The sequence below is a fragment of the Bradyrhizobium elkanii WSM2783 genome, from assembly GCF_000472865.1.
GTDB classification, from domain to species: Bacteria; Pseudomonadota; Alphaproteobacteria; order Rhizobiales; family Xanthobacteraceae; genus Bradyrhizobium; species Bradyrhizobium elkanii_A.
Map to the genome: position 1 here is coordinate 1 of NZ_AXAP01000017.1, position 115,343 is coordinate 115,343.

Annotated in this window: 98 protein-coding genes and 1 pseudogene (1 of these 99 running past the window's edge); 42 read left to right on the plus strand and 57 right to left on the minus strand. The window is 63.9% G+C overall.

Translation table 11 applies throughout. The features are described 5' to 3' along the window. Positions 1 to 790: 790 nt before the first annotated feature. From YY7_RS0117040 to YY7_RS0117080, 9 genes are all read left to right on the plus strand, one after another. The gene (locus tag YY7_RS0117040; protein WP_028164304.1) at positions 791 to 2,479 is read left to right on the plus strand and encodes a PQQ-dependent dehydrogenase, methanol/ethanol family; all 1,689 of its coding nucleotides are present in this window, start codon (positions 791 to 793) and stop codon (positions 2,477 to 2,479) included. A gap of 43 nt (positions 2,480 to 2,522) precedes the next feature. Next, complete coding sequence (locus YY7_RS51870; protein ID WP_196237279.1) at positions 2,523 to 2,927, plus strand: c-type cytochrome; 405 nt, start codon at positions 2,523 to 2,525, stop codon at positions 2,925 to 2,927. A gap of 153 nt (positions 2,928 to 3,080) precedes the next feature. Then, positions 3,081 to 4,034: a dihydrodipicolinate synthase family protein gene (locus YY7_RS0117050; RefSeq protein ID WP_028164305.1), complete on the plus strand. Its 954-nt coding sequence runs from the start codon at positions 3,081 to 3,083 to the stop codon at positions 4,032 to 4,034. A gap of 582 nt (positions 4,035 to 4,616) precedes the next feature. Continuing rightward, positions 4,617 to 5,915 carry an ABC transporter substrate-binding protein gene (locus YY7_RS0117055; RefSeq protein ID WP_028164306.1) on the plus strand — a complete coding sequence of 433 codons (1,299 nt, stop codon included), beginning with the start codon at positions 4,617 to 4,619 and terminating at the stop codon, positions 5,913 to 5,915. A gap of 84 nt (positions 5,916 to 5,999) precedes the next feature. Then, positions 6,000 to 6,710, plus strand: coding sequence for an ABC transporter ATP-binding protein (locus tag YY7_RS0117060; protein ID WP_245287298.1), 711 nt, complete (start codon positions 6,000 to 6,002; stop codon positions 6,708 to 6,710). After that, positions 6,707 to 7,444, plus strand: a complete 738-nt coding sequence (locus YY7_RS0117065) for an ABC transporter ATP-binding protein (RefSeq protein ID WP_035690354.1) — start codon at positions 6,707 to 6,709, stop codon at positions 7,442 to 7,444. The genes YY7_RS0117060 and YY7_RS0117065 overlap by 4 nt, the downstream gene beginning before the upstream one ends. 2 nt (positions 7,445 to 7,446) lie before the next feature. Then, positions 7,447 to 8,343 carry a branched-chain amino acid ABC transporter permease gene (locus tag YY7_RS0117070; RefSeq protein ID WP_051396757.1) on the plus strand — a complete coding sequence of 299 codons (897 nt, stop codon included), beginning with the start codon at positions 7,447 to 7,449 and terminating at the stop codon, positions 8,341 to 8,343. Continuing rightward, complete coding sequence (locus YY7_RS0117075) at positions 8,340 to 9,338, plus strand: branched-chain amino acid ABC transporter permease (RefSeq protein WP_051396758.1); 999 nt, start codon at positions 8,340 to 8,342, stop codon at positions 9,336 to 9,338. The genes YY7_RS0117070 and YY7_RS0117075 overlap by 4 nt, the downstream gene beginning before the upstream one ends. A gap of 863 nt (positions 9,339 to 10,201) precedes the next feature. After that, entirely contained in the window at positions 10,202 to 10,861 is a 660-nt protein-coding gene (locus tag YY7_RS0117080) for a recombinase family protein (protein ID WP_028164311.1), read from the plus strand. A 78-nt stretch (positions 10,862 to 10,939) separates the two neighbouring features. On the opposite strand, the gene YY7_RS0117085 is transcribed toward YY7_RS0117080, so the two are convergent. Then, complete coding sequence (locus YY7_RS0117085; RefSeq protein ID WP_349642661.1) at positions 10,940 to 11,170, minus strand: hypothetical protein; 231 nt, start codon at positions 11,168 to 11,170, stop codon at positions 10,940 to 10,942. A gap of 1,157 nt (positions 11,171 to 12,327) precedes the next feature. Here YY7_RS0117085 and YY7_RS58120 point away from each other — a divergent pair. Further along, a complete protein-coding gene (locus tag YY7_RS58120) occupies positions 12,328 to 12,513 on the plus strand; it encodes a hypothetical protein (protein ID WP_080663734.1) in 186 nt (61 codons plus the stop codon). A 622-nt stretch (positions 12,514 to 13,135) separates the two neighbouring features. Here the strand turns inward: YY7_RS58120 and YY7_RS56585 are convergent. The 6 genes from YY7_RS56585 to YY7_RS63175 all read right to left on the minus strand — a co-directional run bounded on the left by YY7_RS56585 (position 13,136) and on the right by YY7_RS63175 (position 18,701). Then, a complete protein-coding gene (locus YY7_RS56585) occupies positions 13,136 to 15,289 on the minus strand; it encodes an AAA family ATPase (RefSeq protein WP_051396759.1) in 2,154 nt (717 codons plus the stop codon). 83 nt (positions 15,290 to 15,372) lie between these two features. Next, complete coding sequence (locus YY7_RS0117110) at positions 15,373 to 15,747, minus strand: hypothetical protein (RefSeq protein ID WP_028164315.1); 375 nt, start codon at positions 15,745 to 15,747, stop codon at positions 15,373 to 15,375. A 350-nt stretch (positions 15,748 to 16,097) separates the two neighbouring features. Further along, positions 16,098 to 16,466 carry a hypothetical protein gene (locus YY7_RS61910; RefSeq protein ID WP_063623377.1) on the minus strand — a complete coding sequence of 123 codons (369 nt, stop codon included), beginning with the start codon at positions 16,464 to 16,466 and terminating at the stop codon, positions 16,098 to 16,100. A 206-nt stretch (positions 16,467 to 16,672) separates the two neighbouring features. Continuing rightward, positions 16,673 to 17,272: a hypothetical protein gene (locus YY7_RS0117120; RefSeq protein ID WP_028164316.1), complete on the minus strand. Its 600-nt coding sequence runs from the start codon at positions 17,270 to 17,272 to the stop codon at positions 16,673 to 16,675. Between the two features lie 180 nt (positions 17,273 to 17,452). Next, positions 17,453 to 18,085 carry a site-specific integrase gene (locus YY7_RS63170; RefSeq protein ID WP_245287299.1) on the minus strand — a complete coding sequence of 211 codons (633 nt, stop codon included), beginning with the start codon at positions 18,083 to 18,085 and terminating at the stop codon, positions 17,453 to 17,455. Positions 18,086 to 18,164: 79 nt separating this feature from the next. Further along, positions 18,165 to 18,701, minus strand: a complete 537-nt coding sequence (locus YY7_RS63175; RefSeq protein ID WP_245287300.1) for a hypothetical protein — start codon at positions 18,699 to 18,701, stop codon at positions 18,165 to 18,167. 716 nt (positions 18,702 to 19,417) lie between these two features. Here YY7_RS63175 and YY7_RS0117130 point away from each other — a divergent pair. Further along, a complete protein-coding gene (locus YY7_RS0117130) occupies positions 19,418 to 20,614 on the plus strand; it encodes an amidohydrolase family protein (RefSeq protein WP_028164317.1) in 1,197 nt (398 codons plus the stop codon). 128 nt (positions 20,615 to 20,742) lie between these two features. Here the strand turns inward: YY7_RS0117130 and YY7_RS56590 are convergent, their stop codons facing one another. The 9 genes from YY7_RS56590 to YY7_RS0117175 form a co-directional block, all read right to left on the minus strand. Beyond that, positions 20,743 to 21,942, minus strand: coding sequence for a DUF1236 domain-containing protein (locus tag YY7_RS56590; RefSeq protein WP_080663735.1), 1,200 nt, complete (start codon positions 21,940 to 21,942; stop codon positions 20,743 to 20,745). Positions 21,943 to 22,041: 99 nt separating this feature from the next. Further along, entirely contained in the window at positions 22,042 to 22,497 is a 456-nt protein-coding gene (locus tag YY7_RS0117140) for a MarR family winged helix-turn-helix transcriptional regulator (RefSeq protein ID WP_028164318.1), read from the minus strand. Positions 22,498 to 22,521: 24 nt separating this feature from the next. After that, positions 22,522 to 23,226 carry an ABC transporter ATP-binding protein gene (locus YY7_RS0117145; RefSeq protein ID WP_028164319.1) on the minus strand — a complete coding sequence of 235 codons (705 nt, stop codon included), beginning with the start codon at positions 23,224 to 23,226 and terminating at the stop codon, positions 22,522 to 22,524. Next, positions 23,223 to 24,014: an ABC transporter ATP-binding protein gene (locus YY7_RS0117150; protein ID WP_028164320.1), complete on the minus strand. Its 792-nt coding sequence runs from the start codon at positions 24,012 to 24,014 to the stop codon at positions 23,223 to 23,225. The genes YY7_RS0117145 and YY7_RS0117150 overlap by 4 nt, the downstream gene beginning before the upstream one ends. Next, positions 24,011 to 25,900: an ABC transporter permease gene (locus YY7_RS0117155; RefSeq protein ID WP_028164321.1), complete on the minus strand. Its 1,890-nt coding sequence runs from the start codon at positions 25,898 to 25,900 to the stop codon at positions 24,011 to 24,013. The genes YY7_RS0117150 and YY7_RS0117155 overlap by 4 nt, the downstream gene beginning before the upstream one ends. 197 nt (positions 25,901 to 26,097) lie before the next feature. After that, complete coding sequence (locus YY7_RS0117160; RefSeq protein WP_028164322.1) at positions 26,098 to 27,297, minus strand: ABC transporter substrate-binding protein; 1,200 nt, start codon at positions 27,295 to 27,297, stop codon at positions 26,098 to 26,100. 27 nt (positions 27,298 to 27,324) lie between these two features. Continuing rightward, entirely contained in the window at positions 27,325 to 27,909 is a 585-nt protein-coding gene (locus YY7_RS0117165; protein ID WP_028164323.1) for an amino acid synthesis family protein, read from the minus strand. Between the two features lie 34 nt (positions 27,910 to 27,943). Further along, complete coding sequence (locus YY7_RS0117170) at positions 27,944 to 28,849, minus strand: UPF0280 family protein (protein WP_028164324.1); 906 nt, start codon at positions 28,847 to 28,849, stop codon at positions 27,944 to 27,946. Beyond that, positions 28,846 to 30,285: a 6-hydroxynicotinate reductase gene (locus YY7_RS0117175; protein ID WP_028164325.1), complete on the minus strand. Its 1,440-nt coding sequence runs from the start codon at positions 30,283 to 30,285 to the stop codon at positions 28,846 to 28,848. The genes YY7_RS0117170 and YY7_RS0117175 overlap by 4 nt, the downstream gene beginning before the upstream one ends. Positions 30,286 to 30,615: 330 nt before the next feature. On the opposite strand from YY7_RS0117175, the gene YY7_RS0117180 reads away from it, so the two are divergent. The 5 genes from YY7_RS0117180 (at position 30,616) to YY7_RS0117200 (ending at position 38,191) form a co-directional block, all read left to right on the plus strand. Then, the gene (locus YY7_RS0117180) at positions 30,616 to 31,083 is read left to right on the plus strand and encodes a (2Fe-2S)-binding protein (RefSeq protein ID WP_028164326.1); all 468 of its coding nucleotides are present in this window, start codon (positions 30,616 to 30,618) and stop codon (positions 31,081 to 31,083) included. Beyond that, positions 31,083 to 34,619 (plus strand): molybdopterin cofactor-binding domain-containing protein, encoded by a 3,537-nt coding sequence (locus YY7_RS0117185; RefSeq protein WP_028164327.1) that lies wholly within the window; start codon positions 31,083 to 31,085, stop codon positions 34,617 to 34,619. Before YY7_RS0117180 ends, YY7_RS0117185 begins: the two co-directional genes overlap by 1 nt. A gap of 67 nt (positions 34,620 to 34,686) precedes the next feature. Further along, positions 34,687 to 35,991, plus strand: a complete 1,305-nt coding sequence (gene pncB / locus YY7_RS0117190) for a nicotinate phosphoribosyltransferase (protein ID WP_028164328.1) — start codon at positions 34,687 to 34,689, stop codon at positions 35,989 to 35,991. A gap of 118 nt (positions 35,992 to 36,109) precedes the next feature. Beyond that, the gene (locus YY7_RS0117195) at positions 36,110 to 37,405 is read left to right on the plus strand and encodes an O-acetylhomoserine aminocarboxypropyltransferase (protein ID WP_028164329.1); all 1,296 of its coding nucleotides are present in this window, start codon (positions 36,110 to 36,112) and stop codon (positions 37,403 to 37,405) included. A gap of 3 nt (positions 37,406 to 37,408) precedes the next feature. Continuing rightward, the gene (locus YY7_RS0117200) at positions 37,409 to 38,191 is read left to right on the plus strand and encodes an alpha/beta fold hydrolase (protein WP_028164330.1); all 783 of its coding nucleotides are present in this window, start codon (positions 37,409 to 37,411) and stop codon (positions 38,189 to 38,191) included. Positions 38,192 to 38,435: 244 nt separating this feature from the next. On the opposite strand, the gene YY7_RS0117205 is transcribed toward YY7_RS0117200, so the two are convergent. The 15 genes from YY7_RS0117205 to YY7_RS0117275 form a co-directional block, all read right to left on the minus strand. Then, positions 38,436 to 39,455, minus strand: a complete 1,020-nt coding sequence (locus tag YY7_RS0117205; protein ID WP_028164331.1) for a S1C family serine protease — start codon at positions 39,453 to 39,455, stop codon at positions 38,436 to 38,438. A gap of 222 nt (positions 39,456 to 39,677) precedes the next feature. Beyond that, the gene (locus tag YY7_RS0117210; protein ID WP_028164332.1) at positions 39,678 to 40,124 is read right to left on the minus strand and encodes a hypothetical protein; all 447 of its coding nucleotides are present in this window, start codon (positions 40,122 to 40,124) and stop codon (positions 39,678 to 39,680) included. Positions 40,125 to 40,131: 7 nt separating this feature from the next. Beyond that, positions 40,132 to 41,733 (minus strand): GMC family oxidoreductase, encoded by a 1,602-nt coding sequence (locus tag YY7_RS0117215; protein WP_028164333.1) that lies wholly within the window; start codon positions 41,731 to 41,733, stop codon positions 40,132 to 40,134. Positions 41,734 to 41,829: 96 nt separating this feature from the next. Continuing rightward, positions 41,830 to 42,225: a hypothetical protein gene (locus YY7_RS51900; RefSeq protein ID WP_035690359.1), complete on the minus strand. Its 396-nt coding sequence runs from the start codon at positions 42,223 to 42,225 to the stop codon at positions 41,830 to 41,832. Positions 42,226 to 42,399: 174 nt separating this feature from the next. After that, positions 42,400 to 45,711, minus strand: coding sequence for a carboxyl transferase domain-containing protein (locus YY7_RS0117225; protein WP_028164334.1), 3,312 nt, complete (start codon positions 45,709 to 45,711; stop codon positions 42,400 to 42,402). 212 nt (positions 45,712 to 45,923) lie between these two features. Then, complete coding sequence (locus YY7_RS0117230) at positions 45,924 to 46,808, minus strand: ABC transporter permease (protein ID WP_028164335.1); 885 nt, start codon at positions 46,806 to 46,808, stop codon at positions 45,924 to 45,926. Further along, positions 46,805 to 47,761, minus strand: a complete 957-nt coding sequence (locus tag YY7_RS0117235) for an ABC transporter permease (protein WP_028164336.1) — start codon at positions 47,759 to 47,761, stop codon at positions 46,805 to 46,807. The genes YY7_RS0117230 and YY7_RS0117235 overlap by 4 nt, the downstream gene beginning before the upstream one ends. A gap of 5 nt (positions 47,762 to 47,766) precedes the next feature. After that, positions 47,767 to 49,314: an ABC transporter substrate-binding protein gene (locus YY7_RS0117240; protein ID WP_028164337.1), complete on the minus strand. Its 1,548-nt coding sequence runs from the start codon at positions 49,312 to 49,314 to the stop codon at positions 47,767 to 47,769. A 24-nt stretch (positions 49,315 to 49,338) separates the two neighbouring features. Continuing rightward, complete coding sequence (locus YY7_RS0117245) at positions 49,339 to 50,343, minus strand: ABC transporter ATP-binding protein (RefSeq protein WP_028164338.1); 1,005 nt, start codon at positions 50,341 to 50,343, stop codon at positions 49,339 to 49,341. Next, on the minus strand, positions 50,340 to 51,419 hold the full coding sequence (locus YY7_RS0117250; RefSeq protein WP_028164339.1) for an ABC transporter ATP-binding protein: 1,080 nt from the start codon (positions 51,417 to 51,419) through the stop codon (positions 50,340 to 50,342). The genes YY7_RS0117245 and YY7_RS0117250 overlap by 4 nt, the downstream gene beginning before the upstream one ends. Further along, positions 51,419 to 53,845 (minus strand): CaiB/BaiF CoA transferase family protein, encoded by a 2,427-nt coding sequence (locus YY7_RS0117255; protein WP_028164340.1) that lies wholly within the window; start codon positions 53,843 to 53,845, stop codon positions 51,419 to 51,421. Before YY7_RS0117255 ends, YY7_RS0117250 begins: the two co-directional genes overlap by 1 nt. Before the next feature lie 140 nt (positions 53,846 to 53,985). Then, complete coding sequence (locus YY7_RS0117260) at positions 53,986 to 55,425, minus strand: amidohydrolase family protein (protein ID WP_028164341.1); 1,440 nt, start codon at positions 55,423 to 55,425, stop codon at positions 53,986 to 53,988. A gap of 14 nt (positions 55,426 to 55,439) precedes the next feature. After that, positions 55,440 to 56,465 (minus strand): ABC transporter substrate-binding protein, encoded by a 1,026-nt coding sequence (locus YY7_RS0117265; RefSeq protein ID WP_028164342.1) that lies wholly within the window; start codon positions 56,463 to 56,465, stop codon positions 55,440 to 55,442. Positions 56,466 to 56,501: 36 nt separating this feature from the next. Further along, entirely contained in the window at positions 56,502 to 57,278 is a 777-nt protein-coding gene (locus YY7_RS0117270) for an ABC transporter permease (protein WP_028164343.1), read from the minus strand. Position 57,279: 1 nt separating this feature from the next. Continuing rightward, positions 57,280 to 58,137, minus strand: a complete 858-nt coding sequence (locus YY7_RS0117275) for an ABC transporter ATP-binding protein (protein ID WP_051396766.1) — start codon at positions 58,135 to 58,137, stop codon at positions 57,280 to 57,282. A 197-nt stretch (positions 58,138 to 58,334) separates the two neighbouring features. Here YY7_RS0117275 and YY7_RS0117280 point away from each other — a divergent pair, with 197 nt between their 5' ends. The 3 genes from YY7_RS0117280 to YY7_RS0117290 all read left to right on the plus strand — a co-directional run bounded on the left by YY7_RS0117280 (position 58,335) and on the right by YY7_RS0117290 (position 61,655). Next, complete coding sequence (locus YY7_RS0117280; protein WP_028164345.1) at positions 58,335 to 59,093, plus strand: GntR family transcriptional regulator; 759 nt, start codon at positions 58,335 to 58,337, stop codon at positions 59,091 to 59,093. Between the two features lie 5 nt (positions 59,094 to 59,098). Further along, a complete protein-coding gene (locus tag YY7_RS0117285; protein ID WP_035690364.1) occupies positions 59,099 to 60,334 on the plus strand; it encodes an amidohydrolase family protein in 1,236 nt (411 codons plus the stop codon). Between the two features lie 100 nt (positions 60,335 to 60,434). Next, on the plus strand, positions 60,435 to 61,655 hold the full coding sequence (locus YY7_RS0117290; RefSeq protein WP_028164347.1) for a mandelate racemase/muconate lactonizing enzyme family protein: 1,221 nt from the start codon (positions 60,435 to 60,437) through the stop codon (positions 61,653 to 61,655). A gap of 208 nt (positions 61,656 to 61,863) precedes the next feature. Here YY7_RS0117290 and YY7_RS0117295 read toward each other — a convergent pair whose 3' ends face one another. The 9 genes from YY7_RS0117295 to YY7_RS0117335 all read right to left on the minus strand — a co-directional run bounded on the left by YY7_RS0117295 (position 61,864) and on the right by YY7_RS0117335 (position 71,783). Beyond that, complete coding sequence (locus YY7_RS0117295) at positions 61,864 to 63,099, minus strand: ABC transporter substrate-binding protein (RefSeq protein WP_028164348.1); 1,236 nt, start codon at positions 63,097 to 63,099, stop codon at positions 61,864 to 61,866. Between the two features lie 170 nt (positions 63,100 to 63,269). After that, complete coding sequence (locus YY7_RS0117300; RefSeq protein WP_028164349.1) at positions 63,270 to 64,526, minus strand: MFS transporter; 1,257 nt, start codon at positions 64,524 to 64,526, stop codon at positions 63,270 to 63,272. Positions 64,527 to 64,611: 85 nt separating this feature from the next. Continuing rightward, the gene (locus YY7_RS0117305; RefSeq protein ID WP_028164350.1) at positions 64,612 to 65,457 is read right to left on the minus strand and encodes a CmcJ/NvfI family oxidoreductase; all 846 of its coding nucleotides are present in this window, start codon (positions 65,455 to 65,457) and stop codon (positions 64,612 to 64,614) included. Positions 65,458 to 65,648: 191 nt separating this feature from the next. Beyond that, complete coding sequence (locus YY7_RS0117310) at positions 65,649 to 66,590, minus strand: ABC transporter substrate-binding protein (RefSeq protein ID WP_028164351.1); 942 nt, start codon at positions 66,588 to 66,590, stop codon at positions 65,649 to 65,651. Then, a complete protein-coding gene (locus YY7_RS0117315) occupies positions 66,587 to 67,687 on the minus strand; it encodes an LLM class flavin-dependent oxidoreductase (protein WP_028164352.1) in 1,101 nt (366 codons plus the stop codon). The genes YY7_RS0117310 and YY7_RS0117315 overlap by 4 nt, the downstream gene beginning before the upstream one ends. Before the next feature lie 29 nt (positions 67,688 to 67,716). Then, entirely contained in the window at positions 67,717 to 68,889 is a 1,173-nt protein-coding gene (locus tag YY7_RS0117320; protein ID WP_028164353.1) for an acyl-CoA dehydrogenase family protein, read from the minus strand. Beyond that, the gene (locus YY7_RS0117325) at positions 68,883 to 69,680 is read right to left on the minus strand and encodes an ABC transporter ATP-binding protein (RefSeq protein WP_028164354.1); all 798 of its coding nucleotides are present in this window, start codon (positions 69,678 to 69,680) and stop codon (positions 68,883 to 68,885) included. Before YY7_RS0117325 ends, YY7_RS0117320 begins: the two co-directional genes overlap by 7 nt. Continuing rightward, entirely contained in the window at positions 69,674 to 70,705 is a 1,032-nt protein-coding gene (locus YY7_RS0117330; RefSeq protein WP_028164355.1) for an ABC transporter permease, read from the minus strand. Before YY7_RS0117330 ends, YY7_RS0117325 begins: the two co-directional genes overlap by 7 nt. Next, entirely contained in the window at positions 70,683 to 71,783 is a 1,101-nt protein-coding gene (locus tag YY7_RS0117335) for an ABC transporter substrate-binding protein (RefSeq protein WP_028164356.1), read from the minus strand. Before YY7_RS0117335 ends, YY7_RS0117330 begins: the two co-directional genes overlap by 23 nt. A gap of 473 nt (positions 71,784 to 72,256) precedes the next feature. On the opposite strand from YY7_RS0117335, the gene YY7_RS0117340 reads away from it, so the two are divergent. Beyond that, the gene (locus YY7_RS0117340) at positions 72,257 to 73,234 is read left to right on the plus strand and encodes an ABC transporter substrate-binding protein (RefSeq protein ID WP_028164357.1); all 978 of its coding nucleotides are present in this window, start codon (positions 72,257 to 72,259) and stop codon (positions 73,232 to 73,234) included. A 392-nt stretch (positions 73,235 to 73,626) separates the two neighbouring features. Here YY7_RS0117340 and YY7_RS0117345 read toward each other — a convergent pair whose 3' ends face one another. Beyond that, on the minus strand, positions 73,627 to 73,926 hold the full coding sequence (locus YY7_RS0117345) for an HU family DNA-binding protein (protein WP_028164358.1): 300 nt from the start codon (positions 73,924 to 73,926) through the stop codon (positions 73,627 to 73,629). Between the two features lie 437 nt (positions 73,927 to 74,363). Between YY7_RS0117345 and YY7_RS0117350 the strand changes: the two genes are divergently transcribed. The 4 genes from YY7_RS0117350 to YY7_RS0117365 are packed head-to-tail and all read left to right on the plus strand — an operon-like array spanning position 74,364 to position 79,436. Next, positions 74,364 to 75,980: an ABC transporter substrate-binding protein gene (locus YY7_RS0117350; RefSeq protein WP_028164359.1), complete on the plus strand. Its 1,617-nt coding sequence runs from the start codon at positions 74,364 to 74,366 to the stop codon at positions 75,978 to 75,980. Between the two features lie 24 nt (positions 75,981 to 76,004). After that, a complete protein-coding gene (locus YY7_RS0117355; protein WP_028164360.1) occupies positions 76,005 to 76,982 on the plus strand; it encodes an ABC transporter permease in 978 nt (325 codons plus the stop codon). A 1-nt stretch (position 76,983) separates the two neighbouring features. Further along, a complete protein-coding gene (locus tag YY7_RS0117360) occupies positions 76,984 to 77,814 on the plus strand; it encodes an ABC transporter permease (RefSeq protein ID WP_028164361.1) in 831 nt (276 codons plus the stop codon). Continuing rightward, on the plus strand, positions 77,811 to 79,436 hold the full coding sequence (locus YY7_RS0117365) for an ABC transporter ATP-binding protein (protein WP_028164362.1): 1,626 nt from the start codon (positions 77,811 to 77,813) through the stop codon (positions 79,434 to 79,436). The genes YY7_RS0117360 and YY7_RS0117365 overlap by 4 nt, the downstream gene beginning before the upstream one ends. A gap of 82 nt (positions 79,437 to 79,518) precedes the next feature. On the opposite strand, the gene YY7_RS0117370 is transcribed toward YY7_RS0117365, so the two are convergent. After that, a complete protein-coding gene (locus YY7_RS0117370; RefSeq protein ID WP_028164363.1) occupies positions 79,519 to 80,106 on the minus strand; it encodes a phasin family protein in 588 nt (195 codons plus the stop codon). A gap of 296 nt (positions 80,107 to 80,402) precedes the next feature. Then, a complete protein-coding gene (locus YY7_RS0117375; RefSeq protein WP_028164364.1) occupies positions 80,403 to 81,704 on the minus strand; it encodes an NAD(P)/FAD-dependent oxidoreductase in 1,302 nt (433 codons plus the stop codon). Positions 81,705 to 81,817: 113 nt separating this feature from the next. Here YY7_RS0117375 and YY7_RS0117380 point away from each other — a divergent pair, with 113 nt between their 5' ends. From YY7_RS0117380 to YY7_RS0117395, 4 genes are all read left to right on the plus strand, one after another. Next, the gene (locus tag YY7_RS0117380; RefSeq protein WP_028164365.1) at positions 81,818 to 82,672 is read left to right on the plus strand and encodes a VOC family protein; all 855 of its coding nucleotides are present in this window, start codon (positions 81,818 to 81,820) and stop codon (positions 82,670 to 82,672) included. A gap of 114 nt (positions 82,673 to 82,786) precedes the next feature. Beyond that, positions 82,787 to 84,109: an ABC transporter substrate-binding protein gene (locus YY7_RS0117385; RefSeq protein ID WP_028164366.1), complete on the plus strand. Its 1,323-nt coding sequence runs from the start codon at positions 82,787 to 82,789 to the stop codon at positions 84,107 to 84,109. Further along, the gene (locus YY7_RS0117390; protein WP_028164367.1) at positions 84,106 to 85,044 is read left to right on the plus strand and encodes a carbohydrate ABC transporter permease; all 939 of its coding nucleotides are present in this window, start codon (positions 84,106 to 84,108) and stop codon (positions 85,042 to 85,044) included. Before YY7_RS0117385 ends, YY7_RS0117390 begins: the two co-directional genes overlap by 4 nt. Next, positions 85,041 to 85,865 carry a carbohydrate ABC transporter permease gene (locus YY7_RS0117395; protein ID WP_028164368.1) on the plus strand — a complete coding sequence of 275 codons (825 nt, stop codon included), beginning with the start codon at positions 85,041 to 85,043 and terminating at the stop codon, positions 85,863 to 85,865. Before YY7_RS0117390 ends, YY7_RS0117395 begins: the two co-directional genes overlap by 4 nt. A 140-nt stretch (positions 85,866 to 86,005) precedes the next feature. On the opposite strand, the gene YY7_RS0117400 is transcribed toward YY7_RS0117395, so the two are convergent. The 6 genes from YY7_RS0117400 to YY7_RS51905 form a co-directional block, all read right to left on the minus strand. Continuing rightward, positions 86,006 to 87,664, minus strand: coding sequence for a hypothetical protein (locus YY7_RS0117400; RefSeq protein ID WP_028164369.1), 1,659 nt, complete (start codon positions 87,662 to 87,664; stop codon positions 86,006 to 86,008). Between the two features lie 10 nt (positions 87,665 to 87,674). Beyond that, a complete protein-coding gene (locus YY7_RS0117405) occupies positions 87,675 to 88,376 on the minus strand; it encodes a cysteine hydrolase family protein (protein ID WP_028164370.1) in 702 nt (233 codons plus the stop codon). 237 nt (positions 88,377 to 88,613) lie between these two features. Next, positions 88,614 to 89,651, minus strand: a complete 1,038-nt coding sequence (locus YY7_RS0117410) for a putative sulfate exporter family transporter (RefSeq protein ID WP_028164371.1) — start codon at positions 89,649 to 89,651, stop codon at positions 88,614 to 88,616. 225 nt (positions 89,652 to 89,876) lie between these two features. Beyond that, entirely contained in the window at positions 89,877 to 90,095 is a 219-nt protein-coding gene (locus YY7_RS0117415; protein ID WP_028164372.1) for a hypothetical protein, read from the minus strand. 204 nt (positions 90,096 to 90,299) lie between these two features. Beyond that, entirely contained in the window at positions 90,300 to 91,400 is a 1,101-nt protein-coding gene (locus YY7_RS0117420; protein WP_028164373.1) for a BMP family ABC transporter substrate-binding protein, read from the minus strand. Positions 91,401 to 91,470: 70 nt separating this feature from the next. Further along, a complete protein-coding gene (locus tag YY7_RS51905; protein ID WP_051396762.1) occupies positions 91,471 to 92,223 on the minus strand; it encodes a GntR family transcriptional regulator in 753 nt (250 codons plus the stop codon). A gap of 240 nt (positions 92,224 to 92,463) precedes the next feature. On the opposite strand from YY7_RS51905, the gene YY7_RS60405 reads away from it, so the two are divergent. From YY7_RS60405 to YY7_RS51920, 4 genes and pseudogenes are all read left to right on the plus strand, one after another. Next, the gene (locus YY7_RS60405; protein WP_155255219.1) at positions 92,464 to 92,628 is read left to right on the plus strand and encodes a hypothetical protein; all 165 of its coding nucleotides are present in this window, start codon (positions 92,464 to 92,466) and stop codon (positions 92,626 to 92,628) included. Further along, positions 92,625 to 93,557 (plus strand): DUF1989 domain-containing protein, encoded by a 933-nt coding sequence (locus YY7_RS56595; protein WP_051396763.1) that lies wholly within the window; start codon positions 92,625 to 92,627, stop codon positions 93,555 to 93,557. Before YY7_RS60405 ends, YY7_RS56595 begins: the two co-directional genes overlap by 4 nt. Positions 93,558 to 93,560: 3 nt before the next feature. Then, positions 93,561 to 94,226, plus strand: coding sequence for a flavin reductase family protein (locus YY7_RS51915; RefSeq protein ID WP_051396764.1), 666 nt, complete (start codon positions 93,561 to 93,563; stop codon positions 94,224 to 94,226). Positions 94,227 to 94,301: 75 nt separating this feature from the next. Next, a pseudogene (locus YY7_RS51920) lies at positions 94,302 to 95,314 on the plus strand (formamidase). Positions 95,315 to 95,453: 139 nt separating this feature from the next. Here the strand turns inward: YY7_RS51920 and YY7_RS0117450 are convergent. After that, positions 95,454 to 96,722, minus strand: coding sequence for an allantoate amidohydrolase (locus YY7_RS0117450; RefSeq protein ID WP_035690370.1), 1,269 nt, complete (start codon positions 96,720 to 96,722; stop codon positions 95,454 to 95,456). Positions 96,723 to 97,052: 330 nt separating this feature from the next. On the opposite strand from YY7_RS0117450, the gene YY7_RS0117455 reads away from it, so the two are divergent. The 6 genes from YY7_RS0117455 to YY7_RS0117480 are packed head-to-tail and all read left to right on the plus strand — an operon-like array spanning position 97,053 to position 102,935. Next, entirely contained in the window at positions 97,053 to 98,162 is a 1,110-nt protein-coding gene (locus YY7_RS0117455; protein ID WP_028164375.1) for a BMP family ABC transporter substrate-binding protein, read from the plus strand. Beyond that, positions 98,159 to 99,277, plus strand: coding sequence for an ABC transporter permease (locus YY7_RS0117460; RefSeq protein ID WP_028164376.1), 1,119 nt, complete (start codon positions 98,159 to 98,161; stop codon positions 99,275 to 99,277). The genes YY7_RS0117455 and YY7_RS0117460 overlap by 4 nt, the downstream gene beginning before the upstream one ends. 1 nt (position 99,278) lies before the next feature. After that, a complete protein-coding gene (locus YY7_RS0117465; RefSeq protein ID WP_028164377.1) occupies positions 99,279 to 100,205 on the plus strand; it encodes an ABC transporter permease in 927 nt (308 codons plus the stop codon). A 17-nt stretch (positions 100,206 to 100,222) separates the two neighbouring features. Then, positions 100,223 to 100,906: a biuret amidohydrolase gene (biuH, locus tag YY7_RS0117470; RefSeq protein ID WP_028164378.1), complete on the plus strand. Its 684-nt coding sequence runs from the start codon at positions 100,223 to 100,225 to the stop codon at positions 100,904 to 100,906. Further along, positions 100,903 to 102,435 carry an ABC transporter ATP-binding protein gene (locus YY7_RS0117475; protein WP_028164379.1) on the plus strand — a complete coding sequence of 511 codons (1,533 nt, stop codon included), beginning with the start codon at positions 100,903 to 100,905 and terminating at the stop codon, positions 102,433 to 102,435. Before biuH ends, YY7_RS0117475 begins: the two co-directional genes overlap by 4 nt. Then, entirely contained in the window at positions 102,435 to 102,935 is a 501-nt protein-coding gene (locus YY7_RS0117480; RefSeq protein WP_035690373.1) for a nucleoside deaminase, read from the plus strand. The genes YY7_RS0117475 and YY7_RS0117480 overlap by 1 nt, the downstream gene beginning before the upstream one ends. Before the next feature lie 116 nt (positions 102,936 to 103,051). On the opposite strand, the gene YY7_RS0117485 is transcribed toward YY7_RS0117480, so the two are convergent. Together YY7_RS0117485 and YY7_RS0117490 are read right to left on the minus strand one after the other, a co-directional pair. Further along, positions 103,052 to 104,179 (minus strand): hypothetical protein, encoded by a 1,128-nt coding sequence (locus YY7_RS0117485; protein ID WP_028164381.1) that lies wholly within the window; start codon positions 104,177 to 104,179, stop codon positions 103,052 to 103,054. A 1,413-nt stretch (positions 104,180 to 105,592) separates the two neighbouring features. Next, positions 105,593 to 106,942, minus strand: a complete 1,350-nt coding sequence (locus YY7_RS0117490; protein ID WP_028164382.1) for an 8-oxoguanine deaminase — start codon at positions 106,940 to 106,942, stop codon at positions 105,593 to 105,595. 152 nt (positions 106,943 to 107,094) lie between these two features. On the opposite strand from YY7_RS0117490, the gene YY7_RS0117495 reads away from it, so the two are divergent. Beyond that, positions 107,095 to 107,916, plus strand: a complete 822-nt coding sequence (locus YY7_RS0117495) for an FAD binding domain-containing protein (RefSeq protein WP_028164383.1) — start codon at positions 107,095 to 107,097, stop codon at positions 107,914 to 107,916. Next, positions 107,913 to 110,639, plus strand: coding sequence for a molybdopterin-dependent oxidoreductase (locus YY7_RS0117500; protein WP_028164384.1), 2,727 nt, complete (start codon positions 107,913 to 107,915; stop codon positions 110,637 to 110,639). Before YY7_RS0117495 ends, YY7_RS0117500 begins: the two co-directional genes overlap by 4 nt. A gap of 78 nt (positions 110,640 to 110,717) precedes the next feature. On the opposite strand, the gene pucL is transcribed toward YY7_RS0117500, so the two are convergent. From pucL to YY7_RS0117525, 5 genes are all read right to left on the minus strand, one after another. Beyond that, the gene (gene pucL / locus YY7_RS0117505; protein WP_028164385.1) at positions 110,718 to 111,560 is read right to left on the minus strand and encodes a factor-independent urate hydroxylase; all 843 of its coding nucleotides are present in this window, start codon (positions 111,558 to 111,560) and stop codon (positions 110,718 to 110,720) included. 303 nt (positions 111,561 to 111,863) lie between these two features. Beyond that, positions 111,864 to 112,748, minus strand: a complete 885-nt coding sequence (uraD, locus tag YY7_RS0117510) for a 2-oxo-4-hydroxy-4-carboxy-5-ureidoimidazoline decarboxylase (protein WP_028164386.1) — start codon at positions 112,746 to 112,748, stop codon at positions 111,864 to 111,866. 4 nt (positions 112,749 to 112,752) lie between these two features. Further along, positions 112,753 to 113,688, minus strand: coding sequence for an allantoinase PuuE (gene puuE, locus YY7_RS0117515; protein ID WP_028164387.1), 936 nt, complete (start codon positions 113,686 to 113,688; stop codon positions 112,753 to 112,755). Next, entirely contained in the window at positions 113,688 to 114,101 is a 414-nt protein-coding gene (locus tag YY7_RS0117520) for a DUF3830 family protein (protein ID WP_027579045.1), read from the minus strand. Before YY7_RS0117520 ends, puuE begins: the two co-directional genes overlap by 1 nt. A gap of 107 nt (positions 114,102 to 114,208) precedes the next feature. Then, complete coding sequence (locus YY7_RS0117525; RefSeq protein ID WP_028164388.1) at positions 114,209 to 114,499, minus strand: hypothetical protein; 291 nt, start codon at positions 114,497 to 114,499, stop codon at positions 114,209 to 114,211. Positions 114,500 to 114,741: 242 nt separating this feature from the next. Here YY7_RS0117525 and YY7_RS60410 point away from each other — a divergent pair, with 242 nt between their 5' ends. Continuing rightward, entirely contained in the window at positions 114,742 to 114,972 is a 231-nt protein-coding gene (locus tag YY7_RS60410; protein ID WP_155255220.1) for a hypothetical protein, read from the plus strand. A 251-nt stretch (positions 114,973 to 115,223) separates the two neighbouring features. Next, positions 115,224 to 115,343, plus strand: partial view of an SDR family NAD(P)-dependent oxidoreductase gene (locus YY7_RS51925; protein WP_245287304.1) — the 5' portion only. It continues 459 nt past the right edge of the window; the window shows 120 of its 579 coding nt (coding positions 1-120); it begins with the start codon at positions 115,224 to 115,226; its stop codon lies off the right edge, out of view.

The window sequence follows — 115,343 nt, forward strand, 5'->3', positions numbered from 1 at the left end:
CAGCGCGAAGTGAGGAGCCCATCGATGACGTAACCAACATCCCTTACCCGCCGAGGTCTGCGAGAGGATGAGACGACCATGGAGGATCGGTCTTCCCGGCGCATGCGAACACTGGTGACCCGAATGGCCCGCTCGAGGCCTGTCCGCTAATCAGTTCGAATGCGCGCTGATATCCATGATGGCCCGGAGCCCAGCACGCTCCAATCAGAGGCCGGATACATTGATGCAAGACCGCATCTGCCAGGTTGACGAAACCGCTTGCAACGCGCGGCCGGACCATACATTCGGGTCAAGAGCGTCGTCCTCTGCAATAGACGGCTGCCCGTCAACTTCCGCTATGCTTTGTTAGCGACCGAGATCGCGCGGCGGTGCAATATGTCGCGAATGGCCAACTCCAGACATTTCGAGCATGCCGCCAAGGCTCGTACGAGGCATTCGGAAATGTACATGTAGTTTGCAACAATGCCGGTGCCGCCGGCGGCAGTGGCATCGACAACACTTCACTCGACAATTGGTGAGTGGTTGCTCGACGTCAATCTTATGGGAGTCCTTTACGGCATCCGTACCTTGCTGCCGCACATCCGCGCCCAGCGCGAAGGCGGCCACATCGTCAACGCTGCGATGCAGCACACCGCGCCAATCGCGGCAATTAGCCGTGAGCATCGTGGATCCGGGGCTGATCTTTGCCCAGCGGCCTCCCAAAGGATTATGATCCGTCCGCTCACCGGGCATGCGCAAAAAACGCCGAAGCGTCGTGCCTGGAAAAAGAACAAACAGGGAGGATATCGCAATGTCGCGACTGAGCGGAATGCTTGCAGGTTCGCTGCTGGCGCTGTTGGCGCTTCCCGTAGGGGCTGCCGCGGAAAGCGGAAAATCGTGGACGATCTATGGCGGCGACGCTGCGAATACGCGCTTTAGCGCGCTCACCCAAATCAACAGGGACAATGTCGCCAAGCTGAGGGTGGCATGGGTGGCTCAGCTTGGTTCGTTGGAGGCCCAGGAATCGACCCCTCTGCTCGTGGGCGATACGCTATTCGTCACGACTTCCGCGGGGCCCCGCTATGTCTATGCGCTCAATGCGAAGGATGGTACGCCGAAATGGAAGTATGCGCCCGAGATTCCCGCAGACGTGCAGCCGACGACTTGCTGCGGGCTCGACAACCGGGGCGTCGCCTATGCGCGCGGCAAGCTGTTTCTTGGCCGGCTCGACGCCTACCTCGTCGCGCTCGATGCGAACACGGGCAAGGAGCTTTGGAAGACCCAGGTCGTCGACTACCACGAGGGCGCCGCGATCACCTCGCCGCCGATCCTTGTCAAGAACCTCGTGACCACCGGTTATGCCGGCGGCGAATACGGCGTTCGCGGTGCGATCACGGCCTACGACCAGGATACCGGCAAACAGGTGTGGCGCACTTATACGGTGCCTGTCGCCGGTGAGCCTGCCGCGGAAACCTGGAAGAACGACTCGTGGAAATATGGCGGCGGTGCCGCATGGCTCGTCGGCTCCTACGACCCGGAGCTCAACCTCGTCTATTACGGGGCCAGCAACCCTTCGCCGTGGGGAGCCTCGGCGCGCGGCCCGGATACGAGCGACTACGGCAAGTTCACCAACCTCTACACCGCCAGCACGCTGGCGCTCGACGCGGATACCGGCAAGATCGTCTGGCACTATCAGACGACACCGTACGACACCTGGGACTATGACGGCGTGAACGAACTCGTGCTCGCCGACCTCGACCTCAACGGGCAGAAGACGCCCGTCGGGCTCAAGGCCGACCGCAACGGCTTCTTCTACGTGCTCAATCGCAAGACCGGGGCGCTGATATCGGCCCAGCCCTTCGTCCTGGTCAACTGGGCAAAAGAGATCGACCTCAAGACCGGGCGGCCGGTCGAAGTCCCGGAAAAGCGGCCGCGGCTCGACGTTTGGGCAAAGGACATCTGCCCCAACCTGTTCGGGGGCAAAAACTGGGAGCCGATGGCCTATAACCCGCAGACCGGTCTGGTCTACATCCCGACCTTCAACCTCTGCATGGATCTCGTCGGCAAGAAGGAGGAAAGGAAGAAGGGCGCGTTTTTTCTTGCCGAGGAGTTCGATCTCGACAAGCCCGGTCCAGGCGGCTTCATGAGCGAAATGGTGGCATGGGATCCGATCAGTCAGAAGCGGGTCTGGGGCAGCAAAGAGGAGCTGCCTTTCTTGGGCGGCGCCCTGACGACAGCCGGCGGGCTCGTCTTCCACGGCAACATCCAGGGCTGGTTCAAGGCGCTCGATGCCAAAACCGGCGAGGAACTGTGGAAGTTCAACGCCGGGTCTGGGATCAGCCAGGGTGCGATCACCTACGAGCTTGATGGCAAGCAATACGTCGCCGTCGTCTCCGGCCGGCTCAAGACCCCACCAAGCTTCCTCGGGCATACCGGTGAACGGGTATTCGCCTCGAGCCCCGAGGGCGGCGCGCTGTTCGTCTTCGCGTTGACAGACTGAACCGGTCGACTGTGCCGTCGTGAGCATGGGGAAACTTAGCGGCGTGCAAGGACTCCCTGCGAGGATCGCTGTCGCGATCTTCGCGGGAGCGACCATTCTCGCCGTCTTCTTTGGTCTGCCCAGTGCGACGCGATATGCGCGCGCCGACGATCCTGCGGTCGCGGCCAAAAACCCTTACGGCGGCGACGCCAGCCGGGCCGCCGCGGGGCGCGGTCTATTCAACCAATATTGCGCGCATTGTCACGGGCCGAATGCGGTCAGCCCTGATCCGCCCCGAGACCTCCGCCGGCTCAAGCGTCGCTACGGCGAGAACATGGCCAACGTGTTCCACTCCACGGTCACGCATGGCCGACCTGACAAAGGTATGCCCAACTGGACGGGGCGGCTCGATGACGAGACGATATGGACCATCTGCACCTTTCTCCAGACCGTGCAGGCAGAGCCATGAAGTGAGGTGGCGGTGTAATTTTTGCCACGTCATTCCGGGACGGCACGTAGCGCCGGATCCGGAATCCAAACACAAATTCGGCGCCTGATTCGGGATCCCGAGTTCGCTCACTTTGCTCGCGCCCCGGAATGACATGGGATAGGAGGCGAGCCAATGCCCCGGCACGTGAACTATGTCCCGCACGGCGTGATCCCGGCGGTGCTGCTGCCATTTGATAACGATCTCGCCATCGACGAGGCGAGCTTCCGCAAGCACGTGCGAGACGTGGCCTCCGTCGAAGGCCTCTCGGCCATCACCGTCAACGCGCACTCAACTGAGGTCGGCTCGTGCAGTTTCGACGAGCAGCGCCGCGTGCTCGACATCGCACAGGACGAGATCGGGGCCAAGCTGCCGCTGATCAACGGCATCTGGGCCGACGGCAGCCTCGAGGCGGCGCGCCTTGCGCGCATGGCGACGGAAGTCGGCGCCTCCGCGCTCTTGGTGTTCCCGCCGGCGCCGTTCACCCTCGGCCAGTCGCCGCAAATGGCGCTCGCGCATTTCAAGCGCATCGCCGACGCGGCTGACCTGCCGCTGATCGTGTTCCAGTATCCGCTCGCGACCGGCCAAGGCTATCCGAAGGATACGCTGCTGAAGCTGTGCGAGGAGGTGCCAACCGTCCGCGCCATCAAGGACTGGATCGGCAACGTGCCGCATCACGAGTGGCATCTGCGCACACTGCAGAATCTGCCGCGGCCGGTGAATGTGCTCAGTACGCATAGCGCCTGGTTGCTTTCTTCGCTGGTGCTTGGCTGCAATGGGTTGCTGTCAGGTTCCGGCAGCGTGATCGCCGATTTGCAGGCGCGCCTGTTCCGCGCGGTGCAGGGCAACGACCTCGCGGAGGCCAAGCGGCTCAACGACCGCATCGAGCCGCTGATGCGCGTGTTCTACGCCGATCCCTTCGTCGATATGCACAACCGTATGAAAGAGGCGCTGGTGCTGCTCGGCAAATTGCCGCGTGCAGTCGTGCGCCCGCCGTTGGTGAAGATCGAGCGCTCTGAGATCATGCGCATTCGTCAGGCGCTGATCGAGGCCGTCTTACTCGACAAGAACGCGCGCGATGCGGCCTAACCTCTTTCCGTTATTCTGAGCAGCGAGCGAAGCGGGTCTTGAAGGAGCCCGTACCGTCGCCCTTTTAGGGCCGCGCGCACGCGCGGCCAGCGTACGTCCTCGGATACCGCCGCCAAAAGTCGCTCGTCGGCGGCAGGAAGGATGGCGAGATCATCTGCACCAAGCAGGGTGTGAGCCCCGCGGCCGGCCGGCGATAGCCGCCCGCCGGTATCGCGAGCCGCGCTGCAGGCCCGCTGCCGGGGTACCGTCGCAACGCAGCGCCGGGCAAATCGCGCATAGCAAGTGTCGCATCCGCCGCCGGTCGCGCGAGCAATGCCTGCTCATTTCGCGAGCAACACATGCGACAAATTGAGTACGTCCATGGGTTGAAGCTTGCCCTGGATCGCGATTGCTAAAGAGAGCAGATTACTCAGCAAGAGCCTGCCAAGGGCCGGAAAGGGAGGATAGTCGATGCGGGCTCACGCCGCCTGGGTGCATGGAGTCCAAATGTCCGCAGCCGTGCCTTGCATTGCGCGGCACGTGCGGACGACGACATCGACCGACCGAACTCCACCTGATCAGAACGCACAGGAGGAACGGACCATGACTGAGAAGTGGAAAGACGAGGAGGGGGCGCAGAACTTCTGGTATCGCGGCAAGGTCACGCGTCGTCGCGTCATCGGTTGGGGCGGTGGGGCGATCGGCGCCGTGATGCTGGTGCCGGCGCCCTGGCGCGCCGCCTTCGGCGCCGCCAAGCCGTACAAAATCGGCTCAGAGCAGCCCTTATCCGGCGCCGGTGCCGCCGGTGGCAAAACCGCGCTGGTCGGTTTGCAGATGGCGGTCGACCGTATCAACCAGATGGCCGGCATCATGGACCGGCCGATCGAGTTGGTGATTGCGGACGACGAGTCCAAGCCCGATGTTGCCCGCCGCAAGACGCAGAAGATGGTGGAGGAGGACAAGATCGACGTCCATGTCGGCGGCTTCCTTTCCAATATTTGTCTCGCCTGCATGCCGGTCTGGGAGGAAGCCAAGATCGTCAACATGATCAGTGTGTGCCTCGACACGACGCTCACCACCTCCAAGTGCAACCGCTACAGCTTCCGTGTCCACGACTACGCGCCGGCGCAGGCGGTCGCCTTCGGCCCGATGCTCGCCAAGATGGGCAAGAAGTGGCACATCGCCTATGCTGACTATTCGTGGGGCCAGTCGACGCGTGACGCTTACGCGGCGGAGATCAGGAAGAACGGCGGCGAGGTCGTCGGCACGACCGGCATCCCGCTCGGTACCGCCGACATGACGCCCTTCCTGTCGAAGATTTCCGGCGACTTCGACGGATTATTCGGCATCTTCTTCGGAAAGGACGGCGTGACCATCGGCAACCAGGCCTATGATCTCGGCCTCGCCAAGAAGTACAAATGGGCCGGTGACGGCGCCATCTGCGAATCCGCCAATCTGCCGGCGCTCGGGAACAAGATCGACGGCTTTGTCGCCATCAACCGCTACGTCCCGATCTTCCAGGGCGCGCTCGATACGCCCCATCACCACCGCTTCTTCGACGAGGCCAAGAAGCGGCTGGCCAAGATCGATCGATCCGGTCCGCTGCCCGACCGTTACGTGCAGTCGAACTACGAGGCCATGAACGCGCTCAAGCACGGCATGGAGATGTCGAAATTCGAGACGCGCGAGGACACGATGAAGCTGATCGAGGCGTTGGAAGGGCTCGAGATGAAGCTCAGCGACGACTTCCCGCAGGGGGATAAGACGCTGCGCAAGGCCGATCACCAGGCGTTCCTCAACCAGTTCCTCTACACCGTCAAAGGCGGTCAGTTCGAGCTGTTCGAAATGGTGCCGAAGGACAAGACCATCGTTCCTCCGGCCTGCAAATTCCCCGCTGCGTAAGTGAGCGGAGAAGCTGTCAACGACGTGCGCTCCCCGGCGAATGGCCGGACAGCGGCGTCGGTTCCTGTACTCAAGACCGAACTGTTGACTGTCCGGTTCGGCGGCCTGGCGGCACTGTCCAAGGTCAATTTCGAGGTCAAGCGCGACGAGGTGTGCGCCATCATCGGCCCGAATGGAGCCGGCAAGAGCACTTTCTTCAATTGCTTGACCGGCGTGCTCAAACCCACCTCCGGCCGCATCCTATTCGACGGCGAGGACATCACCGGGCTGCCGTCCAACACCATCTCGCAGAAGGGCATCGCGCGCTCCTATCAGATCACCAACATCATGCCCAACGCCTCGGCGCTGGAAAACGTCCGCATTGCCGCGCAGTCGCGCCGGCATGCCTGGAACATGATCTCGCATCACTCCGCCTTCCCCAACATCAACGAGAGGGCCGAGGCGGCGCTTCGATCGGTGGGCCTGCTTGACAAGGCGGACCAGCTTGCCGCCAATCTGTCGCACGGCGAACAGCGTAATCTGGAGATCGGCATTGCGCTTGCGACTGAGCCAACCTTGTTGTGTCTTGACGAGCCGACCGCCGGCATGAGCACGGCGGAGACGCATGACACCCTGCAACTCGTGCGCCGCATCGCCAAGAATTTGACGATCCTGATCGTCGAGCACGACATGCAGGTGGTGATGGAGCTGTGCCATCGCATCACCGTGCTGCATTACGGCGAAATCCTCGCCGACGGCACGCCGGAGGAGATACAGCGCAATTCCAAGGTGCAGGAGGTCTATCTCAAGACATGAACCAGACCGCGCCCCGCACCGAGCCGATCGTCCTGGTCGAGGACGTGCATACCTATTACGGCAAGAGCCACATCCTACATGGCGTCACGCTGCACGTGCAGCCGGGCGAAGTGGTGGGCCTGCTCGGCCGCAACGGCGTCGGCAAGTCGACCACGCTCAAGACCATCATGGGACTGGTGCGGCCCAGCCACGGCTCTGTTCTGCTCGACGGCAACGCCATCTCCGGCCTGCCCCCGCACAAGCTTGCCCGCCTCGGCATCGGCTATGTGCCGGAGGATCGGCGCATTTTCCGCCTGCTCACGGTGATGGAGAACCTGCGCACCGGGCTCGACCGCAACGGCGTCACCGAAGAGCGCAAAGCGGGGCTGCTCGACAAGGCGTTCACCTACTTCCCCGTGCTCGCCGAGCGGCGCAACCAGGCCGGCGGCACGCTTTCGGGCGGCGAGCAGCAAATGCTAGCGATCGCGCGCGCCATGATGCTGGAGCCCAAGATCATCCTGCTCGATGAGCCGACCGAAGGGTTGATGCCGCGGATGGTGTCGCAAATCCGCCAGATCATCGACGTGCTGCATCGCGAGGGTGTCGCCATCCTGCTGGTCGAGCAGAACGTGCCGCTGACGCTCGAGGCGAGCGAGCGCGTCTACATCATGGAGAAGGGCCTCGTGCGCCACCATTGCGCGGCGTCCGAGATCAAGGTCGACGATCCGGTCATCAGACAGCATCTGGGGGTCTAGGGATGGACGCAGTCGCGCACTTCTTTCAGAGCATTCCGGTGGACTTGCTGATCATTCAGACCGTGAATGGCGTGGTCACCGGCATGATCCTGGCGCTGGTCGCCTCGGGTCTGACGCTCATCTTCGGCATCATGGATGTGGTCAACTTCGCGCATGGCGAATTGTTCATGCTCGGCGCCTATGTCGGCGTGCTGGTCCTGACCGCGACGGGGAGCTTCTGGATAGCGCTCGTGCTGTCCGCCTTGATCGTCGCCCTCCTCGGCGCGGCCATACAGGTCGCCACCCTGCGTCCGCTGCTCGGCCGCGATTCGCTCAACACGATTCTTGCCACATTCGGCATATCGTTGATCCTGCAGAACTACGCGCTGTGGCAATTCGGCCCGGTGGCGCGCAAGATCGGCGAACCGATCACCAGCCACTTCAACCTGTTCTATCTCACTTATCCCTGGTACCGCATTCTGATCGCCTTGTTGTCGGCGGCGATCATCGGCGGCTTCTGGCTGTTCCTCAAATACGGCAAATACGGCGTCTGGATCCGCGCCACCACCCAGGACCGCGTGATGGCGCAGGCCATGGGCATCCCGGTTCCGATGGTGTACACCGCGGTGTTTGCGATCGGCGCAGCGATGGCGGCGGCGAGCGGGGTGCTGTTTGCCCCGCTGGTCAGCGTCAACCACACCATGGGGCTCGACTGGGTGCTCAAGGCCTTCATCGTCGTGGTGATCGGCGGCATGGGCAATCTCGGTGGCTCGATCGGGGCGGCGATCTTCATCAGCCTGCTCGAAGCCTATGCGGCGATCTGGGTCGATCCCTCGCAAGCGGTGATCGTCTCCTTCGTGGTGCTGATCCTCACGCTCCTGTTCCGGCCGACCGGCCTCTTCGTTCCGACGCCCAAATGACAACCGGCCCGCTCAGCAAATCGATGCCGCTCACAACGAAATTGAGCCACACCGCCGTCTTCTGGATCGGCTTCTGCGTGGTCATGGCGGTGCTGATTGTCGCGCCGCTGGTGCTGCCCGAATACTGGCGGCGCTTCCTCACCGAAATCCTGATCTGGGGCCTGCTTGCGATGTCGTCCGACATCCTCATCGGCTATACCGGCATGGTCTCCTTCGGGCATTCGGCGTTCTTCGGACTCGGCATGTATGGCGCGGCGGCGGCGCTCTTGATCGTCAGCCCGCCCAATCTGTGGCTTGCCATTCTGTTCGGGCTCGGCGGGGCCGCGGGCGCGGCGCTGTTCGTTGCCTATTTCTCCACGCGACTGCGCGACATCTACTTCGCCATCACCACGTTGATCTTCTCGCAGATCTTCTATGTGATAATCTTCACCTGGACCGAGGTGACCGGCGGCGAGAACGGACTGATCTTCTCGCGCCCGCATTTCACAATCCCGTTCCTCTATGACACACGTTTCTCGACCGCAACGCTGCACTGGTTCGTGCTGGCGGTGGTCGCCGGCTCTTATGTGCTTCTGCGCCGCATCATGCAGTCGCCCTTCGGCATGGTGCTGCAGTCAATCCGCGAGAACGAGGCGCGCACGCGGGCGATCGGCTATCCGGTCGAGCGCTACAAGATCGTGGCGGTGATGCTGTCCGGTCTGTTCGCTGGGCTTGCCGGCGTGCTCTACGCCGTGCAGAACCAGTTCGCGGCGGCGGAATTCGTGTTCTTCACCACCTCGGGCGACACCGTCATCTTCAACGTCATGGGCGGCATCGGCACGCTGGTCGGCCCCATCGTCGGCGCCGGCTTCTTCCAACTCATTCGCGAGCTGCTGTCGCGCATTTTCGGCGATCAGTTCCCGTATCTCATCCCGCTCGGCGTGATCTTCATCGTCATGATCATCTTCCTGCCGCAGGGCCTACTCGGCTTTGCCCGGCGCTGGCTCAATCGCTAGCGTCACCCTGCCCGAGCCCGCTAGAGTGGTCGAGCAATGCTCGTTACGAATCGACCGACGCCCGAGGGCAATCACCTCGTCGGTAAAATGACCGTGTCCGCTGCCAGCCGGGTGGGCTCGAGAGATTAGCACTTTGTTGCCGACCCGCGAGTGGCAATGGAGCAGCCTCTTGCCTTGCGCACTGCGGGATGTTTTCAACGCGCTGATGACGGCTTCGGGTCACGACCGTCGCCCTCTGCAATAGACGGCTGCCCGTCAACTTCCGCTATGCTTTGTTAGCGACCGGGATCGCGCGGCGGTGCAACATGTCGCGAAGGGCCAAAAAGAGACCTTAACCACCTGCACCTCGCGCGAGCCTACTGGTCGGGCACCTCTACGCGAGGATCATCAGCCCGCACGGAAGTTTGCAATTGGACGGGATCAACCTGCTTACGCTGTGCCCATTCGACGAGGTTGGCCGGCGATAGATTGGATCGGCACGCCACCGCTTGAACACGCTGGCGTCGATCGTCTCGTTGCCGTCATCGCCGGGTCGCCAACCACCTGTAGATGATGCCAACAGTGTGCGATCCGAAAGTAGGCTGGGTGCGAATGATTTGAACGGCGGTAACGCTCAGGGAAATTAGTGCCAGTAACCGGTACCGGTACCTGACGCGATTCAATCCCGCATCACCGCGGGCGGGGATGCCCCACCCCGCCGATGGCCCTCGCACCTGGCGCGCCTGCGTTTCGCTCGGCGCCTGGTGCCGCCTGGGCAGCAGGCGCAGTACTCACCTTGTTCCCCCGCCCAGATCCCGCAGCTATTGCATTTCAACTTGGGTTTGTACCATATGGAGGCTGGTTCACACGGTACAAGAAGCGCCATGTCATCGCAGATTGTTGCTTACTACCGCGTCTCGACGCATAAGCAGGGCCGGTCAGGCCTAGGGCTGGATGCACAGCGCAAGGCTGTCACACAGTTCGCCACCAGTGAAGGCCTGGAGATCGCCCAGGAGTTCATCGAGGTCGAGACCGGCAAAGGTGCGGACGCCCTGAACAAGCGCCCACAGCTCGCCGCTGCGCTCCGTACGGCCAAGCGGCTGAAGGCCGAGATCGTCGTCGCCAGGCTCGACCGCCTGTCGCGCGATGTTGCCTTCATCGCAGACCTGATGAGCAAGCGGGTTCCGTTCATAGTCACCCAGCTCGGCAGGAATGTGGATCCGTTCATGCTGCACATCTATGCCGCCATGGCCGAGAAGGAGCGCGAAACCATCGCCCAGCGCACCAGGGACGCTCTCCAGGCCGCAAAAGCACGTGGTGTGCAGCTCGGTGACCCCGGGCTGGGCGCAAGGAACGCGGCCACTGCAGCAGCTCGTGACGCCGGCCTGGTCGACATCCTGCACAAGATCGGCTGGGAATTACCCTACCGCGAGATCGCGGACGATCTGAACGAGCGCAAGGTGCCTGCACCCCGCGGCGGCACCTGGTCGGCAATGTCGGTGATGCGAATGTTGAAGCGGCTTGGCCTGCGCGACCACGAATGAATCTGTCGATATTGGAGAGCTTTTAGGCGCTCAAATACGGTCCGGTCGCTGCTGACTTGGCTTGCCGGGTGCCAGATGTCAATCCTTGTCGTGGTGCTCGACGATCTGCCTGATGGTGACGCAAATGCCTTCGTCCTCGCCCGAGACCTGCGTCGGCAACACCTTGCCCAGCAGCGTCATGAATGGTGCGGGGTTCTGCTTCGCCTGTACGATGAGATAGTTCACGAGGCCGTCGGGCTCGCCGCCGCCGGCGGTTTCGGCCGCCTTCAGGACCGCGTCCTTGAGCAAGGCGGTGGTCTTATTCGGCACGCCTTTGGGCCGCCCTGGTCCGGGCGTGCCATCACCTGGGCGCGGGTTTTTTACGGTTTCTTTAACCTGCATATCGGTTCCCCTCAGACACCAGTTCCCGCGTCACGGTCGAGTCTCAGGAGCGCTCGATTTTGAACGCTAACTTGACCTTCGCGCGACCTTTACCTTCGGGTCCAGCTGCATATCGCGTCATCGCAACCTCGGCTTTTGGTTTCTGGCTCAATGACATCCGACCGGCTCATTGGGGTGTGAACCCAGTATACTGCTATGCGTCCTGACCGGCGATGCCTCGTGCTGCTCAACAAGGTTATTCATATTCGTCCTCCTTGTGTTTGCGGTGCCTATGCCTATGGATAGGAGGAGTGGAGCGGTGACGCCGTCAAGGCGTCACACTCCTCCTAGCTTGGATGATGGTCTCCGAAACTGGGCGTTTCCATGCGCCCCTCATCGGTCCGTGGATAGTCCCCTGGTCCCGGTCCTCGGCTTGGGAGCCGTTCCGCGAAACAGCACTCGGCATCCAACATGGCCATTTTTGGGGTTGTTGTTACAGCTATAGTCGCGCAGTTCGCCATCCTGAACCATCGTGCATCCAAAGGCTCCGTCTTGCTTCTTAAGTTTTCTCCGCAGGCCTCTCTGACGGACTGTTCGGTGGCGTAGCCAAACGGCGCCTCGCGGCTCTGTGCGGCGGCAATGGCTAGCGCAGTGAATATCAAAACGGCGAGGCCTCTGACGCGCGGCCGCGGCCTGAGATTGGCCAGGCGCTCGCGCTTTAGCTCGTCGGAGGCCGCGGTTTGCATACCAGCGTCGCTTCCAATGTCATCAGATACTTATCGATTCAGCCGGGGCATCACCATGGTGCTTGTTGTAGACCCGAGGTGCGGGCATCTCAGCACTTCGTGATTGCAGTTGCTTCCGTGCAATTCAGAAAAGGTGTCCACCACCTCGGACCTAGATCCCTCTAAGAGAATGAACCAGATTGGATTAGGATCAGCATAATGGTCTACGCTATCGAACTCTGCACGAGACGGAACGGCTTAGTCGTGAGGTACGGAAAGGACGCTGGTGGCGAGCTGAACGGACCGTCCAGTTGCGTCTGGATGGTGCCGGGGACTTGGAGTGAATGATCGTCTCTGTCGATCGCGTCGCGAGTTAACCGCATGTCGGATTTATACACACCGCGTGAAAAACCCACGCCGGAGCAGCGCTCGGCCAGAGAGGCTGAGCGTCGGCGCGACGCAGAACAGGCCATGCGGGAACATCAGCTCGCGCAAGAGGCCTTTCACAGGAATCGCGAACGGCTGAAAACCGAGCGACTGGCACGCGAAGCGGCGGCCAGAAAATAGCGCTGCGTCACCATTGTCCATGACGCGCGCGAGACGACAACAGTCCGCCCTATTCCGCCGCCTCCGCCACCGGCTCGCACACCCCGGAATCAATGTGCAACTCGATCCGGCTCACTGCGAACGAACGATCGGACTGGACGATCGCGACGTAATTGCGCGAGAACAATTGAGGAGTTCGCGGCGCCGATGAATGGCGCCGAGCAGCCGTCATGGCTGCAAGGGCGCGCTGCCCTCCAACCTGAACGCCCCGCGATCGGCCGGCAACGCTCGCCGAGTTGCTCGAACGCGGGACGCTCGCTGGTCTCGTTGAGGTGCGATGGCAAGTCGCCGAAGTTCCTGATCATTTCGTCCTCGATCTTGCCCGAGGCACATCCCCGAGCCGGCCGGGACCAGGACAAGACACCACAGAACGGGGGAGAGAGAGGCGATCGGACAAGGCGGACAAAGCGGACATTTGTCCGCCTCTGTCCCTGTCCAAAAACGGACAGACAGGACAGGACACTAAGAGAGTGTCCTGTCTGTCCGTCCATTGGCGTCCCCTTTAGCTGTGGGTGGAACTTGTCGAGCCGCCCTGTCCGCCCGAGGCGGGCTCGACCAGCCAGACGTAATCGATCCCGGCGACCTACCGGGAACAGACCAGTTCCCTTTCGCGTGCCTGTTGCAGCGCCCGCTTGAACGCCTTGGCCTTGGCCGCCGCCTTGGCCTTGGCATCGCCCTCCGCCGGATATGCCCTCGCGAACTCGAAGCGGACGGTGTCGAGAGGGACGACCCTGACTGTCGGCCCCTCGTTGCCATAGGGCTGCATCGGCTCGCCGTGCTCGATGACGGTCGTTTCCAGTGCGGTCTTGAAGATGCGCAGGGACTTCGGCCAGCGCTCCCTCGGCGCGCAGGAGGTCTGCGCCGACGTTCGATCCGCCTTCCATTCCACGACGCACGTTGTCTCAAAACCCATGTTGACCACCCTCAGCTCGAACGGCGTTTCGGTGCCGACCTTGCCGCCGCGGAGCTTTCGCAGTGCCAGGCGCATGTTGCTGATGGTGCCGTTGATTTCCCGGTCGGCCAGCAGCGCCAAGATGACATCGGCGGCGGCTTCCTTGGCCGACGTGCCTCGCGTGCCGGTTTCCACGGCCTTGCCAAAATGGTCGACGGCAAGCACGAAGGCGCCGGTTTGCCGGCCCAGCTCGCCGAGCCGGTTCATGATGCGCTGGCCTTCGGCGGCGTCGTTGGCGTCCTTGAAATTGCCGGCCGCGCTCAGCGTGTCGATGATGATAAGGACCAGCGGCAGGTCGAATTGATCGCTGATGTTCTGGGCCGCCTGCTTTACGGTTGCCACGAGCCGAGCGAAATCGCCGCTGTCTTGCAGGTTCGGGCAGTCCTCGATCCAGGCAAAAGGCAGCGAATCCAAATTGGCCGAGGCCCGCTGTCCCAATACCCCACTCGCAAGCGCCGCCGGCCGCAGCTTCTCTTCGACCACGCCCTCCAGCCGGATCGGAATTTCGTAGGCGCCTTCGGCGGCGACAAAGACCACGCCGCCGCGCCGGATGACTTCCCGTCCGGCAAAGGGCGTAGCGGTCATGACCGATGCGGCAAGGTCGAGCACGGCGAAGGTCTTTGCCGTGCCCCATTGTCCCGATGCGAGACCTGTGCCGTTTTCAAAAATCAGATCCTTGACCAGCCACGAGCGCAGCTCGCGATCGTATGTCTTGCCGTGCCAGAACAACTCGAAGAGCGGTGGGCTTTGCTGCGCGCCGGCAGTCCCGGCGCTGCCCGAGGCTCCGCCGGTCCCGGTCTCGGCTTTGATTTTTCGCTTGTGCAAGCAGCGGGCGATCTCCTGCGCGAGCCGGTTGCCGTAGCGCCCGGGGACGATAGGTTTGCCGGCAATGCGCCTTTCGATGCGCTCCGCCGACCAGCCGCAGTCGGCCAGGCAGCAGACCGCGCGATGAAACGCGGCGCTGAGATCTTTCTGTGGGGGGACGCCGTTCTCGATCAGCTCGATCAGCTCGTCCGGCAGGCCTGCGTCCCCAAACCCATCGCCGGTATTCTGGTTTCCGGCGTTTGGCTTGTACGCGAACTCGTCATCCAGTTCGGCTTGCTTGTCTTGCTCTGCTTGCTGCTCCGGATCGAGTTCGTCGGCCCGCGACGCACGCGCGTTCTGGCAGCCGTCAAGCTCCGCGACGACGGCATCGATTTCGTCTCCGATGTCGACCAGGTGCGGCCACTTGTCGACAATGCCCGGCAGCGGATTGCCGGTGACGACGATGTAGCGCTCGGCGCCGCGATAGCTCTCGACCTCGACGGAGCTTCCGGGGATCTTCTGCTTGCGGTGCATCTTGGCGCCACCGCAGCCAAAGCCGATGACGTGCAAGCCCGTGCCTGAGACCGAGATCTCGGTGTAGGAGGTCGCGCGATCGACATAGGCCATGGCCTCCGCCACGATGTCTCCCGTTGCCGGGTGACGGGTATTGTCGAGATCGAAGGCGGCAATGTCGGTGCCGGACAGATTGAATCCGATACCGTCGCATTTGTCGGCCTCGAACGCAGCGAGCGCCTGCTCATAGGTGCCCCAGGTCGTCGGATCGTTATTCCTGGCGTAGCTGGTCGGGTTCTTGGGCTGAAGTGGTGGCTTGGTCCACTTGCCAATGCCCCTCTTGTCGACCCTCCATTCCCAGCGCCAGCACACCCAATTGGGTAGCGCCTTTAGCGGATCGAGCGCTGGCGGGAGGTTGCGAAGGTCGCCCTGCAGCGTGACCGGACGGTCGGGCTTGCCGTGCATCATGTTCGATCCTCCGAACTCCTTGCGGGCTCAGCGCAAAATGGCATTGATGTTCGTGGCCCAGTCGTGCGTGGGCGGGTTTTCGTTCATAACCGCTCCTCCCCGCACGCCGCCGCTCGCAGTTGCAGCTCGACTTGCCGGATGCGGGGATCTCGCTCGGCCATCGCCTCGAACAGCTCGCGGCAATGCGCCTCGGGAACGAGGTCGGTGTCAGCAGCATTCTCTACGAAAGGCACAAAGGCGCGCAGCCTCACGCCGGCGCAGAGGCATTTCACGATTGTGAACCAGGCGAGGCCCGACGGCAGGCGGCTGTCGAACTTGCCGCGGCTGAGCAGATGATTTTGCAAGATCTCAGCACGGTGACTGCGCCGGATGCGGTGCTTCCGGTCGCGCTTGCGCTCGAAGAAGAGGCGGTCGGAGTCGCAGGCTTTGTCGACCAGCTTTTGCAGCTCCTCGAGCATCCGGCGATGTTGTTTGTTCATTGGACGCACGCCCTCGTTCGCGCCCCAGGCGGGGCGCGTGATTCTGATTTTCTCTCCGTTGTGTGATTGCCCCCGGCGCGGCTCCAACAGCGCAGGCGAGGCAAACCCGTGGACGGGCGAAAAGCGAAGGGCTATAACCGCATTCTGTGACGCCCTTCGGAAGTCTCGCGCCCCGGGGTTTCTGGTTTTGCAAGGCGCCCGCCGTCCAGAGCGAGCGCTTCGCGTTTTACGGATCCTCCCTTAGGCTTCCGCGCTACCAGAAGCGCGGCATTTCCAACTCCGTTTTCCCACTGTATGAGCGGGGCGTTCGAAATCGTTCCTGGTCCGCGTTAGGCGTTAATTTCCTCGCGCTGACCGCGGGCGGATTTCGCAGGCTTCGCTTTGGCGCGGCCTTCGGGGCGAGCGGGGTTCTCGGCCATCGCCCAGTCGGCCTTGCTGGCGGCTTCGCGCTCGGCTGCGGCCTTCGCGGCCTCGGCTGCGCTGGCGAGTTCGCGCTCGCGACGCCACTCGGCCGCGCTTTCAATCGTGATGAGAGTCCGCTTGCCGAGCCGCATCTCGCGCGGCCCCTGACCCCGCTTCTTCAGCTTGTAGTAGAATCCCTCGGAGATCCCGTGCGCGTCGCAGAACTCCAGAATGGAGAGAGCCAGGCGCGGCGGCGGCGGCCCGACAGCAGCGAACTGGGTGCGGGATTTCGGCATGCTCGACTCCTCTGGGGGGTGAGGGGCCGACGCCGCTTGGCAACGTGGCGATAGATGCGGTGACTTCGGCATAATAGAAACCCCGTAGGAGGACGCGAATTGCGTCTCCTACATGAGGCCGAAGGTGTGTTGTCGATAGCGACAACTCGCGACAATCTGCGACAACTGACGACAAGTCGCGACAGCCGCCATTGTCGCAATTGGTCCTATTCGCCCTTTAGCGCCCGCTGGATGGTCCTGACGGCGGGAGGCTTCTTATTCAGCTGCTCGAATTTCTCCTGGATGGCTTTATCGCGCTCTTTCGCTCGTCCCTTGAAGCCGTCCGGCCACAGCTGCTTATGGATTTCCCGCACCAATTGTCGGAGCAAAGCTTGCTCGCTCGGGGCGATAGAAGCTGCGCTCGACGGCCCACCGCTCGATTGCTTCTGGCTGTTTGGATCTTGCTGGCGATGGTCGCCCAGCGGGCGGTGGAGATCGCCTTCGACAACGAAGATCGGCGCGTTCTCCGGTCGGTAAAACAAGTCGAACCGCTCGGTCGTAATCCTGACCTCGCCGTTCTCGTCCGGCAACAGGCATGTACCGCTTTCGAACCAGCGCAAGGCAGTTTCGGTCGCCCAGCAGCGGGAGAGGATCTCGGACAACTCACCAGTGTCCGGCCGTAAGACGGCAGCCCGGATCAAGCCGCTGTGCAGTTTAGCCCGTATCTCGACTTGAGCTGATTTGATGGAGGTCTGCCGCGCCTCTGCGAGCTGTTCGATAGCGGACTTCAAGGGCACGTATCCCTCGGGTACGAAATCGTCATCCATTCGCGCGCACCTCGCGAGCACCGTGAGGCACGCGGAAACCGGCGGTGCGAGCCGGCTTCTCGGGAGCTACCCTATCCGCGCTGATGGCTAGCTTACGTGCTGCTCGTGCTCCCTACAAAGAATTTTTTTGGCTGCCCGTCTTGTAGTATCTGGCGCTATCGGCTTGCGGCCTATCACCTCTCACAGCACCAGTGCGACGACGTTGTCTCCGGCAGGCGCGGGCTCCGACAGCAGCCCGGCGCGCGCGATGTCGTCGGCGTGCTCGGTGATGTGCCGCGAATAAGTCCGCTCGATCTCGTTGACGCTGGTGTTGTGCAGCGACGCCACCAGCCTGATCGGAATGTTTCTCTTCAACATGCGGACAATCGACGAGTGTCTCAGCGCGTACATCGTCGCGGCCACATCGGCTCCAATGGCGGTGACGATCTTCTTGACCTCGCGGTGATAGCTCGCGCCGGGATTGTCGCCCCATGGGTTGCCGTCGCTTTGCAACAACAGCGGCGTATCGTCGGCCCGACCTCTCGCGACCTCTCTCAATCGGGCCGCCAGTTGCACGGTGATCGGCACCGAGTAGCGCTCCCGTTTTTTCTCGGCGCGGTTCTTGCCGCCGCCCTTGCCGCTCTTCGGCATCGAGAGTTTCGGCCGCAGCGGGTGATCGTGCAGATCCCCGACGCGCAGCCGCCTGGCCTGACTCGGCCGCGCCCCAGTGTTCGCCAGCACATCGGTGAGCAACCCAAACTTGTCATCGAGGCTGTAGGCGATAGCGACGAATTCGACCACCTTGTCGTCGCTGAGGATGATGTTGCGCGGCACTTCCGCATTTGGCAGAGCGGCGAGGCCGATCGCCCAGGCGTCGCGATTTTGAATCCTCTTGTCGTGCTGCGTGGCCTGTTCAAGCGCAGCGCTCAAACAAGCGCAGAGCCGATTGATGGTCGACGCCGCCATGGTGCCGAGCAGGCCGTCGCGCCAGGTCCGCAGCTCGGTGGATGTCAGCAATGCCACCGGCTTCGATAGCAGCGCATTGGTGAGGTGCACGCGCGGCCATTGGGCGTTTGTAAGCGTTGGCATTGCGCGAGGTCAGATCGCGCTCGTAGTCAGCCAGCGCACCGTCGATCGTGATCAGCACGCCGTCGGCGCCGTCACCGCCGCGCGCCAGCTCCTTCGCCCGCTCCTGCGCCTGATGGAACGTCAGCACGGTTCTGCCGTCGGCGTCCTCGAAGTCGTCGGCCAGCGCGAAGGCCTTGGTCCAGTAGGCGCCGTGGCCGTCGGCGACCTTCATCACCCAGGTGCCGTTGGTCTTGTTGCGGCGATACATCAAGAGGACGCCGCGTGCGAGCGATGGCCCGCTGTACGGCCGCCGGCGGATGGTGAATTTGTTCAGTCGTGCGCTGCGGGTCTCGAATGGACCGTGCTTGACTTTGCGCGCCATGATCGTCGTGTCTCCGTTCTCGGGAAGTGTCGCGATTGTGTGTGTGAAGCCCCAAAGAGGCCTGTGGCAGCTTATGAGGAGATCGTGTGACTCATCAATGAGTTGGAAACTTCACACGGCTCCACCCAGCTTCACGCGACTATTTATTTTCCCTGCGCGATGGTTTTACGGTTTCCTTCGTGCTCTCCTCGGTGACCGGGCTTTCTTGCCACCGTCATCTCAAGCGGAAACTGTTCGCGCGAAAAACTTAGCGCCAGCGTCGGGGCGCCAGGACCACACGACTTCGCCGTCCGTGAGTATCTCGCTCGTCAGTCGTGACGCTCACGTCCACCGCATCTCACCGCAACGTTCGTGACGATCGCGAGCCGCCCCTCATCCGCCGTGAGACGCGCGGAGTTAAATCACTGATTTGCCCGACGGCGAAAGCGGAATGTTTTTTCCGCAAGGGGTGGACTGGGCAAATCAGATTGAAATCGCTGCTGAATTTTTCTCCGGCGTCATTCCGGGGCGATGCGAAGCATCGAGCCCGGAATGACGGAGAGTGTGGCCGATCCTCGAGACGCCGCTTCGCGGCTCCTCGGGATGAAGTCGGAGGTTGTTGCGGGAGGGCCTTTTCAAGGACGATCATTTGTATACTAATAAACAATCCGGCTTGATCGGAACCTCACGCCGCGGGCACAATCGACCGCGGAAGCACTGAGCGAAAAGGACAGAGCATGGCCCACGATGCACCCCAGGCGACCGGACCGAGCAAGCTGGTGGTCCGCAATATCGGGCTGTTGCTGTCGGGGGCGCTGGAGCGGCCGATCCTCGATGCCGACACCATCGTGGCCGAGAACGGCAAGATCACAGCGATCGGCCGCGCCAAGGATGTCGACACCGAAGGCGCCACCACCATCGTCGATGCCAATGGCACAACGGTGGCGCCCGGGCTGATCGACAGCCACGTCCACCCTGTTGCGGGCGACTGGACGCCGCGGCAGAACCAGGTCAACTGGATCGACAGCTACCTGCATGGCGGCGTCACCACCATGATCTCCGCGGGCGAGGTCCACATGCCGGGCCGGCCACGTGATGTCGTGGGCCTCAAGGCGATGGCTATCTTCGCGCAGCGCGCATTCTGGACACTGAGGCCCGGCGGCGTGAAGGTGCACGCCGGCGCGCCGGTGATCGAATGCGAGATGGTGGAAGAGGATTTCAAGGAAATGGCCGCCGCCGGCGTCAAGCTGCTCGGCGAGGTCGGCCTTGGCGGCGTGAAGGACGGCCCGACCGCGCGGAAGATGGTGGGATGGGCGCGCAAATACGGCATCCAGAGCACGATCCATACCGGCGGCCCCTCGATCCCCGGCTCAGGCCTGATCGACAAGGATGTGGTGCTGGAGGCCGATACCGACGTGGTCGGCCACATCAACGGAGGCCACACCGCCCTGCCGGACGACCAGATCCGCTGCATCTGCGAGGGCTGCAAGCGCGGCCTCGAACTGGTTCACAACGGCAATGAGCGATCGGCGCTCTACACGCTGCGCATCGCGCGCGATATGGGTGATCTTCACCGCGTCATCCTCGGCACCGATGCGCCCGCCGGCTCCGGCGTGCAGCCGCTCGGGATTTTGCGCATGGTCTCGATGCTGTCCTCGCTGGGCGAACTGCCGGCAGAGATCGCGTTCTGCCTCGCCACCGGCAACACCGCGCGGATGCGCGGATTGGATTGCGGATTGGTCGAAGCCGGCCGCGCGGCGGATTTCGTGCTGATGGACAAGGCGCAGCATTCGCCAGGCAAGAATATCCTGGAGAGCGTGCAGCTCGGCGATCTGCCGGGCATCGGCATGACCATCATCGACGGCATCGTCCGCACCCAGCGCAGCAGGAATACGCCGCCGGCGGGCAAAGTGCCGGAGATTGTGGGACGGTAACCGCTCCGGAGTCATTCCGGGGCATCGCAAAGCATCGAGCCCGGAATCCATCTCGCCGCAGAGTGCGCGGCAAAATGGATTCCGGGCTCGCGCTACGCGCGCCCCGGAATGACGGGGTGTGGGCGCGCCTACTCGATCACCTGCACTATCTTCTGCTGCTGCGGATCGACCAGCACGATCTGGTCGCCGACAGCGAGATAGCGATAGTTCCTGAGCTCGGCATTGCTGCGCACCATCTCCTCTGGCACGGGCTGCAGCGACAGGCAGTTCGATGCCGACGTTCCGCCCGACGAGGTCGTCGAGCCGACCGTAGTGGAAGGCCCGCGCGCCAACTCCCTGAACCTCGTGCGCATGTCGTCGCTGATGACGATGCGCTCGCGGCCATAGGCTGCGGCCCCGCCATAGCCCGGCCCTTCGTCGAGGATGTCGACGACTTCGTGCCGCCGCGGGTCGACGATCACGACCCTGTCGTCGACGAGCGTGTAATCGTAGTCGCGATATTGCGGAGCAATCCGCACGATGTCTGCCGGCAGCCGGTGAGGCTGGATGCTCGGCGGCAACGGCTGGCCGATATTGACATTCACATTGGAGGTCCGGGTTGCCGTTCGATCACTCCGTAGCTGATCCACGATCTGCTTGCGCTGGTCGTCATTGACATTGGCGGCGCGCTGACCGGCTTGTCCGGAGGCCTGGCCCGTCTTGGTGCCTTGGTCCTGCGTAGTGTCGCTCGGCCGTGAGCTCTGCTGCTGGGTCGATGTGCCGGAGGGCTGGGCCGCCTGATCGCGCTGATCCCTCCGGTCGCGGTCCATCTGCTGCTGGCTCTGCTGCCTGGTGTCGGCGGGCTGCCTGGTGTCCTGCGCGCGGTCACGTCCGGTGCGGTCCTCGCGGCTACGCTGCTGCTCGGTGGTCTCCTTGGCGTTGCGACCTTGCTGATCTTCCTTGCCCTGCTGCGACGCGCTGGCCGGCGGCCGTTCGCGACGATCCTGATCCTGGCTTTGCCGGGTCGGCTCCCTGCTCTCACGCCCTTGCGGCTCCTGAGCCTGCTTGCTTCGCTCACCCGGCGACTGGCTCTCGCCGCGCTGCATGTCCCTGGTGCCGCCCCTCTGTTCAGATTGAGTGCGCTCCTTCGCGTGGTCGGCCGCCGCACCCGAGCGCTCGGTTTCCCTGGATTGGGCGCCCGAACGATCCATGTCTTTCGACTGAGCCGTGGGCGCCTGTGCGCGAGGGCTCTCCTCGCGCTTCTGCGATTGATCCGGCGCCTGCGCAATGGCCGCGCCGGCGCCGATGGTCATGGCGATTGCCGTTGTGTAAAGCCAATTCATCCTCATTGGGGGAACTCCTGTTGGTTCCTCTGCCCGCCTCTTGAACCTTAGCAATGTCAGCCGCCGGGTTTTGTTCCGCCGACAATCCGGCGGACTCTGGACGCTTCAGCGCAGCTTGCTCAGGAGCGCGATCAACGTCTCGCGCTCCTTGCCATCGAGCGGCGCCAGCGTTTCCTTGGTGATCGCCAGCGCGTTCGGCGCAGCTTTTTCGACCGTCTGCTGGCCCGCGCGGGTCAGGCTGACGAGCAAACGACGGCCGTCCTCAGGATCGGAACTGGTCTCGGTCAGGCCCCGCGCCGTGAGGCGGTCGATGACGCCCTTGATGGTGGCGACATCCATCGCTGTCAGCCGGCCAAGCTGGTTCTGCGAGCACGAGCCGGTCTCGGCGAGCTTCGACAGCGCCGCCCATTGCGGCGAGGTTAGCTCGACGCCGATCTCACGCGCGAAGATGGTGGCGTGGCGCTGCCACACCTGGCGCAGCAAGAAGCCGATCTGCTCGTCCAGAACGTAGCTGATCTTCTGCGGCTTCGGGTTGCGTTTCGCGCCCCCATTCCTGGCCATTATTGAATCTCCCACCGTCGCCCATTACAGCGACAGATGCGCGTCCCGAATATCGGGCCGCGCATCGAGCTCGGCCATCGTGCCGCCGAAGCAGATGCGGCCGCGCTCGATGATATAGGCGCGATCCGAGATCAGGCGCGCGAAATGCAGGTTCTGCTCGGAGACGACGATGCTCACGCCCTCCTTTTTCATGGCAAGGATCGCATCGACCATCTGCTCGACGATCTTCGGCGACAGGCCTTCGGAAGGCTCATCGAGCAGCACCAGCGACGGGTTGCCCATCAGCGTGCGCGCAATCGTCAGCATCTGCTGCTCGCCGCCGCTCATGCGCCCGCCTGCGCGTCCCCGCATCTCGCCGAGATTCGGAAACAGCGTGAACAGTTTTTCGCGCGTCCAGTATGGCGCGTTGGCGCGCTTCGGCTGACGGCCGACTTCGAGATTCTCCTCGACCGTCAGGTCGGTGAAGATGCGCCGCTCCTCCGGCACATAGCCGAGCCCGCCGCGCACGATCGCATGCGTCGGTTCGCGCGAAACATCCCTGCCCTCGAAGAGGATGCGCCCCGAGCGGTTCTCGACCAGGCCAACGATGGAGCGGAAGGTCGTCGACTTGCCGGCGCCGTTGCGACCGAGCAGCGCGACCACTTCGCCCTCGCCGACATCGAGCGCGATATCGAACAGGATGTGCGCCGGGCCATAGAAGCTGTTGAGATCGTTCACCTGGAGTTTCATGCGTGCGCTCCGTCGCGGTGGCGCGCGTCGTAGACCAGGCCCTCCCCGAGGTAGATGGCGCGCACCTGCGCATTGCCGCGGACTTCCTCGGGCGATCCCTCGGCAATCAGGCTGCCGCGGTTGAGCACCAGGATGCGGTCGGCATGCTCGAACACGACATCCATGTCGTGCTCGGTGAAGAGCACGCCGATCGACTGCTCGCGCGCGATACTGGCCGTGAGCCGCATCAACTCGATGCGCTCGCGCGGCGCCATGCCGGCGGTCGGCTCATCCATCAGCAGCAGCTTCGGCTGGTTGGCGAGCGCGACCGCAAGCTCGAGTCGCTTGAGGTCGCCATAGGCGAGCTCGCCGCAGGGACGCTCGGCATAGGCGCCCATACCGACGAGATCGAGCAGCCGGCCTGCCTCCTCGCGCGCGAAATTCGGCGTCGAGCTCCAGACATTGAAAAGCTGGTGCCGGTGCGAGACCAGCGCGACCTGCACGTTCTCGCGCACGGTCATGGTGGGAAAGGTCGCGGTGATCTGGAAGGTGCGACCCACGCCGAGCCGCCAGATCGCGCGCGGCTTCTTGCCGGCGGTGTCCTCGCCCAGGATCGTGATGCGGCCGGAGTCCGGGATGTTCTGGCCGTTGAGCATATCGAAGCAGGTGCTCTTGCCAGCACCGTTGGGACCGATCAGCGCCAGGATCTCGCCGGCGCGCAGCTCGAACGAGACGCCGCGCACGGCGTGCACGCCGCCATAGGACTTGGTCAGGCCTTCGACCGACAGCAATGTGGGGACCATGCTCATTCGGCGGTCTCGATGCGCGAGGTGAGAAGCGACGAGTTCGACGACGACGATTTGCGGCGGCGGCTGAGGATCGACTGCAGCGTGCCGACGATGCCCTTCGGGAAGGCGACGACGATCAGCACGATGAAGGCACCGAGCACCAGTTTCGACCAATCGGTCTGGCTGACCAGCCAGATGTTCAAGGCCTTGTAGACGATGGCGCCGACCACGGCGCCGGACACCGTCTCGACGCCGCCGAGCAGCACCATGACCAGCGCATCGACCGAGAGCGAGATGCCCATGTTGTCAGGAAAGACGCTGCCTTTCAGATACGCGAACAGCGCGCCGGCGAGACCAGCCACGGTGCCTGCGATCACGAATGCGGTCCACTGGATGCGCTTGCCGTTGATGCCAACGGCCTCGCTGCGCAGCGGCGAATCCCGCGTCGCGCGCAATGCGAAACCGAAGGGCGAGAACACGATGATCCGCAGGATCAGGACCGCGAGCGCGGCGATGCCGAGCGAGAGCCAGTAGAAGTGCGACGGGCTCGCCGCCCATTTCTCCGGCCAGACGCCAAGGATGCCATTGTCGCCGCCGGTGACCGCCACCCACTGGAACGCGATCGACCACACGATCTGGGCAAAGGCGAGCGTCAGCATCGCAAAATAGACGCCGGAGAGCTGCACGGCGAAGAAGCCGAACACGGCGGCGCCGACGAGTCCTAATAGCGGGCCGAGCGCAAGGCACACGATCATCGGCAACCCCGCGAGTTTGGCGAGGAAGGCGACGCCGTAGGCACCCAGGCCGAAATAGGCGGCGTGGCCGAAGGAAGCTAGCCCGCCGACCGACATCAGGAAATGCAGGCTGACGGCAAAGATCACGAAGATCGCGATCTCCGAGCCGACGGTGAGCGCATAGTTGCCGCCGAACAACGGCAGCGCGGCTGCCACGATCAGCGCGGCGATTGCAGCGAGGCGCTCGTTCGAGGTCCAGGGCCGCCAGGGATTGACGGTGAGACCCGGCGTGCGGCGCGCCGGCGCCTCCGGCTTGCCGAACAGGCCCCACGGGCGGACGATCAACACCACCGCCATCACCAGGAAGACCAGGATGATGGAGATCTTCGGGAAGATCAAAATGCCGAAGGCGTTGAGTTCGGAGACCAACACGGCGGCGACGAAGGCGCCGGTGATGCTGCCGAGGCCGCCGATCACGACGACGACGAACACATCGACGATGATGCGCAAATCCATCGCATGATGCACGGCATCGCGCGGGATCTGCAGCGCGCCGCCGAGGGCTGCAAGGAAGACGCCGACCGCAAACACGCTGGTGAACAGCCATTTCTGGTTGACGCCAAGCGCTGCGACCATGTCGCGGTCCTGCGTCGCCGCGCGCACCAGGACGCCCCAGCGCGTGCGCTGGAACAGCAGCCAGAGGATGCCCAGCACGACAGGTCCAAGCACGATCAGGAACAGGTCATAGCTCGGGATGTTCTGGCCGAAGAAATCGACCGCGCCCTTGAAGCCCGGTGCGCGGCGGCCGACCAGGTCGCTCGGGCCCCAGATCAGCACGACTATATCCTGAACCATCAGCGTGAGGCCGAAGGTCGCGAGCAACTGGAACAATTCAGGCGAATGATAGATCCGCCGCAGCAGCATCATCTCGACCAGCACGCCCACCACGGCGACGACGAGCGCGGCGGCGACGATGCCGCCCCAGAAGCCGAGCGCGCCTTCGAGGCGCTCGGTGAGCGTGAAGGCGATGTAGGCGCCGAGCATGTAGAAGGCGCCATGCGCGAAGTTCACGATCCGCGTCACGCCGAAGATGATCGACAGCCCCGAGGCGACCAGGAACAGCGAGGCGGCGCTGGCGAGTCCGGTCAGGAACTGAACGACGTAAAAGGCCATCGGCGGTCCAGGTTGGAGTTAGCTGCGTGACTTCGTTCTGAGTGCGTGGCCCATCCTTCGAGACGGCCGCTCTGCGGCCTCCTCAGGATGAGGTCTGAATTCGCAGAGGCCTCAGAGCCCCGGGACAGGCTCCGAGCGCCTCATGGTGAGGAGGCGCGAAGCGCCGTCTCGAACCATGAGGCCCCGCTTTATCCGCATCAATCCTTCGGCCGGAGCTTCTCGATCTCGGCATCGGCAGGCAGATAGTCGGAGCCCTTCTTGTAGGAGGACTCCACCATTACGCCCTTGCCGTCCTTCAGCGCGGTCTTGCCGACGTAAGCACCGAGCGTCGACTGGTGGTCGATCTTGCGGAAGGTGATCTCGCCGAACGGCGACGGCACCGACAGGCCTTCGGTCGCCGCGATCAGCTTCTCCGGATCGGTCGAGTTCGCCTTGGTCAGGATCGCCGCCGCCGCCTTGATGGTCTGGTAGCCGACGATCGAGCCGAGCCGCGGATAATCCTTGAACTTGGCCTGGTAGGCCTTCAGGAACGCCTCATGCTCCGGCGTCTTGATATCGTACCAGGGGTAGCCAGTGACGATCCACCCTTCCGGGGTCTCGTCCTTCAGCGGATCGAGATATTCCGGCTCGCCGGTGAGGAAGCTCACCACCGCGCGGTCCTTGAACAGGCCACGCGTGTTGCCTTCGCGCACGAGCTTGACCAAGTCGGCGCCGAAGGTGACGTTGAGGATCGCTTCCGGATTGGCGGCGGCAACCGCCTGCACCACTGGGCCGGCGTCGATCTTGCCCTGCGGCGGCCACTGCTCGTCGACCCAGACAATGTCGGGACGCTTCTCCGACATCAGCTTCTTGAACACGGCAACCGCCGACTGGCCGTATTCATAATTCGGCGCGATGGTGGCCCAGCGCTTCGCCGGCAGTTTCGCGGCGGCCTCGACCAGCATCGCCGCCTGCATGTAATTGGAGGGGCGCAGGCGGAAGGTGTAGCGGTTGCCCTTGGACCAGGTGATGGCATCGGTCAGCGGCTCGGCGGCGAGGAAGAATACCTTCTTCTGGTTGGCGAAGTCAGAGACGGCGAGCCCGATATTGGAGAGGAAGGTGCCGGCAAGCATCGCGACATTCTCGCTGGAGACCAGCTCGTTGGCCGCGGTCTGTGCATCCGCCGGCTTGCCATTGTCATCCTTGGAGATGACGACCAGCTTCTTGCCGTTGATGCCGCCGCTCGCGTTGATCTCCTCGACCGCGAGCTGCCAGCCCTTGCGATAGGGCTCGGTGAAGGCGGGCAACAATGAATAGCTGTTGATTTCGCCGATCTTGATCTCGCTCTGGGCGATGGCGGTGTTCGCCATGCCCGCAACCAGCACCGCGAGCCCTGCCCCGATCAAATAATTCCGCATCCCTTACCCTCCGCTCCTTAAGAAAAACTATCTTAAACCGTCTTCGCCCTTGATCTCCGCGACCGTCAGCCCGCCGACGCGCGGCAGCGGCCGGCCGGAATCGGTGACGGCGACCGCGACCATGATCTCGTTGGCCCGCGGCGCGTCGTTGATCTGCACCTCCATGCCATCGAAATGGCTCCGCACGAAAGCCGCATCCTTGTGCCCGAGCGGGATATCCAGCGTCGTCCCCGGACCAGAACGCTTTTTCGACGACGGAATCAATGCGGCGCCTTTACCCAGGACCTTGCGCACAGGCGCGCCCATCTTGGGATGCAAGATCGCGGCCGCATGCTCGAGCTCGCCGTTTTCGCCGACGGCGGCGGCCTTTCCATAGGAATGCGCCTTGGAGCCCTCGATGCCGAGCGCCGCCACCGCTCGTTTCGATAGCAATTCGCCGAGTTCCTCGCCAATCGCGATCAGGGGCGAAATGTCCTCGACATAGCGGCCGGCAAAGGGGTTCTCGATCACCGCGATCGCCGCCGCGCGCCGGGTCGGCGGTGCGATGGTCTTGCCCATCTCGATGTGGGTCTCCTCGACCACCGTGACGATCTTGCGAATGATGGCACTCATCGGTTTCCGCCCTGTTGCTTTCGGCCCTGTTTGATCAGGCACGCGTAGTCTCTATCGCGCATTCATGAACGAGTTGCGATTCCGGTACCTTAAGCGCACGCGCCCGCACGATCGCCGTTTCGCCGAACAGGCGCAGCGCCGCGCCCTCGATCAATCCTGCCGCCAGGCATTGTCGCGCGCAAACCGCACCCGCTTCAAGGGCATCGGTGATCTCGCGAGCCGACAATGTGCCGACCTCCCGCGTCACCAGGCGCGGGCCGAGGTCGCTGTCGGGCTGCAATTCGTTTGCCGGGCGGCGGACAATCGCCGGGTGCCCGGGCAGATCGACGGCATTGGCGATGACGGTCGCTGCGGCATCGGCTTCCGAGGCGGTCCGTGCCAACACGGTGACGGCATCGGCGATGCCGAAGGAGAAGCTGCGGCCATGGCGGCCGCTGGTGGCGATGCCGCGGACGGGATCGTCGGCGTGGATCACCATGGTCTGCATCAGGCCGCGACGATCGGGACGATCGATCAGGCCGACGGTAAACTGCTCGTCGCCGGCAAGATGCAGGGCGATGTCGCCGCCATTATTGACATAGGCGCGATCGAGCGATGCTGCCTCCAGCATCGCGCCGAGGATTTCTTCCGCCACGCTGCCCGCGACCGCTGCCATCGGCGTGATGAAGCGGTCGGCGGCGAACGGGGCCACCGCCGCATGCATGCGGCGCGCGATGACGCCGTTGAGCGCGCAGTGCATCGGATGGGCCGCCTTGCGCAATTCGCCGAGCTCCATGCAGAGCCCGTCCAGCAGGCCGGTGAAGCGGCACACCGCGGCGTCAAAGGCTGCGCGCACGGCAGTCTCGCTTCCCGTCGCCTCCACGATCAGATCGATCGGTCCGTCCCGCAAATGCAGCCGCTTGCCATCAGGAAGAAGCGCGGTTTGCGGACGTCTCGTCATGGTCGCCTCCCCGAAGTGAAGAGCATGGGCCGGATCTCGGCGCTGTCGCGGAGCGATGACAGCGGGCGCACGTAATCCATGTGGCCGCCGAGTGCCGCATAATCGGAAAGTTTGAGCGTGAACTCGATCGGCGCCACCAGCGCCGGCGTCGGCACGTAGCCAAATGCCCCTATCGGCATCTGCGTGACATCGACCATGAAGGTGATGCCGCCGCCGGGCCAGACATAGACAGGTGCGCCGCCGCTGGTGACGCGGGTCAGGGCATCCTTCACCGAGCGCGTCAGCCGCACCGGGTTATCGGTGACGCCGGCGCGCAGCGAGCCGCCGGCGCCCGCCATGAACAGCACGGTGCACAGCGCCGGCTCGCAATTCTCCTGGATGCGCTCGACCGAGAATTTCAGCTCGGCTGGCATCTCCTGCTCGACCGGCCGCAGCGCCTCGTCGAGCACGTAATAGGCCGCGTGTTCGCCGGTGGTCGAGACCATCAGCATGGTCAGCCCCGGCCGCGCCTCCTTCGGATCGAACGGGCCGAGCACGGACAGCGGATCGGAGATTTTGGTGCCGCCCCAGCCGGTGCCGGGTTCGGCGACCTGGAAATAACGCCCGGGCGTCGAGCGACGCCCTTTCATCTTGATGCCAGTGTCGGGAATATCCAATAGCTTGCCGGCCTGGTGCTCCGAGAGCACGCCGGTGATGTGGTCATCGACCACAACGACTTCGTCGACCTTGCCGTGCCATTGCTTGGCGAACATGCCGATGGTGGCCGAGCCGCAGCCGACGCGCATGCGCTCTTCCTGCACGCCGTTGACAACAGGCGCCTGGCCCGCCTGCACCACGACGGTGGCGCCGCCGTCGATCGTAAGTTCTACCGGCTTGCAGTTGGAAAGATCCATCAGCGTGTCGCAGGTGACGCGGCCCTCCTTCTTGGAGCCGCCGGTCAGATGATGCACGCCGCCGAGCGACAGCATCTGCGAACCGTATTCGCTGGTGGTGACATGCCCGACCACCTCGCCCTCTGCGCGCACCGCCGCGGTCTCAGGGCCGAGATAGCGGTCGGTGTCGATCTTCACCTTGACGCCGCAATAGGAGAAGATGCCTTCGGTCACGACGGTGACCATGTCGACGCCGTCGATTTCTGACGACACGATGAAGGGCGCCGGCTTGTAGTCGGGATAGGTGGTGCCGGCGCCGATCGCGGTGACGAAGACATCGCCCTGGTGGACGATCTTGCCGTCCCAGTCGCCGCTCGCCTGGAACGGCACCACGCGCCCGCCATGCTCGAGCGCGCGCGACAGCACGATGTGCGGATCGACGCGCACCAGCCTGCCATCGTGATTGGCATAGCGGTCGCAGGCGCCCGCCGCGCCCGGCTTGATGTAGCACATCACCGGGCAGGCATCGCAGCGGATCTTGTCAGAAGCGGCAACGTCGGCCATCGCGAACAAGCCTGGTGTTGGGAGGCGGCGTTATCATCTCCCCGGGGACATCAATCATCGGGGATATCGTTCGTATACGAATGATCCTGCGCGCAGGTTGTAACCCTGTCAAGCGGGTGCAATCGCGAAAAACCACACCTGCCGAATAAAACCTCATTTGCCTCCCCGCTTTGTCCAGAAAGCGGGCAGCGCAGTGCAGCAAATTGCAGACGGCTTGCACGTTTGTACACAAACGTTATCCTCCGATGCATCGGTCGTAGATTTTGCGATCGCTGATTTTGCAATGCAATCATCGAAACGCTCATAGAGGCCTTAGGGGACCACGAGCCGATGCGCCTGACCGTCAACGGCAGGATTGTTGATGTCGACGCCGCTCCGGACACCGCACTGCTTTACGTGCTGCGCACCGATCTCGAACTGAACGGACCGAAATATGGTTGCGGGCTCGGCGAATGCGGCGCCTGTGCGGTGCTGATCGACGGCGTCGCGGCGCGATCCTGCGTGATCCCGATCGATGGCTGCGTCGGGCGCGACATCGTGACGCTCGAAGGGCTCGGCACGCGCGAGCGTCCCGATCCTGTGCAGCAAGCCTTCATCGCCGAGCAGGCCGCGCAATGCGGCTACTGCCTCAACGGCATGATCATCACGACGAAGGCGCTGCTCACGCGCAATCCGCGTCCGACCGAAAACGAGATACTGGAAGCGTTGCGCTACAATCTCTGCCGCTGCGGCGCGCATATCGAGATCGTCCGCGCGGCGATGCGCGCGGCCGGCCACGAGCTCGAGGCACGCGATTGATGGTCTCGCAGGACAAGCCCGCGCGGCCGCAGGGGTCGCTCTCCGTCGTTCAGCGATCGGATGCGAACGGCGCGTTCGAGACCTTCATCAAGATCACGGCGGATGGCTTTGTCACCGCCTATAACGGCCATGTCGATCTCGGCACCGGCATCCGCACCGCGCTCGGGCAGGTCGTCGCCGAAGAGCTCGACGTATCCTTTGCGCGCGTCGTCGTGGTGCTCGGCGACACCTCGCAGACGCCCAACCAGGGTCCGACGATCGCCAGCGAGACCATGCAGATATCGGCGGTGCCGCTCCGCAAGGCGGCGGCGCAGGCGCGGCTCTTTTTGGCCGCGCGTGCGGCCGAAAGGCTCGACCTATCGAGCGACGAACTCGTAGTCGAGGACGGCCTGATCCGCGGCAAGGACAATCGCAGCGTCACCTATGGCGAGTTGATCGCTGACGAGACGATCCGGCTCGAATTGGCAGACGATGTGCCGGTGAAGACTGTCGATGCCTATTCCGTCGTCGGGCGTTCGGTGCCGCGCGTCGATCTTCCGGCCAAGGCAACCGGCGAACTGGTCTACGTCCACGATGTACGCGTGCCCGGCATGCTGCACGGCCGCGTGGTGCGCCCGCCCTATGCCGGCGTCGACGCCGGACCGTTCGTCGGCACCAGCCTGATTGCAGTTGATGAAAGCTCGGTGCGCAACATTCCGGGCCTCGTCGCGGTGGTGCGGATCGGCGATTTCGTCGGCGTCGTCGCCGAGCGCGAAGAAAACGCGATCAAGGCGGCGGCGCAACTGAAGGTCGCCTGGAAGCCGGCGCCGACGCTGACGAGTCTCGATAACGTCGAGCAGGCGCTGCGCGCCAATCCTTCGACGCCGCGCACGCTGCTCGACAAAGGCGATGTCGACAGCGCAATCAAGAGCGCCGCGAAGCCGATGCAGCGGACCTATCTGTGGCCGTACCAGATGCATGGCTCGATCGGCCCGTCCTGCGCGGTGGCGGACTATCGCGACAGTGTGATCCGGGTCTGGTCGGGCACGCAGAACCCGCACATGCTTCGTGGCGACCTTGCCCTGCTGATCGAGCGGCCGGAGACAGAGATCGAGGTGATCAGGATGGAGGCGGCCGGCTGCTATGGCCGCAACTGTGCCGACGACGTCACGGCGGACGCGCTCTTGCTCTCGCGCGCGGTCGGCCGTCCCGTGCGCGTGCAATTGACGCGCGAGCAGGAGCACGCCTGGGAGCCGAAGGGCACCGCGCAGCTGATGGACGTCAATGGCGGCCTGAACGCGGACGGCAGCGTAGCGGCCTACGACTTTGCCACGCGCTATCCCTCGAACGGCGCGCCGACGCTCGCGCTGCTGCTCACGGGGAGGATTGCGCCGACGCCTGCTGTCTTCGAGATGGGCGACCGCACCGCGATCCCGCCATACGACTACGACCACATGCGCGTGGTCGCCCACGACATGCCGCCGATCGTGCGCGCCTCCTGGTTCCGCGGCGTCTCGGCGCTGCCGAACACCTTCGCGCATGAATCCTATATCGACGAGCTCGCGGCTGAGGCTCACGTCGATCCGATCGAATACCGGCTGCGCTACCTCAAGGACAAGCGCGCCATCGATCTCGTCAACGCGGTCGCCGAGCGCGCCGGCTGGAAGCCACGCCCGGTGCGCGAGGAGAAGGTCGCGGAAGACGACATCGTGCGCGGGCGCGGCTTTGCCTATGCGCTCTACGTCCACAGCAAGTTTCCGGGCTATGGCGCCGCATGGTCGGCATGGATCGCCGATGTCGCGGTCAACAAGGCGACCGGCGACGTCAGCGTGACGCGCGTGGTGGCGGGGCAGGATTCCGGCCTGATGATCAACCCGGACGGCGTGCGCCATCAGATCGAGGGCAATGTCATCCAGTCGACCAGCCGCGCGCTGATGGAGGAAGTTACCTTCGAGCGCGGCGCGGTGACGTCGCGGGAATGGGGCGCCTACCCCATCATCAAGTTCCCCGAGCTTCCGAAGATCGATGTGCTGATGCTGCCGCGGCAGGATCAGCCGCCCCTCGGCGTCGGCGAATCCGCGTCCGTGCCGAGCGCGGCCGCCATCGCGAACGCGATCTATGACGCGACCGGCGTGCGCTTCCGCGAATTGCCGTTCACGCCGGAACGTATCCTGAAGGGATTGCACGGCGAGGAACCGACTGCCCCACCTGCGCTGGCGCCACCACTGCCTGCTCCATCAGAGAAATGGCAAAAACCGTTCGTGAGACGCACCGGCGTGCTTGCCGGCATCGCCGCCGTATGTGCGGCCCTCGTCGGCATCGGCGCGGCCGTGCTGCCGTGGCGCGCGATTGCACCGATCGCGCGTCCTGACGCATCGGTCTATTCGGCCGCGACCATTGCACGCGGCAAGGAGCTTGCCGCGCTCGGCGCCTGCGCGGTGTGCCATACCGCAGCGGACGGAACGCTCAACGCCGGCGGCCAGCCGCTGGAGACGCCGTTCGGCATCATCTACGCGACCAACATCACGCCTGACGTCGAGACCGGCATCGGCGCATGGTCCTATCCCGCCTTCGAGCGCGCGATGCGCGAAGGCATCCATCGCGACGGCCGGCATCTCTATCCGGCTTTCCCCTACCCCCATTTTGCCAAAGCCACCGACGCCGACCTGCAGGCGCTCTATGCCTACCTGATGGCGCAGGCCCCGGTGCGCGCGACGACGCCGGAACACGAACTGAAGTTTCCGTTCAACCTGCGCCCGCTGCTCGCCGGATGGAATGCGCTGTTCCACGAGGCGAAATCGTTCCAGCCCGATCCGACTAGGTCGGAGATGTGGAATCGCGGCGCCTATCTGGTCGAAGGCCTCGGCCATTGCAGCGCCTGCCATTCGCCGCGCAACGCGCTCGGCGCCGAGCTCAAGAATGCCTATCTCGCCGGCGGCTTTGCCGAGGGCTGGGAGGCGCCTGCGCTGACGTCGCTGTCAAAGGCACCGATCCCCTGGAGTGAGGACGAGCTCTACGCCTATTTGCGGACCGGTGAATCCCGCTTCCATGGCGTGGCGGCTGGGCCGATGGCGCCGGTCGTGAAGGAATTGGCCGCACTGCCAGACCGGGACATCCGCGCCATGGCCGTCTATCTCGGCTCTTTCAACGAGACCGCCATTGACGGGCCGGCGCAGGAAGCGATCGCTGTGAAGCTCGAACATGCGACGGCCACAAGCGCGGTTGTGCCCGCCTCCTTCGGCGCCCGCCTCTACCAGGGCGCCTGCGCGGTCTGTCACGAAGTGGGCGGACCGCCTCTGTTCGGCAGCCGGCCCTCGCTGTCCCTGAACAGCAATCTGCACAGCGCGGTGCCGGACAATTTGATCCAGGTGATCCTGCACGGCATCCGCGAACCCGCGACCGGCGACCTCGGTTATATGCCCGGATTCAAGGAAAGCATGACCGACGGCCAGGTCGCCGAACTCGTTTCCTATCTCCGGCGGCAGTTTGCTCCGAACAAGCCGGCCTGGACCGGCATCGAGGCGACCGCTGGCAGGATCAGACAGGGAACACGCTGAGCTGCCCTGCCAGAACCACTGCCACAATCCACTGGTTGGGCAGCTTTTGGCACGCTAAGGTTCCGCCATGACGTTTACGGATATTGCAACCCGAACCTACAACCATGGCTGGCGGCTCGACCCGATCGTGCGCAGCCTGCTCGACACCGATTTCTACAAGCTGTTGATGCTGCAGATGATCCGGGAGTTCTACCCGGACACGCGCACGACCTTTTCGGTGATCAACCGCACCAGTCGGGTCCGGCTTGCCGAGGTGATCGACGAGGGTGAGCTGCGCGCCCAGCTCGACCACGCCCGCACCATCCGCTTCAGCAAGAAGGAGCTGATCTGGCTCGCCGGTAACACGTTCTACGGCAAGACCCAGATGTTCTCGCCGGATTTCATCAACTGGCTTTCGACTTTCCGCCTGCCCGAATATGAACTGCACAAGGTCGATGGGCAGTATGAACTGCATTTCCACGGGCCCTGGACCCACACCACGATGTGGGAGATCCCGGCGCTCGCGATCCTGAACGAATTGCGCTCGCGCGCGGCGATGAAGGGTCAGGGCCGTTTCGCGCTCGACGTGCTCTATGCGCGCGCCAAGGCCAAGCTGTGGGCCAAGGTCGAGCGCCTGCGTAAGCTTGACGGCTTAAAGCTTTCGGACTTCGGCACCCGCCGCCGCCACGGCTTCCTCTGGCAGCGCTGGTGCGTCGAGGCCGTGAAAGAAGGGCTTGGGCCGTCCTTCACCGGCACCTCCAACGTGCTGCTGGCAATGGACAACGACCTCGAGGCGATCGGCACCAATGCCCATGAGCTGCCGATGGTGGCCGCGGCGCTCGCCAATTCGGATGAAGAGCTGCGCTGGGCGCCCTACGCCATCCTCGACCAGTGGCGCCATACCTATGGCGGCAACCTGCTGGTCGCCCTCCCCGATGCCTTCGGCACCAGGGTGTTCCTGCGCGACGCGCCGGATTGGGTCGCCGACTGGACCGGCTTTCGCCCGGACAGCGCGCCGCCGATCGCGGCCGGCGAGGAGATCATCCGATGGTGGAAGCAGAAGGGCCGCGATCCCAGGGAGAAGCTCCTGGTCTTCTCGGACGCCATGGACGTCGATTCGATCGAGGAAAGCTACAGGCATTTCGCCGGCCGCGTTCGCATCAGCTTCGGCTGGGGCACCAACCTCACCAATGACTTCGTCGGCTGCGCGCCTGACGGTTCCGCCGACCTCGACCCGATCTCGATCGTCTGCAAGGTAACCTCGGTCGACGGCAGGCCGGCGGTGAAACTCTCAGACAATCCCGAGAAGGCGACCGGTATCCCCTCCGAGGTCGAGCGTTACCTGCGCGTATTCGGCAACGCCGGCCGCGTGCGCGCCGCCGTGCACGTCTAGTTTTGGGCATGATCTCCGCGCAAACACTACGCGTTTGTCGCGCGGGAAAACTGGCTTCCATCTTTCCGGATCAGGCCATAAACCGCACCAATCCCGCCCTCAGCTCGCGAGTTTCAGCATGCCCGCACCCAACCCGCCTGCGTTCGAAACCCTAAGCCTGCATGCCGGACAGCGCCCCGATCCCGTGACGGGATCGCGCGCAGTGCCGATCTACCAGACGACGTCCTACGTGTTCCAGGACGCCGATCATGCGGCGGCGCTGTTCAACCTGGAGCGCGCCGGCCACATCTACACACGAATTTCCAATCCAACGACTGCGGTGCTGGAAGAGCGGATCGCAGCGCTCGAAGGCGGCGTCGGCGCGATCTGCACCGCGAGCGGCATGGCCGCGATGCATCTGGCGATCGCGACGCTGCTCAATGCCGGCGACCACATCGTCGCTTCGGCCTCGCTCTATGGCGGCACCATCAACCTGCTGGCGCACACGCTGCCGCGCTTCGGCATCACGACGACCTTCGTGAAGCCGCGGGCGCTGGACGAATTCCGCGCCGCGATCAAGCCGAATACGCGCCTGGTGATCGCCGAGACCATCGGCAATCCCGGCCTTGAAGTGCTCGATATCCCCGCGGTGGCTGACATCGCGCATGACGCGAAAATTCCGCTGCTCATCGACAACACCTTTGCGACGCCCTATCTCAGCCGCCCGATTGAATTCGGCGCCGACATCGTCATGAACTCGGCGACGAAATGGCTCGGCGGCCATGGCATTGCGATCGGCGGCGTCATTGTCGACGGCGGCGGCTTCGACTGGCATGCGTCGGGCAAATTCCCGCAGCTCACCGAACCCTATGCCGGCTATCACGGCATCGTCTTCGACGAGCAGTTCGGCAAGGCGGCCTTCATCATGCGGGCCCGCACCGAGGGCTTGCGCGATTTCGGCGCCTGCCTGTCGCCGACCAACGCGTTCCAGCTCCTGCAGGGCATCGAGACGCTCGGCGTGCGGATGGATCGGCACATGAGCAATACGCTCGCGGTGCTGGAATTCCTGACCGCGAACAAGGCAGTCGATTGGGTGCTGCATCCGGCGCTGGAAAATCACCCCGACTACGAGCTTGCGAAGAAGCTGCTGCCGCGCGGCGCCGGCTCGATCGTCAGCTTCGGCATCAAGGGCGGACGCGCTGCGGGCAAGAAGTTCATCGAACAGCTCAAGCTGATCAGCCACCTCGCCAATGTCGGTGATGCCAAGACACTCGTGATCCATCCCGCCTCCACCACCCATCAGCAGATGGACGCCGAGCAGCTCAAGGCAGCTGGCATCGGCGAAGAGCTGGTGCGGCTGTCGGTCGGCATCGAGACCGCGCAGGACATCATCGACGATCTCGGCCAGGCGCTTCGCGCGTCGCAGAGGGTTTGAGCCATGCAGCTTTCGGTGAACGGGATTGAGACTTTCGTGGTAACAGGCGGAAAGCTGTTCGATCCTTCGTTGCCCACGGTCGTGATGATCCACGGCGCGGGCTTTGACAGCTCCACCTGGGCGCTGCACAGCCGCTGGTTCGCGCATCACGGCTATTCGGTATTGGCACCGGATCTGCCGGGCCACGGCCGCTCGTCCGGCAAGCCCTTGCCGACGATTGCGGCGATGGCGGATTGGATCGCGGCGCTGCTGCAGGCAGCCGGGGCCTCGAAGGCGAAGCTGATCGGACACTCCATGGGTTCACTGATCGCGCTGGAGACCACGGCGCGGCATCCGGACAAAGTGTCGGCACTGAGCCTGATCGGAACGGCGGCGACGATGACGGTTGGGCCTGATCTGTTGAAGGCGGCGGAGGCCAACGATCCCGCCGCGATCGACATGGTCTCGATCTGGGGCCTCGGCTTCAAGGCCGAACTCGGCGGCTCGCTCGCGCCGGGATTGTGGATGCACCACGGCGCACAGCGCGTGCTGCAGCGTGCGCGACCGGGCGTGCTCTACAACGATCTGAACGCCTGCAATTCATACCAGAATGCGCTGGCCGCGGCGGCGCAGATCAGGGTGCCGGTGACGTTCATCCTCGGCGAGCGCGATCTGATGACTCCAGCAAAAGCCGGCAAGACGCTGGCGGCCGCAACGCCGAACGCGCGCACCGTGGTGCTGCCCGGCGCCGGCCACATGATGATGGTCGAGCAGCCCGACGAACTGCTGGCGGCGCTGCGCGACTGAGATCAGCGCGCTTCTTCCTTCTCCCCTTGTGGGAGAAGGTGGCGCGAAGCGCCGGATGAGGGGTTCTCTCCACGGGCTGCTGTGCTCGCGGAGAGAACCCCTCACCCAAGTGAGTTCGCGGCTGATGGCTGAGCTGCCCTCTCCCACAAGGGGCTCGGGCTTGACCCGGCAATCCATCGCTTCGCAAGAACTCTTTTCTTGATGGATGCGCGGGTCAAGCCCGCGCATGACGAACTGGGGACGACTACCTCGCCGGTTTGCGTTCGATCGGGTGGATGTCGATCGCGCGCAACCGACCCAGGCGCAGCACGTCCATGGCCAGCGTACGGTCGATGCGGTCGCGGTCGAGGGCGCGGATCAGGTCGTCGACGCCGTTGATGTCGAGGCCGTCGAGCTTGATCACGACGTCGCCGGGCAGAAGGCCCGCTTTCGAAGCCGGGCTATCCGGCTCGATCTGCGCGAGCAGCGCGCCCATCTTGTTCTCGACGCCGGCGAGCACGGCATGGCGCCGCGGGATCGGCGCGGTCTGGCCGGCGACGCCGATGAAGGCGCGGCGGACATAGCCGTGGCGGATGATCTCCGACAGCACGAACTGCGCGGTGTTGCTCGCGACCGCAAAGCAGATGCCCTGCGCGCCGTTGATGATCGCGGTGTTGATGCCGATCACCTGCGAATTCGACGACACCAGCGGGCCGCCGGAATTGCCGGGGTTGAGCGCGGCATCGGTCTGGATCACGTCCTCGATCGTGCGCCCGCTGACCGAGCGGATCGAGCGCCCGAGCGCCGACACCACGCCAGCGGTGACCGTCGATTCAAAGCCGAGCGGATTGCCGATCGCGACCACGAGCTGGCCGCGCCGGAGTTGCTTGGAATCGCCGAGCGAGGCGTAAGGCAGATCGCGCGCGCCATCGGCCCGCAACAATGCGAGATCGGTGTCGGGATCGACGCCGAGCACGTGCGCGTCGGTGACGAAGCCCTCGGTGTCGCGCAGGCGGATCTCTTTCGACGAGCCGACCACGTGACTGTTGGTCAGCACGAAGCCATCGGGCGAGATGACGATGCCGGAACCGAGCCCGCCGCGCTCACGCGGTGTTCGCACTTTCGGCCCGGTCTCGACGCGCACCACCGCGGGGCCGACGCGTTCGGTCACGTCGATCACGGCGTTGGAATAGGCATCGAGCAACGCCCGGTCGTCGGCCGGGGTAGCTTCGGTCGTTCGCGGTGACCGCGCGTCACCGGCGTTATTTGAGGTGATATCCAACATGGTGAGGGTTCCTTCGGCTCATTCAAATGGGAGCCGAGTTCCTCCTGCGCAAGGTGCCCGTGCCGGGCTCAGACCTGCCCAAACGGCTAGGGCGCCGGAGCTCTTTCCGCTCGGTCGGGACGCAGCCCGGGTGAAGCGCCAGCGTAACCCGGGACCTGTCGTGGCCGCGGATATGGATATCCCGGGTTACGCGTTCCGCTCCACCCGGGCTACGACTTCCTGCTAGGGCGCCCGCCGCAAGCTGCCCCCGCGCGCCCTGACGTGATCAAGCAATGACCAATCGCCCTGCTGCAGCGTGTGGCCCTTCGGGAAGGGGGCGCGGAGCTCGTAGCCGAGCGAGCGCAGCACGCGGTCGTCGCGGTAGTAGCATTGCAGGACCACGCGAACGAGCGTTGCCGCGGGGACTCCGCCGGTCGCGCGGAATTCCTTTGCGACCTGGTCGCGCTGCGCTGTGTCGAGCTCGGCGAGCGGCTTGCCGGCCAAGCGCGCGAGATGGTCGAGCGCGGCGCGCACCGGCTCGGTGTCGCGGCCAAGCGTTGCGAGGATGTCAGCCTGGATGGCCCGATCGTCGGCGCCGGGCACCTTGTACTCGGCACTCTCGGGAATGATCATCGCGGCGATCGTCCTGAGATCGTCGCGCTGGGTTTGGGTGAGCGTTTCGGCTGACATCGCTTCCTCAATCGAACAAATTGGCAAGGCGCTGCTTCATCTGGTCGGCGACGTAGAGCGCGATCGCCTGGATAGTCGAGGTCGGGTTGACGCCGCCTGAGGTGACGAAGACGCTGCCGTCGACGATGAACAGGTTCTTCACGTCATGCGACCGCCCCCACTCGTTGACCACGGAGCGCGCAGGGTCCGTGCCCATCCGCGCGGTGCCGAGCAGATGCCAGCCGCCCCACGGGATCGGGCTATTGGTACAGATATCGGTCGCCCCGGCGGCCTCGAGAATCTCGCGGCCGCGCGCCAGCCCATGCTCCATCATCTTCCGGCTGTTCTCGCTGATCGTGTAGTCGATCTTCGGGGCGGGAATGCCGTGGCTGTCCTTCAACACGGGATCGAGCGTGACACGGTTGTGCTCCTCGGGAAGATCTTCGCAGATCGCGGAGACCGCGAGGCGGTGGCCGTTGAGCCTGCGGAAGACGTGGTGATGGTCCGCCCCCCACGGCAGAATGCCCTTCTGCTCGCTGGCGACGGCCTCGAACACCGGCCCTGCGCCGCGGCCGAACTGGATGCCGTAACCGCGGACGAAGCCGCGCGAGAGGTCGGTGTCGTAGAACTCCTTGCTCCACAGGCAAGTCGGCGGCGCGCGGTTGCTGTCGGTCGGCTCCTGCACGAAGCCGTAGATCTGCGCATAGGGATGGAACATCAGGTTCTTGCCGACCAGGCCTGATGAATTGGCGAGGCCGTTCGGGAAGCGGCCGGAGACGGAGTTCAAGAGCAGCCGCGGCGTGCCGACGCCGTTGCAGGCGATGATGACGACCTCGGCCGGCTGAAACTGCTCGACACCGTCCTTGTCGTAATAGACGACGCCGGACGCCATGCCGTGCTCGTTGGTCAGGATCTCGCGCACGCGGCAATGCGTCTTGATTTCGACGCCGGCGCGGATCGCATGCGGCCAATACGTGATGTCGGTCGAGGCTTTCGCGCCTTGCGCGCAGGCCGGGGTGCAATGGCCGAGATTGATGCAGCGCGCCCTGCCCTCGTAGTCCATTGTCGCGACCGTGGTATCCGACGGCCACCAGTGCCAGCCAAGCTTGTTCATGGCCTTGCCGATCAACGGACCGGAAAGTCCGAGCGGCTGCGGCGGCATTGGCGGGTGCGTCAATGGCGAAAGCGGATCGCCTGACAGGCCCGATACGCCCATCATCCGGTCATTCTCTTCGAAGAACGGCGTGAGTGCATCGTAGTCGATCGGCCAGTCATCGGCGACGCCGTCGAGCGTTTTCACCTTGAAATCGGACGGATGCAGCCGCGGCCAATGCGCTGTGTACATCACGGTCGAACCGCCGACGGCGTTGAAGTTGACGACCTTGATCGGCGAGTTGTCGTCGTTGATGGGATAATCTTCGGGCCGCCCGCGGACATTCGGGCTGGTCGACCAGTCGCCATAGAACTTGGCCTCCCAGTCCCGCCCGGTGCTTGGATAGTCCGCGGGATTCATCCAGCCGCCCTGCTCCAGGCAGAGGATGTGCATTTTCGTCTCAGCCAGCGACCACGCCACCGCAGCGCCGGACGCGCCGGCGCCGATGATCAGGACGTCAACGGGATCCCGATGCACGAGTGCCTCCCCAATTTCATCGCCGCGCGACGCGCGATCGTTGTTTTCTTGTCATGAGACGATAGGGGAAAACCGGATGCGGAGTAAAGCGGCAGGTCATTGCACGCGCGGCACGATCATCACGTCGAGCCCGCGGATTTCGTCCGGCGTTGCGGATCGCGTCATCGCGCCCGGCGCTTCCACCAGCACTTGCACCCGCAGGCGCTTGTTGACCACGTTCCTCGACTGAACGGGGAAGGTTTCGGAACGGGTGTCATTCGGACCCGGCACGCCGTAGGTCATAATCGAGCCGATCACGTCGCCTTGCTCGGTCTTCACGACAAGGCGAGCACCGAACGGCAACGGACCGGTTACGACCTTGAGCCGGACTGCCTCATTCGGGCCGGGATCGCGCGGCGCCAGCAGCTCGGTCATCTTCCGGTCCTGCGCCGAGGCAAGGCCCGCGCCGGCGAGGCTTGCGAGAAGGAGGGCGATAGAAAATTTGTGTCGCATGTAAAGGCCTCGGCAGGATGACGGTGGTTCGGATTGTCATCCGCTTTTGGGCACGATCATGGTCGGGCGCGAACATTCGTAGGATGGGTAGAGCGAAGCGAAACCCATCCCTTGCGCATTGGCGATCGAAGCCGATGGGTTTCGCTTCGCTCTACCCATCCTACAAACTCAAACCTACCACGCATCGATACAGGGGCGCTTGCGGTGGGTGCGCGGCGCGGGTTTCGGCACCGAGCGCAGGCCTGACATGATCCAGTGGCGGGTTTGCGCGGGATCGATCACCTCGTCGATCTCGAGCACGGAAGCGATCGAGACCGCCTTGCCGTTGGCATAGAGCTCGGCCACCTTGGCCTGGTAATATTTTTCGCGTTCGACCGGATCCTCGATCGCTTCCATCTCCTTGCGGAAGCCGAGCCGCACATAGCCTTCCAGGCCCATGCCGCCGAACTCGCCGGTCGGCCAGGCCACCGTGAAGAACGACGCGTGAAAGCCGCCGCCGATCATCGACTGCGCGCCGAGGCCATAGCCCTTGCGCAGCACGATGCCGAACAGCGGAACGGTGAGACTCGCGCCGGTGACGAACATGCGCGAGACGTGACGCACGATCGCGGTCTTCTCGGCTTCCGGCCCGACCATGAAGCCGGGTGTGTCGCAGAGCGAGATGATCGGGATGTCGAAGGCGTCGCAGAGCTGCATGAAGCGCGCGGCCTTGTCGCCGGCGGGCGCATCGATCGCGCCGCCGAGATGTTTCGGATTGTTGGCGATCAGGCCGAACGGCTTGCCTTCGATGCGGATGAAAGCGGTGATCATGCCGACGCCAAAGTCGCGGCGGATTTCGAGCACCGAGCCCTCGTCGGCGAGGAGATCGATCACCTTGCGGATGTCGTAGACGCGCAACCGGTTCTCCGGGATCGCGCGGCGCAGCAGCCGCTGGTCCGGCGCCTTCCAGTCGCCGGTCGCGCCCTGGAAGTAGGACAGGTATTTTTGCGCGGCGACGGTCGCCTCCGCCTCATCCTCCACGAGGATGTCGATGACGCCGTTCGGCGCCTGAAACGACACCGGGCCGACCTCGGCCGGATGATAGACGCCAAGCCCGCCGCCCTCGATCATCGCCGGCCCGCCCATGCCGATCGACGCGTTCTTCGTCGCGATGATGACATCGCAGCAGCCGAGCATGGCGGCGTTGCCGGCAAAGCAATAGCCGGAGACCACGCCGATAACAGGCACGAGGCCCGAGAGCCGCGCGAACTGCACGAAGGATGGACCATCGAGCCCGGTCATGCCGAGCCGGTCGGTATCACCCGGGCGCCCGCCGCCGCCCTCGGCATAGAACACCAAAGGCAATCGCCACTGCTCCGTCAGCGAGAGCATGCGGTCGATCTTCTTGTGGTTCATATGGCCCTGCGTGCCCGCGAGCACGGTGTAGTCGTAGGCGATCACCATGCAGCGCGCGGCTTCCCCGCCGAACTTGTCGGCGTTCACGGTGGCGACGCCGGTGATCAGGCCGTCGGCCGGCGTGTTGCGAATGAGATCGTCGACCTTGCGCCGACGGCGCTGCGCGGCGATGGCGAGCGAGCCGTATTCGACAAACGAGCCCTCATCGACGAGATCGGCGACGTTCTCGCGCGCGGTGCGCTGGTTGGTCTTACGCCGGCGCTCGACGGAAGCTGGCCGGTTCTCATCCAGCGTGATCGCGTGGCGGGCGATCACCTCGGCGAGATCGGGACGGATGTAGTCGAGATCGATCTCCGCTTCCTCGGCGATATGGTGGCTGTCGACCTCGGCAGGCTCGATGAACAGAATCGCCTCGCCATGCATCAGCGTGACGCCGACGCCACCGGCGATCTTCGTCACCCTGCCGCCATGCGGCGCGGTGACGAGATGCTCCATCTTCATGGATTCGAGCACTGCGATCTGCTGGCCCGGACGGACGAGATCGCCCGCGGCGACATCGATTGCAACGATGGTTCCCTGCAGTGGTGCCGGGACGGCGACGGAGCCTTCCGGGCCGGCCTCGCCCGTCGACTGTCCGACCAACGCAGCAGCGCCGCCGTTGACCTCAACCAGCACCGGTTCATCGGCCTCCTTCGCCGCGGCGACCAGCGAGCCGGCATGTGCATCGATGAAATTGGTGCTGACCCGGTTGGCGGCAAAATCCGGATGCGCGAGGATCGCGCCGAGGAACGGGATGTTGGTGGCGACGCCGCCGATGCGGAATTCGCGCAGGGTGCGGAGCGCTTTCTGAACGACGTCGGCCCAATTCGCGCTCGGCGAATGCACGATCACCTTCGCGAGCAGGGAATCGAAAGCGGCGCTAGTCTTGTACCCCGTATAACCAAAGGTATCGACCCGCACGCCCGGGCCGGATGGCAGGTCGAACACCGACAGCGTCCCACCGGTCGGCTTGGTCTCGCCCTTCTCGTTCATCACTTCCATGTTGACGCGGAGCTGCATCGCAAAGCCGCGCGGCGACGGGATCGCTGCCTGCGCCAGACCGAGCGAGGCCAGCGTCGCGCCGGAGGCGACGGCAAGTTGCGCCTTGACGAGATCGATGCCGAGCACCTCCTCAGTGACGGTGTGCTCGACCTGCAATCGCGGATTGGCCTCGATGAAGGCGAAGGCGCCCTCGCCTTCACGTGCCTCGTCGTCGACGAGGAATTCGAAGGTGCCGAGATTGTCGTAGCGCGCGGCGGCTGCCAGCTTCTTCGCGGCTTCGATGATGCGCGAGCGCTGGGCCTCGCTCAGCGACGGGCTTGGCGCCACCTCGATCAGTTTCTGGTTGCGCCGCTGGATCGTGCATTCGCGCTCCCACAAATGGCTGATCTGACCGGAGCGGTCGCCGATGATCTGCACCTCGATATGACGCGCTTTTCGGATCAGCCGCTCGACATAAACGCCGTCGTTGCCGAAGGCGGCCTTGGCCTCGGACTGGCAGCGCGCATAGGCCTGTTCCAGCTTGGCGGCGTCATCGACGATGCGCATGCCGCGCCCACCGCCGCCGGCAATCGCCTTGACCATGACGGCGCCGCTGGGGCCGAGCGAGGCGAAGAAGGCTTGGGCCTCCTCCAGACTGGTCGGACCGCTGGTGCCTGATATGATCGGCACGCTGCAGCTTTTCGCCAGCGCCTTGGCTTTCGCCTTGTCGCCGAACAGCTCCAGCGCGTCCGGCGACGGTCCGACAAAGGTGATCCCCACCTCCGCGCAGCGCCGCGCCAGCGCCGCGTTCTCGCTGAGAAAACCATAGCCGGGATGCAGCGCATCGCATTTCGCAGCCTTGGCGGCGCCGATCACCGCTTCGATATCGAGATAGGCGCGCGCGCCGCGGCCCGGAATCTCGTGCGCCTCGTCCGCCGCGCGGAGATGCCGCGACGTCGCATCATCGGCCGGATAGATCGCGACGGTGGCAAGACCGCTTTCGCCGGCGGCGCGGGCGATACGGATGGCGACCTCGCCCCGATTGGCGATCAGCACTTTCTTGAATGACATGAACGTTTCCGTGAAAACTCTAGATCAGGCCGCGAGCTTCCACCTCTCCCCGACGGGGAGAGGTCGGCGCGCAGCGCCGGGTGAGGGGCAGCAGGTCCCACGAGAAAGCGTACCCCCTCACCCGGATCGCATCTTGCGATGCGATCCGACCTCTCCCCGCTGGGGAGAGGTGGGGTACCTTCGACGAGGCACCAACGCAGTCCAATCATGCTCTATCGATCCTTCATGGTCGGATCGAGCACGATGCGCAAGGATTCTCCGAGCGCGTTGAAGGCCAGCGAGACCACCAGAATGGCGAGCCCGGGTGCGTACATCTGCTCCGGCGCGATCTCCATATATTGGTAGGCGCGCGCCAGCATCGCGCCCCAGCTCGGGTTCGGCGGCTGGATGCCGAGACCGAGGAAGCTGAGGCTTGCTTCCGCCAGCAGCGCCGCGGCCAGCAGCAAGGTCACCTGCACGATGACGGGCTGCAGCGTGTTCGGCAGCACATGCCGCCACAGGATATGCCAGGCCGGCGCGCCGAAGCACCTGGAGGCATCGACATACAGCTCCTGCCGCACCACCAGCGTCCGCGCACGGACAATGCGGGCGAGCGCCGGAAACATCACGATGCCGACCGCGATCATGCCGTTGGTGAGCCCGATGCCGAGCGCGCCGGTCACCGCGATCGCCAGCACGATTGCCGGGAACGACAGGAAGGTGTCGATGATCCGGCTGATGATATCGTCGGTCCAGCCGCCGAAGAAGCCGGCGACCAGCCCGACCGGCAGGCCGATGGCGACCGCCACGGAGACCGCGAGCACGCTGGCGTAGACGGTCGCCGGCGCGCCGTAGATCAGGCGGCTGAAGATATCGCGACCGAGATCGTCGGTGCCGAGCAGATGCGCCGGGCCCGGCGGCGCCAGCATGTTGTTGACGTCCTGCGCGGTCGGAGAATAGGGCGCGATCCACGGCGCGCCGATCGCGACGATGACGAGCGCCAGCAGCACGAGGATCGCAAGCGCGGCCCGCAGATCTCCGGCCAGCCAGCGCAGGAAACGCCGCATCCGGGTCGGCTTGGCAGGCAGTCGCGCAGAGGCCAGCGCGAGGTCGGTCATTGCTCGATCCTCGGATCAATGGCGGCGCAGAGCAGATCGGTGATCAGGTTGACCAGGATCACCACGATCACCATCGTGAACACGACGCCCTGCACGATCGGGAAATCGCGCTGGATCGCGCCGCGCACGATCAGGCTGCCGAGACCGGGAATGGCGAACACCGCCTCGATGACGACGGTCGCGGCCAGCATCCGGTTCACCAGCAGGCTGATGATGGTGAAGAGGTTGACGCTGACGTTCTTCAGCCCGTGCTGCCAGAGGATGCGGCTCATCGACAATCCCTTGGCGTGCAGCGTCCGCACATATTGCGACGACAGCACTTCCAGCAGCGAGCCGCGGAGCTGGCGCGCTACTTCGGCCATGCCATAGGCCGCGATCGCAATCCCCGGCAACAGCGCGTGCCTGATCGCCTCGATCGGAGACGCCGTGAAGGATTTTGCGCCGGTCGCCGGCAGCCAGTTGAGCCTGAGCGAGATTTCGGCGACCAGGATCATCGCGAGCCAGAAGCCGGGAATGGCGACGCCGAGCGAGGCGATCATGCTGACGGCCTTGTCGACCCAGCCATTCGGCTTGATCGCCGCGATCACGCCCATCGGAATGCCGGTCAAGAGCGCGAGGATCAGAGCGATCACCACGATCAGAAGCGTGTTCGGAAAGGCGCGGCCGATCGAGGTTGCGACCTGCTCGCCCGTCAATAGCGATTGCGAGAGGTCGCCCTGGACGACATTCCCGAGCCAGACGGCATATTGCACCAGGAACGGCCGATCGAGCCCGTAGATGCTGCGGATCTCGGCAATCCGCGCATCCGAGGCGTTGTCGCCCGCGAGCGTCACCGCGATGTCGCCGGGCACGAGCTTCAGCAGCGCGAACACCATGAAGGTCGCGAGCACGATCACGGGCAGCGCCTGCAGCAGGCGGCTGCCTACAACCCTGACCGGACTGCGTCGCGCCATGTTCCTCAGCTCTCCAGCCAGACGTCGTCGTATTTCGGCTTGCCGAGAAGGTTCGGCCGATAACCCTGCACCTTCTTGTTCGTCGCGACCAGCTCGAATTGGAAGGCGAGCGGCGCGACGAAGGCGTTCTCCATCACGAGCCGCTGCACGGTGGCGAAGGCCTTGCGGCGCTGCTCGATGTCTTCTGATGCCCGCGATTCCTTGATCGCGGCCTCGAGTTCCGGCGGCACCGGCGCGCGGCCGGCATTGTAATAGGCGTCCTTGGTAAACATCAGCGAATAGGTCAGGCTCGGGTCCGGCCGCCCGGTCCATGCCGACAGCAGGCCGGAGCCGCGCTTTTCGCTGGCGAAAAAGGCGGCGGACGCTTCCGCGATCGGCGCGTTCGAGAACCGCGCGGTCATGCCCGCCTTGCGGAGCTGCTCGATCAGGATTTCCTGGCGCTGCACCGAGTCCTGATCGGGATAGCCGAGGAGATCGAGCGTGAGACCATCCTTGAAACCGGCTTCCGCGAGCAGCTTGCGCGCTTTGTCGGGATCGTAGGGGTAGAGCGCGGCGACCGATTTATCGTAGGCCCAATGTGCCTTCGGCAGGTTCATGTAGGCAGGCTCCGCCAGCCCGGCGAGCGCCGCCTTCACGAAGGACTCGCGGTCGATCGCAAAGTTGAGGGCCTGGCGGACCTTTGGATTGTCGAAGGGCGGCTTGGCCCAGTTCAGGAAGATCTGCAGGACATAAAGCGTCGGCCCGCTCACGACCTTGATGCTGCTGGCGCGATCGAGGATGGCCTTCTGGCGCGGCGGCAGTTGATAGATCAGGTCGTTCTGTCCGGCGGTGACGGAACGCGCACCGGTGGTGAGTTCCGGGATGATCGAAAACTCGATGCCGTCGGGAAGAGGACGGTTCGGCTTCCAGTATTTCTCGTTGCGCTTGACGACGATGCGCTCGCCATCCGCCCAGCTAATGAACGCGTAGGCGCCGGCGCCGACCGGCTTGCGCGCGACGGTGCCGCCTTCGGCCGCCTTCAGCGCTGATGGCGAGACCATCATGCCGGCGCGGTCGGAGAGGATGAGGGGCAGCGCGGTGTCGGGCGTGCTCAGCTGCAGCGTAACCTGCGTCGGACTGGTGACCTCGACCGAAGCCACGGAAGCAAGATCGGCCTTGATGTTGGACTTCTGGTCGCTCTTGTTGCGCTCGAGGTTGAATTTCACGGCTTCCGCATCGAGCGGCGTGCCATCGTGAAACGTGACGCCGGTACGGATGTTGAGCACCAAGGTGTTCGGATCTATGAACTTCCAGCTCTCGGCAAGGCCGGGCTTGGGCGCCAGCGTCTCGAAATCCCACTCAATCAGGGTGTCGTACATCGTGAACAGAAAGGCGTGATCGGAGCCGGCTCCGCCGGTGGCCGGATCGAGGCTCGAAGGATTGGCGGGCGCCGAGATGCGCAAGGTGCCACCCCGCTTCGGGGCGACATCCGCCCACGCACGGCCACCGAGCGTCACGCCGGCTATCGCCGCCGATGTCAGCGCGATGGCCTCGCGTCGCGTCATCTCTGTCATGTCATCTCCTCCCGGCAATTCTTGTTAGTTTGGTGCGAAATTTGGATGGTCGGCGAAGTGGCAGGCGACCCAATGGTCAGGCTGAAGCTCGCGCCAGTCCGGCGTCTTCTGAGCGCAGAGCGCCTGCGCGTAGGGGCAGCGGGTGCGGAAACGGCAGCCCGAGGGCGGATCGATCGGGCTCGGAATTTCTCCCTGCAGCATGATGCGGCTGCCCTGCCGCAATGATGACGGCAATGGCCGCGGCTCGGCCGACAAAAGCGCCTGCGTGTAGGGATGCAGCGGATGCTCGGAGACGCGCTCGGTCGGCCCAAGCTCGACGAAGCGGCCGAGATACATCACGGCGATGCGCTCGCTGATGTGGGAGACCACCGCGAGATCGTGGGTGATGAAGACATAGGTGAGACCGAGTTCGCGCTGCAGGTCGGCGAAGAGATTGAGCACGTCGCCACGAATGGACATATCCAGCGCAGCCACCACCTCGTCGCAGACGATCAGCTTCGGCTTCAGCGTTAGCGCCCGGGCGATCACCACGCGCTGCTTCTGCCCGCCGGAAAGCTGGTGCGGATAGCGCTCGCCGACGTCCTGTGGCAGGCCGACGCGGTCTAGCGCCTCTCTCGCCTGCCACTCGCGCTCAGCACCGGTGCCGACGCGTGCAAGCACGAGCGGTTCCAGCACCGACGAGCGGATGGTCATGCGCGGATTGAGCGCCGCATTCGGATCCTGGAAGATGATCTGGTAGTCGCGGCGGTGGCTTTGAAATCTCTTCCGCGGCAGCGCCAGCGGATCGATTCCCGCATGCCGGATCGCGCCCGCGCTCGGCTTGAGCAGGAACACGAGCGCGCGGCCGATCGTGGTCTTGCCTGAGCCGGATTCACCGATGATCCCAAAGGTCTCGCCGCGGCGGACGTCGAAATTGACGCCATCAACCGCCTTCACGGTGGCACGGCGATCGCTGGTCTGAAACCGCACTTCGAGGTCTCGCACCGAGACGATCGTGTTCTGCGTGATATCGGGAGCAAGCGGCATCATGGCCTGCCCGCCATCGCGGTGATCGGCGCCGATGCCGCGTGCTGCAGCGCGCCCGGCAGATCGAGCTCGCGGAAGCGCCAGCAGCGTACCTTGCGGCCGCCTCCGGCGTCGAGCAATTCCTGCTCTGCCTCGCAGCCCTGTGCCGCATGGGCGCAGCGCGCGCGAAAGCGGCAGCCGTTTGGCATATCGACGATCGAAGGCACACGGCCCGGGATCGACGGCAGCCGGCCGTGGCGCGGACTCAGGTGCGGCAGCGAACGCAACAGGCCCGAGGTGTAGGGATGCAGCGGCCGGACCAGCGCGTCGTCGACCGGGGCGTCCTCAATCACCTCGCCGGCATACATCGTGATCATCCGCGTGCAGGTCTCGGCGACCACGCCGAGATCATGGGTGATCAGCATCAGCGCAGTGTTCGAGGTCTCGCTGAGCTCGCGGAGCAGCTCCAAAATCTGTGCCTGTACGGTGACGTCGAGCGCCGTCGTCGGCTCGTCCGCGATCAGAAGCTGCGGGCCGCAGATCAGGGCGGCTGCGATCATCACGCGCTGGCGCATGCCGCCGGAAAGCTGATGCGGATAGTCGTCGATCCGCCGCTCGGGCGAGGCGATGCCGACCCGGCGCAGCATCTCGAGTGTCTTCGCCCTCGCCTCTTCCTTGCCGGCGCCGGTATGAACGCGCAGCGTCTCGGCAATCTGGTGGCCGACGGTGAAGACGGGATCGAGCGCGCTCATCGGCTCCTGGAAGATCATGGCGATCCGACGTCCGCGGATCGCGCGCATCGCCCGCGCGCTGCAGGAGACGAGGTCTGTGCCGTCGAACAGGATCGAGCCGTCGAGGCCGGCGAGATTGCCCGGCAACAGCCGCAGGATCGAAAGGCCGGTGATGGTCTTGCCGCAGCCGCTCTCGCCGACGATGCCGACGCGCTCGCCGGGCGCGATATCGAAATCGATCTTGCGCGTCGCCTGCCAGACGCCGACCGAGGTCTTGAAGCGGATGCCGAGGCCGCGCACCGACATCAGCGGCGGCGCAGCGCCGGCCGCGGCTTCCGATCGGCCCTTTCTTGGTGCAGCCGTCGGCATCAACCCGCCGCCTGCTTCTTTTTCACGAGTTCTTCTTCCATCAGCATCTTGGTTCCGATGATGCCGTCGCGCTCAAGCTGCTCGATTTCGGCCTCCGACAGGCCAAGCATGCCGGAAAGAACCTCGTGGTTGTGCTCGCCCAGCGTCGGCGGTATCCGCCGGATCGGGAACGGGTGCGTGCTTTCACGAAACGGCATCGACGGCTGCGGATGCTTTCCGATGAAAGCGCGATTGACCTCCTGGATGAAGCCGCGCGCCTGAAGCTGTGGGTCACGCAGGAGATCGATCGGCAGCCGCGCCACGCCGGCGGCAACGCCTGCGGTCTGCAGCAGGTTCATCGCCTCTTCCGCATCGCGTCCGGCGGTCCAGGCCGCGATGGCCGCTTCGATCTCGCTTTCGATCCGTCGCCGGCCGGCGGCAGTCTTCAGCGTTTCGTCACTGGCCCAGTCGGCGCGTCCGAGCAGTGTTGCGAGCCTCAGCCACATCGCGTCGCTGGACGCGGCAATCACGATCCAGTTGTCTTCGCCCGCACAGCGGAAGCAGCCATGCGGCACGAAGTCCGGGTGACGACTGCCGTATTTGGTCGGCGGCTTGCCATCGATCGACTGCGCGATGATCCAGGGCGCGGCGAACGGCATCATGCACTCGATCTGCGCAAGGTCGATGAACTGGCCCTTGCCGGTCAGCTTCGCATGGATCAGTGCGGTGAGCACTGCGGCGCAACCGTTGAGGCCGCCGACGGCGTCGCCAAAGGCGGTGTGGCTCATGACCGGCGGCCCGCCGGCATCGCCGACCACGCTCGGCAGCCCCGAGCCTTGCTCCAGGGTGGAGCCATAGGCGCGGCAATCGCGATGGACGCTGCCCGCGCCGAAGGCCGACATCGACATCATCACGAGCTTCGGGTTCAGCTTGCTGAGCACGTCATAGCCGAGCCCGAGTTTCGGCAGCACCTCGACCGAGTAATTGTCGACGACGAGGTCCGCATCCGCGAGCAACCGTTTGGCAAGACCGAGCCCTTGCGGCCGTGTCAGGTCGAGCGTGATGGCGCGCTTGTTGCGGTTCATGATGCAATAGCGCACCGACTTCTCGTACATCTTCTCCAGTACATAGGCCGGCCGCCGGTCGACGCCGCGCCACCAGTCCGGATATTGGATCGCCTCGATCTTGATGACGTCGGCGCCGAGATCGGCGAGCGTGCGGGTGCAGATCGGGCCGGCCCAGCCCATCGAGAAGTCGATCGCGCGGACGCCCTCGAGCGGCAGGCGGTTCGGCCTGCTCCGCTCCGGCAGCGGCACACGCGGCGGCGTCTCGATCTGTTGCTGTTCGCCGATGGCGGGAACCTTGCCGGCGCGGCGCGGCGGCGTGCCGGTTAACCGCTGCATGCAGCCGGCGGAAAATCCGCGCTCCTCGCCGATGGTGACGGGCACGATCGCGCCACGCGCCCGCTTCTCCTCATCGGCAATCAGCTCGGCGATTTCGGGCACCGGCACGATCGGGATCTTTCGTTTCAAGCCTTCGGCAAACCATTCCTGCGCGGTACGCTGCTTCAGGCGCGGCAGGAATTTGGCTTCGATCGCCTCGACATGCTGCAATCGATCGACGCCGAGGAACAGCTTTGGATCGTCGCGCAGCTCGAGCAGTCCCAGCATCTCGCAGAACGAGCGCCATTGCGCAGGGGTCACCGTGGTGACGCCGAGCCAGCCCTGCTTGGTTTCGTAGATTCCGACCGGAAAGGTCGGCCAGAAGCGGTTGACGCCGATCCGCCGCATGATATCGCCGCGGGAAAACGACTCGAACATGATGTATTCGGTCACGGCGATGGTGGATTCGAAGATGCTCAGGCGGCTCGCGCGCCCGCGCCCGTCCTGCATCCGGCCCAGCACCGAGGATGACGCAGCGATAAAGCCCCACAGCCCGGCCAGAATGCCGGTCTGGAAATCCGGCGCGTGCATCGGCGGCCCTTCGGTCGGCCCCACCAATTTGATCAGCCCGGTCAGCGCGCGAATGGTCGAGTCGGTTGCGGCAAAGCTGGCGTAAGGACCGACATCGCCGAACCAGTCAGCTTCGAGATGGATCAGGCCGGGATGCTTCTCCTTGATGGCGGGGAGATCGAGGGACGGACAATCCGCCGCATCGATATCGCGGCCGTCGAGCAGGATGTCGCAGGACTCGATGAGTTCCGTCAGGCGGGACGACGCGCTGGCATCCCAGCGATCGAACACGACGCTCGACTTGTTGAAGTTGAGGAACGCGAACCAGGCGCTCTCTCCTTTCGGAGTGAACGGCGCCGCGCGGCGAAGCGGATCGCCCGCTGGAGGCTCGACCTTCTGCACGCTGGCGCCGAAATCGGCGAACAAACGCGCGCAATAGCTGATCGCAGCCGCGCTCCCGATCTCGACAATCCGCAGATGCGACAACGCGCCCATCACGTTTCCTTAAGACCCCGCATGGCCAGCGCGAACGACGCACCGGCTCATTTTTTGTTGCGAACATCAAACCTTGCGGGCGCGATGATGCAAGCGGAAAATTCTCCCGCGTTGCGGAATTCGCTTTGACGTGCTTGCGCTTAGCGACAGTCGAATTGCGCTTCGAACCAATTTCCGAGCGAAGTCGAAAGCGGTTGCCACATGCGCTGGAAGTGCGAGAGTTTCGCAGCGCTACCGCGATAGATCACGCGCAACTCCTGTTCAATCGCAGGAAGATCGACGCCGGTGACACGACCTTCGCTGACGATCGTGCGTCCATCGACAACAACGTCCTTGAGCAGCGACGCATTGCCGCGCGCGAACAAAAGCTCGAGTGGATCGACCGGCACGATCTGGTCGCGATCGAGCCGATCGAGATCAAGTGTGACGAAATCGGCCGGCGCACCTGGCGAAAGCTCGCCGCTTTCCGGCGCGCCGGTCGCGCGGCGGCCGTTGCGGATCGCGAGCGCGAAGAATTCGGCCGGCGTCCAGGTCCGCTTGAATCCTGTGCCGCCGTGCATCATCTGCACCAGCCGCATCTCGCGCAGCACGTCGTCGTCCTCATCGAGCGCGAGCCCATCGACACCAACGGTCACGGCACAGCCGCATCTGTGCGCGGCGGCGATCGGCGCAAGGCCGGAACGCAGATGCATGTTGGAGCTGAAATTGGTGACAATGCGCGCACCGGAAGCGGCGATCATGTCCAGCTCGTCGGGGCGCGCATGGATGCAATGCGCGAGCGTCAGGCGTTCGGAGAGAAAACCGATGTCGCGGAGATAGCGGACGATACCGTCAGGAAAATGCTGGTCCGCCCACGCGCGCTGGTAGATCGTCTCCAACAGATGCATGTGAATGCGGCGGCCGGTCAGCGCGGAATTTTCGGCGACGGCCTCCAGCAACGGTTTGGAACACCATTGCACACCGGCCGGGCCGAGCTGCACGTCTATCTTTGGGCCGGCAATCGCCGCGGCAATTGCGTCGGTCAGTTCGATATAGGCCTTCGGCGACATCGGCGCGCGGACGAACAGGTCCTCGATCGTCTTGCGGTCGTCACCGGATAGATTTGCGAGCACCGGCTCGGCGTCGCCATAGACGACCGGATTCTGGTCGCGCACGGCGATCGCAAAGGCGATGCGGATGCCGACGTCGGAAGCGGCGCGCGCGATCTCTTTGGCTTCCTCCACCAGCGGCATGGTTCCGCTCGGGCGGGTGTAGTGCACCATCATCGCGGCGCAGCCGGCGCGCGCCGATCGCGCCAGCGCGGAAGCCGCGGTGAGGTAGGGATCGACCGGCGTGCCCAGTGCGGAACGCAGGAGCCAGCTCTCCAGGGGCATGCCGAGCGCGCCGAAGGACGATGCGGTCGGCCGTGCATGATCATGGGCGTTGACGAAGGCGGGCAGCACGAAGGAGCGCGGCCCCGCCGGCGGCGCTCCCCGGTCGATGGAGGTGATGATGCCGTTGTCGTGCCGGAGCACGACGTCGTTGAGCACGCCGCGGTCACGACCGGCGAATAGGCTATGTGCCGGGACTCTGTTCGCCATGACCGCAGATTATCTCAGTTGGTGATGTAGACCAACTCCCGCTCCGCCCGCGGCGGCAGGAACTCGCGGCTGAAGATTTCGGACGGCGCCGGCGTGCGCGCGAGCTGATAGCCTTCGACGATGATGCCGATGGCGCGGGCCATGCGGTCATCCTTGACGTCGCCGACGCCGATCTCCTTCATCTCCGGCGAGACGATCAGCTTGTCGAAGGAATATTGCAGGCGGCGCTTCTCGACGTCGACGTTGATCAGGTTGTCGAAATTCACCGCTGCCTTCATGCCGGCATTCTGGTCCTTGGCGACCGCTATCATACCCTTGTTGACAGCGCGGACGAGGCCGGCGACGGCCTTCGGATTGGAGGCGAGCAATTTGCGCGAGACCATCACGCCGTTGGAATAGAGATCCATTCCGTAATCGCCGAACGAGAACCACTTGAAGTCCTTCTCGGGATCCTGGCGGTTCAGCACCAGGTTGAAGTAGCTGGTGATGTTGAAGACAAGCGCGGCGTCGATGTCGCCCTTGATCAGCATCGGCTCCTGCAGGTTTGGCGCCATGTTGGAGATCTTGATCTTCTCGCCATCGAGCCCGTTCTTGTGCACGAACACCGGCAGCAGCCGTGTGGTCGGCGTGCCCTGCGCTCCGCCGAGGGTGTGACCTTCGAAATCCTTGATGGTGTTGATGCCGCTCGACTTCTTCGCGACGATCGCGAACGGCGGCTGGTTCCAGATCATGTAGACCATGACAGGCGCATCCTGCGGCTTGGTCGCGGCATTCTGGATGATGGCGTTGACGTCGCCGAACCCGGCATCGTAGGCGCCCGACATGATGCGCGTCACGGTCGCGCCCGAGCCTTCGCCCTGGTCGATGACGACGTTGAGGCCTTCCTCTTTGAAGAAGCTATGGTCCTTGGCGTAGAAGAAGGCGGCGTCCGAGCCTTGCGTCTTCCAGCCGAGCGTGAACCTGATCGTGGTTTCCTCGGCCGCCGCGGTCCCTGCAAACAGGATTAGTCCCAACAGCGCGGCGCTCACTTTGCTTGGCATGACGACCTCATGAATGATGGTTGATAAAACTCTTTCTCAGGTGGCAATCACGTCGTTCTTCCGCGTGGCCCAGCCGGTGACCTGGCCTTCGATCAGCGAGAACACGACGTAGAGCGCAACGCCGAGGCCGGCGAGCACGAACAGTCCGGCGAACACCAGCGGCACGTTGAAATTCGAAGACGCGGTCATCATCACATTGCCGATGCCGCGGTTGGAGGCGACTGTCTCCGAGAGCACCGCGCCGACAAAGGCGTAAGAGATCGCGACCTTCAGTGATGCGAAGAAGAACGGCATCGTGCGCGGCAGGCCGACATTCCAGAGGATGTCGAACTTGCTGGCGCCCAGCGCCTTCAAGACGTCCTCGAGTTCGGGCTCGGTGGTGGCAAGCCCGGTGGCGATGTTGACGACGATCGGGAAGAAGCAGATCGACAGCGCGGTGAGAACCGCCGGCACCGTGCCGGAGCCGAACCAGAGCACGAAGATCGGCACCACCGCGACCTTCGGGATCGAGGAGAAGCCGATCAATAGCGGATAGGCGGTGTCATAGGCAGTCTTCGAGACGCCGATGAAGGCGCCGAGCACGACACCGAGCGCCACACCCAATACGAAGCCGAACATCGTGGTCGCGAGCGTCTGGATGATGTGCGGCCACAGCACCGGAAAGCGCTCGAACAGTGTCACGAAGACCTGCGACGGACGCGGCAGCACGAGATCGGACATGCCGGTCATCAGGCAGAACAGTTCCCAGGCGACGAAGAACAGCACGATCAGCGCCGCCGACCATGCCTTCTGCCTGATATCGAGTGCTGTCATCTCAGACCGCTCCTTCCTGCACTGCACTGCGCGCGTCAACGATCATCGCGCGCAGCTTCTGGTTCAGCGCGACGAAATCAGGCTCGAAGGTCATCGCCACCGTGCGCGGCCGGGCAAAGCCGACATGGCTGTCGTCGAGGATGCGGCCGGGCCGCGCGCTCATCACGCAGATGCGGCTGGCGAGAAAGCCGGCCTCGCGCAGATCGTGGGTGACCAGCAGCACCGTCGGCTTGTGCGTCATCCAGAGCCCCTGCAGGATCGACCACAATTCCTCGCGCGTGAACTGGTCGAGCGCGCCGAACGGCTCGTCGAGCAGCAAGAGGCGCGGCTCATGGATCAGCGCGCGGCAGAGGTTGGCGCGCTGGAGCATGCCGCCGGATAGCTGCCAGGGAAAGCGGCCACCAAAACCTTTCAGGCCAACCTGCTCCAACAGCGCGTTGGCCTTGTCGCGGAATTGGCTCTTGCGGAGTCTTCGGAACTGGGAGCGGAACGGCTCAACGATCTTGAGCGGCAGCATGATGTTCCGCTCGATCGTCATCCATGGCAGCATGGTCGGATTCTGGAAGGCCATGCCGACCCGCATCGCGCGCGCCGCCACCTCGCGGCCGCCGACGATGACGACGCCCGTGCTCGGCTGCACCAGGCCGCTGACCAACCGCAGGATCGTCGACTTGCCGCAGCCGGACGGACCGACCAGCGCGACGAACTCGCCGTCCGCGATCCGCAGTGTCGTCGTCGATAACGCCGGCACTGCACGCGCGCCGCGGCCGAACGTCACCGAGGCGTCGGATAGTTCAACGGCAATCGGCGCGCTTCCGGAAGGAACCGGCTCGCCGGAGAATTCGGAATTTGCTTGCATGCGCATCACGGCAGAAAGTGTATGCAAGCCAGATGCCAGCGCGGCTTTCCTACGGAATCAGCGGGATCAGGGGAATCGGCACTGCTCCGGCGGATTCTTTTTAGGCAATCGGCTCATCAAAGTGCATGCAATTCGTGCGCACAATTATTGGACGCCTGTGCTAAGAATCGGCACGCAAGCACTTACGGGACCAACCGATGGCGCCGCGCGCGGCCAGCAAGACTGCTGAATCGTCCGACAAGGTCAGCGTGATCTGCCGCGCGCTCCGCCGCGCCATCATCGAGCAGGCGCTGGAGCCGGGCGCGAAGCTGCCGGAGGATTCGCTCGGCGAGCGTTTCGGCGTCAGCCGCACCATCGCGCGCCATGCGCTCGGGCAATTGGCGGCCGAGGGGCTGATCGAACTGCGCCGCAACCGCATCGCCGTGGTGGCGACGCCGAGCTGGCAGGATGCGCGCGACGCCTTCGATGTCCGGATTCAGCTCGAGCGGCTCGTGGTGCGCCATCTCGCCGGCAAGCTCACCAAGGCGCAGATCGCGGAATTAAATGCGCATGTCGATGCCGAGGACCGTGCGCGCGGCGGCTCGGACCCGGTCTCGATCCGGCTTGCGACCGAATTCCACATCCTGCTCGCGCACATGACGAACAGCCCGATCCTGATCCGGTATGTCAGCGAGATCGCCTATCGCTGCTGCCTGACGCTGTCGCTGTTCAGCCGGCCGCATTCCTCGGAATGCGCCATCAACGAGCATCGCGCGATCATTGCGGCGCTGGTCAGGGGCGACGAGGAGAAGGTGATGAGCCTGATGCACAGCCATCTGGACTCGGTGGCAGGCCGCGCGCTGGTTACTCCGGTCCCGCAGCGCGGCCGCGACCTGCTCGATATCCTCGCGCCCTATGCCGAAGAGGCGGAGGGTGGCCGCGTCGTGAAACTGCCGAAGGCGGCGCGCGGACGCTGACGACGATGCCAACCGCCTTCGATCTCGTCTTCCGCAATGCGCGCACGCGAGGTGCGAGCACGCCGGTCGATATCGGCATCGCCGGCGGCCGGATCGCGGCGATCGAACCGCATCTCATTTGCGAGACGGCGGAAATCGACGTCGGCGGCAAGCTCGTGCTGCCAGGCTTCGTCGACACCCATATCCATCTCGACAAGGCCTGCCTGCTCGGCCGCTGCGCTCATGACCATGGCAGTGTCAGCGAAGCCATCCGGGCGGTGGCGGCGATGAAGCGCGACTTCACCGTCGAGGACATCTATGCCCGCGGCGCGCGCGTGATCGAGCGCGCGATCACCTTCGGCACGACGCGGATGCGCACGCATGTGGAGATCGATCCGCGCATCGGCCTGCGCGGCTTCGAGGCGATCAAGGCGCTGAAGCGCGATTATGCCTGGGCGATCGATATTTCTCCGTGCGTGTTCCCGCAGGAAGGGCTGACCAACGATCCCGGCGCCGAGGAATTGCTGATCGCAGCGCTGCGCGACGGCGGCGAGGCGATCGGCGGCTGTCCCTATGTGGACACCGATCCGAACGCGCATATCGAGAAGATCTTCGATCTGGCGCAGGAGTTCGACGTCGACGTCGATCTGCATCTGGACTTCGACCTCGATCCGTCCTGGTGGCATATGGAAGAAGTGTGTCGCCAGACCGAGCGCCGGAACTATCAGGGACGCGTCGCCATCGGCCATGCAACCAAGCTCTCGGCGCTGCCACCGGATCGGCTGAAGACGGCGACCGAACGGTTGGCAAACGCTGGCGTTGCGGTCACCGTCCTACCCGCGACCGACCTCTATCTGCTGGGGCGCGACGCGACACATAACGCGCCGCGCGGCCTGACCATGGCGCACAAACTCGTCGCCCACGGCGTGCTCTGCTCTGTCGCGACCAACAATGTGCAAAATCCGTTCACGCCGTTCGGCGATGCCTCGCTGCTGCGGATGGCCAATTTCTACGCCAACATCGCCCATGCCAAGGTCAACGAATTCGATGCCTGCCTCGATCTGGTGACGGACCTCCCTGCCCGCCTGATGAACCTGCGGGACTACGGCATCAGCGTCGGCAATCCCGCTGACATCATCTTGCTCGATACCGATAGCGGCCGCGGTGCGATCGCGGAATTGCCCGAGGTGCTCATGGGCTTCAAGCGCGGCCGCCAGACCTTCGAGCGGCGCCTGCCGATGCTGTTTCCGCCGAAGAGCTAATCGCAATCTGCCGATCTGGATTGCCGCTGATGTGATTGACGCGCCGGCCGTTCCATTGTTGTTATCGACCCAACGAAACAACAACGCCGGGCAGGAAACCATGGGCAAGTCGTCCAACATCAGAAGCATCGAAACGCTCGCCTGCGATGCCGGCTGGCGGAATTACCACTTCGTCAAGATCACAACCGAAGACGGTGTCGTCGGCTGGAGCGAGTTCGACGAAGGTTTTGGCGCGCCCGGTGTCACCGCCGCGATCGAGCGGCTGTCGACGCGGATCATCGGCAAGAACGCGCTGCAGCACGAGCGTATCTATGCCGAACTGTTCTCCGCGACCCGGCCGGCCGCCGGCGGCGTGGTGGCGCTGGCGCTCGGCGCGATCGAGAACGCACTGCTCGACGTCAAGGCGAAAGCGCTCGGCGTGCCCTGCTACGAGTTGCTCGGCGGCAAGATTCGCGACCGCATCCGGGTCTACTGGTCGCATTGCGCGACCTGGCGCATCAACCATCCCGACTGGTACAAGCCGGCCATCACCGACCTCGACGGCGTCAAAGCGATCGGCCGCGAGGTGCGCGAGAAGCGCTTCACGGCGCTGAAGACCAACATCTTCGTTTATACCGACGGCAAGCCGCAGGGCTGGCGGCCCGGCTTCGGCGCGCCGTTCGAGCCCGAGATCAATGTCGACCGCACGGTGCTGCGCAATCTCTGCATGCACCTGGAGGCGATCCGCGACGGCGCCGGGCCCGATGTCGATCTCCTGCTCGATCTCAATTTCAACGCCAAGACCGAAGGCTATCTGAAGATCCTGCGGGCGATCGAGAAGATGGACATGTTCTGGGTCGAGATCGACACCTTCAACCCGCAGGCGCTCGGCTATATCCGCCGCCAGAGCCCCCATCCGATCTCATCCTGCGAGACGCTGCTCGGCCTGCGCGAATTCCTGCCCTATTTCACCGAGCAGGCGATGGACGTCGCGATCATCGACACGCCCTGGAACGGCGTCTGGCAGTCGATGAAGATCGCGAGCACCGCCGAACATTTCGAGGTCAACGTCGCCCCGCATAATTTCTACGGTCACCTCTGCACCATGATGAACGCGCATTTCTCCGCGGCAGTGCCGAATTTGCGGATCATGGAAACCGACATCGACCGGCTCGCCTGGGACCATGAGCTGTTCACGCACGTCCCTGACATCGTCGACGGCCATCTCGTGATTCCGGACCGGCCTGGCTGGGGCACCGAGCCGAACGAGGAAGGCCTGCGCGCGCATCCGCCAAAGAGCAAGGGCGGGCTGCTGAATTACGGACAGGCGGGGAAGAAGTAGGCTCTACCCATCCTACGGGACCGCTGTTTGAAATTGAATCAGAACCAACCCCGTCATTGCGAGCGGAGCGAAGCAATCCATGCCTTCGCAAGCGGCGAGATGGATTGCTTCGCTCCGCTCGCAATGTCGGCGTCGTCCCGGGCTTACGCGCCGCGACGAAGCCGGGACCCGGGACGACGGCGAGTATGTGGCGCCGCTCATTCCGAAATCACTTATCGCCAGGCGCGTTCAAAAATGCGCTTTCGACCACATCGCCGATCGGTTGCCAGACATTGCCGTCGAACTGCACCAGACGCATCTGCTTGATCGGGCGGAAATCGGTCGGGCCGGTGTTGATCGCGATGCCCGGCAGCGCGACCGGGTTGAGATAGTTCTTCAACGACGTAGCCTGGCGCATGATGTTCTCGCGCGACACATCATCGCCGCACTGCTTCAGCACCTGGACAAGGGTCTCCGCCACCGCGTAGCCGAAGATGGCGTAGCTGTCCTCCTTGTCGCCGTCGGGATAGTACTTGTCCATGAAGGCCGACCACGCCTTGATCGGCGGGTCCTCCTTCCATGCCGCATCGTCGGCGTCCTTCAGGAAGGATGTCGAGATCACGCCGAGCGCATTCTGCAATCCCGCCGGCCGCAGCGCGCTGGCGATCGAGGCCGAGCCATTGTCGAGGATGAAGACCGGATGCCAATCCAGGTCGGCCGCAATGCGAATGGCGCGGGCGGCGATCGCCGGCGCTCCGTTGAACACCAGTATGTCGGCGCCGGAATCCTTCAATATCTTGATCTGCACCTGGATCGAGGTATCGGACGCATCAAAGGCGAGATCGGCGACGATCATGCCGGCGGTATCGCCGAGACCTTCCTGCAATCCCCTGAACAGATCGCGGCCGAACTGATCGTTTTGCCAGAGCACGGCGATCTTGCGGTCGGGATAGGACGCCTGGATGTAATTCGCATAGATCTGGCCCTCCGCGCGGAAGGTCGGCTGCCAGCCCATGCTCCACGGATATGTCTGCGGATTTGCCCATTCCTCGTCGCCCGAAGCGACGAACAATTGCGGGATCTTCTTGTCGTTGAGATAGGTCCGGGTCGCGAGATTGCTCGGCGTGCCGAATGAGCCGAACATCAAGAGCACGTTCTCCCTCTCGACCAGTTCGCGCGTCTGCTGAAGCGCGGTGCGCGGATTGGAGCTGTCGTCGACGGAGATGAACTTGATCTTGCGTCCGTTGATGCCGCCGCGCTCGTTGACCATGTCGAAATAGGCGGCTTCTGCCCTGCCGATGGTCGCAAAGGCCGCCAGCGGTCCGGTGTAGGGCATGACGTTGCCGATGCGGATCTCATTGTCCGCGGCGCCTCCTTCGGACGCCTGCTGTGCGCTGGACGGCGCCCACGTGAGAAGCAGTGCGGCGACGAGGGACAGCGACAATCTTGCTTTTCTTTGTTGCATCGGCATCGCCTCAAACCTGCTCGAACGGCAGCCTGCTTCGTTCCCCCCCACAACAATAGCGCGTAAATATGGGCAGAGAAATGAAATGGTGCGTTGCAGCGACCTAGCGATCATCGACGGTCAGCGCCGAAAGGAACTCCCATCAGCGCCAACAAAGCGGAGAACATCGTCTATTTTATCGCCACCGCCCGGGACGTATAGATCAAAAACACCACCGTGCCGGCCAGCAGGGCTGCAGCCATGAAGATCATCACCGCCGGCAATCCATAGAGCGCCGCCACCGCGCCAGTTATGGACTGCATCAGTGCCGCGCCGAGGAAGAAGGAGAGATTGATCGCCGAAAGCGCCTTGCCTGCGCTCTGGGCGTCGACGAGCTGTCTGGTCATGCCGTAGAGCAGCGGCTGCGCCGAGACGGCAAGACCGATCAGGACGAACAGGACGAGATCATATTGCGGCGGCATGACGGCGACGCCAAACAGACTAGATATCGGGTAGCCCGGAGCTCCCAGGGCCATCAGGAGAAGCAGCAGCGCCGATACGAGATGGGATGCCGCAACGACGGTGCGCCGGTGGCCGAGCCTGCGATCGATCATGCCGATGCAGACCGGCCCAGCGATCAGCGCCAGCGTGAACATGCCGAGCTGGTTGCCGGCTTCGATGCGGGTGAGCCCCTTGACCTCCATCAGCCACGGGCCGCCCCACAATCCCCTGAGCACGAGCGACGCGGCCAGCGAGACCAGCGACAAGGCGACCAGGCCCCGGAGCTGATGGGACAGGCCGAGGCGCAAGACTTCCATCATCTGCGAAAGCGGCGACGAATCGTCCTTGTGTTCAGCCGGCTGTCTCGGCACCAGCGCGAACACCGCAAGCAGCACCGCGACACCACCGACCGCCGATATCCAGAACCCCGCGCGCCAGCCAAAACGCTCGACCACGAAGGCCAGTGGGCTCGACGACAGCAGCATGCCGATGTTGCCGATCGACAGGATCGCGCCCGACCACAGGCCAAACTTGAGCGGGGAAAGCTGTTTCGCAGCCAGCGTCATCGGGCACATCAGCATGCCTGATGTCGCGATCCCCAGCATGAGCTGGCCAACGAGGAAGCTCTCCGGTCCGGTCGCAAACGCCGATGCCACTGCCCCGAAGATGGTTCCGATGAGCAGGCCCAGGGAGACCGGGCGAACGCCGAAGCGGTCCATCGCGGCGCCGACGGGAACCTGCGATGCGGCAAAGGCGAAATGGTAGATCGAGGTCAGGCTCGCGAGCGTCTGCGGCGGCGTCGCGAAATCGGCGGCCATCAAGTCGAGGCTGATGGCCGGGATCGTCCGCAGCAGAGTCGATAGCATATGGCCGCAAGCCAGGGCCAACAGAGCATAAATCAGCGTGCGGGTACTGGACCCCGCATCTTCTTTGGTAACGCCGCCCACGAATCGTCTCGTCTTCCGAGGAATTTCGGGACGGCGTATCACCAATAGACAGAGAACGCCAATCTGTGCCTAGGTATTGGGCAGTTTAGTGCTTATGGAACACCAGCGTCCGCACCTCGATGCTCTCGCGAGGCTCTGCATCAGCCGGCGTCGTCGGATCGATGAAGGCCGTATGCGGCGCGAAGCGCGTGCGGCCGTCGGTTGCCGAATCGTAGCACTTGAGCAACAGCGCTTCGTCGGGGGTCATTTCCGGGAAATAGAACCAGCGGTGGTTCGCATTGTATTTCACGGAATAGGTCTCGCCCTGACGGTTCGGATAGATCAAGTCGGAGGCGATGAGATCGCCCTGCTCCACCGACTGGCCGTCGCACATCGCCAGCGGCGCATCGCGCAGCGGCCCGCGGATCGGCCTCCACAGGTTGATCACCTGGGCGCGACCTTTGAGAAGTTCGTTGGCCTCCTCAGGCAGATGTTCGAAGACGCGGTTGCGGCCAGACAGATCGGTCTGGTCGACATGGACCCGAGTCGCCGGCTGGCGCGGCGTCCCGTCACGCACATCAGGTGCACCCTCGACGCGCTTGCGCACGGTATGGTCGAAGATGACGACGCGATCCGCCTTCAATGTCGCCTTCAGGAAGGCTTCGACGGCGGGATAGTAGACGCGCCTGATTTCGTTATCGTCGTAATAGTTCCTCACCACGGTCGGATGCTTGACCAGGGCGAAGCCTTCGCGGTCGAGCGAAAACTGGCCCGCGATCAGACGTCCGTCGAAGATCGGAACATTGTGGGGTTCGGGGAGCGCCGTCGATTTGGGCTCGCCAGACGGCGGATCAAAGGCGTAGGTACGTGGTTTGCCCGCTGTCGGGGCGAGATAATTGAGCTCGGCAGTGACGAAGGGAAGCGACTCGATCTTGATTTCATGCAGGCCCATGGTGGTCTCCCGGACTCCCTATTGTTCGTTCTGCTTCATTTTGGCCGGGTGAACCGCCCCGGCAAGGGAGGCCAAGAAATAGCAACGTTGACATTCTTGCGAGGATGAAACGTGGAAAATCCTTTCGGCGCTCTCGACTCGCCAAGCGGATTATTTCCGCCGATCACGCATTCGGGAGCGTGACGCCGGCCTTACAGACCCGTGCCCTTGCCGATCGCCGTCGCGAACGAGCGGTCGACGATCTCGGCGGCATTGAGCTGCTGCTTGATCAGACCCCAGCGGTGATAGAGATCGATGGTCTTCTGCTCATCGCTCACGACGGTGTCATCGATCGGCGTGATCTGGATCTTGGCCCGCGCCAGCCAGTTCAGCGGCACCGAAGTCGGGATGTTCATCAGCTTGCCCCAGGTCTCGGCATAGCCGGCGACATTGTTCTGCGACCATGCCCGCGCCGCGGCGAGGCGACGGACGAAATCCTGCAACTGCTCGTGCTTGTCCTTGATCGCGCTCGGCGTTGCGACCTGAAAGCCGAGGCCGGGCGTGATGCCTTCGGCGGCGATTACGCGGCGCGACTTGAACAGCACCTCTTCCTGGCTGACATAGGGCTCCCAGGTCGACCAGGCCTCGACCGACCCTTGCGTATAGGCGACCTTGGCGTCCGACGGCGCGAGGAAGACGATCTGGACGTCGCTTGCCTGCCAGCCCTTGGATTCGAGCGCGGCCAGGATCAATTGGTGACCGATCGAGCCGCGGCCGGTCGCAATCTTCTTGCCGCGCAGGTCATCGAAACTCTTGATTGTGGATTTCTCGGGCACCAGGATCGCCAGCCCTTCGCGCGACTGGCGGACGGCGGCAATCGCCTTCAGCGGCACGCCCGCCGCAGCAGCAAAGGTGAAGGGCGCATCGCCGACGAGGCCGGTGTCGATCGCGCCGGCGCTGAGCGCTTCCAACAGCGGTGCGGCCGCCGCGAACTCCTTCCACTCGATCTTGTAGGGCACGTCCTTGAGCACGCCGGCGGCTTCCATCACCGCCTGCGAATTGCCTTTCTGGTCGCCGACGCGCAACGTGGTTTGCGCGGACGCGATGCTCGTGCCGCTGAGCGCGAGCAAAACAGCGAGAGCAAACCGGATCATTCGGCGGCAATCCCACGCGTCGCATTGCGCTGGGCGATCAGCTTGCGCGCCAGCGGGATCAATTCACGGCCATAGTCGATCGCATCGATCAGCGGATCGAAGCCGCGGATCAGGAAGTGACTGACGCCGAGGTCGTAATAATCGGCGAACACCTCCGCCACCTGCTCGGGCGTGCCGACCAGCGCCGTGGTGTTGCTGTTGGCGCCGGTCAGCTTGGCAATCTCGGTCCAAAGCCGCTTGTCGATACGCGCGCCTTGATCGGCAAGCGCAAGCAGCCGCTTCGCGCCCGCGGTGGCATGACCATCAGCTGGCTTGCGGTAGCCGGTCTGGTCCTGCAATTCGGTGGCGCGCTCGAGGATCGACTGCGCCTTGGCCCACGCCTTCTCCTCGGTGTCGGCGAGGATCGGCCGCACCGAAAGGCTGAAGCGCGGCGCCGGCCGGCCGTGCTTGGCGGCAGCAGCGCGCACGCGCGCGGTGACGTCGCGCACCTGCGCATAAGATTCTCCCCACAGCGCGAAGGTGTCGGCGTGCTTGCCCGCGACCTCCACCGCGGCATCCGAGCCGCCGCCGACGAAGGTGTAGATGCCGCCCTTCTGATGCGGCTTAACTTGCGAAAAGCCCCGCTCGACCTGGTAGTACTTGCCGCGATAGTCGAACGGCTTCTCGCTGGTCCATTCCAGGCGGACGATGTCGAGGAATTCGCTGGTGCGCGCATAGCGCTCGTCCTTGTCGTCGAGCGTATTGCCGTCCTGGCGCAGTTCGGTGGCATTGCCGCCAGTGATGACGTGCAGCGAGACGCGGTCAGGGTAGAACTGGTCGAGCGTGGCGAGCTGACGCGCCAAGAGCGTCGGCGCGGTGAAGCCCGGCCGCTGCGCGATCATCACTTTCAACGTCCTGGTGATGCCGAGCACGTGCTGGGCGACCTGCAGCGCATCCGGCGTCGTCGAATGAAACGCGAGCAGCGCGCGGTCGAAACCGGCAAGCTCATGCGCCTTGGCGACCGTCTCGATATAAGGCGGATTGAGCACGGGACCGGAGCGCACGATGGTCTCGGACGCATTGTTGTTGGTGATGAAGCCGATGAACTCGACTGACATGGGGAAGCTCCGATCTTGTTGGCTGTTGTTCAGATGCCCAGCGCCAGGCGTCCGGCGGCGATGCGGGTGGAGTCATCCTGCGGGGTGTGGACGCGGCCGCACAGCACATCGCGAAAATGCCGCTCCAGCGGATTGTGTCGCGACAGGCCGTGATTGCTGGTCAGTGACAGCGCGTCCTCCACCACGGCGACGGCATTGTTGGTCACCGTCAGCTTGACGATATTGGACTCGGTCGCGCTGAGCGGCAAGCCGGCATCGAACTCGGCGGCAAAACTGTCGATCAGGCGTGCATTGACCGCAAGCCGCGCCTCGATGCCGCCGAGGATTTCCTGAGCTCGTGGCAATGTCGCGAGCGGTCCGCCGAGATTGGCCGGAACACGTTCGCGCAGGAACCTGATCAGCCAGTCGCGCGCGGCGCGGGCGACACCGCTATAGATGGCGGCCACGAAGATGGCGTGGATGGTCGCCTGGGTGACATCAGGCGCGGTCCACTCCTCCGGCTTCCGCACGTCGACCTCGTAATCGAGCGGGAACACGACGTCCTCGAAGATCACGTCGTGACTGCCGCTGGCGCGCAGGCCGAGATGGTTCCAGGTCTCCTCGATCCTCGTTCCGGGCAATCCCGCGGGCACCAGGAATTGGCCGACGCGGGTTTCCGGCTCGTCGGTCTTGGCCCATACCAGATACCATTTCAGGATCGGCGCGCCGGTCGAATAGATCTTGCGGCCACTCAGCCGCCACCCGGTCTCGGTGCGGCGCGCAATCGTCGCCGGGAGGCCGCCGCGCGCCGGCGATCCCAGTTCGGGCTCGACACGCAGCGCATTGATCAGCGCCACGCCTTCGACGGTCTCCTTGGCGAGCTTGCGCGACAGGCGCGCGGGCCAGCGCGGGCTGCGCGCCATCACCATATGGTTGATGTAGTGCATCGACAGCACCAGCGCGGTCGACGGATCGGCCTTGCCGATAATGCCAAGGATGCGCGCCGTGTCGCGGGCGCCCGCCCCTACCCCGCCGAGCGCAGCCGGGACGGTCAGCGCGAGCAGACCGGCTTTCGCGAGGTCGTCGAAATTCTCGAACGGAAAGCTGGCGTCGCGGTCGTGCGCAGCTGCCCGCCCGGCAATGACCTCGGCGAGCTGTGAGGCGCGCGCGACATGGTCCGGCGCTCCCGACGGAGTCAGCTCTTTCGCCGCAGATGTCACCATGTTGCGTCCAGTCCGAGCAGGCCGAGAATCTGCCGGCGCAGATCGGCGAGATAGGGGTCGCCGCGATGGCGCGGATACGGCCGATCGACTTTGACGTCGGCCTTGACGCGCGCCGGGCGGTCGCTAAGCACGATGACGCGGTTGGCGAGGAACAGCGCTTCCTCCGCATCATGCGTGACGAGCAGCGTGGTGAAGCCCTTGCGCTGCCAGAGCGAGACGATCTCCGCCTGCATGGTGATCCGCGTCAACGAATCCAGCTTGCCGAGCGGCTCGTCGAGGATGAGCACCTTCGGATCGTTGACGAGCGCACGCGCCAGCGCGACGCGCTGCGCCATGCCGCCGGAAAGCTGGTGCGGATAGGCTTTCCTGAACGCGGAGAGGCCGACGAGATCGATCGCCGTGTCGACACGCTGGCGCTGGCTTTTCAGGATGCCCTGCGCCTCCAGGCCAAGCGCGACATTGTCCCAGACCGAGCGCCAGGGAAACAGCGTCGGGTCCTGGAACACGACGACGCGCGACGGGTGCGGTCCGTTGATGCGGATATCGTCCTCACGCAGCACGCCGCTGCGCGGCTTCTCAAGTCCGGCCACCAGCCGCAGCAGCGTGGACTTGCCGCAGCCGGACGGGCCGAGCAGCGCGACGAACTCGCCGGGCTTGATCGCCAAGCTGACGTCCTCGAGCACGGGCAGCACGGCGCCATCGATATCGAAAGCGTGGCTGACATGCTCGATATCGAGCTCGGCACCGACGGCAGGATAAGTGATCGCTTCGGCCAAAGCGGCGGCTACCATTTGACGACACCTTTCTGCCAGACCAGCAGACGGTCGCGCGTCTTGAACAGCACCGTGATCGCGCCGGAGCAGAGCAGCGACATCACGATCAGCGCGGCATACATGTTGGCATAGGCGGCCCAGCCCTGCGCCCACTGCAAATACCAGCCAAGCCCGGCCTTGACGCCGATCATCTCGGCCACGACCAAGACAGCGAACGAGGAGCCGAGCCCCATGAACAGGCCGACGAAGACATGCGGCAGCGCCGCGGGGATCGCCACCTTCAGCACCAGGAAGGACGGCTTGGCGCCAAGCGTCCGTGCGACGTCGTAGTAGGCGTTCGGCACGCTCGCAACGCCGGACCAGGTCAGGACAGTCACCGGGAAGCCGGTGGCAAGCGCGATCAGGAAGGTGCTCGCGCTCCAGCTCGAGGGAAAGGTGAAGAAGGCGAACGGCAGCCAGGCGGTCGCCGGCAACGGTCCGATGAAGCGCAGCACCGGATGCACCCAGTAGCCCACCTTCTGTGACCAGCCGATCGATACGCCGGTCAAAAACCCGATGGCCGCGCCGATGATATAGCCACCGAGCTGCAGCTTCACGGATGCGATGACGCTGTTGAACAGCTTTGGCAGATCATCGGTATAGACTTCCACGATCGCCTGCGGCGGCGGGAAGAACGGCAGCGGCAGCCAGCCGAACTTTGCGGTCGCAATCTCCCAGAGCGTCAGAAATGACCCGAGCGCCACCAGCCACGGCGCGCGCCGGCGCAGCGCCACGCCGGCGCCACCGAGAAAATCGGCGCCGAGTGTCCCAAGCAGTGCAAGCGCTGCGATCAAGAACGCGCCGATCGCAACCCCATTCGTTCGCGACCAGTCGCCAAGATCTTCCCAGTAGAGGCAGGAAGCGCCGAACGCCAGCCACGCGGCGCCAGTGGCTAGGCCGGCGCCATAGCCGCCACTGCGCAGCTTCTCAAGCCAGCCCGGGCTGACGCCGGCCGCGGCCTGTCCCGCGGCGGCCGATGCGTCAGACACTGAATACGTCGACATAAATCCGTTCCGCGAATTTCGCCGTGTCAGTGCTTTGCTTGAACACCGAGACGGTCTTCAGATCGTCGGCGTACCCTTTCAGCTCGCGCTTCAGGACTTCGCCAACAGGGTGATGGTGATGGGTGTGATAGCGCGCCATCGCTTCGAGATCGGCGAGCGTCGCAGTCTTCGGCGCATAGGGCTGGAACGACTTCGCGGCCTTGTCCGGATTCTGCGAGGTGAACATGGCGGCATCGAGCAGCGCCTGGGTGATGGCGCGCGCGACATGCGGCTCATTACGCACGAGAGAGCCGCGGAGGCCGACGATGCAGCAGGTCTTGTCGCGATATTCACCGTCAAGATTAGACGCGACTTCCTTGTACTGGCTGTCCTTGAGCCAGAGATAAGCGAGCGGATCGGAGGCGAGGAACGCCTGCACCTCGCCCTTCTCGACCGCGACGTTGAGAAGGTTGCCGGGATAAGCGCGCCAGTCGACGTCCTTGTTCGGATCAAAGCCCTGCTTGGCAAGCTGGATCGAAAAGAAGTTCTTGTCGGGACCGGCGAGATCGCCGACAGCGACGATCTTGCCCTTGAGGTCGGCGAGCTTGTCGACGCCGGAGCCTACGCGCGTCAGCACGCGCATGCAGCCGCCATGGGTGCCGGCGGCGATCTTGACGTCAAAGCCTTGCTCCAGCGGCTTGAGCCAGCGCAGCGCCATGCCGAGCCCGGCATCGCTCTTGCCGGTGGCAATCGCCTCCAGCAACTGGTCGGTCGAGCCGCTGTAGTTGATGAGTTCGATGTCGAGGTTCTGCTTCTGGAAGAAGCCGTAGTCGATCGCGACCGGCAGCGGCGCAAGACACACCGCGCCTGCGTTCCATGACAGCTTCAATTTGCGCGGCGCACCGGTCAGCGGCGGCGCGTCGGATGCCGTCTTGCAGATCGGGAATTCGGAGAAGTTGATCGTCGGCACCACGCCGCGCGCGGAAAACGCCTGTGCGCCAAACGCTCCGATCGGCGCAGCAAAAGCCGCAGCCGCGCCGGCCCGGAGCAGCGTCCGCCGATCCATCGCCACTCTATTCTTCTTTTCTCCAATCGACATGCTCACCCCTATGTCCGTCATGGCTCCGCCGTCCGCGCGAACGGCCCAGCCCGCGCACATCTCATCCAGAGCTATTGTTGTAAGAAGGCGGATTTCTCCGGCGCTATTGGCACCCAATGCAACCGCCAAATGATGCGGTGCGATCGTGTCATCGTCAATGAAATGGAATTTCGAATGTGGCGCGCGCGAAAGGGATTATCTCCACGATCCCAGCGGCAGACGATGAAACGATTTCGTCGTGACGCGATCGTCGGCAGCGCACGTACTGACGCAAATCGCGCGGGAATTTAGCCCTCTTGTAACGGTGCGCGTGGCGCCTTCTCCGCAGAGGAACCCAACGAGACGTTCTTTGTCGCCAGCCGCGCCAATACAGATTTCCGTTTCGTTGACTGCGCGGGGTTCGCTCATAGACTCGATGGAACGCTCATGTGCTCTCTACGCAATGGGCGAATGAAATCACAAAAGAGATGGACATGCGCAGGCTCACTCGCTTTAACTCCGTTACGCGCAAGCTGGCGACTGCATTCGTCGCTACCGCAATCACCCTTTCTTCAGTTCTCGCAGCGCTGGCCGACGACGCAATCGTGTTGCGCATCGGCGACCAGAAGGGCGGCAACCGTTCGCTGCTCGACATCTCAGGTTTCGGAACGAATCTGCCCTACAAGATCGAGTGGTCGGAATTTCCTGCGGCCGCGCCGATACTCGAAGCCTTGAACGCGGGCGCGCTCGACGTCGGCTATACCGGTGACCTCTCTTTCCTGTCGGTCTATGCATCGGGTGCGCCGATCAAGGCGATCGGCGGCACGCGGTCCGACGCCAGGACGCAAGCCATCCTGGTGCGCGAGGATTCGCCGATCAAGACCGCGGCTGATCTCAGGGGCAAGCGTCTCGCCGGCACGCGAGGCGGCTGGGGGCAATTCCTGATCGACGCGACGCTGGAGAAATCCGGCTACAAGCTCGAGGACGCGACCTTCGCGCCGCTCGGTCCGGTCGACGCCAAGATCGCGCTGCTTGCGGGATCGATCGACGCCTGGGCGGTGTGGGAGCCCTATATTTCGTTTGCGACGCTGAAGGACAAAGCACGCGTGGTTGCCGACGGCCAAGGCCTGACGCCGACGATCACCTTCATTGTCGCCTCCGATAACGCTATCGCCACCAAGCGCGTCGCGGTCCAGGACCTGCTGCAGCGGCTGAACAAGGCACGGCTGTGGTCGCTCGATCATCTCGCCGACTATGCGAAGAACACGGCCGAGCTGACCAAACTTCCGGAGGACGTGCTGCTGAGCGCCTATACCGCGCAGAAGACCAGCCCGATCGCGATCGACGAGAACGTGGTCAAGGAAGTGCAGGAAGCCTCCGACCGCGCCACACGCTACGGCATCCTGTCGAAGACGCTCGACGTCGGCAAAGCCGTCGATCGCAGCTTCACCGCGGGCGCCAGTCTGAATTGATTGTCTCTTGAAAGGGCGGTTGGTGCCGCCGCGATGGACGCTGCGCCCCCTCTCCCGCTTGCGGGAGAACATCGGGCTGAGGGTGTCTCCACGATGGGACCATCCGTGAGGAGAGAACTCTCACCCGGCGCTAAGCGCCGACCTCTCCCGCAAGCGGGAGAGGTGTTGTAAAGCGAGGAGACGTCGGATGCCCGGTCCTCTTCATCTCGCGCTCATCGTCGCCGGCCACCTGGCCTGCATGGCCTTGCTCGTGGGGCTTTCGTTTTGATGGCTTGTTCCCACGAGCGCTGATTGCCGCACCCCGCGTTGCGGAGGGATAGAGGGTCAGGCCTCACGCGAACGCCGGGCGCGCTTCATAGCAAAAAGGCCCCCGCTTCCGGAGGCCTTTTGCCTTAGACCGCGTCCTTGGCGGCCTTGACCGGGCGAGCCCGGACGACCTTGCGGGCCGGCTTGGCCTTGAACACCGTCTCTTCGCCGGTGAAGGGGTTGATGCCCTTGCGCGCCTTGGTCGCGGGCTTCTTGATCACCACGAACTTCGCGAAGCCGGGGACGAGGAACACGCCGTTCTTCTTCAGCTCCTTATGACCGACGTCCGTGAGGGTATCCATCACGTTCTTGACGTCGCGCTTGGAGAGTTCGGTGGTGGTCGCGATCTTCTCGATCAGTTGCGACTTCGACAGTTGGGTAGCCATGGTTGCTCCATTGATTCTGGAAACGGCACGTTATGGCGGAAACCGGCTAAAAAAACAGGGTTTTCAGCATTCTTCACAGCTATATCGCCGCTGATACACCGGAATCCTGCATTTTTCCCGGGTTTTTTCGCTGGTCGAGGCCCTCCATTGCCTCCGACAGCATCTCTATACGCCTACGAACGGGCCATCCGGCACCCTGCCGACCCCTATTTTTCCGCTGCAGATTCGCACTCAGTGATTCGCGGTCCCTGCCGAAGCTCGCCTCACTGAGCCGCAGCCGATAACGCCGGTCTGGTGTGGGGCCAGGACGATGATCGTTCAGATTGCGCGGCAATTGAGAAAATGACCTGGGGTTCCCCTCCCCGCACAACATCGGCTAAAGACGGCCTGCGGCCCCACGCCGCGCGCTGCCCGACGCCACTTTCTGGAGACCTTGTATGGATTTCACCCGCCTCGAGATCAACCGCCGCACCGCGCTTCTGACGTCGGCCGCCATCGCCGCCAACGTCATCAACCCGATGCGGGCATTTGCGCAGGAGACGCCGCGCAAGGGCGGCGTGTTCAACGTCCATTACGGCGCCGAGCAGCGCCAGCTCAATCCGAGCCTGCAGGCCTCGACCGGCGTCTACATCATCGGTGGCAAGATCCAGGAGAACCTGGTCGACCTCGACGCCGACGGCAAGCCGGTCGGCGTGCTCGCCGAGAGTTGGGAAGCCACCCCCGACGGCAAGACCGTCACCTTCAAATTGCGCAAGGGCATCACCTGGCACGACGGCAAGCCGTTCACCTCCGATGACGTCGCGTTCACCGCGATGAACATGTGGAAGAAGATCCTGAACTATGGCTCGACGCTGCAACTGTTCCTGACCGCAGTCGACACGCCCGATCCGCAGACCGCGATCTTCCGCTACGAGCGGCCGATGCCGCTCAACCTGCTGCTGCGCGCCCTGCCCGACCTCGGCTACGTCTCCGCCAAGCACCTCTACGAGAATGGCGACATCCGCCAGAACCCGACCAACCTGGCGCCGGTTGGCACCGGCCCGTTCAAGTTCGTCAAATATGAACGCGGGCAATACATCATCGCCGACCGCAATCCCGACTACTGGCGGCCGAACGCGCCCTATCTCGACCGCATCGTCTGGAAGGTGATCACCGATCGCGCTGCCGCCGCGGCGCAGATGGAAGCCGGCGAACTGCACTACAGCCCGTTCTCCGGGCTCACGATCTCGGACATGGCGCGGCTTGGCAAGGACAAGCGCTTCATCGTCTCCACCAAGGGCAACGAGGGCAACGCGCGCACCAACACGATCGAGTTCAACTTCCGCCGCAAGGAACTTTCCGACATCCGCGTCCGCCGCGCGATCGCGCATGCGATCAACGTGCCGTTCTTCATCGAGAACTTCCTCGGTGACTTCGCCAAGCTCGGCACCGGCCCGATCCCCTCGACCTCGACCGACTTCTACCCGGGTGCGGACACGCCGCAATATCCTTACGACAAGGCCAAGGCGGTCGCGCTGCTCAATGAAGCCGGCTACAAGCCGGGCCCCGGCGGCACGCGCTTCTCGCTCCGGCTGTTGCCCGCACCGTGGGGTGAGGACATCTCGCTGTGGTCGACCTTCATCCAGCAATCGCTGCAGGAAATCGGCATCCCCGTGGAGATCGTGCGCAATGACGGCGGCGGGTTCCTGAAGCAGGTCTACGACGACCATGCCTTCGACCTTGCCACCGGCTGGCACCAGTACCGCAACGATCCCGCGGTATCGACCACGGTCTGGTATCGATCCGGCCAGCCCAAGGGCGCGCCCTGGACCAATCAATGGGACTGGGAAAACAAGACAGTCGACAAGACCATCGACGATGCGGCCACGGAGGTCGATCCGGTCAAGCGCAAGGCGCTCTATGCCGAGTTCGTCAAGGAAGTGAATACGGAACTGCCGGTCTGGATGCCGATCGAGCAGATCTTCGTCACAGTCATCACGGCAAAAGCCCGCAACCACTCCAACACGCCCCGCTGGGGCTCGTCGAGCTGGCACGATCTTTGGCTTTCCGCGTGATCCTCAATACGTCAAGATGAGACCATGCGCATCTTGAGCCTTGCGGGGCGGCGGCTCGCCGCCTCGATCCCGACCCTGTTCCTGATCCTGATTGGCGTCTTCCTGCTGCTGCAGATGGCACCGGGCGACACCGTCGACGCGCTGATGGCGCAAATGGGCGGCGGCGACGCCGCGACTGCGCGCGAATTGCGCCAGTTCTACGGGCTCGACCTGTCAATCCCGATGCAGCTCGCCAACTATCTCTGGCGCCTGGTCCGGCTCGATCTCGGTTTCTCCTCGATCTATGGCAAGCCGGTCGCCTCCGTGATCCTGGAGCGGCTGCCGCCGACCATCCTCCTGATGACGGCGTCGCTGTCCTTTGCGTTCTTCTTCGGCCTCGTGTTCGGCGTGATCGCCGCGCGCGGCGTCAACCGCTGGCCGGATACGCTGATCTCGACACTTGGATTGATCTTCTATGCAACGCCGTCGTTCTGGTTCGGCCTGATGGCGATCGTGGTGTTCTCGGTCTACCTGCAATGGCTGCCGTCGGGCGGTTTCGAGGATATCGGCACCATGCAGACCGGCCTCTGGCGGGTGCTCGACATTGCAAGGCATCTCGTGTTGCCGACCTTCACGCTCGGGCTGATCTTCCTCGCCATTTACCTCCGCATCATGCGCGCCTCGATGCTGGAGGTGCTCAATCTCGATTTCGTCCGCACCGCCCGCGCCAAAGGCCTGGACGAGACCCATGTCGTGACCCGGCATGTGCTGCGCAATGCCCTGCTGCCGATGGTGACGCTGATCGGACTGCAGGCCGGCACCATGCTCGGCGGCTCGGTCGTCGTCGAAAGCGTGTTCTCGCTGCCGGGCCTTGGGCGGCTGGCCTACGAGTCCGTGGTACAGCGCGACCTCAACACGCTGCTTGGCATCGTCTTCGTCTCGGCCCTGCTCGTGATCGTGGTCAACTTCGTGACCGACCTCCTCTATGCGCGGCTCGATCCGCGGATCTCGGCGGATAGCTGACATGGACGCGCTGAAACGCTATTTCCGCAGCCCCGCCGCGGTGATCGGCCTGATCCTGCTGCTCGTCGTGATCGCGATGGCGATCAGCGCCGGCTTCCTCTATCCACGCGATCCATTGTCGCTCGCAGGGCGGCCGCTGGTCTGGCCGTTCTCCAATCCACGTTTCCTGCTCGGCACCGACAATTCCGGGCGCGACATCGCCGCCCAGATCTTCTACGGCGCGCGGATTTCGCTTTTGATCGGCGGCGTCGCCACGGCGATCGCGATCCTGATCGGAATCCTGGTCGGCGCCTTTGCCGGCTATTATGGCGGCTGGGTCGACAATGTCCTGATGCGGATCACGGAGGCGTTCCAGACCCTGCCGAATTTCGTGCTGCTGCTGGTGCTGGTCGCGGTGTTCGGCTCGACGATCACCACTGTGACCATCGCGGTCGGCGTCGTGTCCTGGCCAGCGCCGGCGCGATTGACCCGCGCCGAGTTCCTCTCGTTGCGCAACCGCGAATTCGTCCAGGCCGGCAAGACACTGGGGATGCGGGACATCAAGATCATCCTCGGCGAGATCCTGCCCAACGCCCTGCCGCCTGTCATCGTCTATGCCAGCGTCGTGATGGCGGTCGCGATCCTCCTGGAGAGCGCGCTTGCTTTCCTCAGACTATCCGATCCCAATGTCGCCTCGTGGGGCAATCTGATCGGGCTCGGCCGCGACGTGCTGCGCGTGCAGTGGTACGTCTCGGCGATCCCCGGGATCGCCATTCTCGTCACCGTGCTCGCGGTATCGCTGGTCGGCCAGGGACTGAATGATGCGCTCAATCCGAGGCTGAAGAGCCGATGAGCGGGGCCATCCTTTCACTCGAAAACTTAAGCGTGCGCCTTCCGGAGGGCGCCGATCGGCCCCATGCGCTGTCGGACGTTTCGCTGTCGATCGCCTCGAACGAGATCCTCTGCGTGGTCGGCGAATCCGGCTCCGGCAAGTCGATGATGGCGAACGCCATCATGCGGCTGTTGCCGAACGAGGTTAAAATCGAGAGCGGCCGGATGCTGTTCGAGGGCCGCGATCTCTGCGTCGCTGATACGGCCGAGATGCGCGAGGTGCGCGGCGCCGGCATCGCCATGATCTTCCAGGAGCCGATGACCGCGCTCAACCCGCTGCGCACCATCGGCGACCAGATCGGCGAGATGTTCTCGATCCACACGGATTTGTCGAAAGCCGAAATCAACGCGCGCGTGCTGGCGCTGCTCGCCGACGTCCGCATTCCCGATCCCAAGCTGGCCGCGAAGGCCTATCCGCATGAGCTTTCCGGCGGCCAGCGCCAGCGCGCCATGATCGCGATGGCGCTGGCGCTCGACCCAAAGCTCCTGATCGCAGACGAGCCGACCACCGCACTCGACGTCACCACGCAGGCGCAGATATTGAAGCTGATCCGCGACCTGCAGCAGCGCAAGAAGACGGCGGTGCTGTTCATCACGCACGATTTCGGCGTGGTCGCCGCGATCGCAGATCGCGTCGTGGTGATGCAGCACGGCAGGATCGTCGAACAGGACACGGCTCACCAGGTGCTGAGCCATCCGGCGCATCCCTACACCAGGCAGCTCATTGCCGCCGTACCACCGCTGAAGGCACCGCCGCCACGGCCGCTGTCGAGCGAGAACATCCTGACCATTTCCAACGTCTCAAAGACCTATCGCACCGGCGGCTTCCTCGGACGTGGCGCGCGCGTCACGGCCGCGGTCAAGGATACCTCTCTCGATCTGCCCAAGGGCGCAACGCTTGGCATCGTCGGTGAATCCGGCTCGGGCAAGTCGACCCTAGCGCGCTGCATCGTGCGCCTGATCGATCCCGATACCGGATCGATCGTGCTCAATGGCAAGGACTGGGCAAAACTGTCGCGCGAACAAATTCGCCGCGAAACCCGGCATATCCAGATGGTGTTCCAGGACCCCTTTGCCTCGCTCAATCCGCGGCGCAAGGCCGCCGAGCTGGTCGCGCAAGGACCCATCGTCCATGGCACGCCGCGCGCCGCCGCGATTGCCGAAGCGAAGAAACTGTTCGAGCTGGTTGGGCTTGATCCGTCCGCCGGCGACCGCTACCCGCACGAATTCTCCGGCGGCCAGCGTCAGCGCATCGGGCTCGCCCGGGCACTGGCGCTGAAGCCAGACGTGCTGGTCGCGGACGAGCCGGTCTCGGCACTCGACGTTTCCGTGCAGGCGCAGGTATTGAAGCTCTTGGCCGATCTGCGCCAGCGGCTCGGCCTCTCCATCATCTTCATCACCCACGATCTGCGCGTCGCCGCGCAGATCTGCGACCTCGTCGCCGTCATGAAGGATGGCGCGGTCGTCGAGCAGGGATTGGTTGCCGACGTGTTCGGCCACCCAAAGCATCCCTACACAAAGGCGCTGCTGGATTCGATTCCAGGCGGCGAGTTCGCGCGCGAGCACGAGACGGTGAGCGTCTAGCGTTCGATTTGGCCGCAATCCGAACAGAGCGGCTGAAGGAATCCGCTCTTGTCCGTGACTGCCAAGGCGGCGGAAAGCCCGACTAGGCGGCGCGCCGTTCGATAGTCTGAGCCATGCGCTTCGCGCTATCGTCAGCCGCCTTGAGCGACATGTCGGCCATTCGTCGGCCGCATCCCACAGCGTTCTCCACGGTTTCTCGCATGAAATCACTTTGGACGGCGAGCACATCCTGAGGAGTACGGCAGCGCCACAATTCGTTCATGCGGTTCATACTGCACTCCATTTGGTGCCGGACGAACGCCAGATACTCTTGCGACATCCCGCTCATCCCTTTGGCAATTGCGGTGGTGGACTGAAGGACGCTGGCAGCGCTGTGAGCCGACCTTTCGGTTGCACGTTGTGCTTCCTCCGATAGTCCAAGTGCACCACCAAATTGATCGGTGGAGCGGCCCATGACCGCTGTCGTCATATCCAGGCCGAACCGCAGGGCGCTCTGTACCGCCTCGGCATTTTGGCGCAGCAGATCGGTGCTAGCCCGAGCCATCTCTTGACTGGCCTCAGCCGCGGTTTCTCCAATCCGTCTGGTCTGTTCAGCAGTTCTCTCGCTGACGCGCCGAACTGCATCCTCGGCGGCTTGAGTAGACTTATCCTCTGGACGTGGATTTGCCATCTGTTGCCTCCTCGTTATTGATTGTAGTTGGATATTGCAGTCGGGATTCCCGTGCGACTGGATCGCTGAACAGCGGGGCGAATCCTTCGCAACCAAACGCGGTGAGTTTACAACCGTTCCGGCATTTCTTGAGCTTTTGGGATGCTCTATAGGCGCCGGCTCCAAACTCGATTTCTGCGGCCTGGAACTCGGGCAGCCAGCTGCTCATCAAGCCGGGGCGTACATTGGATGATATCCGAGTTAGGTCAGGAATGCTCTCCTGACGGATATCGCGCTCGGCACAGCGTTCCCCTGCACTAGATCTCCCGCGCGTCGCGGCGGCGGTAGACCAATAGCATCAAGGGCGCGAGCTTTCGCAGCAGTCCATGCGCAGCAATCGGCCGCGCGTCGGTGAACGGCAGCGCCAAGTCTTTCATCGCTACGCCTTGCACCGCCTTTGCAAACTCGGCGCCAATCGCAATCGTCAGCGCCACCGCGCGGCCGTTGCAACCGGTCCAGCCATAGGCGTCGGGGCCGAGCTGGTGAAAGCGCGGCAGGAAATCGGTGGTCATGCCGACATAGCCGTTCCAGACATGGTCGAAGGAGACTTCGCCGATCTGTGGCCACAGGCGCTGCAACCGCTCGGCCACCCTCGCCTTCAATCGCGCGGCCTTGTCGCCCGGGCCGATCACGGCGCCGCCGGTGACGAGCCTGTTGCGCGCGTCGTAACGCGCGAAATAGAGCTCTCCATGAGTGTCCGACATCGCCTGCCGTCCAGGGATGATGGACTTGCGAACGTTGTCCGACAATGGCTGCGTCGCCATCTGCCAGGACAGCACCGGCATCACCTCGGTCGCGATCTCCGGCACCAGCGATTTCACGATCTCTCCGCTATAGGCGTTAGTGGCGACCACCAGGGCTCGGCCCGAGATCTCGCCCTTGGCCGTTTTCACAACCCAGCGGTCATTCCGCCGCTCGAAACTCTCCACCGGCGAGCGGACATAGACGCGGCCGCCGAGATCGACCACAACGCGTGTGAGCCCTCGCGCCAACGCCAGCGGATTGATGTGGCCGCCGCTTCTGTTCCAGAAGCCGCCGTACCACGCATCCGAGCCCAGCATGTCGCGGACCTGATCGCGTGACAGCAATTCGACCGGCGCGCCGAATTTCGACCATTGCCGCACCCGCCGCTCGGCGATCTTGATGCGGCCGGGCGAATGCACCGGCTGCACCCAGCCGGCCTGCTCCTGCTCGGCCTGGATATCGTATCGCCTGGCGACGTCGAACAGCGTCGAGGCGCTGTCGCGCAGCAAGCCGACAAAGCGCTCGCCAGCTGCGCGATGCTTGGCGACGATGTCCTCCGGATCGGGCCGCGACAAGGTCGGGATCACCTGGCCGTTGTTGCGCCCCGAGGCGCCCCAGCCCGGCTCCATCGCCTCGACGACAGCCACGTCCACGCCGGCCTCGCGCAAATGCAGCGCGGTCGACAGCCCCGTGAAACCGCCACCGATCACGACCACGTCGGCCTGCCGGGCGCCGGTCAATTCGGGCAGATCAGGCCCCGCGGGCGTCACTGCCGCCCATAGGAAATCGGGCCAGCGGACATCTGTTCTTTCCATCATCAATCTCTTCAGGATCGTTGCTCGGCGGCCAATGGGAACGTCGGCTTGCGGGCGCCGGATCGATCTGTTTAGTGTAGTACGCCATCTATCCATGCCGGGGAAACAACAGAGTGTCACTCAAGAACGTCATCGGAATCGATCACGCCGTGATCATGGTGAAGGATCTCGACCGGGCTGCCGACAACTGGAAGCATCTCGGCTTCAGCGTTTCGCCGCGCGGCACCCATAGCGCGCATATGGGATCCGGCAACTACACCATCATGCTCGACCCCGACTATATCGAGCTGCTCGGCGTGCTCACCCCGACCGAGCACAATGCGCCGGCGCGGGCATTCCTGGAGCAGCGCGGCGAAGGCATCGAGCGCATTGCATTCACCGCGGTCGATTCGGCTGCGGGCGCCGAGGAGATTCGCGCGCGTGGCTACGCGCCGATCGGCCCGACCGATTTCGAGCGGCCGGTGACGATGCCTGATGGCACGCTGTCGGCGGCCAAATTCCGCACCTTCCAATGGCCGACCGCGGAGGCGCCGGGCGGCGTGCGCATCTTCGCCTGTCAGCACAAGACCCGCGAGACGGTGTGGATCCCCGAATTGATGACGCATGCCAACGGCGCGAAACGCCTGAGGCAGGTGCTGATCGTGACATCAGAGCCGGCCAAGGACGCTGCGCATCTGTCCGAGATGATCGATGTCGCAACAAGGAACGAAGCCGATGGCGCCGTCACTGTTCCCTCGGGCTCGGACCGCGCGGACTTCGTGTTCGCGACAAAGGACCAACTCGGCAAACGCTATCCCGGCGTCTCGCTGGCCGCGCTGCCCGAACGCGGCGGCGCCGGCCTGGTGATCGCGGCCGATGTTAGTGCAGCGGAGAAGGCACTGGGCCCGATCGGCGTACACAGTGCGGGCGCGATCTGCGTACCGCCGGCCGCGGGCAACGGCACGTTGCTTGCTTTCGTCAAGGCATAATCGACCAACCACTCGCGCGACAATTGCAGTGTATTGTCGCGCACATTAGGACTAGGCAGAGCCCGCGCAGACGCTAGTATCTCTCCCAAACAAAAAACGAGCAGGGAGAGAAATATGACGGATCACCAGATCTCGCGCCGGCAGCTTTTGGCCGGCACGGCTGCGGCCGGCGCGCTCAGCCTCACCGGATTTCCGGCGCGCGCCGACATCGACTGGAAGAAATATAACGGCACCAAGCTCGAGGTGATCCTCGCCAAGGGGCCGCGCGGCGACAATCTGCAAAAATACATCAAGGAATTCACCGCGCTCACCGGCATCCAGGTCGAGTCCGAGCAGATCCCCGAGCAGCAGCAGCGCCAGAAATGCGTCATCGAGCTCGCCTCGGGCAAGCCCAGCTTCGACGTTGTGCATCTGAGCTATCATGTGCAGAAGCGGCAGTTCGAGAAGGCCGGCTGGCTCGCCGATCTCTCCGGCTACTTGAAGGACCCGAATTTCACGCCGCCCGACCTGGTCGAAAGCGACTTCTCCGCCGCCGGACAGCAATACGCCAAGAACGACAAGGGCCAGATGCTGTCGCTGCCGTGGTCGGTCGACTATTTCATCCTCTATTACAACAAGGAGTTGTTCCAGAAGAAAGGCGTCGAAGTGCCGAAGACGCTCGACGAGATGGTGGTGGCCGCCGAGAAGCTCACCGACCCCAAGGAAGGCACTTTTGGCTTTGTCGGACGCGGCCTGCGCAACGCCAACATGGCGATGTGGACCAACTTCTACCTCAACTATGGCGGCGAATTCCTCGACAGCAAAGGCAACATCCTGACCGAGGGCCCCGAGGCGATCGAAGCCACCAAGCTGTACCAACGGCTGCTCACCAAATCGGCGCCACCCGGCGTCGCCGGCTTCAACTGGATGGAGTCGATGGCCTCGTTCACGCAAGGCCGATCCGCGATGTGGATCGACGCCGACGGCTGGGCGCCGCCGCTGGAAGATCCGACCGCCTCGCGCGTCGTCGGCAAAGTCGGCTACACCCTCGTGCCCGCCGGCCCCAAGGGCGCGTTTTCCTCGACCTATGGCGACGGCATCGGCATCGCCGCGGCGAGCAAGAACAAGGAAGCCGCCTACCTCTTGTGCCAATGGGTCATCTCCAGGACGCAAGCCGCGCGACTGTTGCAGGCCGGCGGCGGCGTTCCGTTCCGCAATTCGATCGTGAACGATCCTGATGTCGCCAAGGGTGTGAAGACTCAGGAATGGCTGAAGTCGGTCGTCGACTCCGCCAAGATCAGCAAGCTCGGACTGCCCGTCATCATCCCCGTCGCCGAATTCCGCGACATCGTCGGCGCGGCGCTGACCGCGACGCTCTCCGGCGCCGATCCCGCGACGGAGTTGAAGAAGGCGCACGAGCAATTCCGGCCCATCCTGGAACGCAGCGAAAAAGCGTGAGCACGATAACCGAGACGAGTCCGGCCGCGGCGGAAACCTCCGCCGCGCCGGAGCAGGAATGGCATCGCCCCACCTACTGGCCTTTCGTGCTGCCGGCGCTCATCGTCGTGCTGGCCGTGATCGTGTTTCCCTGGCTGTTCACGATCTGGATGAGCTTCAACGAATGGAAGGTGGGCTCGCCCACGACCTTCGTCGGGTTCGCCAACTACCTGCGCTTGCCGAACGATCCGCGTTTCGTCGAGGCAGTCGGACACACCATCGTCTACACCGCGCTGTCGGTGATATTGCCGCTGATCTTCGGCACGCTCGCGGCCGTCGTGTTCCACCAGCGCTTTGCCGGGCGCGGCTTTTTGCGCGGCGTCTTCATCATGCCGATGATGGCGACGCCTGTGGCGATCGCGCTGGTCTGGACCATGATGTTCCACCCGCAGCTCGGCGTGCTCAACTATCTCTTGTCGCTGGTCGGCCTGCCGCCCCAGCTCTGGGTGTTCAATCCCGCGACCGTCATTCCATCGCTGGTGCTGGTCGAGACCTGGCAATGGACGCCGCTGGTGATGCTGATCGTGCTCGGCGGCCTCGCCGCGATCCCGACCGAGCCCTATGAGAGCGCGGAGATCGACGGCGCCGGCTTCTGGCAGATGTTCCGCTACATCACGCTGCCGCTGATCATGCCGTTCTTGTTCATCGCCGGCATGATCCGCATGATCGACGCGGTGAAGAGTTTCGACATCATCTTCGCGATCACGCAAGGCGGCCCCGGCTCGGCGTCGGAGACCATCAACCTCTATCTCTACAGCGTCGCCTTCGTCTATTACGACCTCGGCTACGGCTCGGCGATCGCGGTCGTGTTCTTCCTGCTGATCGTGCTGCTCGCCGCCGTGCTGCTCTACTTGCGCAAGCGGATGCTGTGGACCGAGATCGGAGGTGGCGCATGAGCCCGCGCCGACTCATGGGCCGGATCGGCCTCTGGTTCTCGGTGTTCGTCATCGTGTCGCCGGCGATCCTGTTCTTCCTCTGGATGATCTCGCTGTCGCTGAAGTACGAGATCGACAACGCCGCCTATCCGCCGGTGTTCATCCCCGAGCAGTTCGCCTGGAAGAACTATACCGACGTGCTCGCCTCCAACCGCTTCCTGACCTATTTCTTCAACAGCCTGATCGTGACCGGCGGCGCGACGCTGCTGGCGATGCTGGTCGGCGTGCCCGCCGGCTACGGCATCGCGCGGATGGCGGCGCATAAATCCGCGATCGTGATCCTGATCGCGCGCATCACGCCGGGGCTGTCGTACCTGATCCCGCTGTTTCTGCTGTTCCAATGGCTGGGACTGCTCGGCACGCTGGTGCCGCAGATCATCATCCATCTCGTGGTCACCGTGCCGATCGTGATCTGGATCATGATCGGCTATTTCGAGACAACGCCGCTGGAACTCGAGGAAGCCGCACGGATCGATGGCGCCACGCGCTGGCAGGTGTTCCGTCACGTCGCGCTGCCGATCGCGCGCCCCGGACTTGCCGTTGCCTTCATCCTTGCGGTGATCTTCTCCTGGAACAATTTCGTGTTCGGCATCGTGCTGGCGGGACGCGAGACGCGCACGTTACCGGTCGCCGTCTACAACATGATCTCGTTCGACCAGTTGAGCTGGGGCCCGCTCGCCGCCGCGGCGCTGCTCGTGACCTTCCCGGTGCTGCTGCTGACGGTGTTCGCGCAGCGGCAGATCGTCGCCGGCCTCACCGCAGGTGCGGTCAAGGGCGGGTAGCCTCTCTCCACGTCATTGCGAGCCACCGGGTCGGCGCGTAGCGCCGCCCGATGACAGGCTCCGCGAAGCAATCCATAGCGCCACTTGCGGACACATGGATTGCTTCGTCGCTTGCGCTCCTCGCAATGACGGCTGAGAGTTCACTCCGCAGGTGCCGCGATCGGCATCTCCGGATGCGAGCTGTAGGCCACGCTGCCGACAGATTTGCTGAGCGCGAACAGCCCACCCGCCATCACGAGATAAGCGAGCGTCACGCCGGGCGTAACGCCGAGGCCGCCTCCGATGCCGACCGCTTCGCCATGCATGAAACCGAAATAGGTCATGACGGCACCGGCCAGCGCAAAGGCAGCGGCCTTCAGGAAATCGCGTTCGATGATGAACACCGCGATGGCGCCGAGCACGAGGCCGGCAAGGATCGAGCCGCCGCCCATCACCTCGAGCCCATGATAGATCACGCCCTGTTGCGGCAGTGCGGCGATCGCAGCCGTCTTGACCTCACCCACCTTGTCGGCCGCAAGCCCGCCGACGCTCTGCGCTGCCGTCATCGTCGAGGCCAGCATGGTGTCGATCTGCAGTTTGGCCCAGGCGGCAAGATGCGGCGTGAACGCCAGCACGATCGCAGGCGCGTGCCTCGCCGGCGTGGTCTGGAACGCCTGCGCGCCGATCAGCATGCCGATATAGAGCAGGATCGGCGAGATCGCGACCACCGGCACCAGCGCCAGCAACACCGAGATAATGCCGAACCACGACAGCAACACCACCATGATTCCGGTCGCGGCCGAATAGCCGATCCGTCCGCCCATCGCCTTCCAGCCGGGATGGCCGATATAAACAGCGTTGATGAAGGGATTGCCCATCAGGCAGCCGATCAGGCTGACGATGCCGTCGGCGGTCAGCACGCGCGTGGTCGGATATTCGTCGCCGGCGGCTTCCGCGCTCTCGACGTTATCCATGGCCTCGACGAGATCGTAGATGCCGAACGGAATCGCCGTGACGAGGATGATGCCTAAGAACTCGAAACCGGAAAACACGTAGCCTACGGCCGGGACCGGCACCGAGAAACCGAAATTCGCAAAGGCATCGCCGACGCCCTTCAGGCTCAGGCCGCCGAGCCCGAACCCGAACAGGTTCGAGCCCCATGCGATGATCATGCCCACCGCAATCGCGACAAGGCCTGCGGGTATGCCGCGCGGATATTTCACGCCGCCGAACCAACTCACCAGGATGATGGCGAAGCAGATCAGCCCGATCTGCGGCGTCATGTACATTTCGAGCGCTGGTCGCATCGCGATGAAAGTGATGGACACGCCGGCGAGCGTGCCGAGCAGCGCCGCGCGCGGCGTGATCTTGCGGATGTACGGCGCAATGAAGCCGCCGATCATCAGGATGAAGCTCTGGAAGAACACCCACACCAGGCCGGCGGACCAGCCCTTGATGGGATCGCCGGTCTTGAGCGTAATCGGCAGCATGATCACAAAGGTGACGATGAACATATGCGGGACGCTGATGCCCGACGGCAAGGCGCAGACGTCGCTGCGGCCGGTCCTCTGCGCCAGCCGGTAGGCGAGGAACGCGTAGTAGAAAGTGGAGAGGCACATCATCAGGCCGAGCGCCGGCAGGATGCGGCCGAACACAAGCGAGTCCGGCATCTTCAGGACGAAGCGCAATAGCCCGGTGAGGACCAGCATGTTGACGAGGATGTTGGTGCCGAAGCCGAAAAACGCGTTCCAGTCGCCCGATGTCCACAGTGCCGGCTTGAACTCGGACCTGCCGGCCGTCCCCGTCATGCTGGTGCTCATGATAATGTTCCTAAGCCAATGTTTTCGAAGTCTCCAACGCCTCCAGTACAGCGGCTGAGCTCGCGACCCAGCCGAAGATGCCGCCCTGGGCCTTGATCATCTTCAGGCCCATCTCGTGAAATTCGGGAAAGTAGGATGCGCAGCCGTCGGAGATGACGACGCAGCGATAGCCGCGGTCATTGGCCTCGCGCACGGTGGTGTTGACGCACACTTCAGTGGTGACGCCGCACACCAGAAGATTCTCGATGCCGTATTTCTGCAGCACATCGCCCATCTCGGTGGCGTAGAACGCGCCCTTGCCGGGCTTGTCGATCACGATCTCGCTGTCGAGCGGATAAAGCTCGGGAATGATGTCGTGGCCGGCCTCGCCGCGGATGAGGATGCGGCCCATCGGACCGGGATCGCCGATGCGCAAGGATGGCGCGCCGCGTTCGACCTTGGCGGGCGGCGCGTCGGAAAGATCGGGCAGATGTCCTTCGCGGGTGTGGATCACCAGCATGCCGGCGTCGCGCGCCGCCGACAGCACCGAGCCGATCGGCTGCACGGCGCGCGCAAGCTGGCTGACGTCATTGCCGAGCGTTTCGCCGAAGCCACCGGGCTCCATGAAATCGCGCTGCATGTCGATGATGACGAGCGCCGTCTTGGTCCAGTCGAGCGCGATCGGCTCCGGCTCCGCGACGATCATCCCCACTGAATCGCTTGAGTTCGCCATGATGCGCGTGCCCCGAACGAGAGAACTCTTGAGCGGGGTTAAGCAAGCGCCGTGCCATTGTGTACAATTCCAAATCGCGCGCGGCCGGAACGAAATCCGCTGCGATTTCAATTCACTGATCGTTTGATGGAGCGCTGCTTATTCGCTGTGCGAAGCTTTTTCGACGCGCATCTGCTCATTCATTAAGCGAGTTTTTCTTTGCATTCGATTTGCGCAAGCGTCGCCGGGCGCATGCTCTCATCTGAAGAGATGGACGAGCCCGATGCTGATGGCGAGCAGTACCAACAGCGACAGCGTGACCGCAGCCGTCACGCGTCCTCCCACGGTGGCGATGACGCGAATATCAACGCCGAGCCCAAGGGCCGCCATCGACAGGACGGTAAGCAGAACCGCCGTCTTCGTCACCAGAGGGATCACCGCATCCGGAACGAGCTCGAACGATCGCAGCGCGGCAAGGACCAGAAAGCCGATGATGAACCAGGGCACCAGCTTGAACGGACTGATCGATGCCGCCTTCTCGTGCTGGCGGCGGCTGGCAACGAATAAAGAGAGGCCGATCACGATCGGTCCCAGCATCAGCACGCGCACCAGTTTCACCAGCGTCCCGATCTGCGTGCTGACGATGCCGGCAGGCACGGTCGCCGCAAGCACCTGGGGAACGGCATAGACCGTAAGTCCGGCCAGGATGCCGTATTGCGTCGCCGACAATCCTAGGAGCGGGATCAGCAAGGGCAATCCCAGCACCATCAGAACGCCGAGGATAGCCGTAAACGAGATCGACGAGGCGATGTCGTCGCTGTGGGCATCGATCACGGGGGCAACGGCTGCGATTGCCGAATTCCCGCAGATGGAATTGCCGCAGGCGATCAGGATCGACAGCTTGGTGGGCAGGCCCAGCATGCGGCTGACCCCAAAACTAAGCGCCAGCATGATCGCGACCGTCCCCGCGATCGCGCCGATCAGGGCAAGGCCGGACGCCGCGATCGCGGCGAAGCTGATCGAAGCCCCCAGCAGCACGACGGCGACTTCGAGCAGTTGCTTGGCGCTGAAGGCGATCCCGGAGCGCCATCGCTCGGATGGATTCCACGCGGTGCGGATCGCCATCCCCAGGAGAATCGCAATCACGAGGGCTTCCACATAGGGATGGTCGAAGGCTCGTTCTTCCAGATGCTGGATGCCGAGCGCGACGACCGTGATCGCGCCGCACAGCACGATGCCGGGAAGAAGGCCAAATGTGCGGGCGACGGCGCTGGGCCGCCGTGCTGTTTCCTTGATGTTGTTGGTATTGTCCGCCACGGTGGCACTCCCTATCGGGAAATAATTTATGCGCCTACCGTGATGTTTTGGCTAATATATTCTCCAATTTCCCCAGTCACGAGAAGTTATATTCCGTGACAAGAGATAGTCCAGGACGGACGCTTCCGGTTGGCCGTGCCTATCGCAGGCGGCCGCGCGATTTCGGCTGGAACTAGATGAAGAAAGAGAGTGCCGGATCGAACGTCAGAGGGCCGCAAACAGGCCCTGCGCCCAGGCAACGGCGCGGTCGAAATTGAAGACGCCGGCCTCGAAATAGGCGGCGCGGGCGATCACGATGCCAGCGACGAGCAGCCAGAACGCGCTGGTGCCGGCACGCAGCAGCCACGAGGACGTGCGCCCGGGCGCTCTAACGCTCTCGGCCGTCATTGGCTCGCCAAACGCATCAAATCCGGGATTGCTCATAGCCGCTTCCATTGAAACTGGCCTCAAATGTCGTCAATTGCGGCCAGGAAGCAATGGTAGCGAAATGTCTTTTGCAGCAGCGACTTGGAAGCATGTTCCCCGACGCCGGCTCGGGGAAGAATTTTTATCCTCGCAGCTCCAAATCGTGCGGAAATGGCCGCCGAAGCTACCCGGCCTGCGCCAGCACGGCCGGCCTCAGGGACCTCAGACCGTACCGACAACTCCCTCGACCAGATAGTCGGTCGTCTCCAATGAGGGATCATAGAGCCCGGTGTCCTTGGAGGTGATGACCTTGCCGGTATTGCTCTTCACGCCGGCGACGAAGATCGGCTTGCCGGCCTTCAGCTCGGCGATTGCGGCGGTGGCGGCATTGCGGCCGGCTTCGCTGCAGCCGGCTCCGAACGGCGAACTCACCACCATGTCCTTGTCGTAGCCGCCGATCACCATGTTCGGCAGCTTCTCGCCCTTGGCGATCATGCCGGCAAAGCTCTTATAGACCGTCTCCCATTTCAGCTCCGCGCCGGTGATGAATCCCTTGGGCGCGAGATCCGCCTGGTTGGCGTTGTGGCCGCAGCTCTTCACGCCGCGCTTCTCGGCGGTCTCGATCACCACCTTCGGGCTGTCGATGTGGCAGGCGATGATGTCGCAGCCGGCGTCGACCAGCGCGTTGGCGGCTTCCGCCTCGCGCACCGGCAACGCCCAGTCGCCGGTGATGATGAGCTGCACGGTGACATCGGGATTAACCTTGCGCGCGCCGAGCATGAACGAGTTGACGTTGCGGAGCACCAGGGGGATCGGCTTTGCGGCGATATAGCCGATCTTGTTGGCCTTGGTGGATAGGCCGGCGGCAATGCCATTCACGTAATGGCCCTGGTCGAGATAGCAGAAATAGCCGCCAGCGTTGGCGGGATGCTTGTCAGCCTGCCAGAGCGAGGTCGGATGGCGAAATTCGACCTTCGGATATTTCTTCGCCGCATCGATCATGAACGGATTGAAATAGCCGAAGGACGTCGGAAACAGCAGCGTCGCACCGTCGATGTTGATCATCGACTCCATGGTTTTCGCAACCGCCACGGTCTCCGGCACGTTCTCTTCTTCGACGACCTTCACGCCCGGCACATCCTTGAGCGCCTTGGCGGCGACCGCGTGGGCCTGGTTCCAGCCATAGTCCTGGCGCGAGCCGACATAGATGATGCCGACCGTGAGATCGGCGGCGTGCGCCGGCCGGCCGAGCGCGGAAAGAACGAAAGGACTTGCGGCTGCGCCAGCGAGAAAGGTTCGGCGGGAAAGCGGAGGCGTGGTCATTGATACTCTCCTTGATCGCCGAACCATTGGCGCGGCTTGGGTGACGCTGGTGATGAAATCCTGTCCCCGGTCATTTCGCGGCCCGTGTCTTTCGCCGCGGCAGCCGCGCGATCTTTGATCCGTTGCCGGTCTCCGCCGTCTCCGTGTAACGGGACAGCACCGCGCCGAGATCGAATTGCGCATCGCGATCCTGATCGAGCAGCGCCCGGTGCTCGACCGCGCCGAGGTGATGGTCCATCAGCTCGATCGCAGCCTCGGCATTGCGGCTGCGCAGCGCGGCCACGATTTCGCGATGTTCGTTGACGGCGCAGTCGGCGGAATGCGGCCGGCCGTACAGCGCGAGGATCAGCGAGCAGCGCGACACCACTTCGCCGAGATAGCGGCGGAACAGACTATTGCCTGCGAGCTCGCCAAGCTTGATATGGAATTCGCCCGCAAGACGGATGGAGACTCTCGCTTCGCCAGCCTTCCGCGCAGCTTCTTCCTTGCGGACATGCCCTTCGAGCTCGGCGCCGAATTCCGGCCGCCAGCGCGCGATCACCAGCCGCACCACTTCGCGTTCGAGCGTGCGGCGGACCTCGAAGACCTCCCTCGCCTCCTCCAGCGTCGGTTTGGCCGTGGTGGCGGTGCGGCGCGGCGGCGCATCGACCAGACCTTCCGATTGAAGCTGCGCCAAGGCTGCGCGCACCAGCGTGCGGCTCATACGAAACTGAGCACCGAGCTCGTCCTCCGGCAGCTTCGTGCCCGGCGGCAACGCCTGCTCGATGATCGCCTGGCGCAGCGCCTGGCAGGCAACATCAACGCGGGTCGATTTCTTGCTCATCCGAAATCCGCATGCGCCGTCGGACGAGAATGCGTCCGCGATTGCGCATACGATAGTTCGGCATTTCGTACACAGGATGCGGCAATATTGGTCGATGCGCTCGAATAAACGGCAGCACGACGCTCAAAGTTTGCGCTTCGAATGCGCGGTAAAACGCAGGATAACTGCAGCTCGATATCCGGTTGGGTGTAATTCTGTATACAGGATTTTACTATCTCGGATCGCTGCGGAGGGAATGCCATGAAGGAAACAGTCGTTAAGTTACGATTGAACCAGCAACAGCTTGAACTGATGGACCGCACCATCGCGCAGGGTGTGGCGCCTGATCGCGCGGCGCTGGTCCGTCTCGCGCTGCGCGAATACGCCGCCAACCGGAAGGCCGAGACCGCGAGAAGCTCGCGATGACCACGCGCAAGATCATATCGGAATGGCTACTCGAGCCGGGCACCGGCAAGGCGATCGAATTGTTGAAGGGGCAGATCCTGCGCATCGAGCAGGTCGAAGGCGGCCAGTGCGCCGACTTCAACTGCTTCAACCTGCATGACTACAAGGAATTCATGCATTGCGGCCGCACCCGCACCGTGCACGGCTTTCATCCGACCAAAGGCACCTTCATGTGGTCGGCGCCGCCACGCGAGCGCGCGATGCTCTATATTCTCGAAGATACCTTCGGCCGCAATGACGTGCTGTTCCCGCGCTGCAGCGCCTATGTCTATGAAGCGGCCTACGGCTTTTCCGTGCACACCAATTGCCACGACATCCAGGCGGAAGCGCAGCGCGAATATGGGCTGACGCCCGACGACGTGCACGATTCCTTCAACCTGTTCATGTGCACCGGCGTCGATGCCGACGGCCACGCCTACATGACCCGTCAGACCACCAAGCCCGGCGACTATGTCGACCTGCTGGCCCTGATGGACGTGCTGGCGGTGCCCAATGTCTGCGGGGCCGACGTGATGAAGACCAGCAACTTTGCGCTGAAGCCGCTGAAGCTCACGGTGTTCGAGGCGACCGAAGCCGATCTCGCCAGCGTGCCGAAGACGCCCGTGCTCGCGAGCCAGCGAACGCCGAACGATTTCAAGAACCCGATCATCAAGAGCGACCGCGCCTTGCGGCGGGATCCCGACTACAAGCCGGAGTTTCCGAACACGCCGATCGTGCTCACCGAACTTCCGATCACACTGACCGCGGAGGAAATCGCGATGTTCAACGCGGTCAAACTCACCGACATCTACGGTGATGACGACGCGGCGGCGTTGCGCGACATCCTGTTCTCCTGGTGGGAAGAGCGCTTCCTGCAGGCGCATGCCGGGGCGCCGGCGATCGAGGCCTGAGCGATGGACGCGATCCCGGCTCCGGACGAAGTCACCTTCGACTTCCGCAAGCTATCGGCACGCGAGCGCTACAAACTGATGATCGGCACTGTGGTGCCGCGGCCGATCGCGCTGGTGACGACCGTCGATCCAACGGGGCGCATCAATGCCGCGCCGTTCAGCTTCTTCAACTGTCTTTCCGCGGACCCGCCGATCCTCGCGCTCGGGGTCGAGAATCATCCCGACATGTCGTTCAAGGACACCGCGCTCAACATCCGCCTGACCGAGGTCTTCACCGTCAACATCGTCTCGCACGCGATTGCGGAAGCGATGCACGTCTGCGCGGTGCCGTTTGCGGCCGGCCGCGACGAACTTGCGGCCGCCGGCCTGACCGCGATTCCCGGAACCGAAGTAGCCTCGCCCTGGATCAAGGAAGCGCCCGCCGCTTTCGAGTGCCGCCGCCACGTGACGCTGGAACTGGGGAAATCGCGCCAAATCATTCTCGGCGAAATCGTGTTCGCGCATTATCAGCGCGAGGTAATTGATGCCGAGCGCCTGCGAATCGATCCGGCCAGACTCGACGCGATCGCACGTCTTGGCGGCAACACCTGCGCCACCATCCGCGATCGCTTCGAGATGCTGACGCCGACGCTCGACGAATTCGAGGCGATGGCGGCGCCTGAAAAATAGTCTTTCGATGCAAACAGAAATCGGATTTGCTTCGCTTAATCCCAGAAACGACCAGCACTGAACAGGGAGTTCGATATGAACGGACTTGGCGGCCTCAATAAATCGCCCAACGGCGTCGTGATCGGGCTTGTTCAACTGCAATTGCCGGTCGTGGCGACCAAAGCCGATCTGGCGAAGCAGACCGAGAAGATCGTCTGGATGGTCGGCAAGGCGCGGCGCAATCTGTCCACGATGGACCTCGTCGTGTTTCCGGAATATTCGCTGCACGGCCTGTCGATGGACACCAATCCGAAATCATGTGCCGGCTCGACGGCCCGGAGGTTGCCGCTTTCAAGCGGGCCTGCATCGACAACAAAATCTGGGGCTGCTTCTCCATCATGGAGTACAATCCGGACGGCAACCCTTACAATTCAGGCCTGATCATCGACGACCACGGCGATATCAAGCTCTACTATCGCAAATTCCATCCCTGGATTCCGGTCGAGCCGTGGGAGCCCGGCGACATCGGCATTCCCGTGATCGAGGGACCGAAGGGCGCCAAGATCGCTCTCATCATCTGCCATGACGGCATGTTCCCCGAGATGGCCCGCGAATGCGCCTACAAAGGCGCGGAGATCATGATCCGCACCGCCGGCTACACCGCCCCGATCCGCGAGAGCTGGCGTTTTACAAATCAGGCCAACGCCTTCCAGAATCTGATGGTGACGGCCAATGTCTGCATGTGCGGCTCCGATGGCTCGTTCGATTCCATGGGCGAAGGCATGATCGTCAATTTTGACGGCACCATCATCGCCCACGGCACCACCGGCCGCGCGGACGAGATCATCACCGCCGAGGTGCGCCCTGACCTGGTACGCGAGGCGCGGATCAACTGGGGCGTCGAGAACAACATCTATCAGCTCTGGCATCGCGGCTATGTCGCGGTGAAGGGCGGCGCGATGGATTGTCCCTACACCTTCATGCAGGACATGGTCGCAGGTAACTTCCGCCTGCCGTGGGAAGACCAGGTGAAGATCACCGACGGCACCTCCTGCGGCTTCCCAGCGCCGACGCGGATGTTCGGCAAGACCGCGAAAGCGGCGGAGTGACTCCCTCGCCCCGCTCTTGCGGAGAGAGGGTTGGGGTGAGGGGCTCCCTCCGCGTATTCGACTGCCGATGAATGCGCGGAGACTCCCCTCACCCGGCGCTTCGCGCCGACCTCTCCCCGCAAGAGCGGGGCGAGGTGACTCAAGGACCAAGCCGAAAATTCTCGATCAGCCGCAACAGCACCCGCGCGCCGGCGTCAGCATCGGCAAGCTCGACATGTTCGTCCGGATGATGGCTGATGCCGCCGCGGCAGCGGACGAAGAGCATCGCGACATCGGCGACATCGATCATCGCCATGCCGTCATGCCCCGCCCCGCTCGGCAACTCGAACACGGCATATCCCTCGCCGGCGACCGCCTCCGCCACCTGCGCTTTCAGCCAAGGCGCGCAGGGCACGGTACGGTTCTCGTGGGTGACATCGAGCTGCAGCGCGAGTCCGCGGCGTTTCGCGATGGCCTCGATTTGACGAACGATATCGGCGACCGCGCGTTTGCGATGCATGTCGGTGGGGGCGCGGATATCGATCGTGAAGGAGACCTTTCCCGGGATCACGTTGGTGGCCCCCGGCAACGCATCGATATAGCCGACGGTGCCGACGAGGCCGCCATCATCGGTCCTGCAGAATTGCTCGATCGTCGTGATGCATTCGGCGGCGCCCGCCAGCGCATCGCGCCGGAGCGCCATTGGCACCGTACCGGCATGGCCGGCCATGCCCGTGATCTTTGCCGCAAGCCGCGTCGCGCCGGCGATCGCGGTCACCACGCCGACCGGCAGCCCCTTCTCCTCCAGCACCGGCCCCTGCTCAATATGCAGTTCGACATAGCCGAGCAGTTCGCGGCGGGCGCGCGCGGCGGCGCCGATGTGATCGGGGTCGAGCCCGAACGCGACCATCGCCTCGCGCATGGAAATGCCGGCCTGGTCGCGCGCGTTCAGTACGCTTTCGTCGAAGGTGCCGGCGACCGCGCGGCTGCCGAGCAGCGTCGAGGCGAAGCGGACGCCTTCCTCGTCGGCAAAGCCAGTCACCTCGATCGCGAACGGCAATCGGCGGCCGCGCCGGTTCAGGTCGGCGACACAGGAGATCGCGGTGATCAGGCCGAGCGGCCCGTCCCATTTACCGGCATCGCGCACCGTGTCGTAATGCGAGCCGAGCATCAGGCACGGCAGGCCGGGCGTTGCGGCCTCGTAGCGGCCGCAGACATTGCCGATCGCGTCGAGATGCGCGCTCATCCCGGCCTCACGCATCCAGGACAAAAGGAGATCGGCCGCCTTGCGGTGCTGGGGCGTCAGATAGATGCGCGCCAGATGCGAAGGCGCTTCCGATATCGCCGCAAGCTGGTCGATGCGGGCAACGATCTCCTCGCCAAGCAAGGTTGGTCTGGTCCCGGCTCCCGCCGCGTCTGTCTTGCTCATGCTTTTCCAGTGAAAGGCCGCTTCGATCCCCGCGTCGTCGGGATCGATACAAGTTCAATGCCAGCGCCTTGGCGCATGTTCAACGCCCCAAATGGTGCTCACCGGCCTTGCATACAATTATCTGGCAACGCTCAATAATTAGGCTGACGCACCGTCGCTCAAAGTTTGAGCGGAATATGGCATCGAATAATACCAAAGTTATTTCAATAGATTGGTAGTTTATGCCCGCCAGATAGGCTCTGGCACGAAGCTTGCGACATCCCGTCTGAGCTCCGCCGTTGGCGCGGACGCGAAACGACCGGCGGCCGGACCGCCCCAGGGGAGCAGGCAATGGATTTCAGCAGGATTTCACGACGACATTTATTGCAAGGCGGCGCCGCGCTGGCGCTGGGCGGCACGATCGGTGCCCGCGCGGCGCACGCGGCCGAGACCACCATCGGTTTCATCTATGTCGGGTCGCGCGACGACTACGGCTACAACCAGGCGCACGCGCAGGGCGCGGCGGCGCTCAAGAAACTGCCCGGCATCAAGGTGGTCGAGGAAGAGAAGGTGCCCGAGACCGATGCGGTCGAGAAGACCATGGAGTCCATGATCAATCTCGACGGCTCCACGCTGCTGTTCCCGACCTCGTTCGGATATTTCAATCCGCACATGATCAAGATAGCGAACAAATATCCGAAGATCCGCTTCGAGCATTGCGGCGGCTTGTGGACCGAGAAGGACCCGAAGAACGCCGGCAGCTATTTCGGCTATATCGACGAGGCGCAGTTCATTTCCGGCATCGTCGCGGGCTATTCGACCAAGAGCGGCAAGCTCGGCTTCGTCGCGGCCAAGCCGATCCCCCAGGTGCTGCGCAACATCAACGCGTTCACGCTCGGCGCCAAGCTCGCCAATCCGAAGGCAACGACGCAGGTGATCTTCACCGGCGACTGGTCGATGCCGGTCAAGGAAGCCGAAGCCACCAACAGCCTGATCGACCAGGGCGTCGACGTGCTGACCTGCCACGTCGACGGTCCCAAGACCATGGTCGAGAACGCCGCGCGCCGCGGCGCATTCGTCTGCGGCTACCACGTCAACCAGTCCCCGCTCGCGCCAAAGGCCTATCTCACCGGCGCCGAATGGAACTGGGAAGCGCTCTATCCGAAATTCCTGAAGATGATCACGTCGGGCGAATCGATCCCGAACTTCTATCGCGGCGGCCTGAAGGAAGAGATCGTCAAATGCTCGCCCTATGGCGAAGCCGTCTCGGCCGAAGCGCGCAAGCATGCCGACGAGATGAAGGCAAAGCTCATCGCCGGCGAATACACCATCTTCAAGGGACCGATCCTCGACAACAAAGGCAAGACGGTGATCGCATCCGGCGTCGACCGCGGCCAGAAGGATCCCGAGCTCGAGAAGATGGATTATCTGATCGAAGGCGTGATCGGAGCGACTTCGTGACGACAGACACGGCTGACTCGGCCGAGGCAGTCGAGGCGGTCGGGGTCGCCCCGGCCGCCGATCCCGGTTTCCTGCAGCGCTACGGCGCCGCCATCGAGTACATCCTGATCCCGGGCGCCGCCCTGATCGGCGCGCTCGCGACCTTCGGCGCGTTCGTCGCGCTCTACGGCAAAAACCCGCTCGATCTCTATTTCTACATGTACCAGGGCGCGTTCGGCACCTGGTTTTCCTGGCAGAATACGCTGACCCGCGCCGCGCCGTTGATCCTCACCGCACTCTGCACGGCGCTGCCCGCGCAGCTCGGCATGGTGATCATTGGCGGCGAAGGCGCGCTGCTGATCGGCGCACTCACGGCGACCAGCACCGCGCTCGCGATGCAATGGGCGCCGCCGCTGGTGGTGCAGATCGCGATGGTCGTTGCCGGCGTGATCGGCGGCGGATTGTGGATCACGCTGTCAGGCGCGCTCCGGCAATATCGCGGCGTGAACGAGACGATCTCGAGCCTCTTGCTGGTTTATATCGCGCTCGCGATCCTCAACCATCTCGTCGAAGGCGTGATGCGCGATCCCGCCAGTCTCAACAAGCCGTCGACGCGCGAGATCGGCGCCACCAACATGATCGGTACCATCCCCGGCACCGACGTGCATTGGGGCCTGGTGTTCGGCCTGGTCTGCGCGATCGCTGCCTACATCCTGATCTATCACACCACCTTCGGCTTCGCCGCCCGCGTCGCCGGCGGCAATATCCGCGCGGCGAAGATCGTCGGACTCGGCGTCGGCAAATTGATCATGACGATCTGCTTTCTCGCCGGCGCCTGCGCGGGCCTTGCCGGCATGATCGAGGTCGCGGCCGTCCAGGGCCGCACCAACGCCAATCTCGCCGCGGGTTACGGCTTCACCGGGATCCTGGTCGCCTTCCTCGCGCGGCAGAATCCGCTCGCAGTCATTCCGGTCGCGATCCTGCTCGGCGGCATCAGCGCCAGTGGCGGTCTGTTGCAGCGGCGGCTCGGATTGCCCGACGCGTCCGTGCTGGTGCTGCAGGGCATCATCTTCGTGTTCGTGCTGGCGAGCGACGCGCTGTACGGACGCATCGGCTTCCTGAAAGGAAAGTCCTGACATGGCTGACAGTTCGATCGGACTGTGGACCGTCCCGCTCGCCGTGCTCGGCGGCGCCATCCGCGTCTCGACGCCGTTCCTGTTCGTCAGCCTAGGGGAATGCATCACCGAACGCAGCGGCCGCATCAATCTCGGGCTCGAGGGCACACTGGTGATGGGCGCGATGAGCGCCTATGGCATCTCCTATCTCACCGGCTCGCCCTGGCTGGGCGTGCTCGCCGCCGGCATCACCGGCGCGCTGCTCGGCGCACTGCATGCCGGCATCTGCTCATTGCCGCGCGTGAACGACGTCGCGGTCGGCATCGCGCTGATGCTGTTCGGCATCGGCCTCGCCTTCTTCCTCGGCAAGCCATTGATCGAGCCGACCGCGCCGCGGCTGCCCGCGATCGATTTCGGCTGGTGGAGCGACATTCCGCAGGTTCGCGCCGCGCTGCGCATCAACGTGCTGTTCCTGATCGGGGTTGCGATCGCCCCCATCCTCTATTGGGCGTTCAAGACCACGCGCTGGGGGCTTCTGATCCGTACCGCTGGCGAAAGCTCGGATGCGGCGCGGGCGATGGGCCATTCGGTGCTGCTGATCCGGCTGCGCGCCACCATGGTCGGCGGCTTCCTTGCCGGGATCGGCGGATCGTTCCTGTCGCTGTTCTATCCCGGAAGCTGGAACGAAGGCCTTTCCTCAGGCCAGGGCATCACCGCGGTCGCGCTCGTGATCTTCGCGCGCTGGGATCCCCTGCTCTGCCTGTGGGCCTCGCTTGCCTTCGGCGGCGCCGCGGCGCTGGGGCCGGCGCTGCAATCGGTCGGCGTCACCTCGGGCTATCACCTGTTCAATGCCGCGCCGTACATCCTGACGCTCGCGATCATGATCATCACCTGCTCGCCGAAGCGCACGCTGACCGGTGCGCCGGCCGAGCTTTCCATCACCCGATAACACGCACGAGGTCGCGAATGCCCGAGCGCTATATTAAGTCCGAGCCCTATGCCTGGCCTTACAATGGCGATCTGCGCCCGGAAAACACCGCGCTCATCATCATCGACATGCAGACCGACTTCTGCGGCGTCGGCGGCTATGTCGACAAGATGGGCTACGACCTGTCGCTGACGCGGGCGCCGATCGAACCGATCAAGCGCCTGCTCGCGGTGATGCGGAGCCAGGGCTATCACATCATCCACACCCGCGAGGGCCACCGCCCCGATCTCGCCGACCTTCCCGCCAACAAGCGCTGGCGCTCGCGCCAGATCGGCGCCGGCATCGGCGATCCCGGTCCCTGCGGCCGCATCCTGGTGCGCGGCGAGCCCGGCTGGGAGATCATCCCCGATCTCAGCCCCCTGCCCAGTGAGCCGATCATCGACAAGCCCGGCAAGGGCTCGTTCTGCGCGACCGACCTGGAGCTGATGCTGCGCCTGCGCGGCATCGAGAACATCGTGCTGACCGGCATCACCACCGACGTGTGCGTCCACACCACGATGCGCGAGGCCAACGACCGCGGCTTCGAATGCGTGCTGATCGAGGATTGCTGCGGCGCGACCGACAAGGGCAATCACGACCATGCACTGAAGATGATCAAGATGCAGGGCGGCGTGTTTGGCGCGGTGGCGAAATCCGCCGACCTGATCGGAGCGATCTCGTGATCATCGGCGAGGCACCCCCGCCAAGTGGCGCTTTCGGCGTCGACGCCGTCGCCATGACGATGCGGTTCGGCGATTTCCTGGCGCTCGACAATGTCGAATTGAAGGTGCGTCCCGGCTCCTTCCATGCGCTGCTCGGCGAGAACGGTGCCGGCAAGAGCACGCTGGTGAAGTGCATCATGGGCTATTACCACGCCACCCAGGGCGACATCCTGATCGGCGGGCGTGAGCAGAAGATCGGCAACCCGAAGGACGCGCACGCGTTCGGGCTCGGCATGGTCTACCAGCATTTCACGCTAGTGCCGGCGATGACGGTCGCGGAGAACCTGGTGCTGGCGCGCGACGACGTCCCGGCCGTGGTGGACTGGAGCAGAGAGAAGAAGGAGCTCGAAGCGTTCCTGGCACGGATGCCATTCAAGGTGCCGCTCAACGCCAAGGTCTCCGACATCTCGGCCGGCGAGCGGCAGAAGTGCGAGATCCTCAAGCAGCTTTACCTGAAGCGGCGCTTCCTGATCCTGGACGAACCGACCTCGGTGCTGACGCCGGGCGAGGCCGACGAGGTCTTGGGCATGTTGCGCGCGATGGTCGTGGCCGGGGAATTGACCATCCTGATGATCACGCACAAGTTCCGCGAGGTGATGGCCTTTGCCGACGAGGTGACCATCCTGCGCCGCGGGAAGCTCGCCGGCCAGGGCCGCGTCGCCGAACTCACGCCGGATGACATGGCGCGCACGATGATCGGCGCCGAGCAATTGACCGTGCAGCCAGCCCGCGTCGGCGAAATCGGCGAGGCGCGGCTCGAGCTCGACAGGCTCACCGCGCTCGACGATGCCGGCGCGGCCGCTGTCCGCAACGTCTCGCTCACGGTCCGTGGCGGCGAGATCGTGGGCATCGCCGGCGTCTCCGGCAACGGCCAGCGCCAGCTCGTCGAAGTCCTCGCCGGCCAGCGCGACGCCGAGAGCGGCGAAATCCGCATCCGCGGCGAGCGCTATTCGGCGACGCGCGAGGAGATGCGCCGGCACAAGATGTCGCTCTTGCCGGAAGAGCCGCTCAAGAACGCCTGTGTCGGTGGCATGAGCGTGGCCGACAACATCGCCCTCCGCGAATTCGACCGCGCGCCGTTCGCCAAGGGCGGCTGGTGGCTGAGCGGCGCGGCGTTTCGCAGGAACGCCGAACGCAAGATCGGCCTCTACAAGATCAAGACCCGCACGCCGGACACGCCGATTGCCGCGCTCTCGGGCGGCAACGTGCAGCGCGCGGTGCTGGCGCGCGAGCTCGGCGGCGAGGTCGAGGTGCTGATCGCGGCCAATCCCTGCTTCGGGCTCGATTTCGCCGCGGTGGCGCAGATCCATGCCGAGATCATGGCCGCCCGCAACCGCGGTGCGGCGGTGCTTCTGGTCAGCGAAGACCTTGACGAGCTGCTCGAACTTTCCGACCGTCTGGTCGTGATGTTCCACGGTGAGTTCGTCCACGAGGCCCGCGCCAGCGAAGCCGATCTCACCGAGATCGGGCGGCACATGGCAGGACATTGATGACGGATATTTCTGCGCTCACCCAGGACGAGGCTGACCTGCATTTCCTCCGGCGGTCCTTCGAGGTCGCCCGCCGCTCCGTCACCCACGGCAACCATCCGTTCGGCTCGGTGCTGGTCGATCGCGACCGCACCGTGCTGATGGAGATGGAGAACGGCTATATGCCATCCCGTGACGGCACCGCGCATGCAGAGCGCCTGCTCTCGACCAAGGCCTGCACGAGCTCGCCGCCTGAGGTCCTCAAGCACGCCACGCTCTATTCGTCCGCGGAGCCCTGCGCGATGTGCTCCGGCGCGATCTACTGGGCCGGCATCGGCCGCCTGGTCTATGCGTTAAGCGAACATCGCCTGCGCGAGATCACCGGCAACCATCCGGAGAACCCGACGCTCGACCTGCCCTGCCGTGAAGTGTTCCGCACCGGGCAGCGACCGACCGACGTCGTGGGGCCGCTGATCGAGGATGAGGCTGCCGAGCTCCACGCCGGCCTCTGGCAGAAATAGCGCGAAGAACTGCCACCTCTGACCTGGGCTGCGTCCCATCAACGCGCGTCTGAGAAAAAAATGGCGCCGCGGGTTCATCGCGGCGCCCAGTTCACCTGGAGAACGGGTCAGGTTGGTTAGAACTTCACGGTGATACCGCCATAGACCGTCGACTCGGTGCAGCTATTGGTGCTGACCGTCACGCCGGCTGCGTTAGTGAGGGTGCAGACGCCGGGAGCAGCGTTGTGGTCGAGGCCGAACTTGTTCTGCCAGTAGCGGTAGGCAACCCAGAGGTCGACGAAGTGAGTGTACTTCGGTCCCCATACCGCCTTGCTGGCGTCGAAGGTCAGCCGGATCGGCTCGCTGTTGAACTCAACGGCGGTGCCGGTGCTGAACGGACCTGTGCCGAAGCCAACCAGCGGATTGTTCTGGTCACCCTTCTTGCCGTACCAGGCAGCGCGGCCGCTGATCGACCAGAACTGCATGTTCTCCGGCAGGAAGCCGAGGTCCATATAGTAGTTGGTTTCGACCGCCCAGGTCGGATTGAAGCTGGTGTTGCCGTCCGGAAGACAGGTGGCGCCGGGGGCCGGATACGGAATGCCGGGACCGAACAATCCGCACTGGTTGAAGGCGTTGTGGTTGGAAAACTCCCAGGACGCCAACGGCGACACGTTGAAATAGCCCTTATAAGGCAGCGCGAATTCGAACTGCAGACCGGCGACGACCTGTCGCTTGGCCGGGGCGAGGAAGTTGTTCTCGCTGTTGGCGTCCATACCGACTTCGAAGGAGACGTTGGTGAGCGGTCCGACGTTGAAGGCCTTGGTGTTGAAGATCTGGTTGAAGCCGAAGGTCGAGCGGAACAGACCGTAGATTTCGGTGGCGCCGGCGCAATTGCCGGGCGCGCCAGTGATCAGCACGCCGGCATTGGAGCACGGCGAGGCCGGATCGTTTTGACCCGACTTGAACATCGAGATCGTGAAGAAGTTGGTGCCGTAGGTCCAGATGTCGAAATGGGTGAACGAATAGACCTGCTTGGCGGTCGTGCCATTGATTGAGCCGTCCGGCCGAATCGAGAATACACCGGGATCGGTGCCCTTGGGCATCCAGGAGAAGGTTACGCGGTTATCGACCAGCAGAAAGAACGGCAATTCAGGCGCGGGCTTCGGCGCTTTGACTGCCAAGTCGGCCGCACTGGCGAAGCCGGCGGGCGCAAGGGTGGCCAGTGACAGTGCCGCGGCTACCAGAGTTCGGCGAAGACTGAACATATTTGTATGTACCCCCAAAGTTGACGTGCGAAAGTTCGAGGCCCTTCGCAACGACCCTTGCGCCGTTCCCCCGAAGTGAGAAGCCTCAAGTTTTTCCACTGCGTGCTGCAAGTTTCGGCACGTAACGACTGCAACGTCAGTGTTTTAAGGAGTGGCCAGCGGCGAGGCGAAAACCCACAAGCAACCTCCGCGCGTGGCGCGCATTTTCCGCTTTTGCCTATTTCTATTGGTTTTCTGCGACGTTTGAGCGCAGCGTCTTGCGACGCTGCACGATCACCACGCGTCATCGTACGCAGTCGAAACTTCGCTGCTCAACTTTTTGTCAGCACTGCTTGGACGGACTCGAATTGTCTCGACCGTCGTAAATATGCAACAGGCGATGGAATGCAGTCGTTGCGAAGCCGAAGTGGCTCGCATCGTTCTCAGTGTCGTCCCCGCGAAACGCGGGGCCCATAACCACAGGGAGGTGTTGTGGCAAGAGCAAGCAGTTGTAGCGGAGCACACAACAAGGCCTGTGGTTATGTGTCCCGGGACGATGGGGATAGATCTGATTCAAATTTCAAACAGCGGCCGCGTAGGATGGGTAGAGCGAACCGAAACCCGTCGCGATGGAGCAAGCGGCACCAATGATGGGTTTCGCTTCGCTCTACCCATCCTGCGTCGGATTCAAACGGCGGATGTGAGTCCGCATTCTCGCGGCGCGTTACGCCCGAGCTTTGCGTCTTGTTCCACCCTCCTCGAGATCAGAGGGCGCAGGGAAAGCCGGGTGCTGGTTGCACCCGTGGGTCCCGTGCAACAAAAAGCACGGGGGTAGGACCACAGGTTCAACCGAAGCATTCCGGCCTTCCCTGCGCAGTGGTTTTAACGGTTTCCTTCGCGCTCTCCCCGGTGACCGGGCTTTTTTGCCACCGTCACCCGCGGCAGCTCTTGCTGCTCGCGAGCTTAGCGCCAGCGTCGGGGCGCCAGGACCACACGACTTCGCCGTCCACGGATAGCTGCGTTCGTCTGTCGCAGCACCCGCGTCCACCGCATCTCACCGCAACGTTCGTGACGATCGCGAGCCGCCCCTCTCTCGGGTGAGACGCGCGGAGTTAAATCACTGATTTGCCCGACGGCGAAAGCGGAATGTTTTTCGCGCGAGGGCTGGACGGGGCAAATCACATTGATTGGCTTAAGGAAAATCGCACGAATGATATGACGCCGTCATGCCTGGCAAAAGCGCGAAGCGTGTCTTCGCAGATGTCCCGGGCATCCACGTCCTTTGCCTCCGTGCACGGGAGAGACGTGGATGGCCGGGCCAAGCCCGGCCATGACGGAGGAGAGGATTGCGCGAATGCGTCCCCCTGTCATTCCGGGGCGTCCGAAGGACGAGCTTCGCGCGCCCCGGAATGACGGAGAGAGCCGGCTGCGATCTCAACCCGCCTGCATCGCGTGGGCGGCGGCGGTGTGGCGGCGGATCAGGTCGGTGACATCGAGACCGGGGATGGCGCCGTCGATCACAGCCCAGTTGCCACCGACCATCACGCGGTCGGCGCGGTGTGCGCCGCACAGCACCAGCGCGGCGAGCGGGTCGCCATGGCCGGAGAAGCGGAGTTCGTCGAGCTTGAACAGAGCGAGATCGGCGGCCTTGCCGACGGCGATCTCACCAAGCTCAGGACGGCCGACGCAGGCGGCGGAGCCTTTGGTGGCCCAGCGCAGCGCGTCCTTGTGGCTGACGCGATCGACACCATAGCGCGCCCGCTGCACCAGGAAGGCCGCGCGCACCTCCTGCATCAGATTGGAGCCGTCGTTGGAAGCCGAGCCGTCGACGCCAAGGCCAATTCCGACGCCGGCCTCCTCCATCTCGCAGACCGGGCAGCAGCCTGACGCCAGCACCTGATTGCTGCAGGCGCAATGGCTGATGCTGGTCCCCGCCTTGCTCAGTCGCTTCATTTCGCCGGCGTTGAAGTGGATGCCGTGTGCGAGCCAGGTGCGCCTATTGAGCCAGCCGCATTGCTCGAGATAATCGAGCGGCCGGCAGCGATGCATCTGTTCACAGAACCGGTTCTCGTCCTCGGTCTCGGCGAGATGAGTGTGCAGGCGCACATCGAGCTTGTCGGCGAGCTCTGCGGTCTTCTGCATTAGCGAGGTCGTCACCGAGAACGGCGAGCATGGCGCGAGCGCGATCTGCACCATCGCATCCTCGCCGCGTTCGTGATGCTTTGCGACCACGCGCGCGCTGTCGGCCAGAATAATATCCTCATCCTGCACGACGCTATCGGGCGGCAGGCCGCCGTCGCGCACCGACAGATTCATCGAGCCGCGCGTCAGCAGCACGCGCAAGCCGAGCCGTTTTGCGACGGCCACCTCGATATCGACGGCTTCCTCGAGCCCGGCGGGAAACACATAGTGGTGATCGGTCGTCGTGGTGCAGCCCGACAGCAGCAGTTCCGACATTGCAACGGTAACACCGAGCTGAAGCGATTCCGGCGTCAGCTTCGCCCACACCGGATAAAGCGCCTTGAGCCAGGGGAACAGCTCGCGATCGAGTGCGGCCGGAAGTGCCCTCGTGAGCGTCTGGTAGAAGTGATGATGAGTATTGATCAATCCCGGCAGGACAACGTGTTCGCCTGCGTCGAACACCAGCGGCGAAATGGCGGTCGGCTCCTTGCCGCGGCCGACCAATTCGACGATCTTGCCACCCTGAACCACGACGCCGCGTTCGGCGCCTTCGGCTAAGATGGATAGCGGATCCTTGATCCAGGTCGGCTGCGTTTGGTCCATGATCCCACCATCTATCGAGAAGCACCGGCATTTGGCTTCAATGCAAGGACCGTCCCAATTGTGGCCAACGATTGGCGCCGGTCTTGCAACGCTTCTTAAGTGAGCAAGACTCTTAAGCTAGGATGCATCCTGTTGAAAGCGTCGGCGTATCGATGGACTTGAACACGATTACGGAAGTCGCCCATCCGAAATCCCGGGCGCAACTGCCTGTTTGGACAGCAGGCGATGCTTGGCTGGCGGGCGGCACGTGGCTGTTCTCGGAGCCGCAGGCGCACTTAAGGCGGCTGATCGATCTCACCGACCTGAAATGGCCGGCGCTGACGATCGGCAACAGCGACTTCACCATCGCCGCCACCTGCACGGTGGCGCAACTCGACGGCTTTGCCTGCCCGCCGGACTGGATCGCCGCACCGCTGATCAACCAGTGCTGCCGTTCGTTCCTCGCCTCCTTCAAGATCTGGAAGACCGCAACCGTCGGCGGCAATATCTGCATGTCGCTGCCGGCGGGCCCGATGATCTCGCTGACGTCGGCGCTCGACGGCATCGCCACGATCTGGCAGGCCGATGGCGGCGAGCGGAAGACTCCCGTCATGGAGTTCGTCACCGGCAATCAGCAGAACCTGCTGCGGCCCGGCGACCTGCTGCGGCAGATCGATATTCCGCTCGCGGCGCTGCGGCGACGGTCGGCGTTTCGCCAGATCTCACTGACGCCGGTCGGCCGCTCGGCGGCGCTCCTGATCGGAAGCATCGACAGCGAGGATGGCTTTGCGCTGACCGTGACCGCCTCGACGATACGGCCGATCAGGCTTTCCTTTGTCACCATCCCGGAGCAGGAGGAATTGCGCGAGACGATCCTGCAGCGCATCCCGGACAATCTGTATCACACCGACATCCACGGCAAACCGATCTGGCGCAAGCACATGACGCTGCGGCTCGCGGAAGAGATCCGCGCTGAACTCAGGGCGCAGCCATGACCTTCGACATCAACGGCAAGACATTCTCGGAAACGCCGCGGGTCGGACAATGCCTGCGCACCTTCCTGCGCGACCTCGGGCATTTCGGCGTCAAGAAAGGCTGCGACGCCGGCGATTGCGGCGCCTGCACCGTGCTGCTCGACGGCGAGCCGGTGCATAGCTGCCTGATCCCCGCGTTCCGTGCCGAAGGGCATGCGGTCACCACCATCGAGGGATTTGCGCCTGACGGCGGCACCCATCCGCTGCAGCAGGCCTTCCTCGACGCGCAGGGATTCCAGTGCGGTTTCTGCACCGCCGGCATGATCCTGACCTGCGCGTCGCTGAACCAGGCGCAGCGGCAGGACCTCGGCGCCTCGCTCAAAGGCAATATCTGCCGCTGCACGGGCTATCGCTCGATCGAGGACGCGCTCGACGGCAAGACAAACATAGAGGACGCGGACGCCGGCACGGCTTTCGGCCGTAGCCTTCCGGCGCCGGCCGGACCGCTCGTGGTGCGCGGAGCGGCGCGCTATACGTTCGATACCAAGTTGGAAGGCCTGCTGCACGTCAAGCTGCTGCGCTCGCCGCATCCGCACGCGAAGATCGTCAGGATCGACGCAAGCGCGGCGCTCGCGGTGCCGGGCGTGCACGCCGTGCTCACCCATGAGGATGCGCCAAAGCTTCTGTTCTCGACCGCGCGGCATGAGAAGGACTGGATGGACCCCGAGGACACCCGCGTCCTCGACGACGTCGTCCGCTTCATCGGCCAGAAGGTCGCCGCCGTCGTGGCGGAGACCGAGGCCGCGGCGGAAGAAGGCTGCCGCTGCCTCAAGGTCGACTACGAGCTGCTGCCCGCGGTGTTCGATCCAGCGCAGGCGATTGCGCCGGGGGCTCCGGTCCTCCATGGCGACAAGACAGTCGAACATCGCATCACCAACCCCACGCGCAACCTCGTCGCGGAGACGCATGGCGAATATGGCGACGTTGCGAAGGGCCTCGCCGAGGCCGCCGTCACCTATGAGGGGACGTTCACGACCCAGCGCGTCCAGCATGCCGCGCTGGAGACCCATGGCGGGCTCGCCTGGATCGACACTGAGGGCATCCTCAATGTCCGCTCCAGCACGCAGGTGCCGTTCCTGACACGGCGCGGGCTGTCGCAGATCTTCGCTCTGCCGCCCGATAAGATCAGGGTGTTCTGCGAACGCGTCGGCGGCGGCTTCGGCGGCAAGCAGGAGATGTTCGTCGAGGACATCCTTGCGCTCGCCGCGCTCAAGACCGGACGCCCGGTCAAGCTGGAATTCACCCGCGAGGAGCAGTTCATCGGCACTTCGACGCGGCATCCGATGCGCGTCACGGTCAGGGCCGGCGCCGACAAGGACGGCAAGCTGACCGCGCTGCAGCTCGATGTGCTCTCCAACACCGGCGCCTACGGTAACCATGCAGGGCCGGTGCTGTTCCATGCGGTCGCCGAATGCATCAGCGTCTACAACTGCCCGAACAAGAAGGTCGACGCCGCCGTCGCCTACACCAACACGCTGCCGGCCGGCGCCTTCCGCGGCTACGGCCTGCCGCAAAGCCTGTTCGCCGTGGAAGCGGCGATCGACGAACTGGCAAAACAGCTCGGCATCAACCCGTTCGACTTCCGCCGCCGCAATGTCGTCAAGCCCGGCGATCCCATGCTGTCGCCGCCGCCGTCCGAATATCATGACGTGCTCTATGGCTCGTATGGCCTCGATCAGTGCCTCGACCTGGTCGAGCGCGCGATGGCCGCGGACACGCCGCGATATGGATTGTCGGCGGAGTGGCTGGTCGGCGACGGCATGGCGCTGACGATGATCGACACCGTCCCACCGGCCGGGCACCTCTCCGATTCCAAAATCGCGCTACGCGAGGATGGTGGCTTCGAGCTGACGGTCGGCACCGCCGAGTTCGGTAACGGCACCAGCACGGTGCATCGCCAGATCGCGGCCAGCGCGCTGGCGACGACGGTCGATCGCATCGTCCTGAAGCAATCCGACACCGCGCATGGCGGCCACGACACCGGCGCCTATGGCAGCGCCGGCATCTTCGTCGCCGGGCGCGCGACGCAGCATGCAGCCGAAAATCTCGCGGCCGCGATCAAGGCGTTCGCGGCCGAGATGACTGAAGGCGACGCTGGCTCATGCCTGCTGGACAATGAAACGGTTGTCTGCGGCAAGCGGCGCCTATCCTTTGCCGACCTCGCAAAAGCCGCGAAAGCGCGTGGCAGCATGCTGGAAGCCAGCGGCAGCGCGCATGGCACGCCGCGCTCGGTCGCCTTCAACGTGCAGGGCTTTCGCGTCGCCGTGAACAAGGGCACCGGCGAAGTCAGGATCTTGAAGAGCGTGCAGGCGGCCGACGCCGGCCGCGTCGCCAACCCGATGCAATGCCGCGGCCAGATCGAAGGCGGCGTCGCGCAAGCGCTGGGCGCCACACTTTACGAAGAGCTCGTGATCGACGACGGCGGACGGGTGATCAATCCGAGGTTCCGCGACTATCATTTGCCCTCTTATGCCGACGTGCCGCGCACGGAAGTATTCTTTGCGGAGACGTCGGATGCGGTTGGGCCGATGGGCGCCAAGTCGATGAGCGAGAGTCCATACAACCCCGTCGCCGCCGCACTCGGCAACGCCATCGCCAACGCCACCGGCATCCGCTTCACCAGCGCGCCCTTCAAGCCGGACCGTTTGTTTCCGGCGCTGCATGAGAAGTATGGCGCCGCGTAGGGTGGGCACGCTTACGCCGACGCTCGTGGACGGGTCGCGGCAAGTGAGTCGCTTTGCCCACCCTACGGGAGAGAACCCCTACCCCCGCCCTACCGTGCACTCGATCTGGCCGTGCGGCTCGTCGGTCGGCAGGAACACCTGGTTGTTGTTGTCGAGCCCGAACGCGGAGAGATTCATCGGGATGAAATGCATGTTCGGGCAGGCCATGCTGATCTCGGAAATCTCCGGCACCGTGGCGAGCGCCGCCTCGCCCATCCGGTAGAGGCTGTCCTGCACGCTCCAGCTATAGGTGGTCGAGAACACCTCCAGCAGCGTGTCGAGGATCTTCGCGTTCGTCGCCGGATAGCTCGCGGGCTTGCCCGACCATTTCCATGAGGCGACCATGCTGGTCGCGCAGATGCGGTCGTGGGTCTCGGCAAGCGTGGTGTAGGGATCCTTGAGGTAGTTCTCCCAGCCCGACTGGGTCGACTTCATGAAGGCGAAGCCGTCGACGCCTGAGGCGAGCGCCGTCGGTCCGCCGCGCGTTGCGGTGAGTTCGACGGTCGGTTTGCCGTTGCCGTCGAGCACGAAACTGTGCGGATGCGGCTTGCCACCGAAGCTCAGCCTGTTCCACCTGGTCTCGTGCGAGGTGATGGATACCGACGACACCTGCGGATAGGTGTCGAAATATTTCTGCGCCAGGACCTGGCAGAATTCTTCCGCCGAGAGCCCGGTGTTCTCGCGGGCGACGACGTTGACGACGTTCTTGATGGTGTCGGTCGACACTGTGTTGGAATTGTCCGCGTGCGTATAGGTGCGGGCGAAATCGCCCTCGAGCATCGCCTTGATGCTGAGCTGGCTGACCTCGTGCCTGCCGCCATCGCGATGAATGCGCATCACGCGCACGCGGCCCTTGCCGTAGCGGTTGTTGATCAGCGGCACGTGAAAGCCTCCACCGGTAAGTTTGCAGGCGCGATCGCCCTGTCAGATCGATAATGAGCAACGTTTGTGCCAGCGGGCAAGCTGCAGGCACGGCAAAGTGAGTTGGTGTGACCTGCCACCCCTGCCACAATCTTCGCCATTGTTGCTGCGGCTTTCAGCAGCGGCGTCGGGTATCCGTCGTCACGCACACAGGTCCTCATCCTGAGGAGACCGCAAAGTGGTCGTCTCGAAGGATGGCCGCGGGTACAGCGGAGGCGTCATGGTTCGAGACGCGCTGCGCGCTCCTCACCATGAGGGGCGACGTCAACTGCCGCGATACGTCGCATAGCTCCAGGGCGTGACCAGGAGCGGCACGTGGAGATGGCCTTCGGGCTCGCTCACGGCAAAGCGCAGCGGGATGCGGTCGAGGAAGGGCGGATCGGAGAGCGGCACTTGGCGGCCGGCGAAATAGTCGGCGACGCTGAACAGGAGCTCGTATTTCCCAATCGGTATGGGACGGCCGCCGATCAGCGGCTGATCGGTGCGGCCGTCGGCGTTGGTCACCGCGCGCGTCACCACGCGGCTTGGGCCGAGATCGGACAGCTCGATCAATTCGACCGCGATGCCGGCTGCGGGCTTGCCGCTGTGGGTATCGAGCACATGCGTGGACAGGCGGCCATGTACGGCGAGCCGATCCTCGGCCGTCACGAGCTGATCGAGCCGCAGCGCGGCGATGCGGCAGATCTCCTCGATCGATCGCTGCATCTCGGCCGGCACGTCGTTCGGCAGCCGCCGCTCGAAATCGCGCAGGATCGAATCCTTGGTGTGGCGGCGGACCGAGACGATATAGGGAAAACCGAATTTCGTGCGATAGGCGTTGTTGACGCGCTCGAACGCGTCATATTCGGCATCCGACAACCGGTCGAGGCCGGCGCTGTTCTGCTCTGCATCGGATTCGGCGGTGAGGCCCGCGGCGCGCTGGGTCTTGTCGGCGAGATCGGGATGCGCCTTGATCAGCGCGAGCCGTAGCTCAGCCGGTGCGCGCTCCACCGCGGCCTTCATCGCCGTGAACAACACGTTGATGCCGGCGAACGGCCGCAGCAACGCCACTTCTTCGGCGATCCACGGCGAATGCTCGAAGATGTTGGCAAGCGCTGCGACAAATTCGTCGCGGCTCTTGTTGTTGAGATCGGCGATTGTGATCGACATCCGCCTATCCGATGCTGAAGGCATGTTCGGCGAACTGCTTGTGATGGGCGTACCAATGCTCAGCGATCTGCAGCCGGGTCGGCACCCAGACGCGGTCGTGCTTTCCGATGTAGTCGAGGAAGCGCATCAAGGCCGCGGCGCGGCCGGGGCGGCCGACCAGGCGGCAATGCAGGCCGATTGACATCATCTTCGGCGACGTCTCACCTTCGGCATAGAGCACATCAAAACTGTCCTTCAGATAGGTGAAGAACTGATCGCCGCTGCCAAAGCCCTGCGGGTTGACGAAGCGCATGTCGTTGGCATCGAGGGTGTACGGGATCACCAGATGCGGCTCCAAGCCCGCCGCCTTGATCCAGTAAGGGAGATCGTCGGCATAGGAATCGCAGAGGTAAGCGAGGCCGCCCGCCTCCATCAAGAGCCGGAGCGTATTGATCGAGGACCGCCCGGTGTACCAGCCGAGCGGCCGCGCGCCCGTCGCCTCGGTGTGCACGCGGATCGCTTCCGCGATCTCGGCGCGCTCCTCGCTCTCCGACATGTCCTTGTGCTCGACCCACCTGAGGCTGTGGCTCGCGATGTCCCAGCCCGCCTCCTTCATCGCGGCAACGATCTCGGGATTGCGCTTCAGCGCCATCGCAACGCCGAACACGGTGGTCGGCAATTTGCGCTCGCCGAACATGCGCCAGAGCCGCCAGAACCCGGCGCGCGAGCCGTATTCGAACATCGATTCGATATTGGCATGACGCTGGCCAGGCCAGGGCTGCGCGCCGAGCACATCCGACAAGAACGCTTCCGAGGCGCTGTCGCCATGCAGGATGTTGTTCTCGCCACCCTCTTCGAAATTCACCACGAACTGCACGGCGATGCGGGCATTGCCCGGCCATTTCGGATCGGGCGGGTTGCGGCCATAGCCGCGAAGATCGCGCGGATATGCTTCGGTCACTAAACTTCCTCGAAACGAATCTTCTGCGCGCCCTTCCAGAGCACGGTCTTGCCGAAGGTGACGAGGTTCTCGAGCCCCGACGTCAGCGTGATGAAATGATTGCCGGCGAGCTGACCCATCTTGCTTGCGAAATGCACGCCGCCATAGGCGAGCAGGATCTCGGTTTCGCTGATGCCGCCGGGATAGAGGATGATCTGGCCGGGCGCCGGATAGCTGGTGTGGTTCTCATAGGAGACGCCAAAGTCGAGATCGCCGAGCGGCATCCAGACCCCCTCGCCGCTCCAGCGGACATGGATCGCCTGGCTCTCGAACGGCATCGCCTTGCGAAACGCTGCAACCGTCTTCGGCGCCAGCGCCTCCTCAAAGCGCGCGTCGAATTTGAAGTCACCGGCATGGACAATCAGTTTGCTCATTGATCTCTTCTCTTGGATCTCTGCTGTTGTGTAGCTGGGAACCGCCTCTTGCTACCGCATTGCAGCGCGGCATCGGAAGCAAGGACCATTCCAGAGGCAGCGTTGGCCTAGTTTCTCCGATCGTACGACCAGCCGAACAGGCCGCTGCGCTGCGTCTCAGGCTCGGGCGGCGGCGCCTCCTTGGCCTCGGCCTGCGGCGGCGGTGCAGGCGGCGCCGGCAGGTTCTCGCATTTCAAGGAGTAGACCAGTTCGCCTTTCGCAGTGCGGCCGATCGGAGCGCAATCGTCCGCCCGGGCGACCGCGCCTTTTGTCGCACCTTTGGTCTCCTTCGGCGCCAGCTGGGTCTGCGCCCAGGCTGGCCAGGCGACCAGCAGCAGCACTGGTAAAAACTTCTTCATCGACCTCACTCGTTGGGAATCATTTGCCTAATTGAACCGGACCGGCACCGGCAGTCCCATGATAGCGCGAACCGCCTGTAATACCTGCTGAATATTTAGCCGTGACCAAGAAATTTGCTCGCCGCTTCGTGATGGGCGCAACCGTACTAACCGTCAGCGCACATCGCTATCTCCCTCTTTAGCGCTGAGGTGCGAGCCGCACAGGCCTCGCAGACGAAGCGTAATAAAGCCGGGAGAACCACATGAAGACATTCCTCACCATCTTTGGGTCAGTTTTGATTATTGCGTCATCCGTCCAGTTCGCTGCGGCAGCGCAGCAGCGGCATCACTACAAGAAGTCGGACCGCGTCGTGGTGCGCCAGCAGCCGTGTCCCTGCAATTCCTATGCAGCCTGGTCTGCTCCGTCCCCTGAGATGTACGACTACCCGCCGAGCGTCTTCACTGGCGGCTGGTCGGCACCCGCCGGCCGCTGAGCCGATCGAGGCTGAACGCAACAAAGGCCGGCCGCGGACATCGCGGTCGGCCTTTTCGTGTAACATGACCTCGCAACCTTCAGACGGGAGAGAATGATGACGACAGCGACATTGCGCGGTCATGTGGCGCTCGTGACCGGAGGTTCGCGCGGCATCGGTGCCGCGATCGTGCGCGCGCTGGCCGACCAGGGCGCGGCTGCGCGATCAATTATCGCGAGCGCGCGGGCGACGCGGATGCGCTGGCGAAAGAGATCACGGCCGCGGGAGGAAAGGCGATCGCGATCGGCGCGGACGTCTCACAGGCCGCAGCGGTTGCGGAGCTCGTGCAGCGCGCCAGGGCCGAGCTCGGCCCGATCGACATCCTCGTCAAC

Coding starts and splice junctions, on each gene's coding strand:
- YY7_RS0117230 (WP_028164335.1), bottom strand. CDS start 46,808: ATGACCGACCTCGCGCTGGCCTCTGCGCGACTGCCTGCCAAGCCGACC.
- YY7_RS0117500 (WP_028164384.1), top strand. CDS start 107,913: ATGACCTTCGACATCAACGGCAAGACATTCTCGGAAACGCCGCGGGTC.
- YY7_RS60405 (WP_155255219.1), top strand. CDS start 92,464: ATGAAGGAAACAGTCGTTAAGTTACGATTGAACCAGCAACAGCTTGAA.
- biuH (WP_028164378.1), top strand. CDS start 100,223: ATGCCCGAGCGCTATATTAAGTCCGAGCCCTATGCCTGGCCTTACAAT.
- YY7_RS0117495 (WP_028164383.1), top strand. CDS start 107,095: ATGGACTTGAACACGATTACGGAAGTCGCCCATCCGAAATCCCGGGCG.
- YY7_RS0117265 (WP_028164342.1), bottom strand. CDS start 56,465: ATGCCAAGCAAAGTGAGCGCCGCGCTGTTGGGACTAATCCTGTTTGCA.
- YY7_RS0117255 (WP_028164340.1), bottom strand. CDS start 53,845: ATGGGCGCGTTGTCGCATCTGCGGATTGTCGAGATCGGGAGCGCGGCT.
- YY7_RS0117335 (WP_028164356.1), bottom strand. CDS start 71,783: ATGTCGATTGGAGAAAAGAAGAATAGAGTGGCGATGGATCGGCGGACG.
- YY7_RS0117235 (WP_028164336.1), bottom strand. CDS start 47,761: ATGGCGCGACGCAGTCCGGTCAGGGTTGTAGGCAGCCGCCTGCTGCAG.
- YY7_RS0117375 (WP_028164364.1), bottom strand. CDS start 81,704: ATGGAAAGAACAGATGTCCGCTGGCCCGATTTCCTATGGGCGGCAGTG.
- YY7_RS0117420 (WP_028164373.1), bottom strand. CDS start 91,400: ATGACCACGCCTCCGCTTTCCCGCCGAACCTTTCTCGCTGGCGCAGCC.
- YY7_RS0117040 (WP_028164304.1), top strand. CDS start 791: ATGTCGCGACTGAGCGGAATGCTTGCAGGTTCGCTGCTGGCGCTGTTG.
- YY7_RS58120 (WP_080663734.1), top strand. CDS start 12,328: ATGTCGGATTTATACACACCGCGTGAAAAACCCACGCCGGAGCAGCGC.
- YY7_RS0117130 (WP_028164317.1), top strand. CDS start 19,418: ATGGCCCACGATGCACCCCAGGCGACCGGACCGAGCAAGCTGGTGGTC.
- YY7_RS0117155 (WP_028164321.1), bottom strand. CDS start 25,900: ATGGCCTTTTACGTCGTTCAGTTCCTGACCGGACTCGCCAGCGCCGCC.
- YY7_RS0117275 (WP_051396766.1), bottom strand. CDS start 58,137: ATGCAAGCAAATTCCGAATTCTCCGGCGAGCCGGTTCCTTCCGGAAGC.
- YY7_RS0117290 (WP_028164347.1), top strand. CDS start 60,435: ATGGGCAAGTCGTCCAACATCAGAAGCATCGAAACGCTCGCCTGCGAT.
- YY7_RS0117175 (WP_028164325.1), bottom strand. CDS start 30,285: ATGGCCGACGTTGCCGCTTCTGACAAGATCCGCTGCGATGCCTGCCCG.
- YY7_RS0117450 (WP_035690370.1), bottom strand. CDS start 96,722: ATGAGCAAGACAGACGCGGCGGGAGCCGGGACCAGACCAACCTTGCTT.
- YY7_RS0117490 (WP_028164382.1), bottom strand. CDS start 106,942: ATGGACCAAACGCAGCCGACCTGGATCAAGGATCCGCTATCCATCTTA.
- YY7_RS0117160 (WP_028164322.1), bottom strand. CDS start 27,297: ATGCGGAATTATTTGATCGGGGCAGGGCTCGCGGTGCTGGTTGCGGGC.
- YY7_RS0117140 (WP_028164318.1), bottom strand. CDS start 22,497: ATGGCCAGGAATGGGGGCGCGAAACGCAACCCGAAGCCGCAGAAGATC.
- YY7_RS0117350 (WP_028164359.1), top strand. CDS start 74,364: ATGGATTTCACCCGCCTCGAGATCAACCGCCGCACCGCGCTTCTGACG.
- YY7_RS0117075 (WP_051396758.1), top strand. CDS start 8,340: ATGACAACCGGCCCGCTCAGCAAATCGATGCCGCTCACAACGAAATTG.
- YY7_RS0117385 (WP_028164366.1), top strand. CDS start 82,787: ATGACGGATCACCAGATCTCGCGCCGGCAGCTTTTGGCCGGCACGGCT.
- YY7_RS0117330 (WP_028164355.1), bottom strand. CDS start 70,705: ATGTCGACGTATTCAGTGTCTGACGCATCGGCCGCCGCGGGACAGGCC.
- YY7_RS0117355 (WP_028164360.1), top strand. CDS start 76,005: ATGCGCATCTTGAGCCTTGCGGGGCGGCGGCTCGCCGCCTCGATCCCG.
- YY7_RS63175 (WP_245287300.1), bottom strand. CDS start 18,701: ATGGCGCGCAAAGTCAAGCACGGTCCATTCGAGACCCGCAGCGCACGA.
- YY7_RS0117415 (WP_028164372.1), bottom strand. CDS start 90,095: ATGAGCAATCCCGGATTTGATGCGTTTGGCGAGCCAATGACGGCCGAG.
- YY7_RS0117345 (WP_028164358.1), bottom strand. CDS start 73,926: ATGGCTACCCAACTGTCGAAGTCGCAACTGATCGAGAAGATCGCGACC.
- YY7_RS0117310 (WP_028164351.1), bottom strand. CDS start 66,590: ATGATCCGGTTTGCTCTCGCTGTTTTGCTCGCGCTCAGCGGCACGAGC.
- YY7_RS0117180 (WP_028164326.1), top strand. CDS start 30,616: ATGCGCCTGACCGTCAACGGCAGGATTGTTGATGTCGACGCCGCTCCG.
- YY7_RS51915 (WP_051396764.1), top strand. CDS start 93,561: ATGGACGCGATCCCGGCTCCGGACGAAGTCACCTTCGACTTCCGCAAG.
- YY7_RS56595 (WP_051396763.1), top strand. CDS start 92,625: ATGACCACGCGCAAGATCATATCGGAATGGCTACTCGAGCCGGGCACC.
- YY7_RS0117395 (WP_028164368.1), top strand. CDS start 85,041: ATGAGCCCGCGCCGACTCATGGGCCGGATCGGCCTCTGGTTCTCGGTG.
- YY7_RS0117195 (WP_028164329.1), top strand. CDS start 36,110: ATGCCCGCACCCAACCCGCCTGCGTTCGAAACCCTAAGCCTGCATGCC.
- YY7_RS0117320 (WP_028164353.1), bottom strand. CDS start 68,889: ATGGTGACATCTGCGGCGAAAGAGCTGACTCCGTCGGGAGCGCCGGAC.
- YY7_RS0117315 (WP_028164352.1), bottom strand. CDS start 67,687: ATGTCAGTCGAGTTCATCGGCTTCATCACCAACAACAATGCGTCCGAG.
- YY7_RS0117200 (WP_028164330.1), top strand. CDS start 37,409: ATGCAGCTTTCGGTGAACGGGATTGAGACTTTCGTGGTAACAGGCGGA.
- YY7_RS0117165 (WP_028164323.1), bottom strand. CDS start 27,909: ATGAGTGCCATCATTCGCAAGATCGTCACGGTGGTCGAGGAGACCCAC.
- YY7_RS0117150 (WP_028164320.1), bottom strand. CDS start 24,014: ATGAGCATGGTCCCCACATTGCTGTCGGTCGAAGGCCTGACCAAGTCC.
- YY7_RS0117110 (WP_028164315.1), bottom strand. CDS start 15,747: ATGCTCGAGGAGCTGCAAAAGCTGGTCGACAAAGCCTGCGACTCCGAC.
- YY7_RS0117455 (WP_028164375.1), top strand. CDS start 97,053: ATGGATTTCAGCAGGATTTCACGACGACATTTATTGCAAGGCGGCGCC.
- YY7_RS51900 (WP_035690359.1), bottom strand. CDS start 42,225: ATGCGACACAAATTTTCTATCGCCCTCCTTCTCGCAAGCCTCGCCGGC.
- YY7_RS0117280 (WP_028164345.1), top strand. CDS start 58,335: ATGGCGCCGCGCGCGGCCAGCAAGACTGCTGAATCGTCCGACAAGGTC.
- YY7_RS0117080 (WP_028164311.1), top strand. CDS start 10,202: ATGTCATCGCAGATTGTTGCTTACTACCGCGTCTCGACGCATAAGCAG.
- YY7_RS0117065 (WP_035690354.1), top strand. CDS start 6,707: ATGAACCAGACCGCGCCCCGCACCGAGCCGATCGTCCTGGTCGAGGAC.
- YY7_RS0117120 (WP_028164316.1), bottom strand. CDS start 17,272: ATGGATGACGATTTCGTACCCGAGGGATACGTGCCCTTGAAGTCCGCT.
- YY7_RS61910 (WP_063623377.1), bottom strand. CDS start 16,466: ATGCCGAAATCCCGCACCCAGTTCGCTGCTGTCGGGCCGCCGCCGCCG.
- YY7_RS56585 (WP_051396759.1), bottom strand. CDS start 15,289: ATGATGCACGGCAAGCCCGACCGTCCGGTCACGCTGCAGGGCGACCTT.
- YY7_RS60410 (WP_155255220.1), top strand. CDS start 114,742: ATGAAGACATTCCTCACCATCTTTGGGTCAGTTTTGATTATTGCGTCA.
- uraD (WP_028164386.1), bottom strand. CDS start 112,748: ATGTCGATCACAATCGCCGATCTCAACAACAAGAGCCGCGACGAATTT.
- YY7_RS0117405 (WP_028164370.1), bottom strand. CDS start 88,376: ATGGCGAACTCAAGCGATTCAGTGGGGATGATCGTCGCGGAGCCGGAG.
- YY7_RS0117170 (WP_028164324.1), bottom strand. CDS start 28,849: ATGACGAGACGTCCGCAAACCGCGCTTCTTCCTGATGGCAAGCGGCTG.
- YY7_RS0117365 (WP_028164362.1), top strand. CDS start 77,811: ATGAGCGGGGCCATCCTTTCACTCGAAAACTTAAGCGTGCGCCTTCCG.
- YY7_RS0117400 (WP_028164369.1), bottom strand. CDS start 87,664: ATGAGCACCAGCATGACGGGGACGGCCGGCAGGTCCGAGTTCAAGCCG.
- YY7_RS0117225 (WP_028164334.1), bottom strand. CDS start 45,711: ATGTCATTCAAGAAAGTGCTGATCGCCAATCGGGGCGAGGTCGCCATC.
- YY7_RS0117340 (WP_028164357.1), top strand. CDS start 72,257: ATGCGCAGGCTCACTCGCTTTAACTCCGTTACGCGCAAGCTGGCGACT.
- pncB (WP_028164328.1), top strand. CDS start 34,687: ATGACGTTTACGGATATTGCAACCCGAACCTACAACCATGGCTGGCGG.
- YY7_RS0117050 (WP_028164305.1), top strand. CDS start 3,081: ATGCCCCGGCACGTGAACTATGTCCCGCACGGCGTGATCCCGGCGGTG.
- YY7_RS0117245 (WP_028164338.1), bottom strand. CDS start 50,343: ATGATGCCGCTTGCTCCCGATATCACGCAGAACACGATCGTCTCGGTG.
- YY7_RS0117485 (WP_028164381.1), bottom strand. CDS start 104,179: ATGTTCAGTCTTCGCCGAACTCTGGTAGCCGCGGCACTGTCACTGGCC.
- YY7_RS51905 (WP_051396762.1), bottom strand. CDS start 92,223: ATGAGCAAGAAATCGACCCGCGTTGATGTTGCCTGCCAGGCGCTGCGC.
- YY7_RS0117325 (WP_028164354.1), bottom strand. CDS start 69,680: ATGGTAGCCGCCGCTTTGGCCGAAGCGATCACTTATCCTGCCGTCGGT.
- YY7_RS0117070 (WP_051396757.1), top strand. CDS start 7,447: ATGGACGCAGTCGCGCACTTCTTTCAGAGCATTCCGGTGGACTTGCTG.
- YY7_RS0117055 (WP_028164306.1), top strand. CDS start 4,617: ATGACTGAGAAGTGGAAAGACGAGGAGGGGGCGCAGAACTTCTGGTAT.
- YY7_RS0117240 (WP_028164337.1), bottom strand. CDS start 49,314: ATGACAGAGATGACGCGACGCGAGGCCATCGCGCTGACATCGGCGGCG.
- YY7_RS0117260 (WP_028164341.1), bottom strand. CDS start 55,425: ATGGCGAACAGAGTCCCGGCACATAGCCTATTCGCCGGTCGTGACCGC.
- YY7_RS0117210 (WP_028164332.1), bottom strand. CDS start 40,124: ATGTCAGCCGAAACGCTCACCCAAACCCAGCGCGACGATCTCAGGACG.
- YY7_RS0117185 (WP_028164327.1), top strand. CDS start 31,083: ATGGTCTCGCAGGACAAGCCCGCGCGGCCGCAGGGGTCGCTCTCCGTC.
- YY7_RS0117145 (WP_028164319.1), bottom strand. CDS start 23,226: ATGAAACTCCAGGTGAACGATCTCAACAGCTTCTATGGCCCGGCGCAC.
- YY7_RS56590 (WP_080663735.1), bottom strand. CDS start 21,942: ATGAGGATGAATTGGCTTTACACAACGGCAATCGCCATGACCATCGGC.
- YY7_RS0117360 (WP_028164361.1), top strand. CDS start 76,984: ATGGACGCGCTGAAACGCTATTTCCGCAGCCCCGCCGCGGTGATCGGC.
- YY7_RS0117465 (WP_028164377.1), top strand. CDS start 99,279: ATGGCTGACAGTTCGATCGGACTGTGGACCGTCCCGCTCGCCGTGCTC.
- YY7_RS0117370 (WP_028164363.1), bottom strand. CDS start 80,106: ATGGCAAATCCACGTCCAGAGGATAAGTCTACTCAAGCCGCCGAGGAT.
- YY7_RS0117250 (WP_028164339.1), bottom strand. CDS start 51,419: ATGCCGACGGCTGCACCAAGAAAGGGCCGATCGGAAGCCGCGGCCGGC.
- YY7_RS0117205 (WP_028164331.1), bottom strand. CDS start 39,455: ATGTTGGATATCACCTCAAATAACGCCGGTGACGCGCGGTCACCGCGA.
- YY7_RS0117270 (WP_028164343.1), bottom strand. CDS start 57,278: ATGACAGCACTCGATATCAGGCAGAAGGCATGGTCGGCGGCGCTGATC.
- YY7_RS0117285 (WP_035690364.1), top strand. CDS start 59,099: ATGCCAACCGCCTTCGATCTCGTCTTCCGCAATGCGCGCACGCGAGGT.
- YY7_RS0117520 (WP_027579045.1), bottom strand. CDS start 114,101: ATGAGCAAACTGATTGTCCATGCCGGTGACTTCAAATTCGACGCGCGC.
- YY7_RS0117295 (WP_028164348.1), bottom strand. CDS start 63,099: ATGCAACAAAGAAAAGCAAGATTGTCGCTGTCCCTCGTCGCCGCACTG.
- YY7_RS0117480 (WP_035690373.1), top strand. CDS start 102,435: ATGACGGATATTTCTGCGCTCACCCAGGACGAGGCTGACCTGCATTTC.
- YY7_RS0117525 (WP_028164388.1), bottom strand. CDS start 114,499: ATGAAGAAGTTTTTACCAGTGCTGCTGCTGGTCGCCTGGCCAGCCTGG.
- YY7_RS0117305 (WP_028164350.1), bottom strand. CDS start 65,457: ATGGGCCTGCATGAAATCAAGATCGAGTCGCTTCCCTTCGTCACTGCC.